Annotated in this window: 110 protein-coding genes (1 of these 110 only partly in view); 49 read left to right on the top strand and 61 right to left on the bottom strand. The window is 63.1% G+C overall.

The window, feature by feature from the left end; translation table 11 throughout:
• Window positions 1–315 carry the 5' portion of a YceI family protein gene (locus J1N02_RS32005; protein WP_092356893.1) on the bottom strand. It extends 243 nt beyond the left edge of the window, so the window shows 315 of its 558 coding nt (coding positions 1–315); the start codon lies at window positions 313–315; its stop codon lies beyond the left edge, outside the window.
• A gap of 86 nt (window positions 316–401) precedes the next feature.
• On the opposite strand from J1N02_RS32005, the gene J1N02_RS32000 reads away from it, so the two are divergent.
• Both J1N02_RS32000 and yghX read left to right on the top strand, forming a co-directional pair.
• Window positions 402–896: a PaaI family thioesterase gene (locus tag J1N02_RS32000; protein ID WP_169899383.1), complete on the top strand. Its 495-nt coding sequence runs from the start codon at window positions 402–404 to the stop codon at window positions 894–896.
• A gap of 44 nt (window positions 897–940) precedes the next feature.
• A complete protein-coding gene (gene yghX, locus J1N02_RS31995) occupies window positions 941–1,828 on the top strand; it encodes a YghX family hydrolase (RefSeq protein ID WP_098479335.1) in 888 nt (295 codons plus the stop codon).
• Between the two features lie 123 nt (window positions 1,829–1,951).
• Here yghX and J1N02_RS31990 read toward each other — a convergent pair whose 3' ends face one another.
• Both J1N02_RS31990 and J1N02_RS31985 read right to left on the bottom strand, forming a co-directional pair.
• On the bottom strand, window positions 1,952–3,136 hold the full coding sequence (locus tag J1N02_RS31990; RefSeq protein ID WP_092356887.1) for a DUF2252 family protein: 1,185 nt from the start codon (window positions 3,134–3,136) through the stop codon (window positions 1,952–1,954).
• A 74-nt stretch (window positions 3,137–3,210) separates the two neighbouring features.
• On the bottom strand, window positions 3,211–4,089 hold the full coding sequence (locus J1N02_RS31985; RefSeq protein ID WP_092356884.1) for a LysR family transcriptional regulator: 879 nt from the start codon (window positions 4,087–4,089) through the stop codon (window positions 3,211–3,213).
• A 127-nt stretch (window positions 4,090–4,216) separates the two neighbouring features.
• Between J1N02_RS31985 and ampC the strand changes: the two genes are divergently transcribed.
• The gene (ampC, locus tag J1N02_RS31980) at window positions 4,217–5,371 is read left to right on the top strand and encodes a class C beta-lactamase (protein WP_421148317.1); all 1,155 of its coding nucleotides are present in this window, start codon (window positions 4,217–4,219) and stop codon (window positions 5,369–5,371) included.
• 56 nt (window positions 5,372–5,427) lie between these two features.
• Here the strand turns inward: ampC and dctM are convergent, their stop codons facing one another.
• The 8 genes from dctM to J1N02_RS31940 all read right to left on the bottom strand — a co-directional run bounded on the left by dctM (window position 5,428) and on the right by J1N02_RS31940 (window position 13,929).
• A complete protein-coding gene (dctM, locus tag J1N02_RS31975; protein ID WP_065942056.1) occupies window positions 5,428–6,708 on the bottom strand; it encodes a C4-dicarboxylate TRAP transporter large permease protein DctM in 1,281 nt (426 codons plus the stop codon).
• The gene (locus tag J1N02_RS31970; RefSeq protein ID WP_027608529.1) at window positions 6,708–7,340 is read right to left on the bottom strand and encodes a TRAP transporter small permease; all 633 of its coding nucleotides are present in this window, start codon (window positions 7,338–7,340) and stop codon (window positions 6,708–6,710) included. Before J1N02_RS31970 ends, dctM begins: the two co-directional genes overlap by 1 nt.
• A 49-nt stretch (window positions 7,341–7,389) precedes the next feature.
• Entirely contained in the window at window positions 7,390–8,373 is a 984-nt protein-coding gene (locus J1N02_RS31965; RefSeq protein ID WP_092485599.1) for a TRAP transporter substrate-binding protein, read from the bottom strand.
• Between the two features lie 154 nt (window positions 8,374–8,527).
• Window positions 8,528–9,340 carry an HpcH/HpaI aldolase/citrate lyase family protein gene (locus J1N02_RS31960; protein ID WP_027608531.1) on the bottom strand — a complete coding sequence of 271 codons (813 nt, stop codon included), beginning with the start codon at window positions 9,338–9,340 and terminating at the stop codon, window positions 8,528–8,530.
• 14 nt (window positions 9,341–9,354) lie between these two features.
• Complete coding sequence (locus tag J1N02_RS31955; protein WP_108572905.1) at window positions 9,355–10,548, bottom strand: CaiB/BaiF CoA transferase family protein; 1,194 nt, start codon at window positions 10,546–10,548, stop codon at window positions 9,355–9,357.
• Window positions 10,549–10,557: 9 nt separating this feature from the next.
• Window positions 10,558–11,907: an MmgE/PrpD family protein gene (locus J1N02_RS31950; RefSeq protein WP_421148316.1), complete on the bottom strand. Its 1,350-nt coding sequence runs from the start codon at window positions 11,905–11,907 to the stop codon at window positions 10,558–10,560.
• 10 nt (window positions 11,908–11,917) lie between these two features.
• Complete coding sequence (locus tag J1N02_RS31945) at window positions 11,918–13,081, bottom strand: acyl-CoA dehydrogenase family protein (protein ID WP_169899375.1); 1,164 nt, start codon at window positions 13,079–13,081, stop codon at window positions 11,918–11,920.
• Between the two features lie 29 nt (window positions 13,082–13,110).
• Window positions 13,111–13,929, bottom strand: a complete 819-nt coding sequence (locus J1N02_RS31940; protein ID WP_098479330.1) for an FAS1-like dehydratase domain-containing protein — start codon at window positions 13,927–13,929, stop codon at window positions 13,111–13,113.
• 246 nt (window positions 13,930–14,175) lie between these two features.
• Between J1N02_RS31940 and J1N02_RS31935 the strand changes: the two genes are divergently transcribed.
• Entirely contained in the window at window positions 14,176–15,075 is a 900-nt protein-coding gene (locus tag J1N02_RS31935; protein ID WP_027608536.1) for a LysR family transcriptional regulator, read from the top strand.
• Here the strand turns inward: J1N02_RS31935 and J1N02_RS31930 are convergent.
• The 4 genes from J1N02_RS31930 to J1N02_RS31915 are packed head-to-tail and all read right to left on the bottom strand — an operon-like array spanning window position 15,062 to window position 21,323.
• A complete protein-coding gene (locus J1N02_RS31930) occupies window positions 15,062–17,953 on the bottom strand; it encodes a bpX6 domain-containing protein (protein ID WP_098479328.1) in 2,892 nt (963 codons plus the stop codon). The genes J1N02_RS31935 and J1N02_RS31930 overlap by 14 nt on opposite strands.
• Window positions 17,946–19,772 carry a hypothetical protein gene (locus J1N02_RS31925; protein ID WP_421148315.1) on the bottom strand — a complete coding sequence of 609 codons (1,827 nt, stop codon included), beginning with the start codon at window positions 19,770–19,772 and terminating at the stop codon, window positions 17,946–17,948. Before J1N02_RS31925 ends, J1N02_RS31930 begins: the two co-directional genes overlap by 8 nt.
• Window positions 19,759–20,205: a hypothetical protein gene (locus J1N02_RS31920; RefSeq protein WP_421148314.1), complete on the bottom strand. Its 447-nt coding sequence runs from the start codon at window positions 20,203–20,205 to the stop codon at window positions 19,759–19,761. The genes J1N02_RS31925 and J1N02_RS31920 overlap by 14 nt, the downstream gene beginning before the upstream one ends.
• Window positions 20,202–21,323: an AAA family ATPase gene (locus tag J1N02_RS31915; RefSeq protein WP_027608540.1), complete on the bottom strand. Its 1,122-nt coding sequence runs from the start codon at window positions 21,321–21,323 to the stop codon at window positions 20,202–20,204. The genes J1N02_RS31920 and J1N02_RS31915 overlap by 4 nt, the downstream gene beginning before the upstream one ends.
• Window positions 21,324–21,416: 93 nt before the next feature.
• Between J1N02_RS31915 and J1N02_RS31910 the strand changes: the two genes are divergently transcribed.
• The 3 genes from J1N02_RS31910 (at window position 21,417) to J1N02_RS31900 (ending at window position 24,634) form a co-directional block, all read left to right on the top strand.
• Window positions 21,417–21,905 (top strand): GFA family protein, encoded by a 489-nt coding sequence (locus J1N02_RS31910; RefSeq protein ID WP_405125708.1) that lies wholly within the window; start codon window positions 21,417–21,419, stop codon window positions 21,903–21,905.
• Between the two features lie 94 nt (window positions 21,906–21,999).
• Entirely contained in the window at window positions 22,000–23,823 is a 1,824-nt protein-coding gene (locus tag J1N02_RS31905; RefSeq protein ID WP_108572893.1) for a serine hydrolase domain-containing protein, read from the top strand.
• Window positions 23,824–23,842: 19 nt separating this feature from the next.
• Window positions 23,843–24,634, top strand: coding sequence for a MipA/OmpV family protein (locus tag J1N02_RS31900; protein WP_108572891.1), 792 nt, complete (start codon window positions 23,843–23,845; stop codon window positions 24,632–24,634).
• Window positions 24,635–24,709: 75 nt separating this feature from the next.
• On the opposite strand, the gene J1N02_RS31895 is transcribed toward J1N02_RS31900, so the two are convergent.
• Both J1N02_RS31895 and J1N02_RS31890 read right to left on the bottom strand, forming a co-directional pair.
• Complete coding sequence (locus tag J1N02_RS31895; RefSeq protein ID WP_027608544.1) at window positions 24,710–25,987, bottom strand: ATP-binding protein; 1,278 nt, start codon at window positions 25,985–25,987, stop codon at window positions 24,710–24,712.
• Window positions 25,988–26,695, bottom strand: a complete 708-nt coding sequence (locus J1N02_RS31890) for a response regulator (RefSeq protein WP_065928008.1) — start codon at window positions 26,693–26,695, stop codon at window positions 25,988–25,990. It abuts the gene before it with no gap.
• A 157-nt stretch (window positions 26,696–26,852) separates the two neighbouring features.
• Here J1N02_RS31890 and J1N02_RS31885 point away from each other — a divergent pair, with 157 nt between their 5' ends.
• Window positions 26,853–28,052, top strand: a complete 1,200-nt coding sequence (locus J1N02_RS31885; RefSeq protein ID WP_027608546.1) for an MFS transporter — start codon at window positions 26,853–26,855, stop codon at window positions 28,050–28,052.
• On the opposite strand, the gene J1N02_RS31880 is transcribed toward J1N02_RS31885, so the two are convergent.
• Window positions 28,008–28,610 carry a tRNA-(ms[2]io[6]A)-hydroxylase gene (locus J1N02_RS31880; protein WP_027608547.1) on the bottom strand — a complete coding sequence of 201 codons (603 nt, stop codon included), beginning with the start codon at window positions 28,608–28,610 and terminating at the stop codon, window positions 28,008–28,010. The two genes, J1N02_RS31885 and J1N02_RS31880, sit on opposite strands and share 45 nt — an antisense overlap.
• Window positions 28,611–28,758: 148 nt before the next feature.
• On the opposite strand from J1N02_RS31880, the gene J1N02_RS31875 reads away from it, so the two are divergent.
• A complete protein-coding gene (locus J1N02_RS31875) occupies window positions 28,759–29,622 on the top strand; it encodes a universal stress protein (RefSeq protein WP_027608548.1) in 864 nt (287 codons plus the stop codon).
• A 34-nt stretch (window positions 29,623–29,656) separates the two neighbouring features.
• Here the strand turns inward: J1N02_RS31875 and J1N02_RS31870 are convergent, their stop codons facing one another.
• Window positions 29,657–30,127 carry a DUF1289 domain-containing protein gene (locus J1N02_RS31870; RefSeq protein WP_027608549.1) on the bottom strand — a complete coding sequence of 157 codons (471 nt, stop codon included), beginning with the start codon at window positions 30,125–30,127 and terminating at the stop codon, window positions 29,657–29,659.
• A 396-nt stretch (window positions 30,128–30,523) separates the two neighbouring features.
• Here J1N02_RS31870 and acnB point away from each other — a divergent pair, with 396 nt between their 5' ends.
• The 3 genes from acnB to J1N02_RS31855 all read left to right on the top strand — a co-directional run bounded on the left by acnB (window position 30,524) and on the right by J1N02_RS31855 (window position 37,415).
• Window positions 30,524–33,133 (top strand): bifunctional aconitate hydratase 2/2-methylisocitrate dehydratase, encoded by a 2,610-nt coding sequence (acnB, locus tag J1N02_RS31865; protein WP_027608550.1) that lies wholly within the window; start codon window positions 30,524–30,526, stop codon window positions 33,131–33,133.
• Window positions 33,134–33,552: 419 nt separating this feature from the next.
• Window positions 33,553–34,701 carry an integrase core domain-containing protein gene (locus tag J1N02_RS31860; RefSeq protein WP_421148313.1) on the top strand — a complete coding sequence of 383 codons (1,149 nt, stop codon included), beginning with the start codon at window positions 33,553–33,555 and terminating at the stop codon, window positions 34,699–34,701.
• Window positions 34,702–35,294: 593 nt separating this feature from the next.
• On the top strand, window positions 35,295–37,415 hold the full coding sequence (locus tag J1N02_RS31855; protein WP_053130326.1) for a TonB-dependent receptor: 2,121 nt from the start codon (window positions 35,295–35,297) through the stop codon (window positions 37,413–37,415).
• A 5-nt stretch (window positions 37,416–37,420) separates the two neighbouring features.
• Here the strand turns inward: J1N02_RS31855 and J1N02_RS31850 are convergent, their stop codons facing one another.
• Genes J1N02_RS31850 through J1N02_RS31830 form a run of 5 tightly spaced genes read right to left on the bottom strand, consistent with a single transcriptional unit; the run spans window position 37,421 to window position 43,814 of the window.
• On the bottom strand, window positions 37,421–38,191 hold the full coding sequence (locus tag J1N02_RS31850; protein WP_098479255.1) for an energy transducer TonB: 771 nt from the start codon (window positions 38,189–38,191) through the stop codon (window positions 37,421–37,423).
• On the bottom strand, window positions 38,188–38,634 hold the full coding sequence (gene tolR, locus J1N02_RS31845) for a protein TolR (RefSeq protein WP_027607142.1): 447 nt from the start codon (window positions 38,632–38,634) through the stop codon (window positions 38,188–38,190). The genes J1N02_RS31850 and tolR overlap by 4 nt, the downstream gene beginning before the upstream one ends.
• A gap of 14 nt (window positions 38,635–38,648) precedes the next feature.
• Window positions 38,649–39,341: a protein TolQ gene (tolQ, locus tag J1N02_RS31840; protein ID WP_092357273.1), complete on the bottom strand. Its 693-nt coding sequence runs from the start codon at window positions 39,339–39,341 to the stop codon at window positions 38,649–38,651.
• Between the two features lie 47 nt (window positions 39,342–39,388).
• Complete coding sequence (locus J1N02_RS31835; RefSeq protein ID WP_368964172.1) at window positions 39,389–41,254, bottom strand: phytase; 1,866 nt, start codon at window positions 41,252–41,254, stop codon at window positions 39,389–39,391.
• Window positions 41,255–41,300: 46 nt separating this feature from the next.
• Window positions 41,301–43,814 carry a TonB-dependent receptor gene (locus J1N02_RS31830; protein ID WP_421148312.1) on the bottom strand — a complete coding sequence of 838 codons (2,514 nt, stop codon included), beginning with the start codon at window positions 43,812–43,814 and terminating at the stop codon, window positions 41,301–41,303.
• Between the two features lie 451 nt (window positions 43,815–44,265).
• Between J1N02_RS31830 and J1N02_RS31825 the strand changes: the two genes are divergently transcribed.
• Together J1N02_RS31825 and J1N02_RS31820 are read left to right on the top strand one after the other, a co-directional pair.
• On the top strand, window positions 44,266–45,180 hold the full coding sequence (locus J1N02_RS31825) for a GGDEF domain-containing protein (protein WP_065941920.1): 915 nt from the start codon (window positions 44,266–44,268) through the stop codon (window positions 45,178–45,180).
• A 1-nt stretch (window position 45,181) separates the two neighbouring features.
• Window positions 45,182–46,219 (top strand): AraC family transcriptional regulator, encoded by a 1,038-nt coding sequence (locus J1N02_RS31820; RefSeq protein ID WP_027607147.1) that lies wholly within the window; start codon window positions 45,182–45,184, stop codon window positions 46,217–46,219.
• Here the strand turns inward: J1N02_RS31820 and J1N02_RS31815 are convergent.
• The 5 genes from J1N02_RS31815 to J1N02_RS31795 form a co-directional block, all read right to left on the bottom strand.
• On the bottom strand, window positions 46,206–47,087 hold the full coding sequence (locus J1N02_RS31815) for a LysR family transcriptional regulator (RefSeq protein WP_098479252.1): 882 nt from the start codon (window positions 47,085–47,087) through the stop codon (window positions 46,206–46,208). The genes J1N02_RS31820 and J1N02_RS31815 overlap by 14 nt on opposite strands.
• A 216-nt stretch (window positions 47,088–47,303) precedes the next feature.
• Complete coding sequence (gene ycaC / locus J1N02_RS31810; RefSeq protein WP_027607149.1) at window positions 47,304–47,921, bottom strand: isochorismate family cysteine hydrolase YcaC; 618 nt, start codon at window positions 47,919–47,921, stop codon at window positions 47,304–47,306.
• Window positions 47,922–47,948: 27 nt separating this feature from the next.
• On the bottom strand, window positions 47,949–49,787 hold the full coding sequence (locus J1N02_RS31805) for an amidohydrolase (protein ID WP_027607150.1): 1,839 nt from the start codon (window positions 49,785–49,787) through the stop codon (window positions 47,949–47,951).
• Window positions 49,784–50,374: an antibiotic biosynthesis monooxygenase gene (locus J1N02_RS31800; RefSeq protein WP_027607151.1), complete on the bottom strand. Its 591-nt coding sequence runs from the start codon at window positions 50,372–50,374 to the stop codon at window positions 49,784–49,786. Before J1N02_RS31800 ends, J1N02_RS31805 begins: the two co-directional genes overlap by 4 nt.
• 106 nt (window positions 50,375–50,480) lie before the next feature.
• Window positions 50,481–51,068: an NUDIX domain-containing protein gene (locus J1N02_RS31795; RefSeq protein WP_027607152.1), complete on the bottom strand. Its 588-nt coding sequence runs from the start codon at window positions 51,066–51,068 to the stop codon at window positions 50,481–50,483.
• A gap of 164 nt (window positions 51,069–51,232) precedes the next feature.
• Between J1N02_RS31795 and J1N02_RS31790 the strand changes: the two genes are divergently transcribed.
• Window positions 51,233–52,159 (top strand): alpha/beta hydrolase, encoded by a 927-nt coding sequence (locus J1N02_RS31790; protein ID WP_027607153.1) that lies wholly within the window; start codon window positions 51,233–51,235, stop codon window positions 52,157–52,159.
• 195 nt (window positions 52,160–52,354) lie between these two features.
• On the opposite strand, the gene J1N02_RS31785 is transcribed toward J1N02_RS31790, so the two are convergent.
• Window positions 52,355–53,512: an alpha-hydroxy acid oxidase gene (locus J1N02_RS31785; RefSeq protein WP_092357281.1), complete on the bottom strand. Its 1,158-nt coding sequence runs from the start codon at window positions 53,510–53,512 to the stop codon at window positions 52,355–52,357.
• 121 nt (window positions 53,513–53,633) lie between these two features.
• Here J1N02_RS31785 and J1N02_RS31780 point away from each other — a divergent pair, with 121 nt between their 5' ends.
• Entirely contained in the window at window positions 53,634–54,419 is a 786-nt protein-coding gene (locus tag J1N02_RS31780; protein ID WP_098479250.1) for a DeoR/GlpR family DNA-binding transcription regulator, read from the top strand.
• Between the two features lie 320 nt (window positions 54,420–54,739).
• Here J1N02_RS31780 and J1N02_RS31775 read toward each other — a convergent pair whose 3' ends face one another.
• Complete coding sequence (locus J1N02_RS31775; protein WP_027607156.1) at window positions 54,740–55,174, bottom strand: hypothetical protein; 435 nt, start codon at window positions 55,172–55,174, stop codon at window positions 54,740–54,742.
• 296 nt (window positions 55,175–55,470) lie between these two features.
• Here J1N02_RS31775 and J1N02_RS31770 point away from each other — a divergent pair, with 296 nt between their 5' ends.
• Window positions 55,471–56,031: a type 1 glutamine amidotransferase domain-containing protein gene (locus J1N02_RS31770; protein ID WP_027607157.1), complete on the top strand. Its 561-nt coding sequence runs from the start codon at window positions 55,471–55,473 to the stop codon at window positions 56,029–56,031.
• A gap of 62 nt (window positions 56,032–56,093) precedes the next feature.
• Here the strand turns inward: J1N02_RS31770 and J1N02_RS31765 are convergent, their stop codons facing one another.
• On the bottom strand, window positions 56,094–56,300 hold the full coding sequence (locus J1N02_RS31765; RefSeq protein WP_027607158.1) for a PLD nuclease N-terminal domain-containing protein: 207 nt from the start codon (window positions 56,298–56,300) through the stop codon (window positions 56,094–56,096).
• A gap of 256 nt (window positions 56,301–56,556) precedes the next feature.
• Between J1N02_RS31765 and J1N02_RS31760 the strand changes: the two genes are divergently transcribed.
• On the top strand, window positions 56,557–57,033 hold the full coding sequence (locus J1N02_RS31760) for a hemerythrin domain-containing protein (RefSeq protein WP_027607159.1): 477 nt from the start codon (window positions 56,557–56,559) through the stop codon (window positions 57,031–57,033).
• Window positions 57,034–57,101: 68 nt separating this feature from the next.
• Window positions 57,102–57,380 (top strand): hypothetical protein, encoded by a 279-nt coding sequence (locus J1N02_RS31755; protein WP_092357289.1) that lies wholly within the window; start codon window positions 57,102–57,104, stop codon window positions 57,378–57,380.
• Here the strand turns inward: J1N02_RS31755 and J1N02_RS31750 are convergent.
• Complete coding sequence (locus tag J1N02_RS31750; RefSeq protein ID WP_027607161.1) at window positions 57,369–57,578, bottom strand: DUF3079 domain-containing protein; 210 nt, start codon at window positions 57,576–57,578, stop codon at window positions 57,369–57,371. The two genes, J1N02_RS31755 and J1N02_RS31750, sit on opposite strands and share 12 nt — an antisense overlap.
• A gap of 179 nt (window positions 57,579–57,757) precedes the next feature.
• Here J1N02_RS31750 and J1N02_RS31745 point away from each other — a divergent pair, with 179 nt between their 5' ends.
• Genes J1N02_RS31745 through J1N02_RS31730 form a run of 4 tightly spaced genes read left to right on the top strand, consistent with a single transcriptional unit; the run spans window position 57,758 to window position 60,812 of the window.
• A complete protein-coding gene (locus tag J1N02_RS31745; RefSeq protein WP_092357291.1) occupies window positions 57,758–58,288 on the top strand; it encodes an iron transporter in 531 nt (176 codons plus the stop codon).
• Window positions 58,288–58,611 carry a cupredoxin domain-containing protein gene (locus J1N02_RS31740; RefSeq protein ID WP_146478371.1) on the top strand — a complete coding sequence of 108 codons (324 nt, stop codon included), beginning with the start codon at window positions 58,288–58,290 and terminating at the stop codon, window positions 58,609–58,611. The genes J1N02_RS31745 and J1N02_RS31740 overlap by 1 nt, the downstream gene beginning before the upstream one ends.
• A 9-nt stretch (window positions 58,612–58,620) precedes the next feature.
• Window positions 58,621–59,460, top strand: a complete 840-nt coding sequence (locus tag J1N02_RS31735) for an FTR1 family iron permease (protein ID WP_098479246.1) — start codon at window positions 58,621–58,623, stop codon at window positions 59,458–59,460.
• On the top strand, window positions 59,457–60,812 hold the full coding sequence (locus J1N02_RS31730) for a 4Fe-4S binding protein (RefSeq protein ID WP_368964186.1): 1,356 nt from the start codon (window positions 59,457–59,459) through the stop codon (window positions 60,810–60,812). The genes J1N02_RS31735 and J1N02_RS31730 overlap by 4 nt, the downstream gene beginning before the upstream one ends.
• A 526-nt stretch (window positions 60,813–61,338) precedes the next feature.
• Here the strand turns inward: J1N02_RS31730 and J1N02_RS31725 are convergent.
• From J1N02_RS31725 to J1N02_RS31705, 5 genes are all read right to left on the bottom strand, one after another.
• Window positions 61,339–62,760 carry a cbb3-type cytochrome c oxidase subunit I gene (locus tag J1N02_RS31725; RefSeq protein WP_027607192.1) on the bottom strand — a complete coding sequence of 474 codons (1,422 nt, stop codon included), beginning with the start codon at window positions 62,758–62,760 and terminating at the stop codon, window positions 61,339–61,341.
• A gap of 3 nt (window positions 62,761–62,763) precedes the next feature.
• Window positions 62,764–63,204 (bottom strand): c-type cytochrome, encoded by a 441-nt coding sequence (locus J1N02_RS31720; RefSeq protein ID WP_414887606.1) that lies wholly within the window; start codon window positions 63,202–63,204, stop codon window positions 62,764–62,766.
• A gap of 645 nt (window positions 63,205–63,849) precedes the next feature.
• Window positions 63,850–64,092, bottom strand: coding sequence for a cytochrome C oxidase subunit IV family protein (locus tag J1N02_RS31715; protein WP_027607194.1), 243 nt, complete (start codon window positions 64,090–64,092; stop codon window positions 63,850–63,852).
• 7 nt (window positions 64,093–64,099) lie between these two features.
• On the bottom strand, window positions 64,100–64,663 hold the full coding sequence (locus J1N02_RS31710; RefSeq protein ID WP_421148311.1) for a cytochrome c oxidase subunit 3: 564 nt from the start codon (window positions 64,661–64,663) through the stop codon (window positions 64,100–64,102).
• A complete protein-coding gene (locus J1N02_RS31705) occupies window positions 64,647–65,423 on the bottom strand; it encodes a CbbQ/NirQ/NorQ/GpvN family protein (protein WP_027607196.1) in 777 nt (258 codons plus the stop codon). The genes J1N02_RS31710 and J1N02_RS31705 overlap by 17 nt, the downstream gene beginning before the upstream one ends.
• Window positions 65,424–65,723: 300 nt before the next feature.
• Here J1N02_RS31705 and J1N02_RS31700 point away from each other — a divergent pair, with 300 nt between their 5' ends.
• From J1N02_RS31700 to J1N02_RS31650, 11 genes are read left to right on the top strand one after another with little or no spacing between them, the layout of a single operon-like run.
• Window positions 65,724–67,292, top strand: coding sequence for a cytochrome D1 domain-containing protein (locus J1N02_RS31700; protein WP_368964262.1), 1,569 nt, complete (start codon window positions 65,724–65,726; stop codon window positions 67,290–67,292).
• Window positions 67,293–67,316: 24 nt separating this feature from the next.
• The gene (locus tag J1N02_RS31695) at window positions 67,317–67,631 is read left to right on the top strand and encodes a c-type cytochrome (protein ID WP_027607198.1); all 315 of its coding nucleotides are present in this window, start codon (window positions 67,317–67,319) and stop codon (window positions 67,629–67,631) included.
• A 16-nt stretch (window positions 67,632–67,647) separates the two neighbouring features.
• Complete coding sequence (locus tag J1N02_RS31690) at window positions 67,648–67,965, top strand: c-type cytochrome (RefSeq protein WP_178084547.1); 318 nt, start codon at window positions 67,648–67,650, stop codon at window positions 67,963–67,965.
• Window positions 67,962–69,131, top strand: a complete 1,170-nt coding sequence (locus J1N02_RS31685) for a cytochrome D1 domain-containing protein (RefSeq protein ID WP_421148310.1) — start codon at window positions 67,962–67,964, stop codon at window positions 69,129–69,131. The genes J1N02_RS31690 and J1N02_RS31685 overlap by 4 nt, the downstream gene beginning before the upstream one ends.
• 1 nt (window position 69,132) lies before the next feature.
• Window positions 69,133–69,591: an Lrp/AsnC family transcriptional regulator gene (locus J1N02_RS31680; RefSeq protein ID WP_027607201.1), complete on the top strand. Its 459-nt coding sequence runs from the start codon at window positions 69,133–69,135 to the stop codon at window positions 69,589–69,591.
• A complete protein-coding gene (locus J1N02_RS31675; protein ID WP_027607202.1) occupies window positions 69,588–70,103 on the top strand; it encodes an Lrp/AsnC family transcriptional regulator in 516 nt (171 codons plus the stop codon). Before J1N02_RS31680 ends, J1N02_RS31675 begins: the two co-directional genes overlap by 4 nt.
• A complete protein-coding gene (locus J1N02_RS31670) occupies window positions 70,096–70,539 on the top strand; it encodes an Lrp/AsnC family transcriptional regulator (RefSeq protein WP_027607203.1) in 444 nt (147 codons plus the stop codon). The genes J1N02_RS31675 and J1N02_RS31670 overlap by 8 nt, the downstream gene beginning before the upstream one ends.
• Complete coding sequence (locus J1N02_RS31665) at window positions 70,514–71,023, top strand: nitrite reductase (protein ID WP_421148309.1); 510 nt, start codon at window positions 70,514–70,516, stop codon at window positions 71,021–71,023. Before J1N02_RS31670 ends, J1N02_RS31665 begins: the two co-directional genes overlap by 26 nt.
• Window positions 71,024–71,026: 3 nt before the next feature.
• On the top strand, window positions 71,027–72,208 hold the full coding sequence (nirJ, locus tag J1N02_RS31660; RefSeq protein ID WP_421148308.1) for a heme d1 biosynthesis radical SAM protein NirJ: 1,182 nt from the start codon (window positions 71,027–71,029) through the stop codon (window positions 72,206–72,208).
• A gap of 44 nt (window positions 72,209–72,252) precedes the next feature.
• Window positions 72,253–73,092: a uroporphyrinogen-III C-methyltransferase gene (cobA, locus tag J1N02_RS31655; protein ID WP_027607206.1), complete on the top strand. Its 840-nt coding sequence runs from the start codon at window positions 72,253–72,255 to the stop codon at window positions 73,090–73,092.
• Window positions 73,089–74,543, top strand: a complete 1,455-nt coding sequence (locus J1N02_RS31650) for a cytochrome D1 domain-containing protein (protein ID WP_421148307.1) — start codon at window positions 73,089–73,091, stop codon at window positions 74,541–74,543. Before cobA ends, J1N02_RS31650 begins: the two co-directional genes overlap by 4 nt.
• Before the next feature lie 310 nt (window positions 74,544–74,853).
• Here J1N02_RS31650 and hemN read toward each other — a convergent pair whose 3' ends face one another.
• The 6 genes from hemN to J1N02_RS31620 all read right to left on the bottom strand — a co-directional run bounded on the left by hemN (window position 74,854) and on the right by J1N02_RS31620 (window position 80,436).
• Complete coding sequence (gene hemN, locus J1N02_RS31645) at window positions 74,854–76,239, bottom strand: oxygen-independent coproporphyrinogen III oxidase (protein WP_027607208.1); 1,386 nt, start codon at window positions 76,237–76,239, stop codon at window positions 74,854–74,856.
• Window positions 76,226–77,341, bottom strand: coding sequence for a coproporphyrinogen III oxidase (locus J1N02_RS31640; protein WP_081744468.1), 1,116 nt, complete (start codon window positions 77,339–77,341; stop codon window positions 76,226–76,228). The genes hemN and J1N02_RS31640 overlap by 14 nt, the downstream gene beginning before the upstream one ends.
• Before the next feature lie 77 nt (window positions 77,342–77,418).
• The gene (locus tag J1N02_RS31635) at window positions 77,419–77,862 is read right to left on the bottom strand and encodes a hypothetical protein (protein ID WP_421148306.1); all 444 of its coding nucleotides are present in this window, start codon (window positions 77,860–77,862) and stop codon (window positions 77,419–77,421) included.
• 95 nt (window positions 77,863–77,957) lie between these two features.
• A complete protein-coding gene (locus tag J1N02_RS31630) occupies window positions 77,958–79,274 on the bottom strand; it encodes an OprD family outer membrane porin (protein ID WP_092357338.1) in 1,317 nt (438 codons plus the stop codon).
• A gap of 170 nt (window positions 79,275–79,444) precedes the next feature.
• Window positions 79,445–79,990, bottom strand: coding sequence for a putative natural product biosynthesis protein (locus J1N02_RS31625; protein WP_421148305.1), 546 nt, complete (start codon window positions 79,988–79,990; stop codon window positions 79,445–79,447).
• Between the two features lie 62 nt (window positions 79,991–80,052).
• Entirely contained in the window at window positions 80,053–80,436 is a 384-nt protein-coding gene (locus J1N02_RS31620) for a DUF2946 domain-containing protein (protein WP_098479227.1), read from the bottom strand.
• Window positions 80,437–80,617: 181 nt separating this feature from the next.
• Here J1N02_RS31620 and J1N02_RS31615 point away from each other — a divergent pair, with 181 nt between their 5' ends.
• Window positions 80,618–81,223, top strand: coding sequence for an SCO family protein (locus tag J1N02_RS31615; RefSeq protein WP_027607213.1), 606 nt, complete (start codon window positions 80,618–80,620; stop codon window positions 81,221–81,223).
• Entirely contained in the window at window positions 81,223–81,690 is a 468-nt protein-coding gene (locus tag J1N02_RS31610) for a copper chaperone PCu(A)C (RefSeq protein ID WP_146477236.1), read from the top strand. The genes J1N02_RS31615 and J1N02_RS31610 overlap by 1 nt, the downstream gene beginning before the upstream one ends.
• Before the next feature lie 67 nt (window positions 81,691–81,757).
• Here the strand turns inward: J1N02_RS31610 and J1N02_RS31605 are convergent, their stop codons facing one another.
• Window positions 81,758–82,087 (bottom strand): DHCW motif cupin fold protein, encoded by a 330-nt coding sequence (locus J1N02_RS31605; protein ID WP_092357344.1) that lies wholly within the window; start codon window positions 82,085–82,087, stop codon window positions 81,758–81,760.
• A 140-nt stretch (window positions 82,088–82,227) separates the two neighbouring features.
• On the opposite strand from J1N02_RS31605, the gene J1N02_RS31600 reads away from it, so the two are divergent.
• Window positions 82,228–82,713: an HIT family protein gene (locus J1N02_RS31600; RefSeq protein WP_421148304.1), complete on the top strand. Its 486-nt coding sequence runs from the start codon at window positions 82,228–82,230 to the stop codon at window positions 82,711–82,713.
• Here J1N02_RS31600 and J1N02_RS31595 read toward each other — a convergent pair.
• Complete coding sequence (locus tag J1N02_RS31595) at window positions 82,707–83,177, bottom strand: GNAT family N-acetyltransferase (protein ID WP_027607217.1); 471 nt, start codon at window positions 83,175–83,177, stop codon at window positions 82,707–82,709. The two genes, J1N02_RS31600 and J1N02_RS31595, sit on opposite strands and share 7 nt — an antisense overlap.
• Before the next feature lie 335 nt (window positions 83,178–83,512).
• On the opposite strand from J1N02_RS31595, the gene J1N02_RS31590 reads away from it, so the two are divergent.
• Together J1N02_RS31590 and J1N02_RS31585 are read left to right on the top strand one after the other, a co-directional pair.
• Entirely contained in the window at window positions 83,513–84,004 is a 492-nt protein-coding gene (locus J1N02_RS31590; RefSeq protein ID WP_027607218.1) for a GNAT family N-acetyltransferase, read from the top strand.
• Between the two features lie 18 nt (window positions 84,005–84,022).
• Entirely contained in the window at window positions 84,023–84,448 is a 426-nt protein-coding gene (locus tag J1N02_RS31585) for a GNAT family N-acetyltransferase (protein ID WP_027607219.1), read from the top strand.
• A gap of 59 nt (window positions 84,449–84,507) precedes the next feature.
• On the opposite strand, the gene J1N02_RS31580 is transcribed toward J1N02_RS31585, so the two are convergent.
• Window positions 84,508–85,713 (bottom strand): TPM domain-containing protein, encoded by a 1,206-nt coding sequence (locus J1N02_RS31580; protein WP_421148303.1) that lies wholly within the window; start codon window positions 85,711–85,713, stop codon window positions 84,508–84,510.
• Between the two features lie 128 nt (window positions 85,714–85,841).
• Here J1N02_RS31580 and J1N02_RS31575 point away from each other — a divergent pair, with 128 nt between their 5' ends.
• Complete coding sequence (locus J1N02_RS31575; protein ID WP_074847081.1) at window positions 85,842–86,657, top strand: alpha/beta fold hydrolase; 816 nt, start codon at window positions 85,842–85,844, stop codon at window positions 86,655–86,657.
• On the top strand, window positions 86,647–87,789 hold the full coding sequence (locus J1N02_RS31570) for a PAS domain-containing sensor histidine kinase (protein WP_421148325.1): 1,143 nt from the start codon (window positions 86,647–86,649) through the stop codon (window positions 87,787–87,789). Before J1N02_RS31575 ends, J1N02_RS31570 begins: the two co-directional genes overlap by 11 nt.
• Here the strand turns inward: J1N02_RS31570 and dapF are convergent.
• Window positions 87,777–88,580, bottom strand: coding sequence for a diaminopimelate epimerase (gene dapF / locus J1N02_RS31565; protein WP_421148302.1), 804 nt, complete (start codon window positions 88,578–88,580; stop codon window positions 87,777–87,779). The two genes, J1N02_RS31570 and dapF, sit on opposite strands and share 13 nt — an antisense overlap.
• Before the next feature lie 74 nt (window positions 88,581–88,654).
• On the opposite strand from dapF, the gene J1N02_RS31560 reads away from it, so the two are divergent.
• Window positions 88,655–89,158: an AAA family ATPase gene (locus tag J1N02_RS31560; RefSeq protein WP_146477223.1), complete on the top strand. Its 504-nt coding sequence runs from the start codon at window positions 88,655–88,657 to the stop codon at window positions 89,156–89,158.
• On the opposite strand, the gene J1N02_RS31555 is transcribed toward J1N02_RS31560, so the two are convergent.
• Window positions 89,155–90,756, bottom strand: coding sequence for a L,D-transpeptidase family protein (locus J1N02_RS31555; RefSeq protein WP_092357360.1), 1,602 nt, complete (start codon window positions 90,754–90,756; stop codon window positions 89,155–89,157). The two genes, J1N02_RS31560 and J1N02_RS31555, sit on opposite strands and share 4 nt — an antisense overlap.
• 38 nt (window positions 90,757–90,794) lie before the next feature.
• Between J1N02_RS31555 and J1N02_RS31550 the strand changes: the two genes are divergently transcribed.
• Complete coding sequence (locus J1N02_RS31550) at window positions 90,795–91,508, top strand: murein L,D-transpeptidase catalytic domain family protein (RefSeq protein ID WP_027607226.1); 714 nt, start codon at window positions 90,795–90,797, stop codon at window positions 91,506–91,508.
• Between the two features lie 30 nt (window positions 91,509–91,538).
• Entirely contained in the window at window positions 91,539–92,285 is a 747-nt protein-coding gene (locus J1N02_RS31545) for a creatininase family protein (protein WP_027607227.1), read from the top strand.
• Between the two features lie 269 nt (window positions 92,286–92,554).
• Here the strand turns inward: J1N02_RS31545 and J1N02_RS31540 are convergent, their stop codons facing one another.
• Both J1N02_RS31540 and J1N02_RS31535 read right to left on the bottom strand, forming a co-directional pair.
• The gene (locus J1N02_RS31540; protein WP_027607228.1) at window positions 92,555–92,887 is read right to left on the bottom strand and encodes a hypothetical protein; all 333 of its coding nucleotides are present in this window, start codon (window positions 92,885–92,887) and stop codon (window positions 92,555–92,557) included.
• Window positions 92,888–92,921: 34 nt separating this feature from the next.
• Entirely contained in the window at window positions 92,922–93,566 is a 645-nt protein-coding gene (locus J1N02_RS31535) for an ATPase (RefSeq protein WP_098479218.1), read from the bottom strand.
• Between the two features lie 132 nt (window positions 93,567–93,698).
• Here J1N02_RS31535 and J1N02_RS31530 point away from each other — a divergent pair, with 132 nt between their 5' ends.
• Complete coding sequence (locus tag J1N02_RS31530; RefSeq protein WP_027607230.1) at window positions 93,699–93,971, top strand: hypothetical protein; 273 nt, start codon at window positions 93,699–93,701, stop codon at window positions 93,969–93,971.
• Here J1N02_RS31530 and yfcF read toward each other — a convergent pair.
• Together yfcF and J1N02_RS31520 are read right to left on the bottom strand one after the other, a co-directional pair.
• On the bottom strand, window positions 93,946–94,578 hold the full coding sequence (gene yfcF / locus J1N02_RS31525; protein WP_108572764.1) for a glutathione transferase: 633 nt from the start codon (window positions 94,576–94,578) through the stop codon (window positions 93,946–93,948). The genes J1N02_RS31530 and yfcF overlap by 26 nt on opposite strands.
• Before the next feature lie 95 nt (window positions 94,579–94,673).
• A complete protein-coding gene (locus J1N02_RS31520) occupies window positions 94,674–95,210 on the bottom strand; it encodes a DUF924 family protein (protein WP_092357366.1) in 537 nt (178 codons plus the stop codon).
• A gap of 120 nt (window positions 95,211–95,330) precedes the next feature.
• Between J1N02_RS31520 and J1N02_RS31515 the strand changes: the two genes are divergently transcribed.
• The gene (locus J1N02_RS31515) at window positions 95,331–96,485 is read left to right on the top strand and encodes a DUF1624 domain-containing protein (protein WP_368964141.1); all 1,155 of its coding nucleotides are present in this window, start codon (window positions 95,331–95,333) and stop codon (window positions 96,483–96,485) included.
• 301 nt (window positions 96,486–96,786) lie between these two features.
• Here the strand turns inward: J1N02_RS31515 and metE are convergent, their stop codons facing one another.
• Entirely contained in the window at window positions 96,787–99,075 is a 2,289-nt protein-coding gene (gene metE, locus J1N02_RS31510; protein ID WP_421148301.1) for a 5-methyltetrahydropteroyltriglutamate--homocysteine S-methyltransferase, read from the bottom strand.
• A gap of 193 nt (window positions 99,076–99,268) precedes the next feature.
• Between metE and J1N02_RS31505 the strand changes: the two genes are divergently transcribed.
• Entirely contained in the window at window positions 99,269–100,912 is a 1,644-nt protein-coding gene (locus J1N02_RS31505; protein WP_421148300.1) for a sensor domain-containing diguanylate cyclase, read from the top strand.
• A 133-nt stretch (window positions 100,913–101,045) separates the two neighbouring features.
• On the opposite strand, the gene J1N02_RS31500 is transcribed toward J1N02_RS31505, so the two are convergent.
• The 7 genes from J1N02_RS31500 to J1N02_RS31470 all read right to left on the bottom strand — a co-directional run bounded on the left by J1N02_RS31500 (window position 101,046) and on the right by J1N02_RS31470 (window position 108,005).
• Window positions 101,046–102,365, bottom strand: coding sequence for an OprD family porin (locus tag J1N02_RS31500; RefSeq protein WP_421148299.1), 1,320 nt, complete (start codon window positions 102,363–102,365; stop codon window positions 101,046–101,048).
• Window positions 102,366–102,515: 150 nt separating this feature from the next.
• Window positions 102,516–103,349 carry a phosphodiesterase gene (locus J1N02_RS31495; RefSeq protein WP_092357686.1) on the bottom strand — a complete coding sequence of 278 codons (834 nt, stop codon included), beginning with the start codon at window positions 103,347–103,349 and terminating at the stop codon, window positions 102,516–102,518.
• Window positions 103,350–103,359: 10 nt separating this feature from the next.
• Entirely contained in the window at window positions 103,360–104,391 is a 1,032-nt protein-coding gene (locus J1N02_RS31490) for an ABC transporter ATP-binding protein (RefSeq protein ID WP_098479214.1), read from the bottom strand.
• Window positions 104,388–105,182, bottom strand: coding sequence for an ABC transporter permease (locus J1N02_RS31485; RefSeq protein ID WP_421148298.1), 795 nt, complete (start codon window positions 105,180–105,182; stop codon window positions 104,388–104,390). The genes J1N02_RS31490 and J1N02_RS31485 overlap by 4 nt, the downstream gene beginning before the upstream one ends.
• Window positions 105,179–105,997, bottom strand: coding sequence for an ABC transporter permease (locus tag J1N02_RS31480; protein ID WP_065948101.1), 819 nt, complete (start codon window positions 105,995–105,997; stop codon window positions 105,179–105,181). Before J1N02_RS31480 ends, J1N02_RS31485 begins: the two co-directional genes overlap by 4 nt.
• Complete coding sequence (locus tag J1N02_RS31475) at window positions 105,998–107,002, bottom strand: ABC transporter substrate-binding protein (protein ID WP_421148297.1); 1,005 nt, start codon at window positions 107,000–107,002, stop codon at window positions 105,998–106,000.
• Complete coding sequence (locus J1N02_RS31470) at window positions 106,986–108,005, bottom strand: LacI family DNA-binding transcriptional regulator (protein WP_098479211.1); 1,020 nt, start codon at window positions 108,003–108,005, stop codon at window positions 106,986–106,988. Before J1N02_RS31470 ends, J1N02_RS31475 begins: the two co-directional genes overlap by 17 nt.
• A 355-nt stretch (window positions 108,006–108,360) precedes the next feature.
• On the opposite strand from J1N02_RS31470, the gene J1N02_RS31465 reads away from it, so the two are divergent.
• On the top strand, window positions 108,361–109,458 hold the full coding sequence (locus J1N02_RS31465; protein ID WP_027607243.1) for a carboxynorspermidine decarboxylase: 1,098 nt from the start codon (window positions 108,361–108,363) through the stop codon (window positions 109,456–109,458).
• Window positions 109,459–109,486: 28 nt separating this feature from the next.
• Window positions 109,487–110,731: a saccharopine dehydrogenase family protein gene (locus J1N02_RS31460; RefSeq protein WP_027607244.1), complete on the top strand. Its 1,245-nt coding sequence runs from the start codon at window positions 109,487–109,489 to the stop codon at window positions 110,729–110,731.
• The last annotated feature ends 155 nt before the right edge of the window (window positions 110,732–110,886 follow it).

The raw sequence follows: 110,886 nt of genomic DNA, 5'->3' as shown, positions 1-110,886 counted from the left end.
GGACTCATACACGCCCACCGGATAGGTCGCGGTATCGAACCACGAGGCCCGTTGCAGCTCGTCGTTGGCATCGGGGCTGCCGGCATCGATACTCGCCAGCTGGATCTTGAGCAAGGCATGTCCGCTTTCGGGCTTTTGCGTGTCAAAGCTCAGCGTGCCTTCGAAGTCGCCGAAGGTGCCATACACCCGCTGCCCCAACTGCTTATAGGTAAAACTGATCTGGCTGGCGGTGCGATTGACGTCGGTGTACTCCGCCGCCTGGGAACAGCCGATAGCACCCAGGACCAGGACCAACGGGAGAATTCGACGCTTCATGCCACGCTCCGCAAAAAAAGGATGTATTCCCATCAGGTGCCTGTCCTGCTAAACAGATTAGCCGCTCACAACAATAAGGACGCTGCATGCCCACCCCTTCTCTACAGGACATCACCGCGCCGGAAGGCATCTGCTACGGCTGCGGCGGCAGTAACCCCCATGGCTTGCATATCAAGAGCCGCTGGGATGCCGATGGTGTCCATCTCATCGCCGAACATCGCCCCGAGGCAAAATACAGCGGCTGGCCCGATCTGGTCTACGGCGGCCTGATCGCCATGCTGGTGGACTGCCATTCCAACTGGACCGCCATGGCCTACCACTACCGTGCCGAACAGCGCGAACCCGGCAGCCTGCCGCGCATCGACTGCGTCACCGGCAACCTGGGGATCAAATTCATCAAGCCGACCCCCATGGGCGTGCCGCTCACCTTGCGTGCGCGGGTCGAGGGCGACGTGGGTCGCAAAAGCCGCGTGGTCTGCGAGGTGTACGCCGGCGAGGTGCTCACGGCCATCGGCGATTCGCTGTTCGTGCGCGTCGACACCCGCGAACTGGCTGCGGCCGCCCATGGCCGTGACGGCTGATCCTGGTCTACATTGACTGGCACCGCTAATCGAGGACCGAACCGATGACTCGTCTCACCGCGAAAGACTTTGCCCCCGAACTGCTGGAACTCTACGACGGCTACGCCCACGGCAAGCTCAACCGCCGCGAATTTCTCGACCGCGCGGCGCTGTTCACCTTTGGCGGCCTGACCGCCTCGGCCCTGCTGGCGGCCCTGAGCCCCAACTATGCCCTGGCCGAACAGGTGAAATTCACCGACCCGGACATCGTTGCCGACTACATCACCTACCCCTCGCCCAAGGGCAACGGCACCGTGCGTGGCTACCTGGTGCGCCCGGCCAAGGCCACCGGCAAGCTGCCGGCCGTGGTGGTGGTCCACGAAAACCGTGGCCTCAACCCCTACATCGAAGACGTAGCCCGGCGCCTGGCCAAAGCCGGGTTTATCGCCCTCGCGCCGGACGGCCTGACCTCGGTGGGCGGCTATCCCGGCAACGATGAAAAAGGCGTGGCGCTGCAACAGACAGTCGACCCGACCAAGCTGATGAACGACTTCTTCGCCGCCATCGAATGGCTGATGCACCACGACAGCAGCACCGGCAAGGTCGGCATCACCGGCTTCTGTTATGGCGGCGGCGTGACCAATGCGGCGGCGGTGGCTTACCCGGAACTGGGCGCGGCGGTGTCGTTCTACGGGCGCCAGCCGGAAGCCAAGGACGTGCCGCGCATCAAGGCACCGATCATGCTGCATTACGGCGAGCTGGATACGCGGATCAACGAGGGGTGGCCGGCGTATGAAAAGGCCCTGAAGGCCGCCGGCACGACTTATGAAGCGTATATCTACAAGGGCGCCAACCATGGCTTCCATAACGATTCGACACCGCGTTATGACGAGGCCGCGGCGAATCTGGCATGGGAAAGGACACTCGGTTGGTTCCACAAATACCTGGCCTAAGTGCAGTCCAAATGTGGGAGGGGGCTTGCCCCCGATTGCGGTGTATCAGCAACCATTGAGGTGACTGACCCGCCGCTATCGGGGGCAAGCCCCCTCCCACATTGATCGTCACCGCATTCCAGCTCAGTGTTCCAGCGCATACCGGCGGCAATGGTTGAGGTAGCCCTGCTCATGACTGCCCACCAACTGCACCACGCTGGTCCATAACCACGACGGCGCATCCAATTGCTTGGAGCGGTTTTCCTGCAGCACCGCCATCCAGCCCTTGCGCGTCGCCCGGTCCATCTGCCGGGCATGGGCGATACCGACCACCCGCGCCAGGTAACCGGCGGCGTGCATGGCATCGAGTTCACTCAGTTCGTCCAGTTCCAGCTTCATGTCCTGGGGCAACAGTTCGCGGATGAAAAAGCCATGGTCCAGAAACCGTGTCGCCACCATGCGTTCACCCAGGCCCGGCGACAGCTGGCGGGCGCCCTCCACCACTCGGCGGCCGTTGTCCCTGGGCATCTTCGCCCGTGCCGCGCGCGGTGCGGCGGCGCCGACGGCTTCCTTGATATCGATCAGGCAGTATTCCTCATCGTCCTTGTCGCCCACCCCCAGCAAGACGGCGTAGCGCAACAGGCCGAGGGAGCTGCAGCCCTTGACCCAGTAAGCCGAATCCAGCAGTTGGACCTTGGCGTCCTTGGGACGGCCCTTGAGCGAGGTGACCAACTGATGGATGTCATCCGACGCGCAGACGCTTTCCAGCGCACTTTTTTCTGCCCGCGACAGCGACCAGAAATGCTTGCCCAGCGGGATCGTCGGCCGCACGTTGTCGATGCGCTCACGGGCCAGGCTTTTCCAGGTGCGCTCGACGGCGCTGCGCATCCCCGCCTTGACCTGGGACGGACGCGGCGGTACCTCGTCGGGCTTGTCCTTGAACGCCTGTTCATAGCCCACCATCATTTCTTCAAGCATGCGCGCGGTGGTCACGCCCGGCAGGTCCGAACCGCGCGCGGCGGTGGCCAGGGACAGCGCCAGGCGCACCAGGTCGTGGGCCGGGTTGCCGATCACGGCCTGGTCAAGGTCGCGGATATGCATATCGATGCGGCCCTTGTTGTCGCCGGTAGGCCCCAGGTTGCCCGCGTGGCAGTCGCCGCAGATCCAGATCGCCGGGCCTTGAGGCAGACGCCTGCCCATCTGGCTGTGCAGCCACTCGTAGAATTGCACGGTGCTGCCGCGCACATACGCGTGGGCGGAGCGTGCCATCTTCAAATTGCGCAGTTGGGTGAGGTGTGGCATGCGAGCGGAGGGGCGCGGTATTTTCATGGAATAACTCAGTGCAGGTGTAGCGGTAGAACGCCGGCCCCGAGCAAATGTTTCATTATGTTTCAGAAATAAACTCAGACACGCCCACTCTCCTCCAGCAACCACGCCTTGAAGGCCTGCATGGCCGAGGTCTCGGCCCGCGACTGCAGGCGCGTCAGCCAGTAGCTGCCGGTGCTGATGCCGACGTCGAAGGGCTGGCGAATCACATCACTCTCCAGTTGCCGCGAGAACATCATCGCCGGCGCCAGCGCCACGCCGCTGCCTTGCAGCGCCGCCTCCATCATCGCCAGCGACGAGTCGAACACGATGCTGCGCGGTACCAGGGTGTCGGCGGGCAGCCCGGCGGCCTGAAGCCACAGGCTCCACTCATCCGCGCGGTAGGAGCGCAATAGCGTGTGTTTCAACAGGTCGGCCGGCGTGTGCAACTGCGCGGCGAGTGACGGCACACACAGCACCGTCAGCGGCGCTTCCAGCAACTCCAGCGCATCCGTGCCGTGCCAGGCACCGGCACCGAAACGGATCGCGTAATCCAGGCCTTCGGCAGCCACGTCGACGCGGTTGTTGTGGGTGGACAGGCGCAGGTCGATGAACGGGTAGCGGCTCTGGAAGTCCGGCAGACGTGGCAGCAGCCAGCCGACGGCAAAGGTGCCGACCGCGCCCACGGTGAGTACCTCGCGGTAATGCCCGCCCTCGAACTGACCCAAGGTGTGGGCAATACGGTCGAACGACTCGCGCACCACCGGCAGCAGGGTTTCGCCCTCGCGGGTGAGCATCAACCCGCGGGGCAGGCGCTTGAACAAGGTGACAGTGAGCTGCGCCTCCAGGCTCTTGACCTGATGGCTGACCGCCGCCTGGGTCACGCATAACTCGATGGCAGCGCGGGTAAAGCTCAGATGCCGGGCGGCCGCTTCGAAGGCGCGCAAGGCGTTCAACGGTAAGTGGGAGCGGAGCATATTGACCCCAATATTTCTAATGACTGCTGCGAGATATCATCGTTTGCCCAGGACCGGCGAACGGCCTACATTTGCCTCGCCCGCGCAGGCCCTTCATTCAATCGATCATTCTCATGGAAGCGTTATCATGCCCCAACATTTACTGTCTGGCGTGCGTAATTTCACCGCCCTCGCGGTGTTTATCACCGCCGGCAACTGCCTGGCGGCCACCGACCTGCAGGCGGTGGTGGATGCCAATGTAAAACCGCTGATGCAGCAGCAGTCGATTAACGGCCTGGTGGTCGGCGTGGTGCGGGCCGGCAAGGCGCAATACTTTAACTACGGCCTCGCCGCCACCGACACTCGCCAGCCGGTCAGCGAAAACACCCTGTTCGAAGTGGGCTCGGTGAGCAAGACCTTCACCGCGACCCTGGCCGGTTACGCGGTAGCCAGCGGCAAACTCACGCTTTCCGACCCGGCCAGCCATTACCTGCCGGCACTGGGCGGCGGCAAGTTCGACCACATCAGCGTGCTCAACCTCGGCACCTACACCGCCGGCGGCTTGCCCCTGCAATTCCCCGCCAACGCGGATAACAGCCAGCGCATGATCAGCTACTTCCAGCAGTGGCAACCCGACTTCGCCCCTGGCACCCAGCGCCTGTATTCCAACCCGAGCCTGGGGTTGTTCGGCTACCTGGCGGCGCAGAGCCTCAAGCAGCCGTTCGCTCAGGCGATGGAAAAGACCCTGTTGCCCGCGCTCGGGCTCAAGCACACCTTCATCAAGGTGCCGCAGAGCCAGATGAGCCTGTACGCCCAGGGCTATGGCAAAGATGGCAAACCGGTACGCGTCGGCCCCGGCGCCCTGGACAGCGAGGCCTACGGCATCAAGACCAGTGCTGCGGACTTGCTGAAGTACGTTGACGCGAACATGCACCCGGCGACGCTGGATAAAACCCTGCAGCAGGCGATCAGCGTGACTCACACGGGTTACTACAACGTGGAGGGCATGACCCAGGGCCTGGGCTGGGAAATGTACCCCTACCCCATCCCGCTCGATAGGTTGATGGCCGGCAACTCCACACCCATGGCAATGGAACCGCACACGGTCAACTGGCTGACCCCGCCCCAGGCGCCCCACGCCGACACCCTGGTGAACAAGACCGGCTCCACCAATGGGTTTGGCGCCTACGTGGCGTACGTGCCGAGCAAGGGAGTGGGCGTGGTGATATTGGCGAACAAGAACTACCCGAATGCCGAACGGGTAAAGGTCGCCCATGCAATTTTGAGTGCGCTGGACCACTAACGGTGGAGGGGCCGGTGCGACGATTCGACTGGCCCCCTCCCACCTATTGACCCGCGCTACATCCCCAGCCAATGCGGCAAGGCCAGCGAGATAAACGGCAAGTACGTGACCATGATCAGGAACACCAACAGGATCATCAGCCACGGCAACGCCGCACGAATGGTCTGCCCCAGCGTCAACCCGGTCACCGCCGAGGTCACGAACAGGTTCAGCCCCACCGGTGGGTGCACCAGGCCGATTTCCATATTGACCACCATCACGATGCCCAGGTGAATTGGGTCGATGCCCAGCTTCATGGCGATCGGGAAGAAGATCGGCGCCAGGATCAGCACGATGGCCGAAGGCTCCATGAAGCTGCCGGCGATCAGCAGCACCACGTTGACCATGATCAAAAAGCCAATCGGCGTGAGGCCCTCGGACAGCACCCAGGCGGTGATTTCCTGGGGGATCTGCTCGGTGGTCAGCACATGGGCGAAGAGCATGGCATTGGCGATGATAAACATCAGCATGATCGCCAGGCGCCCGGACTCCAGCAGCACCTTGGGGCAGTCGCGCAGCTTCATGTCCTTGTAGACGAACAACGCCACGAACGCCGAGTACACCGCCGCAACCGCCGCCGCTTCGGTGGGGGTGAACATGCCGCTGTAGATGCCGCCGAGGATGATCACCAGCAACAACAGGCCCCAGAACGCGCGGCGCGCACAGCCCAGCCATTCACGAAACGTCGCCCGTGGCTGGGCCGGCAGCTTCTTGATGCGCGCGACAATGTAGATCGCCACCATCAGCATCAGGCCCAGCAGCAAGCCCGGGATCACCCCGGCCATGAACAGCTTGCCCACCGAGGTTTCCGTCGCCGCCGAGTACACCACCATCACGATCGACGGCGGAATCAGGATGCCCAGGGTGCCGGCGTTGCAGATGATCCCCGCGCCGAATTCCTTCGGGTAACCGGAGCGCACCATGCCCGCCACCGCAATCGAACCCACCGCCGCCACCGTCGCCGGGGATGAGCCGGACAGCGCCGCAAACAGCATGCACGCCAGTACCGCCGCAATCGCCAGGCCGCCACGGATATGCCCGACACAGGCGTTGGCAAAGTCGATCAGCCGCTGCGCCACGCCGCCGGTGGTCATGAACGCACCGGAGAGCAGGAAGAACGGGATCGCCAGGAAGGTATAGGCGTCGGAGGTTTCGAACAGCTTGATCGCCAGGGAACTGACCGAGTCCGGGCTGAACATCAGGATCGACACCGCGCCCGACAAACCCAGCGCGATGGCAATCGGCACGCCGAGGAACATGAACACGAACAACAGCAGGAACAGACAGAGCACGGCCATCAGTGACGCTCCCCATGGCTGCCGGCCAACTTGCTGGCCTCACCGGCCTCATCGGCCAGCCCCAATCCGACCTGACGGCGGGTAAAGATGCGGTAGAAAATTTCCAGGTAGCGGATAAACACCAGGGCAAAACCGATGGGCACGATGATCACGATGTCACCCACGTCGATGCCGAACTTATCGAGGTCTTCGGCGCCGATATGGGCGGTCATCACCGCGCTGACCCACTTGTAGCTGGCGACCATGAACAGCCCGGCATAGGCCAGGCAACACAGGCAGGCGAGCATGCCCAGCACGCGCTGCACCGGACGCCGGGTCAGCTTGACCAGCGCGTCCACCCCCAGGTGGCCGGCGGTGCGCACCCCATAGGAAATGCCGAAGAAAATCAGCCAGCCGAACATGGCCTTGGTCAGCGCCACGCTCCAGGTCATGTCCTGGGCCCAGGTCATGGTGCCGTCGCCCAGGGCGCTGAAGAAGTTGCTGCTGAAGGCCCACTTGTCGGCCAGGGCAAAGAACAGCGTGTAGATGTTGTTGAGCATGACGTAGACGAATGTCACCAGGGTCATGGCCGCCAGCAGGAAGGCAATAAAGCCTTCCTCCAGGTGCTCCCAGACGCGCCTTAGCGTTTGCATGGCAAAACCTCGCGAAAGCAAAATGAGATGTCAGGGCGGAAACCGGCCTTTACTGGTTGGCGGCATCCGCCGCCTTGATCAGATCAGCCCCGATCTCGCCTTCGAACTTCTGCCATACCGGGCGCATCGCGTCGCGCCACAACTGGCGTTGCTCGGGGGTCAGCTCGATGATTTCGCTGGTCCTGGCGTCGATGATCTTCTGCCTGGCCGACTGGTTCAGGGCTTCGGCCTGTTTGTTCACCTCGACGGTGACCTCGACCATGACCTGCTCCAGGGTGCTGCGGATGTCCGGCGGCAGGCCGTTCCAGAACGTGGCATTGGTGATGACCATGTAGTCGATCAGGCCATGGTTGGATTCGGTGAAGTACTTCTGCACTTCGTTGACCTTCTGGCTTTCATAGTTCGACCAGGTGTTCTCGGTGCCATTCACGGTGCCGGTCTGCAAGCCCTGGTACACCTCGGCAAAGCTCATCTTGCGCGGGTTGGCGCGGATCGCCTTGAACTGTTCCTCCAGCACGCTGGAGGCCTGCACGCGGAATTTCAGGCCACGGGCGTCCTTGGGTTCATGCAGCGCCTTGTTGGCGGAGAGTTGCTTGAGGCCGTTGTGCCAATAAGCCAGGCCGAGGATGTTCTTGTTCTGCATCGAGGTCAGCAGTTGCTTGCCCTCGGCGGCCTGGAAGCGGTCGACGGCGGCCAGGTCGTTGAACAGGAACGGCAGGTCATAGATCTGCACTTGCCGGGTGTATTGCTCGAACTTGGCCAGGGATGGCGCCAGCATCTGCACGTCGCCCAGCAGCAGCGCTTCCATTTCCTTGCCGTCACCGAACAGTGACGAGTTGGGGTACACCTCGACCTTGACCTTGCCCGGCAAGCGTTCTTCGGCGAGCTTCTTGAACAGCAACGCGCCCTGGCCCTTGGGGGTGTTTTCAGCGACCACGTGGGCGAACTTGATCACGATCGGGTCCGCCGCCTGGGCCAGGCCTGCGGCAAACAAGGTGGCGGCGCAGAACAGCGCCCGAGAAAGCTTGAGCATGGAAATCACCTTCTTATTGTTGTGGTTAGGGCAAGGTGCCTGATATGACGCGTGTAGTGAATTTCGAATTTTTGATACCTGCGTTCGGCCACGCCGAACACCAACCTCAAGAAAAATGCAGTTCCCCCGGCCACATTTGATTCGGCTCCGTCAGCTATGACTGTGCGAGCAACCGCTGCGCCCGCAACAACACCGGCGCATCCACCATCTGCCCATCAATCTGGTAAGCCCCCGCCCCATGCGCCCCGGCGTCCACCACCCGCTGCGCCCAGGCCAGGTCTGCGGCGCTAGGCGCCAACGCTTCATGGATCACCGCCACCTGCCTGGGATGGATACACAACGCGCCGGCAAAGCCCATTTCATAGGCATGCCGGATCGAACGGCGCAGGCCGTCGGGGTCGTCGATGGCCGGGTGCACGCCATCCAGTGGCGCCACCAGGCCAGCCGCGCGGGAGTGCACGATCAGCGCCAGGCGTGCCTGGTCGAGGGCGAACTGCGCGGCCGGGGAGTTGCTGCTCAGGTTGAGGTCCAGCGCCAGGTCCAGGCCGCCGAATGACAGACGTTCGACCTGCGGCGCCTGGGCGATGTCGGCCAGCGCCAGCAAGCCGCGGGCGCTTTCGATAATCGGCCAGATCAGCTTGCCCGCCGTGGCGACCACCGCCACCTGGGCCGCACTTTCCACTTTCGGCAGGAGTACACCCGCCACGTTGGCGTAGGCTTTGCAAAACGCCACATCGTCGAAATGCCCGGCATGTTCCGGCGCATTGATGCGCACCCACACCCGGGCCTGCGGGTGACTTTGCAGGAACGCCCCGAGGTTATCCCGCGCCTGGCGCTTGAGCGGCTCTTCCACCGCGTCTTCGAAATCCACGATCACGGCGTCGGCGCCACTGGCCAGCGCCTTGGCAAAGCGTTCCGGTCGGCTGCCGGGAACAAACAGCGCAGAGCGCACAAGAGGATTTGGCATAACGGACTTCCTTATTAGATAACGCCGCGCGCACGCAGGCTGTCGATGGCATCGCCGGAGTAACCGAGCTGCTCGAGGATGCCCTGGCTGTGCTGCCCCAGCGCCGGCACGGCGTCCATGCGCGGGGTAAACGCCCCGTTGCGCGCCGGCGGCAGCAGCGATGGCAGCGGGCCGGCAGGGCTTGCCACTTCACGCCAACTGTCGCGGGCCTTGAGCTGCGGGTGGTCCCACACGCCTTGCATATCGTTGACGCGGGCGCTGGCGATCTGCGCGTCCTCCAGGCGCTGGATCACGGCCTCGGCATCCAGTTGGGCAAAGCTGTCGACGATGATCTGGCGCAGCGCCTCGCGGTTGGCCGAGCGCTTGAAGTTGGCGCTGAAGCGCTCATCCGTCGCCAGCCCAGGCGTGAGCAGGACCTTGTCGCAGAACGCCGCCCATTCGCGCTCATTCTGCAAACCGAGCATCACCGTGCCGCCGTCACCGGTGGGAAACGGCCCGTAGGGGTAGATGGTCGAGTGCGCCGCGCCGGCACGCGGCGGCGGCGGCGCACCGTCGAAGGCGTAGTACATCGGGTAGCCCATCCATTCCACCAGGCTTTCGAGCATGCTCACGTCGATGCGGCTGCCCTGCCCCGTCTTGCCGCGCAGCAGCAGCGCGGAAAGGATGCCGCTGTAGGCGTACATGCCGGCGGAGATATCGGCGATGGAGCAACCGGCCTTGGCCATCTGCTCGTCACCCGGGCCACCGGTCACCGACAGAAAGCCGCCCTCGCTCTGGATCAGCAGGTCATAGGCTTTCTTTTTCTCGTAGGGCCCGCCTTCGCCATAGCCGGAAATGTCGCAGACGATCAGCCGTGGAAAGCGTGCATGCAGCGCCTCGAACGACAGGCCCATGCGCGCCGCCGCGCCCGGTGCAAGGTTCTGCACCAGCACATCGGCCTCCGCCAGCAGGCTGTCGAGGATGGCGTCGGCTTCGTCCTGCTTGAGGTCCAGGGTGAGGCTTTCCTTGGAGCGGTTGGTCCACACGAAATGCGAGGCCAGGCCACGCACGCGCTCATCGTAGCCACGGGCGAAGTCACCGGCACCGGGGCGTTCGATCTTGATCACGCGGGCGCCGAGGTCGGCCAGTTGACGGGTGCAAAAGGGCGCGGCGATCGCGTGTTCCAGGCTGACAACGGTGATGCCGTCCAGCGGTCGTGGGTCAGTCATGACAGTTCCTCAGAGCCAGTGGGCCATGGACGCGGCGTTGCGCACATCCCAGACCTTGGCGATCAATATGTCGGCCTGGGCCGGTGTGCGGGCGCTACTGAACCGGGCGAGGCGCTGGAATTTATCCGCCAGCTCTGCACGGCTCAGGCTGTTCCCCGGGTCGCCCTTGGGCTCGTCGATGGCGCCGTGCAGGGTGCGGCCGTCAACCGTGGTGACGGTGACGCGGCCGAGCCAGCGCTGCGGGTAGGCGCCATCGACCTCGGGGTCGAGGGTCATGCTGACCCTGTCGCGAAAGGCGGCGACGGCGGGATCGGTCAACGCGTACTCATGGAACTCGGTGAGCCCGGCCTTGCCATGCACGGCGATCAACCCCAGCACGGTGCCCATGGAGAACTTGGCCTGATGCACGCTGGTCGGCACGCTTACCCGCCCCAGCACATCGATGGCGCCTTGGTGCACACGGGTTTCCACACCGGCGACATCGACGGCCTCCAGGCCTTCGCGTTGCATCAACGCCAGCAACGCATCGGCGGCCGGATGGGTATGGCGGCACGACGCGTGGAACTTGAACGAGGTCTCCAGCAGCGCCCAACGGCTGCCAAGGCCAGCCGACAACTTGCTCGGCTCGGCATCCGTGGACATGCCCGCCGCCAGGCCCTGGTCGCCTTCGAGGATATTGCGCGCACCGGTCAGGCCATCCGCTGTCAGGTACGCGGCGAGCAAACCGTCCGCGGCCGCCTTGGCCGTGTGCAGTTGCTTGGAGTCGGCGGCATCGCGCAGGAATTCCCACAGCCCGGCGGCCTGGGTGCCGGCGCTGCCAAGCAGATGGGTGAACTGGTCCTGATTGAAACCCAGCAACTTGCCCACCGCCACGGCCGCCGCCAGGGTGCCCACCGTGGCCGTGGTGTGGAAGATGCGGTAGTGGGAGCGCCCCATGAATTCGCCGATGCGGATCCCCGCCTCATAGCCGGCCACCGAGGCCAGCAACAAGTCACGGCCGGATTTACCGAGGTCCTGGGCGGCCGCCAAGGCAGCGGGAAACACCACGGTGGCCGGGTGCAGCACCGAGCTGTTGTGCAGGTCATCCTGTTCCACCAGGTGGGACGAGGCGCCGTTGACCAAAGCAGCGAAATACGCGCTGCTGCCGGTGCCATTGACGATCACCTGGGCCGGGCCGCTGCTCGGGCCCATCTTCCGCGCATAGCGCTCGAACAATGGGATCGGGTGCGCGCCCTGGCTGGCCAACGCGGACGCCAGCCAATCCAGGTACAGGTCTTCGGTGCGCGCCAGCACGGGTTCAGGCAACTGCTCGTAGGCCAGGTCGGCCAGAAACCGACACAGGGCTTGGGTATGGCTCATGGGCAGGCCCTCAGAAGCTGCGTGGCAGCTCGAGCAGGTGCTCGGCCACGTAGGACAGGATCAGGTTGGTGGAGATCGGCGCCACCTGGTACAGGCGCGTCTCGCGGAATTTGCGCTCCACGTCGTACTCACAGGCAAAGCCAAAGCCGCCGTGGGTCTGCAGGCAGGCATTGGCCGCTTCCCAGGACGCCTTGGCCGCCAGGTACTTGGCCATGTTCGCGCTGGCGCCGGCATTCGCGCCGCTGTCGTATTCCGCACAGGCGCGCCAGCGCATCAGGTCGGCCGCTTCGACTTCGATATGGGCTTCGGCAATCGGAAACTGCACGCCCTGGTTCTGCCCGATGGGCCGGCCGAACACCACGCGGTCGCGGGCGTAGGCGCTGGCCTTGTCGATAAACCAGCGGCCGTCGCCGATGCATTCGGCGGCGATCAGGGTGCGTTCGGCATTGAGGCCGTCGAGGATGTATTTGAAGCCCTTGCCCTCCTCGCCGATCAAGCTATCGAGGGGCAGTTCAAGGTTGTCGAAGAACAACTCATTGGTCTCGTGGTTGACCATGTTCGCAATGGGCTGCACGGTCAGGCCGTTGCCGATGGCCTCACGCAGATCGACCAGGAAGATCGACATGCCTTCGGACTTTTTCTTCACCTCGGCCAACGGCGTGGTGCGCGCCAGCAGGATCATCAGGTCGGAATGCTGCACCCGCGAGATCCAGACTTTCTGGCCGTTGATCACGTATTTGTCGCCACGCTTGATCGCGGTGGTCTTGATCTTGGTGGTGTCGGTGCCGGTGGTGGGCTCGGTGACGGCCATGGATTGCAGGCGCAATTCGCCACTGGCGAGCTTGGGCAGGTAGAAGCGTTTTTGCGCCTCGCTGCCGTGACGCAACAGGGTGAACATGTTGTACATCTGCCCATGCACGGTGCCGGAGTTACCGCCGCAGCGGTTCACCTCCTCGAGGATCACCGAGGCTTCGGCCAGGCCCAGGCCGGAGCCGCCGTACTCCTCGGGAATCATCGCCGACAGCCAGCCGGCGTCGGTCAGCGCCTTGACGAAGGCTTCGGGGAAGCCCTTTTCTTCGTCGATCCGACGCCAGTAGGCCGCGTCGAATGCGGCGCACAAGGCGCGCACGCCGTCGCGGATGGAGTTGAGTTCTTCGTTGTCATTCGGGTTCATCTCACGGCTCTCCGCCTGTTGTTCTTGGCTTATTCGAAATGCACTTCAGCGGTTTGCGCCAGGCCATCGGTATTCCCGGCCCACAACGCTGCCACCCCGGTGTCACTGATGCGACCGCCCACTGCAAACGGCTGCGGCGCAATCAACGGGCGCACGCCGCGATAGGCAAAGCGCCGCACGCTGGCTTCGGGATGGGCGCGGCAAAACGCGCGCAGGCTCAAGGTCGCGATCAGCGGGCCATGCACCACCAGCCCGGCGTAGCCTTCGGTGCCGGTGACATAGGGGTAGTCGTAGTGAATGCGGTGACCGTTGAAGGTCACGGCGCTGTAGCGAAACAGCAGGGTCGGCGTGGGGTCGATGGTTTCCTGCCACTCGCCCTGGGCCGGGGCCTCGCCGCTGCCCGGCTTGGGCGGCGTCGGCTCGCGGTAGACGATGTCCTGTTCTTCGCGGATCGCCAGGCGACCGTCCTGGGCATAGTCATGGCGCACGGTGACAAACAACAGCGAGCCGCTGCGGCCGGTCTTTTCTTCGACCTGGGTGATGGTCGACACGCGGGTTGCCGCCTCGCCGGCCCGCAGCGGGTGCAGGAACTCGATACGCCCGCCCGCCCACATGCGATTGCGGTTATCCGCCGGCGGCAGGAAGCCGCCACGGGCCGGGTGGCCGTCGCCGCCCAGGGCGCTTTCCGGCAGCGGGTCCTGGAAGAAGCACCACTGCCACAGCGGCGGCAGGTCCGCGCCCTGCTCGGGGACGGCTTCGCCAAAGGTGGCGGCAATGCGTTTGAGCAGGTTATGGCTCAGGTGGTCGTGGGCGGTTTCGCTTCGGCCGATCCAGTCAGTGGCGCTCATCGGGTACAGGTCCTCGGGCAGTGAGTGTCTGCCCCGGATCATGCAAGCGCCGGCCCGTTCTGAGAATTTGCATTTCAATAAACCAGCGTTCGGTTATGCTGAACGCCGCATTCCAACCCGTACCGTTTGTGGCGAGGGCGCTTGCTCCCGCTGGACTGCGCAGCAGGCCTGGTTTTTTGCGGCCGCTTCGCGCCCCAACGAGAGCAAGCGCCCTCGCCACAGGTCTTCGCAAGCCTGGAGTTTTGCATGCACTTCGACCTGGCCGACCTGCGCCTGTTTATCCATATCGCCGAATCCCCCAGCCTCACCCAGGGCGCCAGGCGTGCGTTCCTCTCGCCGGCCGCCGCGAGTGCGCGGATCAAGGCGCTGGAAGGCCAACTCGACACGCGCCTGCTGTACCGCGACAGCCGTGGCGTAGAGATCACCCCGGCGGGTGAACGGCTGCTGCACCATGCGCGGTTGATCATGCGCCAGGTGGATTACCTCAAGAGTGAGTTCACCCAATACGGCGTGGATTCCGCCGGGCATATCCGCATCTTCGCCAACACCACGGCGGTCACCGAGTTCCTCCCGGAGGTGCTGGCCGGCTTCCTGTCCCAGCGCCCTGGCGTGACCGTCGACCTGCAGGAGCGCTTATCCCGCGATATCGTGCGCGGCGTGCTGGATGGCACCAGTGACATGGGCATCATCGCCGGCCCCGTGGAGGCGGCGGGTTTGCAGGTGCTGCACTTCAGCACCGACACACTGGTGCTGATGGTGCCCGTCGGCCACGCCTTGGCCGGTCAAGCCTCGGTCACCCTGGAGCAGACCCTGGCCTATCAGCATATCGGCCTGCATGAAGGCAGCACCTTGCTCAGCTTCCTGCGTGAACACGTCGAGCGGCTGGGCAAGCATTTGTCCCTGCGTATCCAGGTGTCGAGCTTCGAGGCGATTTGCCGGATGGTCGAAGCGGGCGTGGGCATCGGCATCATCCCCGAGTCCGCCGCCGTACGGCACAGCCGCACCATGCAACTGGTGGCGGTGACGCTGGATGAGCCGTGGGCGATTCGCGAGCGCAGTATTCTGGTCAGGGAGCTTGAGGCACTGCCCGGCACCATACGGGCATTGATTGCCACGTTGATGCCGGAAACGGTCAATGCAGGGTGAGGTTGTGCTGGCTGGCGTGGTCGAGGTTGATGTGGCTCAAGCGGCCTTGATCATCGAATAACAGCCAGTCCGCCCCCAGGCGCCGCGCCTGGACTTGCGCTTGTGGCCAGTGCAGGCTGACGCAGAGCCGGTCGCTGGCGCGATGAATGAAATGCCAACGGGTCTCTTCTTCCTCCACGCCATAGCGGATCAGCAGCCAGTCCTCGAACAGGAATGGCCAGACCGTTTGATCCCACTCCTCCTCCCGCAGGTTGCCGGGCAAACGATAGCCCTTGCGCGCCCCACCCTGCTTCAGGACGAGGATCGGCGGCCCTTCGCTGTCGTACTTGATCAAGTATTGCGCCGCCTGACCGGTTGCACTGGGTAGCCCGAAATCCGCTTCTATGACATCGATTCCAGGGTCGCGACTGATCAAGCGACGCTCCGGCAAACGATAATGCCAGAGCGCCAGGATCCCGCCCATTTCCAACAGCCAGAGGTATTCGTTGTGCTGATCCGTCTCGAGGGCATGCACCCGTGCCGGTAGATCGCCCACGTGCCATAACGTTTCAAACCCACGATCGACGTCCACCACCCGCAGTTCCCGGTCACGGCCGACGGTCCAGGCAGTGCCGTCAAACACCTTGGCAAATACGTCCAGCGCCAAGACACCAAGGTCCGTGGCCGTGCGGCTTACCAGGTCCAGCTTGCTGATACGCCACAGCCGGTCTCGACGCGTCAGCGCCAAGGCCACTTGGCGGCTGCGGCCGATGACAATCTGCTGCGCCGGCACCGCAAAATGAAACAGCGTCTTGCCCTGCGCATCCACCACCATCGCGCCGGCCTCGCCCAGCCCCAACAGGTAACGCTCATCGTGCAGGGGCACGGCATCCAGGATCGGCCGATTGCCCGCCGCCGGTGCGGACCACTCCAGCGTGCTGCCCACGCGGTCCAGCGACACAACGGCTGGACGTTTCAGCGCCTGGCCCGGCAGGTCCGCCTGAAGCAATTTATCCCGACTCATTTTGACCAGCGCCTGCAACTGATTGAAGTTCAGACGCCCGTGCCCACTGAACTGGTCGGCAAGAATCGCGTGCACGGTAGCGCCTGCCAGCCAGGCCAGGGCCGAGGATTGGGCTTTATGTTCCAGCAATGCCTCGGCCAGGGCGGCGCGCTCGCTGCCGCGCGCGGGGTCGTCACGCACGTCTTCGACCCATTCGCCGTACGCCTCCAGGGTGTCCGGCAGCAGGATGGCGCGCTTGACCAACGCGCCAATGGCCAGGCGCCCACCGGCCGCTTCGGCATTGAGCAGCCATTGCGCGGCGCGTGGGCGTTCAGCCGGCAGACTCCAGATCACATCGACCGCTTGCAGCCACAATCCCTTGGCGATCAACGCTTCGGCCCACTCCAGGCGCAGGCGGTCGGCGGTTTCCGGTGATTTGGCCTGGAGCATCAACACCGCATCGCCGAAGGCATCGTCACGGCGCGCCACCAGCAAGGCGCGCTGCCAGTTCTCGGCCAGGCACAACAGGCGTACGATCACCCCAGGTGGCATATCCCAGGCCAGGGCGAGGTCGGCGGCTTGTTGATAGCGCGCGTGTTTTTCCAGGTAATCGAGGGCCTGCTGACGCTCCTTGAGCAACTCGGCGAGGATAAACACCGCTTCTTCAATGCGCCCGGCGCGGTCCAGGCGCTCATAGGTCTGGCGGTAGACCTGGCGCAGGTGCTCGGTCATCCCCTCTTCGAAGAACATCGAACGGCTTGCCCCGTTCTGCCGGTCCAGGGCCAGGTCCTGGCGGCGTTGGGGCGTTCCAAAGCTCTGCTCGTCACCGGACTGCTCACCATTCAAGGGAATGGCATGGCGCAAGGCTTCTTCGAAATTGCCGTCCTCGAACATCTCAAGCATCCGCCGCACATAAGCAGCCTGACGCTTGCCATACAACGTGGACAAACGCGAATGCAGGGTCAGGCGGGTCAGCCAGCGGCGCCATGCGGCGGGTTTGTGCTGGCGCGGTTCGCTGCGCGCAGCGATGCCTGGGGCGACCGGTGCTGTTGGCGTGCCGGCGACTGGCGTGCGCCCACGCCGCAGCGCTCGGTTCAGGCCCCATAAAAAGCCGGTCAAGAACAGCCCACCGACCAACGTCAAGCCGACCACCGCAAAAACCTGATCGCTGCTCAGCGTCGGCATGGGTGTCAAGGGCGCGTGCTGACCCTGGTTGGCCATCCACAGCACAGCAGTCACCAGCGCAAAGGTCGCGCCAAGCTTGAGTGCCGGGAACGCGGCAGGCTCGCGTGAGCCCCACTCGCTGTTGCCAGGCGCGGTCGCTTTGGCCGGCGGGCTCTTCGGCGCATGGCGCTGACGTTCGATCAGCGCCTGCATCACCCCTTCCCGCTCCGGGCTGACGGGTCCCAGTGCCCCGCCGAGAATCTCACGCACATCGGTGACCCGCAGCGGCGGCACCGGTTCCAGTACCGGTGCATGGCAGTCGAAGGTATCCAACAGTGTGCAGGCGCTGATATCCAGCCACTGCCCAGGCGCCAGCAACTGCGCATCGCGCAACTGCAAGGCCTGCACCTGGCTGCCACGCACCAGCCACAGGTCGGCAGCCGGCAAGGCCCGCAGCTCCTGCGGGTCGAGCAACGCGGAGGACAAACCACGGCCCTGGCGCACCAGCGGCCAACCGACCAGGGTTTCGCACAACACCGATTCAGGCCGCGCGAACTGCAACACATCGCCGTCGGCAAAGCGGTAGGCACGGGCGCCGGGCTGCCAGTATTCGAGGATCAAGCCGGCGCGCTCGTGCAAATCCAAGCGGTCGCTGGAAAACCACAGCCCATCAATGTGTTGATGCCCCGTCAGCAGCGGGCGCCTGATCAGCATTCCGTCCTGTTCAAGCATGCTCACGCTCATGAGTTAACAACGCGACCTGGTTACACAGCACTTGCAGGCGCATGGCACGCTCGGGCACCGAATACACCAACAGTTCACGGGCGCTGGTGATAACGGCGACCAGGCCACTCATCGGGCAGAACGTTGCCCGCGCAATCGCTGCCGAGGTGGTGAACAGCACACGCTGCTGCCCTTCGATATACAAACCGACGGTGTACTGGTTCGGGCCCAGCAGTACCAGCGCGTGCAGTTCCTGGGGGCCAACCTCATGGTGCAGGCCGATGGCCTTCCAGCCGGGGGCCAGGTCGATCTGGGCTTTTTTCGAGGGGAAGCTGTCGTGGGTGACCACGCGCCAACGTTGGCTGCCAAGATTATCGGTCAGCAGTGCACAGCCGCCAAAGTACTGCCGCCAATAGGCGGTGCCTGCAAACAGTACCTGGCTCACGCCATTGGCCGTACCCACCGCGTAACCACCGGACCTCAGCCCATCGCCCGTAGCCGCATACACGACGACTTGCCCGCCTTCACTGCGGGCGTAGGCCAGGGTCAAGGTGTCGACCTGGGCCAGGCCGATGACATTGTCGGTGATGTCGCAGCCCTCACGCGCCGGGGCGCGGAGCACCGCGCCTTGCCAGCAGGCGAGCCGGCCCTTGCTGTCCAGCAGGTAGAGCCGTTCGCTTTTCTGACTGCGCAACCACACCGAGGGCAGGAACGTCGCGGTGCCTGGAGGAAGGTGCAGTCGTTCGGCGGGCGGTTTGTCGATCGGGGCAATGCCCGGTATGTTCCAGAAGCTCAAGGTGTTGTCACTGCTGAGCACAGCGCCCAGGCTGCGGTAGTGAAAGCTCATGCTCAACGCGCGTTGGTGGCTTGACCACAGGCGCCGACGCACCTCGAGGGATTTTTTCTGGTTCCTCGACGGCAGCTTGATCACCACCATTCCGGTTTCATCCAGCATGCGCAGGGCGACATGGCTGCCGGAGCCTGAGATCACCGGCGGCAAGGTCAGGACCACGCGCGGCACCACACCAGTCTTGCTGGCGGGCGGTGCCTTGACCTCGTGATCGAACCGCCCTTTGAGCAATTGCACCGCGTGCTGCGCTTGCGGCATCGGCAGCAACACCCGTCGCGTCTGGCTTGCCTGCAGCTCAAACGACAGGCTACGCCCATCCAGGCTGCGCTTGACCTGGACCCGGTGGCTGCAATGCCTGGCGTCGGCGACCGGCAAGCGTTGCCCGACCATCCAGCATTCACCCACAGGACGATCCTGCGCGGCCATCCAGTCGCGCCAGGCATACCAATGGCTGTCGCTCACCCCTTCATAGGTGCGGGCGTTAAGCAGACGTTTGATCTGTGCAGGCGAATCCAGTTCATGCAACACCGGCGGACCTTGCAGCAGCCCCCAACGCAGCTCGGCGCCCGCCTCTTCGGCACGCCGCGCCAACAGCATCAGCAATGCGATATGCACCAGGCGTGCGGCCCCCAACTGCAAGGGACCGGCGTCGAACAGCACCACTATCAGGCGGTTGGCCTCACGGGCACGGTACTGGGGCGCGAGGAACATATGCTCGCCCCCGACCGCACGGCGAAGAAACTCATCGGGTACCTCCTCTGCCAGCAACCATTCACTGGAGAGCAGACGCTCATAGGGGCCACGGCGTTGCAGGTCGCCCAGGCCATCAGGCTCCGGCACACCGCCTTGTTGCCTGCCCCGCAGTGGGCCGAGCAGCGGGTTGAGACGGCCCAGCAGATCGGCGAACACCGGCAGGTGCTGGGGCGCAAACCATTCCAGCCACTGCCGCCAGGGTTGCAGGGCATCAGGCAGTTGCATCGGGCATCCCCCAGTGAGCAGCGATTCGCCGCAAATGATCGGGGCTGACGGGCAGCAAGCGATCCAGCGGCACCACGGCCTGCGGTTCACGCCACAGCAATAACGGCGAACGTTTGAAGCGTGCCGCCAGGGCCTGGCCCAGCACATCTACCGCAGTTGTCGGCTCCCAACTGGTGGGCAACCACAGCCCTGGCGCGACATCTCCCGGTGCGGCGTAGGCCACCCCGTCGACCCAGGGCAGGTCAACACCGGCGCCGGTAACCACCAGCACTTCACCGCTGGCCGTGGCTTGCAGTCGCGCAGCCTGTTCGTCCGGCAGCTGTAACAAGCGCGCGTGCAGAAGCCGAGCAGCGTCACCCCAGGCGACAGCGGCCTGCGGCTCGGTCGGCACCTGCCGTGGGCGCCAGGTCCATCGCTGCAACGCTGCACTCATGGCGTGGGCGTCAGCAGTCGCGCCAATTGCCCGCGTACCTGTCGCAACGGCTCAGGCAGGGTCTGGCTGTTGAAGTTGGCGTCAATCTCGCGCAGCAGGCCTTCCAGCGCCGGGCTCGCCGGTGGTTCGGTGCGTGCCAGGTAATCTTCGGCGGTTTCCAACAGGCGATTGAGTCGTGACATCGGCTGCAAGGTGGCTTCCTCCACCGCACTGAACAAATGACGGTTGCTGGAGGCGGCAAACAGGTCGCGCAGCACTTCACGACCGTGCTGCTGGGTTTCCTGGGTCGGCAGCACGTACAGCAGCGGCCACAGGTCGGCATCGCTGGCTTCCAGGCGCCCGCCCAGCAAGGCAGCCGCTGCGATCAGCCGTTGAGACTTGACGATGCGCCGGTCCGATAACTGAATGCCGGCTTCACGCAGGCGGCGGATAGCCTGGGCCAGTAACGGACGTACGGTGTTTAGATCGACGCTTTTCAGCGCATGGCCAAGGGTGTCCAACTGGGTCAAACCGAGCAACTGCTGCACCGGCCGCTGTTCCGACTGCCAGCCACCCGCGAGCATGGCCTCCAACTGGTTATCCGGCACCGACTCGACAAACAGGTGCAACAGGAAACGATCGCCGAACGCCGCCAGCGCTTCGTCGTCCGGCAGGCCGTTGGCAGCACCGACACACACGCGCAGCGGGCATTGGATCTGGGTGTGTCCACGGCGAAAGCGGCGTTCGTTAAGCACGCCCAGCAGGGTGTTGAGGATGGCGGTCGAACCGAGGAAGACCTCATCGAGAAAGACGATATCGGCTTCCGGCAGCATGCCGCTGACGTCGGTTTCGACGGTGCCTTCGCGCAGTTTCTTCAAGTCCACCGCACCAAACAATTCCGAGGGTTCGGTAAAGCGCCCCAGCAGGTACTCGAAATAACGCCCGCCCATGGACTGCGCCACACGCCGCACCACGGCACTCTTGGCGGTGCCAGGTGGCCCGATGACCAGGATGTGTTCCTGGGCCACGGCGGCCAATACAATCAGCTCGGCCAGTTGCTCGCGTCCGACCAGGCCTTCGGTGGCCGCACGCACGGCATGGCGAATTTGCGCGGCAGCGCTGTGCAACTGAGCAATCATGGGTGTCTTCCCTGAAACCAAAGCAAGGAATCTTGCCTGAGGCTAAGGTATTAGCAAAGCGTTGTTACATAAACCCAAGAGGAGTCAGCCCCGATGCAGCTTGAGGGATCCTGCCACTGCGGCGCCGTGACGTTCAGCCTCACCAGCGCCCACCCGTACCCTTACCAGCGTTGCTATTGCTCGATCTGCCGCAAGACCCAAGGCGGCGGTGGTTATGCGATCAACCTGGCCGGGGATGCCAATAGCTTGCAAGTGCGCGGGCGCAAACAGATTTCGATCTACCACGCCCGGCTCAAACCCGAGGGCGCCAGCCGTGCCCATGCGAGTAGCGCCGAGCGGCATTTCTGTTCGCAGTGTGGCACTGCGCTATGGCTGTTCAGCCCGGAGTGGCCGGAGCTGATCCACCCGTTTGCCTCGGCCATCGACACGCCGTTGCCAGTACCGCCGGCGCATACGCACCTGATGCTGGGCTCGAAGGCGCCGTGGGTCGAAGTCAGCGTGCGCAAGGGCGACCTGCAGTTTGAGGCATACCCCGAAGAATCCATCGCGCAGTGGCATGAACACCATGGGCTCAGCCGTTAACAGTCTTTGACAGTTTCCCGACAAAGCTCGCAAAGATTGTTGGACGGCCCTTCCCTAGCATTCGAGCATCCAAACAGCCATTCGGGTGCTCCTCATGTTTCGCAGATTGCGCGGTATTCCGCTGCTGGGTTGCCTGCTGGGCAGCCTCGGTTGCCATGGGCAGCCGCCGGCACCGCCGCCCATTCAGAAGGGTGACTACGGCGCCATCATCCGCTACCTGCAAGCCCGCATTCCCCGGGCGATCGCCCAAGAGCATATCGCCGGCCTGTCGATTGCCCTGGTCAATGGCCAGGAGCTGATCTGGGCCCAGGGCTTCGGCCTGGCCGACAAGGCCCGGGGCGTGCCGGTCACGCCCAACACCGCGTTCCGTGCCGGTGGCATTTCCAAGCTGCTCACCGCCACGGCCGCGCTGCAATGTGTGGAACAACAGCGGCTGGCGCTGGATGCGCCGATCCAGCAGACCTTGCGCGAGTTTTACGTGCGCTCGCGCTTTCATGACGACCAGGCCGCCGCCGACCGCGCTGTCACCCTGCGGCGTTTACTCAGCCACCAGTCCGGCCTGCCCAGTGAACACCTGCGTGACCTGCGCAGCACCTACGCCATGGGGCAGATGCCGATGCGCGTGTCGGGGGTTTGGCTGAGCAGCCCGCCAGGCTCGCAGGTGGCGTATTCCAACCTCGGTTATGCCCTGGTGGGCGCAGCCATCGAGCGCAGCAGCGGCAAAAGCTTTGAAGCCCAGTTGCAAAACAGCCTGCTCAAGCCGCTGGAAATGAACCAGTCGAGTTTTGTCGGCACCGCCAGCCAGCAGGCGTTCCGCGCCCTGGGCTACACGGACGGCGTTGCCAGTACCGATGCCCCGGTGCGCGACCTCGCCGCCAGCGGCCTGTGGGCCAGCCCGAAAGACCTCGCGCATTACGTGCACATGCTCTTCGCCCAAGGCGTCTACAAAGGCAACCGCGTGCTGGGCAGCGCTTCGATTGACGCGATGTTCACCCAGCAGAACACCGGCAATGCGCTGGACTTCGATTGCCAGATGGGCCTGGGCTGGTTCCTCGCCCCATGCGGTGACGAACCCGTCGGCCCCGGTATACGCACTTACCAGCACAGCGGTGGTGGCGACGATTTTGCCGCGCAGTTGAGCCTGCTGCCCGACCAGCAACTGGCCGTGATCATCATGGCCAATGACAGCAACGCCGAAGACCTGGTGGCCGGCCTGGCCACCGACACCCTGCGCCTGCTGCTCCAGGCGCAAACCGGCCACGCGGTCTGCGCCGACGACTGCCAGGCGCCCAGCCACGGCCTGAAACTGCGCCACGTACCGGCCGCCATTGACCGCAAGCGCCTGGCCGGCTTCTACGCCACCGCCTGGGGCGTGTTCCGGATCAAGGATGACGATCAGCGGCTGTCGGGCGAGTTGGCCGGCTACACCTTCGAATTATTGCGCGACGACGATGGCTGGTTGCGCGCGCAGAAGAAAGTGCTCGGCTTCTGGTTCAAGGACCTCGGCGAACTGGGCCGCGTGCAACTGGACGTGATCAGCGTGCAAGGCCGCCAGATGCTCACCGCCCGCAGCCACGGCCAGCGCGTGGCTATCGGTGAGCGCATCGAACCGCCGCCCTTGCCCTCGGCCTGGGCCGACACCATCGGCACCTATCAAGTGCTCAACACCCATGAGCCCGACGCGCCCCTGAGCGGCATCAGCGTGCGCCTGGAAGACGGCTTCCTGGTGATTCGCGGCCAACTGCACGACGAACCGCTGACCGACTACATCCTGCTGCCGATCGACAACGCCCATGCCGTCCTCGCCGGTAACGGCTACGGCCTGGGCGATACGGTGAGCCGCCAGATCAACGGTCTCAGCGCTTCGGGCTACGCCTTCAAACGCACTCGAGCCCCTTATAAACCCTTGGCCTTCTAACCCCCATATGGAACCCTTTATGCGCTCAACCCCCCTGTACCTGTCGCTCTCCTCACTGTGCCTGCTGGCCGCTGCCGACCGCGCAATTGCCGAAGACTGGCAATACAGCCTCAAGGCCGGCATGGCCAACGTGCCCCGCTACAGCGGCAGCGATGAACGCATGACCGCGCCGGTGCTGGGCGGCAAAGTCGTCAGCCCCTGGGGGATCTTCCTCGACACCGACAAAGGCCTGGGCTGGGGCTATGAAGGCAACGCCTTGAGCTTCAGCACCTATATCGGTGCCAGCCATTCACGCAAGGACAAGAATCAAAGCCTGCACGCCGGCTCGAAGCGGCTCAAGGGCATGGGCGAGATCAAGGCCCGCCCGCAGGTGGGGGTGAGTGCCAGCTATAACTTGGGTGGCGTGATTGCCGGCGCGACCCTGGAACACGCGCTCAAGGAAGATGACCACAAAGACAGCGGCAAGGCGTTCACCCACCTGGAGCTGAGCCTGGGCACCACGCTCTACGACGGCCGCTACGGATCGGTCGATGCCAGCCTCAACAGTCACTTTGGTGACCGCAATTACCTGCAGACCTGGTACGGCGTGACCACCGACCAGGCCGCGCAAAGTCGCTTCAAGGCCTACAAGGCCGGTGCGGGCAACATCAGCAATGGCATGAATCTGGTGTGGAGCCTGCCGATCAGCGAGCACATCCAGTTCTCGACCCTGCTGGATGTGCAATACCTGGCGGATGACGCGGGCAAGAGCCCGATTGTGGAGCGGCGCTTGCAGACCTCGGTGATGGGGGTGTTGGAATACACCTTTTGACCGGGTAAGCCCGTCAGAAAATGTGGGAGAGGGCTTGCCCCCTCCCACATTTACCTCCCACTGTTCTCCGGATACTTATTCGGCAGACGCCCACGTCATGCGAAACGACGCCCCGCCCCACTCCGAATCCATCACGTGCACGTGCCCGCCATGCCACTGCGACACCCGTTGCACCAGCGCCAGGCCGAGGCCGAAGCCGCCGGTGCGGCGGTCGCGACTGGCATCCAGGCGCATGAAGGGCTGGAAGATCCTGGCCCGGCCTTCCTCGGGCACGCCGGGGCCGTCGTCACACACACGCACTTCGTAGCCCTCGCCGAATTTCACCAGCGACACCTCGACCCGGCGCTCGGCATAACGGATGGCATTGCGCAGCAGGTTGATCACGGCGCGGGCCATGAAGCGCGGTTCGATCTGGATAACGTCGACCTCGCAGGTGCGCAACGACAACTGGATGCCGGCCGCCTCCGCTTCCAGCGCGACGCTGCCGATCACGCTGTCGAGCCAGCTGTGGGCCTCGATGCGCTCGCGGGTGACCTGGGTGGCGCCGCGCTCCAGGCTGGCGTAGGTGAGCAGCTCGGACACCATCTCCTCCAGCTCGCCGAGGTCGGCGTACATATCGGCGATCAATTCGCCCCGCTGGTGCGGGTCGGCCTGTTGCTTGAGCTGGTCGAGTTCGAACGATAACCGTGCAATCGGTGTACGCAGCTCGTGGGACACCGCATTGGTGAGTTCGCGCTGGTTGGCGATCAGGCTTTCGATGCGCTCGGCCATCTGGTTGAAGTGCCCGGCCAGCGCACGCACGGTGGAGCTGCGCGGCAGCAGGATGCGTGAGCCGAGGTCGTTGTCGCCGAAGCGCTGCGCGGCCAGGCGGATATGTTCCAGGTCGCGCCAGTGCGGGCGCACCCAGAAATACAGGACGATGGCCAGGCACAGCCCGAGAAAACCGTAGGCCCACAGGTATAACCACTTGGGCTCTTCCGGCAGTTTGATTTCCAGCAGTTGCGTGCCACCGTCGATGCCCGTGAGAAACTCCATGAAGTCGCCGCGCACCACCAGCAAGCCCTGCTCCAGAAGCTTCTGTTCGCGCTCGGTGAGGGCCTGGGCATCCTTTTGCACCAGCTTCAGGCGCAGTCCGTAGTGGGACTGCAACTCGGCCAGCCGTGCAGCGCGCTGTTCCACGGGCAACGGCCGCAGTTGCTCCACCAAGCCGTATGCCGGGCCACGCATGGCTTCGCGGTTATAGGTCTCGTTGGCTTCGGGGAGCAGTTCGTCGAAGGTGTAGTTGACCAGCCAGATCGCCCCCGCCAGGCCGATCGCCAGAATCACATACAGGCGCAGAAACAGGCGCAGCATCTAGACCTCCCACGCAAACGGATTGAACAGATAACCCTTGCCCCAGATGGTCTTGATGCACACCGGCTCACGGGGGTTGTCGTTGAGCTTGCCGCGCAATTTGCTGATGTACACGTCGACGCTGCGGTTAAGGCCGTCGAAGGCAATGCCGCGCATGCGGTTGAGGATGTCGTCGCGGGAAAGAATCTTGCCCGCGCTGCTGGCCAGCAACCACAGCAGTTCGAACTCCATGGTGGTGAGGTCGATCTGCTCGTCCCCCAGGCTGACCACCCGGCAACTGCGGTCAATCGCCAACCGGCCGAACGCGAGGGCGCCGCGCACCGTCGGCTCGGGCGCCTGGCGACGTTGCAGGGCGCGCAGGCGTGCAAGCAGTACCGGCGGCTTGATCGGCTTGATCACATAGTCGTCGGCACCCGACTCCAGGCCGAGGATGTGGTCCAGGTCGTCTTCCTTGGCTGTGAGGATCACAATGGGGGTATCGGACACCGTGCGGATTTCGCGACACACATGCAGGCCACTTTGGCCAGGCAGCATCAGGTCGAGCACGACAATCTTGGGTTTGAAGTCGAGGAACGCCGCCAGGGCTTCATCGCCACGGTGCACCACGCGGACCTCAAAGCCATGCTGTGACAGAAAATGCGCGATCAGCCCTGCCAGCTTCTCGTCGTCCTCAACGAGCAGGACCTTGCCCAGACCCAGGTTTTCCATAAGTTCTCAGTGTGCAAAGGCGGATTGAAGAGCGGGCATTATAGGTGGCAAGCTGGGCAACTAAAGCAACTGGCCAGTTGGTGCCGACGAAGCTTCATGCTTTTAAGAGTTTTTAACAAATAGCCTGCACTTTTTAACGCCATCCACAGGGAGTTGTATGCGCAAGGATTACCTGGCGTTCTTCGTTTCGCTGTTCCTGTCGCGGCTGGCGGACCAGATCCTGTTGTTTATCGTGCCGCTGATCGTGTTCCAGACCACCCACAGCGTGTCCTGGGCCGGGCTGGCCTTCTTTGTCGAGTCACTGCCGCGCTATCTCGCGTTTCCGGTGTGCGGGGCGTTGTGCGACAAGTATTCGCCGGTGCGCATCCTGCATATCAGCCAGGTTTACCGGGCACTGGCCTGTGTGGTGGCGGTGGCGTTGTATGGGATGTTCGACGGTATCTACTGGCTGGTGCTGCTGTCGGCGTTGTGCGGCGTGCTGACGACCCAGGGCATCATGGCCCGCGAAGTACTGATGCCCCATGTCTTCCAGCAGTACAGCTATGCCAAGACCCTCTCCTACTCGCAGATCGCCGACCAGAGCGGCCTGGTGCTGGGGCCGCTGGTGGCCGCGCTGATGCTGGCGGTGTGGGCCTGGCACTGGGTGGTGCTGGGGATTGCCGGGCTGTTTGTGCTGGCGGACCTGGCGATGCTGGCCTGGCAGCGTAAAACCACGGCAAGCCTGGACACCCATCGGCAGCACCGGGATATCTGGCTGCAACCGCTGCGCATCGCCTTCGGGCATATCCGTCACCTGGCGGAACTGAAGCGGATCATTACCCTGGCGGTCGGTGTGAACCTGATCATCGGGGTGACGCTGGCCACCTCCGCCGCCATGGTCACCGGGCTGTACGCCGCCGACAAGGACACCTATGCCCTGCTGCAGGCGGCCGGCGCGGGGGTGACCATTGCGATTCTGTTTTACCTGGCACGCTCCACCCTGCCCCTGAAAGTGCTGGGCGGACTGTCTTACTCGATGATCGGCGCCGGCGCGTTGATCATGGCGCTCAGTCCCAACCTGTGGGCATACACCCTGGGCTTCCTGCTGGTCACCGGCTTCGACAAGATGTTTAACGTTTACCTGCGCAGCACCCGCCAGCGGGTCATTCCGGTGCAGGACTTCGGCAAGACCGTGGGCGTGATCACCTTGCTCAACAACCTGCCCCAGCCGCTGGCCGGCCTGGTGATTGCACTGCTGGCGGCGCCCTTGGGCACGCAAGCGGTGATCCTGCTGCTGACCGGGATCACCGCCTTGATCGGCGTGGCCGTGGCCTCAGGCTGGCACGCCACTGTGAAAGCGGAACTCGATATCGGGTGATTCGATCAGCTCCTGCTCGGCCGCCCTCACCCGCTCGATCACCTGGGCGATGTCCTTGGCGTCGCCGTACTGGTAGGCCAGCTTCAGGTAACCCTGGAAGTGCCGCGCCTCGCTTTTCAGCAGGCCGAAGTAGAACTTGCCGAGTTCTTCGTCCAAATGCGGCACCAGGGCTTCGAAACGCTCGCAACTGCGGGCTTCGATAAAGGCGCCGACCACCAGGGTATCCACCAGCTTGACCGGTTCGTGGCTGCGCACCACCTTGCGCAAACCGGAGGCATAGCGCCCGGCGTGCAGTTGGCGCAATTCCACCTTGCGCTTCTTGATCAGGCGCATGACCTGCTCATGGTGCACCAGCTCTTCCCGGGCCAGTCGCGACATCATATTGATCAGGTCAACGTGGGCGTGGTACTTGGCGATCAGGCTCAGGGCGGTGCTGGCCGCTTTGAATTCGCAGTTCTTGTGGTCGATCAACAGGGTGTCCTGATCGGCCAATGCGGCCTGCACCCAGGCGTCGGGGGTTCGGCAACCGAGGAATTCGTGGATTTCGGGCAGGTTCATCGGGCTCACGGGCAAAGGATCACAAAAGGCCGCCGATTATACCCACCGCACCGCAGACCACCAGCCACCGGCCTTGATGTGCATCAACATGACGTCTGGCGGGCAGCAACTATAGTTGTTCCACGCCCACCCTTTTGGAGATCCGATCATGCAAGCCATTCGCAGCATCCTGGTGGTCATCGAGCCCGCGCACTCGGAAAGCCTGGCCCTCAAGCGCGCCAAGCTGATCGCCGGGGTCACCGGCGCGCACCTGCACTTGCTGGTCTGCGACAAGAAACACGAGCATTCGGCGCTGTTGAGCCTGCTCAAGGCCGGTTTGCAGGAGGACGGTTACAGCGTGACCACCGAACAGGCGTGGAATGAAAGCCTGCATGACACCATTATCGACGTGCAGCAGGCCGAAGGCTGTGGGTTGGTGATCAAGCAGCACTTTCCCGACAGCCCGCTCAAAAAGGCGCTGCTGACGCCGGCGGACTGGAAGCTGTTGCGCTTGTGCCCGACGCCGGTGTTGCTGGTCAAGACGTCCACGCCTTGGGCGGGCGGGGTGATTCTGGCGGCGATCGATGTGGGCAACAACGACGGGGAACACCGCGAGCTGCATCACGCGATCATCGACCATGGCTTCGACATCGCCAGCCTGGCCAAGGCGCAGTTGCATGTGATCAGCGCCCATCCGTCGCCGATGTTGTCGGCGGCGGACCCGACGTTCCAGCTCAAGGAAACCATCGAGGCGCGTTATCGCGAGCAGTGCAAGGCGTTCCAGGCGGAATTCGATGTGGACGACGCGCACCTGCATGTCGAGGAAGGCCCGGCGGATGTATTGATCCCCCACCTGGCCCACACATTGAAAGCGGCCGTGACCATCATCGGCACCGTGGGGCGCACCGGCATTTCCGGGGCGTTGATCGGCAATACGGCGGAGGTGATCCTGGATGCGGTGGACAGTGATGTACTGGTGCTCAAGCCGCAGACGTTGATGGATCACCTGGAAGAACTGGCGACCAAGGCCTGACGCCGATCCCCCTCCCACAGTTGGATGTGTGTCGTCAGTCAGCGAGCGCGTCTTTCAGGAACCCCGGGGCGATATAGCGCTGGTAATGCGCCTCGGAGAGGATAAAGAACTCACGGTCGATGGCATCGCGCAGTTCCGGCAAGGCCCAGTCGCGAAACTCCGGCAACAGCACCATGCCGTACGCCTCCAGGTTATTGATCACCCGCGCGCCGCGGGCAATCAGCTGGTACGCCCAGCAGTACTCGGACTGGTGCGGCACGAAACGGATCTTGCGTTGCTCCAGTTGGCCGCGCAGGGTCTTGGGGTCGAAAATCTCGAGCTTGCCGGCCATCACCTGCACCAACAGTTGCTCCAGCCGCAGCCAGACCGCACGTTTTTCTTCCTCGTTATAGCCATTCCACTGGATCACTTCGTGGTGGAAACGCTTGCAGCCACGGCACACGAGATCGCCGTAGACCGTGGAGCACAGGCCGACGCAGGGGGTCTTGATGGTTTGGTTGGACATGGGCAACGACACGCAAATCAGCGAAACAGTGCGCCATGTTAGCCCTTTGTCTAAGGTTGATCACCCAGCAAACTTGGTGATGCAACTTACCTTTCGAAATTTTTTGCCGTAGAATCATCCGGCCTTGTAAGGCGCCAATAATCCGCTGGAAGCTGTTTTCAAAGCGTCACGAGCACAGTCGTTCCTTCAGAACGGTGTTGGCGATGGTTATTACCCGGTAGGTAATGATCAGCGCCAACCCTCATCAGCTCCGTTCTGCAGGCGTAAAACTTTGAAAGCAGCTTCTGTAAGGAATGCCGGCAGCGCTGGCTTTGCGGCCCAAAAAGCCCCCGAGCGCATGCGTGCCGTTCATTTCTGGATGAGCGTCCCGTGGGACCACTGATGAGGGTAATAACTGTGCTTGAAGCCTACCGCAAACATATCGAAGAGCGTGCAGCACTGGGTATCGTTCCCCAGCCGCTTAATGCCGAACAAACCGCAGGCCTGGTTGAGCTGCTGAAGAATCCTCCGGCTGGCGAAGAAGAATTCCTCGTTGACCTGATCACCAATCGCATTCCACCGGGCGTTGACGAAGCTGCCTACGTCAAGGCCGGTTTCCTGTCTGCCCTGGCCAAGGGCGAAGCCACTTCCCCCCTGATCGACAAGAAACGCGCGGTTGAACTGCTCGGCACCATGCAGGGCGGCTACAACATCGTGACGTTGGTCGAGCTGCTGGACGACGCCGAGCTGGCGCCTGTCGCGGCTGCCCAACTCAAGCACACCCTGCTGATGTTCGATGCGTTCCACGACGTCGCCGAAAAAGCCCGTAACGGCAACGCGCACGCCAAAGCCGTGATCCAGTCCTGGGCTGACGGCGAGTGGTTCCGCAACCGTCCGACCCTGGCCGACAAGATCAGCCTGCGCGTGTTCAAGGTCACCGGCGAAACCAACACCGACGACCTGTCCCCTGCCCCGGACGCCTGGTCCCGCCCTGACATCCCGCTGCACGCCCTGGCCATGCTGAAAATGGCACGTGAAGGCATCGTGCCGGACGAGCAAGGCAAGACCGGCCCGATGAAGCAGATCGAAGAAATGCGCGGCCAAGGCTTCCCGATCGCCTACGTCGGTGACGTGGTCGGTACCGGCTCTTCGCGTAAATCCGCGACCAACTCGGTGCTGTGGTTCTTCGGCGACGACGTTCCCTACGTGCCGAACAAGCGCGCCGGCGGCTTCTGCTTCGGCAGCAAGATCGCTCCCATCTTCTACAACACCATGGAAGATGCCGGCGCGCTGCCGATCGAATTCGACGTGACCAACATGAACATGGGCGACGTGATCGACCTGTACCCTCATGCTGGCAAAGTCTGCAAACACGGCACCGACGAAGTCCTGACCACCTTCGAAATGAAGACCCCGGTCCTGCTCGACGAAGTTCGCGCCGGCGGCCGTATCCCGCTGATCATCGGCCGTGGCCTGACCGACAAGGCGCGCGCCGAGCTGGGCCTGGGCCCTACCGACCTGTTCAAGCTGCCTGAAGCACCGGTCGACACTGGCAAGGGTTTCACCCTGGCCCAGAAGATGGTCGGCAAGGCGTGTGGCCTGCCGGAAGGCAAAGGCGTTCGTCCAGGTACCTACTGCGAACCGAAGATGACCACCGTGGGTTCCCAGGACACCACCGGTCCGATGACCCGTGACGAACTGAAAGACCTGGCGTGCCTGGGCTTCTCGACCGACCTGGTGATGCAGTCCTTCTGCCACACCGCGGCCTATCCGAAGCCGATCGACGTGACCACCCACCACACCCTGCCTGACTTCATCATGACCCGTGGCGGTGTATCCCTGCGTCCAGGCGACGGCATCATCCACAGCTGGCTGAACCGCATGCTGCTGCCGGATACCGTCGGTACCGGTGGTGACTCCCACACCCGTTTCCCGATGGGCATCTCGTTCCCGGCGGGTTCCGGTCTGGTCGCCTTCGCCGCCGCCACCGGCGTGATGCCGCTGGACATGCCGGAATCGATCCTGGTGCGCTTCAAAGGCAAGATGAAACCTGGCATCACCCTGCGTGACCTGGTTCATGCCATTCCTTACTACGCGATCCAGGCTGGCCTGCTGACCGTAGAGAAGAAAGGCAAGAAAAACGCCTTCTCCGGCCGCATCCTGGAAATCGAAGGCCTGAACGACCTGACGCTGGAGCAGGCTTTCGAGCTCTCCGACGCCTCGGCCGAACGTTCGGCTGCCGGTTGCACCATCAAGCTGTCGAAAGAATCCGTCACCGAGTACCTGAACTCCAACATCACCCTGCTGCGCTGGATGATCGGCGAAGGCTACGGCGATGCCCGTACCCTGGAACGTCGTGCTCAAGCGATGGAAGCCTGGGTCGCCAACCCGGAACTGATGGAAGCCGATGCCGACGCGGAATACGCCGAAGTCATCGAGATCGACCTGGCCGAAATCAACGAGCCGATCCTCTGCGCACCGAACGACCCGGACGATGCCCGTCTGTTGTCCAGTGTTGCCGGCGAGAAGATCGACGAAGTGTTCATCGGTTCGTGCATGACCAACATCGGTCACTTCCGTGCTGCCGGTAAGTTGCTGGAGCAGGTCAAGGGTCAGTTGCCAACTCGTCTGTGGCTGTCGCCGCCGACCAAGATGGACGCTCACCAGTTGACCGAAGAAGGCTACTACGGCATCTACGGCAAGGCTGGCGCGCGCATGGAAATGCCGGGCTGCTCGCTGTGCATGGGTAACCAGGCACGTGTAGAGCCGAACTCGACCGTGGTATCGACGTCGACCCGTAACTTCCCGAACCGCCTGGGTGACGGCGCGAACGTCTACCTGGCTTCGGCTGAGCTGGCGGCAGTCGCGTCCACCCTGGGTCGCCTGCCGACCGTCGAAGAGTACATGGGCTACGCAGCGAAACTGGACACCATGGCCAGTGACGTCTACCGCTACCTGAACTTCGACCAGATCGCCGAGTTCCGCAAAATCGCAGCAAGCGCCAACATCCCGGTGATCCAGGCTTAACGGTGTGTTGATGTGAAGGACGCCGCGTATCGCAAGGTACGCGGCGTTTTTTTATGCCTGGAATACCAACACATTCAGTTGATCCCTTTGCTAATGACCCACCGCTATCGGGGGCAAGCCCCCTCCCACAGTTTTGACCGCGCCAGGCGACCTTATACCCTCAACCACACCACCGTCTGATCCTGAGAATGAGCTGACTGATGTACATCGCTCCAAATGTGGGAGGGGGCTACACCCCGATGACCTTATACCTTCAGCTGCGCCACCGTCTGATCCTGAGCCTGAGAATGAGCCGACTGATGTACATCGCTCCAAATGTGGGAGGGGGCTTGCCCCGGTACAAACCGGGGACATCGTTTACATTTCTAACCGGGGACATGGTTTACAGGCTAATACGCATGATCAGGAGGTAACTGATCATGCCCTGGAACCAAGAGTCCCCCATGAATCAAAGAATCAAGCTGGTAGCTGATTGGCTTTCTGGCAACTTCACTAAAAGCCAGTTGGCACGCCGCTTTGACGTTAGCCGACCTACCGTCGATAAGTGGATTGCCCGGCACGACGGCGATTTGAGGTCTTTATCCGAACTGTCCCGGCGACCTCACAACAGCCCAAATAAAACCGACGACGAGATTTTGGCCCGTGTAGTCGCGATGAAGGAGGCTCACGATAAATGGGGGCCGAAAAAGCTTCTCGAGCTATTACGGCTGGAAGATCCCTCCGTCACCTGGCCCTCTCCAAGTACGGCCGGTCAATGGCTTGACCGACTTGGGCTCGTCAAAAAGCGGCGCTTCAAACGCCAACACAGCATTTCCCACACACAAATGCGAAAGGCCGACGAACCTAACAAGACGTGGTGTGCTGACTACAAAGGGCAGTTCAAGATGCTTAATGCTCAGATGTGCTTCCCTTTGACCGTCACAGACCATGCGTCGCGGCTGATTTTAGCGTGCAGGGCCCATCCCAAGATCATGACCCAGCCTGTAAAACAGACCTTTGAGAGGCTTTTTCAGGAGTACGGCATGCCGGAAGTTATCCGTTCGGACAACGGGGTACCGTTCGCCTCTCCTGGCCTGGCAAGAATTTCCACACTGGCAGTTTGGTGGATTCGGCTGGGTATTTATCCCGAGCGAACCATGCCGGGAAGACCCGCCCAGAATGGTCGCCATGAACGAATGCACCGTAGCTTGAAACTTGAATTGCCCTTAGGGAAAAACTTAGTCGAGCAGCAGCTTTTGCTGGAGCATTTCAGGCATGAGTTTAATTACGTACGCCCTCACGAAGCGCTCGGCATGAAAAGTCCGGGAGACTTGTATGTGCCGTCCACCCGAATTTATCCAGGATGCTTGCCCGATGTGGAATATCCGGCAGAAATGAAAGTTCGAAGCGTCAGGCAGGACGGATCGATCAAGTGGAACGGCAAGTTGGTATTTATCAGCGAGGCGCTGTCCGGGGAAAGGATAGGGCTCAAAGAAGCTGAAGATGATGCTTGGGATTTGTACCTGTGTGATTATCCCTTGGGGAGGCTTGGACGAGGTATGACCCGCGTCCAGGCCTCAAATGTGTAAACGATGTCCCCGGTTTCAGATGTAAACGATGTCTACGGTTCTACACCCCGATGAGGGTGGGTCAGTGATACTTGGGTTGACTGACTCACCGCTATCGGGGGCAAGCCCCCTCCCACATTTACCGAGTACACCAGACCCAACTCCGGTCGGCTCTAAGGCCGCCGCGCTTCGGCTTTTGATCTCAAATCGCCCCGTCAAACCGGAGTGAGGGCACACCGAGCCTAGGCGAGGTGCCGAGTGTTGGGGCGAGGACCTTTTGCTTACTTTTGGGTCCCTCCAAAAGTGAGCCGCTGTAAGAGCGGAACCATAGGCAGCCGTTACCGCAGCAACGGATATGTACTCGGTCAAAGCCAACGACATGGTCGGCCCGAAGGCCGCCACGGGGGCAAGCCCCACATCTGGTTATGCGGCCAGGCGAGAAATATCATCAGATATACGCATCATAAATAAAAACTAACTGCATATCTTTAATAATGAGCATATAACAAAACAGACTTTTACGAACGTCTTTCCTATCCATATTGTTATGTCCAGCACCGACCCCTGACCAGGTGGAGGCCTTGCCTGAACCACCACTTTCTCAGGGACCTACCATGAGCCACATCGCCGCGCCCAATCGCCTCACCCTTGCTGTCTCCCTCGCCCTGTTCGGCGCGTACGCCCACGCCGATGACGCCGCGCTGCCGGTGGTCAATGTCACGGCCGAGCACCGCAGTGAAGACTTGCAGAAAACCCCGCTGGCGATTTCCGCCTTCGACGAGAAGAGCCTCGACGACAAGCAGATCCGCAGCGTGCGCGATCTGTCGGGCCAGGTGCCGAACCTGACCCTCAGCCGCCAGTCGATCTCCTACAGCGCCCAGACCTATGGCATTCGCGGCATCGGTGAAACCGACCCGATCCAGGAAGCCGCCGTGGCGGTGTACGCCGACGACTTGTACATCCCCCGGGCGATTTCCTCGATGCTCGACTTCAATGACGTCGAGCGCGTCGAAGTGCTGCGCGGCCCCCAGGGCACCCTGTACGGGCGCAACAGCAGCGCCGGGGCGATCCGCGTGATCACCCGCGACCCTAACCAGGAAACCCGTGGTTTCGTCGAGCTCGGTGCCGGCAACTACAATGCGCAGAACGGCCGTTTCCTGATCAGCGGCCCGCTGGTGGACAACGCGTTGTTCGGCAGCTTTTCGGCGATCCGCCTGAGCCGCGACGGCACGGTGTCCAACCCGACCCGGGGCAAGGATGTGAACAACGTCGATATCCAGTCTTATCGCGGCAAGCTGCGCTACAAGCCGGAGGATTCACCTTGGGATGTGCAGTTGACCCTGGCCGGCACCTTTGACCGTGGCGACACCACCAGCTACTCGCCGTTCGACGCCAACGGCCGTTTCGACAAGTTCAAGAGCTACAGCAGCCTCGACCCGAAAAACCGCCTTGACCAGGGCAGCTCGGTGTTGCGCGCGATCTATGCGATCAACGATCACTTGAATGTCAAATCGGTCACTGCCTGGTCGTCCTTCAACCAGCCGGTGGACTACGACAACTCGGGGCAGGCCGCGCTGATCCAGAACAACCTGATCCTCTACAAGCAGAACTACGCCACCCAGGAATTCCAGCTCAACGGCGACTATGACGATTTCAGCTTCAGCACCGGCCTGTACCTGTACCGCGAACGCTTCGATGCCGACCGCGACAACCTCACCTACTCCATCGCACGCAACCGGGTGATCGGCCAGGGCCAGTACAGCACCACCAACACCGAAAGCTACGCGCTGTATGGCCAGGGCACCTACAAGATCACCCCGCAGCTGTCACTGATCGCCGGCCTGCGCTTTACCCGCGAACACAAGAACTTCGAGTTCACCAATTACGCGATCAATACCGACCGGCAGATTACCGGCACCAACTTCGCGGCCGAGTCGAGCAAATCCTGGCAGTCCACCAGCCCGAAAATCGGCTTCGAATATGCCTGGACGCCGCACCTCAACCAGTACGCCTACGTCGCCAAGGGCTTCAAGGCCGGCGGATACGACAACCGTGCGCCGACCCGCGCCGCCGCCGAGCAGGCGTTTTCGCCGGAAGACGTGACCACCTGGGAAACCGGCTTCAAGGGCGACTTCTTCGACCAGCGCCTGCGGGCCAACGTCGCGCTGTTCTACAACGACTACAAAGACCTGCAGACCAACGCCTACGACCCGGCGCTGGGGGTGAGCCTGCGCACCAACGTCGGCCAGGCCCACACCTACGGCGTCGAGCTGGAAACCCTCACCGCCCTGAGCCGCGACCTGCAACTGAGCGCCAACCTCGGCTACCTGGAGAGCCAGTACGACGACTTCCAGAACGCCAGCGGTGCCGGGGTCGATGCCAATGGCAAGCAACTGGTGTTCTCGCCGCGCTGGAACGCCAGTGTCGGCCTGAACTACACCATTCCCGCAGGCCTGCCGGGCACCTGGCTGGCGGGCACGGATGCGCAGTTCCAGACCAAGTCCTACGCCAACGCGCTGAACGACGACATCCAGGAAGTGCCGCAGCAAACCTTCTGGAACGCCAACACTCGCTACATCAGCGGCGACGGCCACTGGACCACCACCCTGGCGGTGAAAAACCTGCTGGACCGCGCTTACCCGCAATCGGTGGGCTATGTGCCGTCCAGCGGCGCCCGTTATTACTCGGTCAACGATCCGCGCACGCTGTTGCTGTCGGTGCGCTATGACCTCTGAGTGCGTTACTTGATGCGGTAGTGGAAGGTATTGCGCACCGCCGGTACGGCCACGGCCTTGCCATCAACGATCCTCGGCTGGTAGCGGAAAGTGTTCGCCGCCGCCAGTGAAGGCCGGATAAACAACGGGTGGCAGCCGTCCAGCACCTTGGGGTTTTCCACGCGGCCTTGGGTGTTGACGCTGTACTCCAAGGTGCAGTCGCCCTCGATGTTCTTGTCCAGGGCGCGCTCGGGATAGTCCGGTGCCTCCTTGCTCAGGGGTTGGTATTGGCGACTGTCGAAGGCGGGTGCCGGGGCTGGCGCGGGTGTGGCAGCCCGGGCTTTTTCAGCGGCCAGGCGTTGCTGATCGAGGCGTTGTTGTTCCAGCTCGCGGTTGCGTTGTTCGCTGGCCAGGCGTTCCTGCTGCTCGATTTTCTTGTCTTCGACGCGTTTACGCGCCAGGGCGGCTTTCTCGAGTTTCTGCGCCTGGACCTGCGGGTCGACCACGGGCTTTGCCGGCACCGGCACCGGTATCACCACCGGTTCCGGCGGTGCGGGGGCAGCCACCACCGGTTCAGGCTCGGGTGCTGGCGCCGGTGGCAGCATGACCAACTGCGTGTGCATCACCCGAGGGGCATCCACCACGGGCTTTTGCGTCGACCAGCCCAGCATCAACGCGGCCAGCACGCCGATGTGCAGCGCCACCGCCAGGCTGGCGGCGAGGCTGTTTCTCCAAAACCCGGAAGCATCCCGGGGCGCCATCGTCAGGGTGGGACTGTGCATGATCATCGCCGTCATTGCGGGGCCTCGGTCACCAGCCCCAGGTTACTGACTCCACCCTTCTGCAACACCGCCATGGCCGCGACCACACGGCCGTAACCGGCGTTGTCGTCGGCGCGGATATAGACCTGGGTGTCGCTGCGCGCCGCCACCACCTGCATGACCTTGGCGCCCATTTCATCCAGGCTCACGGCGCTGTCGGTCTGGTGCTGGGTATCGAGTTCGCCGCCGAGGTTCCAGTAGTAGCCGCCGTCGGCCTTTACCGACAGCGTGAGGATCTGCTGGCGGGTGTCGGTGGCCAACGCCTCGGCGGCGACTTTGGGCAGGTCGATCTTCACGCCCTGGGTCAGCATCGGCGCGGTGACCATGAAGATCACCAGCAGCACCAGCATCACGTCGATATACGGCACCACGTTCATCTCGGCCTTGGGCCCGTGCTTGCGTTGCGGCCTGACTAACATGGGAGTTGCTCCTTTCAGGCGGCGACGGCCAGGTTGATCGACGTACCGCGCAGGGTGCGGTGCAGGCGTACCTGCAGCTCGTTGCCAAACGCGTAGTAACGGGTGAGCAGGGTCTGGCCGCGCGCCGCGAAGCGGTTATAGGCGATCACCGCCGGGATCGCCGCAAACAGGCCAATGGCCGTGGCGATCAAGGCTTCGGCAATGCCCGGCGCTACGGTGGACAACGTCGCCTGTTGCACCTGGGACAAGCCGATAAAGGAATTCATGATGCCCCACACCGTGCCGAACAGGCCGATGTACGGGCTGACCGAACCCACGGTCGCGAGAAATTGCAGGCCCTTTTCCAGTTCGATTTCCTGCTCGGTGATCGCCACCTGCAAGGCCCGCTCCACGCCTTCGAGCACCGCCGGGTCATGGCTGTGCAGGTGCTGGTATTCCTGGACCCCGGCGATAAAGATCGGCGCAATGCCGCCCTCGCCCGCCTGCTGGACCTCACGGGACAGTGCCTGCAGATCCGGCGCGGCGCGAAAGCGCTGCACAAACGTATTCAACTGCCGCTCCAGGCGGCGCAGCACACTGCCGCGCTGGATAATCAGGTACCAGCTGAGCAAGGACGCCAACAGCAAGGTGAGCATGACAGCCTTGACCAACAGGCTGGCGTCGCTGATCAAACCCCAGATCGTCATATGTTCCATCGTCGCGTGCATAGTGAATCTCCCATTCGATTAAAAAGTGATGACCGGTTGATGACGGTTCACGGCAATTTCAATGCGCGGGTGACCTCGGCCCAGGGCACGAACTTGAAGTTCTGGGTCTGCTCAGGCATGCGCTTGCGCCCGTCCTGCACCACCAGCATGCCTTGGCTCCATGGCCCGCCGAGGTTGATGGCGGTGACTTCCAGGCCATCGGTTTCCGACGCACCGTCGATACCGGCGGCGGCGTTCAAGCCGACGCGGAAGCCGCCGTGCACGGCAAACGGCGGTTCGGCATCCACCACCAGGTAGCTGTCATTGCCTTGGCTGGAGATCACCAGGTAGTCATGTTTATCGCTTTGGTACAGCGCCAGGCCCTCGACATCCGCATGCAATTGCGCGCCGACCTTGATCACGCTGGTCAACGTCGCCGGTTGATCGGCGCGCGCATCCACCGCCCACACGCCGACGTCTTCCTCACCGATAAACAGGCGCTGGCGCTGGTCGTCGGCCACACAGCCTTCGGGTTGGCTGTCGACCTTGAACTGGCGCACCAGCTCGCCGTGTACACGGCCGTCCGGCGCACTGAGGCGGTATTGCAGGAAGGTGCCGTCCTTGCCGTTGGCAATCGCGTAGATCTCGCCGCTGGCGGGCTGGAACAGGCAGATGCCATAGATTTCCTTGAGCGGCGTGGGCACTTCACCGGCCTCACGCAGCTCGCCGCTCTGGCGGTCGATGCTGAACAGGCTCAGGCTGTTGTGATCACGATTGCTCGCCACCGCCAGGTCCACCGTTTGCGCGCCAAGCTTGAAGTTGGGGCGTACATCGACGTTATTCAGGCGGCCCACCGCCAGTTCCTGCAACAGCTTGCCGTCGAGGTCGTAGGCGAGCAGGCCCTGTTTCTTGTTGGTGCCAAGCACACGGCTGTTGGCCGGGGTTTGCGGGTGAATCCAGATCGCCGGGTCATCCGCCGCGTCGCCCTGGCGGCCGACCGGGTCGCTCTGGCGCAAGGCCGCGACTTCCGGCAACACCGGCACCGCCGCGACGGGCGTGGCCTGCCAGTCGAGCCTGGCCTGGTAGAGCGTGCCGCTGTCATCATCGCGCACCAGCAACTGGCGGCCATTGAGCGCCAATTGCTCCGGCTCTTTCAGACCCGGCAGGCCCAGGCTCGATTGCTCCACCCAGCGCTCGCCGGTGTGCTGGAACAGGTGTAACCGGGCGGTCTTCGGGTCCAGCGCAACCAGGCCACCGGGTACCAGCGCCATGGCCCCGGCTTCGCGCCTGGGAGTGTCGAACAGCGCCACCGGCGTGCGTTTCACCTCGGCTTCCGGGTGCGCCGGGTAGGCCCACCAGCCGACATTCTCTTCATTCACCAGCAACTGCTGGGTGGCATCGTCCACCTGGCAGAACTGCGCCGACGGTGGCAGCGGCAGACCCCGTACACGCTGCGGGTCGGTGAGCAGCGTCGAGCCGTTGCCCACCAGCCATTGCTCGCCCTTGCCCTCTTCGCCCACCAGGAACACAAACAGGTTGGCCGCGGCATCGCGGTACAGGCACAGGCCATTTACCGGGTAGTCGCGGGTCGGCAGGTACAGCGGTTTGCCCCAGTTTTTGCTGGCGCTGTCCAGGCTGATCAGCAACGCCTGCTGGCGCTCGTTGTCGAGGCTGGCGACCAGCACCTGGGCCCCTGCGGCGCGGGTGTCGAGGCTGCTGAAGTTACCCTTGAAACGCGCCAGCTCGGCGCCCTGGCTGTCGAGCAGTTGCAGGCCGTCGCGGGTGCTGGCGGCCAGGCGCTCGGTGGTGTTGGGCAGGAAGCCCACGGCTTCGGCCTTCAGGCTGGGTGCCCACGGGGTCAGCGCCAGGTCGGCGGCGAACGCATGGCCGCTGGTGACCAGGGCAATCAGCAGGTACAGCTTGGAAATTCTCATGGACAAGCAAATCCTTCAAAAACAATGGAGATCAAATGTGTTGAATTCAAAAATGGGTGAAGGTCAGGCCCACTTTGTAGGTGGGGCCGTACTCTTCGTATTGGCCGTTGTAGCTGCGGTGGCCGGTGTAGACGAAGTACGACTCATCGGTGAGGTTCTGGGCTTCGAAGCTGACTTGCAGGTTCTTGGTCAGCGAGTAGCGTGCGCTGAAGTCGACGAAGGTCTGCGCGTCGACGTGCAGGTCGTGGGCCTTGTCGTTGATCGAGGCCAGTTCATACAGGTAGGCCGACTTGTAGTTGGCCGACAGGCGCAGGCTTAGCTTGTCGTCCTCCCAGCCGAGCATCAGGTTGCCGACGGTGTCCGACTGGTTGGGCAGGCTGATGTTGCGCTTGCGATTCGTGCCGCTGGCGGCGTCGAAGCCTTCGATATCGGCGCTGGAGCGGCTGAAGGTGCTGTTGGCGCCGATCAGCAAACCGTTCCATGGTGCGGGCAGCCAGTCGAACTTCTGTGAGTAGGCCAGTTCCAGGCCGTAGAGCTTGGCGCTGTCGCCGTTGGCGTAGGTGTGGGCCTCGGAAAAATTGGTCCAGGCGCCGGTACCGGCAAGGTCGGTGTTGTAGACGAAATTCTTGATGTCCTTGTAGAACACGAATGCCGACACGGTCCCGGCGCGGCCCATGAAGTGCTCGATACCCAGGTCAAGGTTGCTCGATTCCAGGGGCTTGAGGTCCGGGTTGCCGAAGGTGGCTTCGTCATCGTCGATCACGAAACCCGGCGCCAGCTGGCCGAACGTCGGGCGCACCACCGACTTGGTCCAGGCCGCGCGCACCTGGGTGTTCTTGTCGATCTTGTAGCGCGCATGCAGGCCCGGCAGCCAATGGTGGTAGCGGCGCTTGGTCTCGGTGGGCGTGAACACGCCATCGGTGGCACCGGTGCCCTTGGCTTCGAACTCGGTGCCCTCGTAGCGCAGGCCGGCGATAAAGCGCCAGTCATCGATGTCGAGGGTGTTCATCAGGTAGCCGGCGTTGATGTCCTCGCGGATGGTGAAGTCGTTGACCCGCGATTCGGTCTCGTCATAGAAATCCGCCGGGTTGAGGCTGCCGATCAGCTGCTTGATGGCGCTGGGGCTGATGCCGGGGCCGTAGTTGCCCAGGCGATAGTCGACGCTGCCCTTCTGGAACCGGGTGAGGTTGAGTTGGTCGGCGCTGAAGCCGAGGGTGTCGAAGTCTTCGTAGACCCAGGCTTCCAGGTCGTTGTCCTTGTTGCGGCGGCTGACCTTGCCACCGAACTTGACCTGGGACGCGTAGCCGCTCAGGTCATAGTCGCGGGCCAGGTCCAGGCGCAGGTTTTTCTCGGTGTCCTGGGTGTTCTGTTTTTCCCAGTCGACCTTGTCGAGGCTGAAGTTGCTGGCGTCGTAGAAGCCGCTGCCGATGATCGGGCGGGGTTTGTCCTTGTCGTAGAAACCGCTGTTGGCAAAGTCGCCGCCGTCGAAGGTGGCGCCGGCGATATGCGCCGGGCTGTCTTCGCTGGATTGGCTGTAGCCGGCCTGGCCGCTTAAGGTCCACAGGCCGAGCATGCGTTCGCCGCCGAATACATAGGATTGGATTTCCTGGGTTTCCTCACGGTTTTTCAGCTTGCGCTTGCCCTCGGCATCCCCCAGTTGGCCCGGGGCCTGGGGGTCGGCAAACTCGATGCTGGTGGAGTTGCGGGTTTCGGTGTCGGTGTAGCGGCTGTAGAGGGTGCGCAGGTAGTAGCTGCTGAGGTCGTCGGGCTTGTAGTCGAAGTTCAGGCCACCGCCGGCACGCTCGCGGCTGATGTCGTAGTCGCGCTGTTCGAACTCGTTGAGCCGGGCGCCGTCGGTGAAGTCCCAGGCGCCGCCGGTTTCGACGTTGTCCGAGCCGAAATCGCGCTTTTGCCAGCTCAGCGCCGCAGCGACGCCGAAGTTGTCGATGCCGTCGCCGAGGCTGAAACGGTTACTGGCGGCGCCGGAGAATTTCGGGCTGGTCTGGTGGGTGTTCTTGTCGTAGCTGGCTTCGCTGCTGCCGGTGTAGAACAAACCTTTATGGTCGAAGGCCGAGAGGCTTTGCACATCGACGGTGCCGCCGAGGGAGTTGGCATCCATGTCCGGGGTGAGGGTCTTGATCACCGACAGCGACTGCACCAGTTCCGAGGGCAGCACATCGAGGGCCACGGCGCGGCGCGCGCTTTCCGGGGCGGGCACCAGGGTGCCGTTGATGGTCACGCTGTTGAGGTCCGGGCCCAGGCCGCGCACGCTGACAAAACGCCCTTCGCCCTGGTCGCGCTCCACACTGATGCCCGGCAGGCGCTGCGCCGCTTCGGCGACGTTCTGATCCGGCAACTGGGCCACGCCGTCGGCATGCACCACGCTCTTGATGCTGTCGGCGCTGCGTTGCTCCTTGAGCGCCTGGTCGATGGCGGCCGCCTGGCCGACCACCTCGACGTGCTCGGTGGCGCTCGCTTCGGCGGCGCTCAACCGTTCACTGGCCATCGCCAGGGCCAAGGCGGTAAGCGTAAAGCTGACGAGCCCGGTGCGCTTGTACATGCAATCCTCCCCAAGAATCCGTTGGCGCCAGGCAAGGGGCCCGGCAACTGGGAGGGCACGCTAGGGGTGGGGGATGACGGTTCTGTGACAGTAGGTCTGTGGCAGGCCCATAAACCGGGGGGTTTAGCCGATTTCCGGTTTGAAATGAGCTGAAATGACCTCAGTAGATCGAATGTGGGAGGGGGCTTGCTGTGGTGAAGGGGCTTGTCCCCCGACGGGTTCACTGAGGATACGGGGGGCCTGCTTCGCAGACCAGCGCGGGGCAAGCCCGCTCACCACAGCAAGCCTGCTCACCACAGCTAGCCTGCTCACCACAGCAAGCTCCTCCCACATTTTTTGATCGCCAGTGTGTTTGAGCTGAGCTGATTCGACCCTCCTCCACCGTCATCCAACGGTCACATCCATCTGCTGTGCTGGCGCCCACCACTCATTTGCCCAAGGACCTGCGGCCATGTTTTCCGTGCTCAAGCCCCACCGCTGGAAACTCTCGTTGCTGCTGATCGCGGCCAACCTCGGGCTGATCCTGCACCTGGCCTGCGGCGAGTTGAAAAGCGTCAGCGAATGGGTGTGGCTGGATATCTTCGGCGAAGGCGGTTCCGCCCTGCTCGCCCTGGTATGGCTGGGCCTGGTGCTCAAGAGTCGCCCCGCCGGGCGCGTCACCAATTACCTGGCGCTGGGCCTGTCGTGCATCTTTTTCTCCTGGTGGATCGACAGCCTCGACGAATTTATCCGCCTGCCCGACAGCATCACCTGGGACCATTGGCTCGAGTCCGGGCCGATGCCGGTGGGCATGATCCTGCTGACCATCGGCATCTACCACTGGCACCGCGAACAACTGGCGATCAGCGCACAGATGGAAAAGCGCGAGCGCTTGTTCCGTGAACATCGACTGTTCGACAAACTCACGCCGCTGGCCGGCGCCGACTACCTCAAGCGCCAGCTGGCCGACAGCCTGCAGGACAGCCGCGAGCAGCAACAACCGCTGTCGCTGCTGGCCCTGGACCTGGACAACTTCGCCGCCATCAACCAGGCCTACGGGCATGCCGAAGGCGACGCGGTGTTGCAGGCCCTCAGCCATTTGCTGCTGCTCAACCTGCGCCGCCAGGACCTGGTGTGCCGCCTGGCCGGCGACCGTTTTGTGGTGCTGCTGCCCAACACCGGCGAACGCCAGGCCAAGGAGCTGGCGCTGGAGTTGCAGCAAGCGGTGCGCGGCCTGGCCCACAAGACCCGGCAACAGGGCGAACGCCTGCAACTGGCGGCGACCACCGCCGTGGTCATGGCCCTTGAAGAACCGCCCCAGGATTTGCTCAAGCGCCTGAACCTGGCCTTGGCCAGGGCCAAGCAACCCCTTGCGAAAAGTGCCTGAGATGGCCGTCAAAACCAGCTGGTATGAAGCCGACAGCCGCTTCATTCCAGGGCATTACCAACCCGCCACGCTGATCGACCTGGCCTTGTCCCGGGACATCGACAGCCATCGCCTGCTGCGCGGCACCGGGCTGTTTCACGAGGACATCCTGGCCGGCACCGCGCACTTGAGCCCGCAGCAGTTTTTCGGCTTGATCGGCAACAGCCGCAAGTTACTGGACGCCGACGACAGCAGTTTCCTGTTTGGCCAGCGCCTGCTACCGGGCTATTACGGTGCCGCCAGCCACGCCCTTGGCCATGCGCAGAACCTGCACCAGGCCCTGGAGATCCTGATCCAGCAACAGGTGCTGCTCAGCCCGTTGGCCAGCCTGCAACTGGAGCTGGATGAGCACCACGCCTACCTGTACTGGCTGGACAGTTGCGGCGCCGGCGAGCACTGGCGTTTCCTGCTGGAAGCCAGCATGACCTCGCTGGTTGCCATGAGCCAATGGCTCAGCGGCGAGCGCCTGCCGTGGGCGTGCAGTTTCAGCCATGCCGAACCGCGTTATATCGAGCAGTACTGGGTGCACCTGGGCGAAGACACGCGCTTCGAGCGCCCGCTGGACATGATGACGATCCCGCGCGAATACCTCACCCGCACCTGGCCGGGCGCCTCGGCCACGGCCGGCCAGGTGGCGCGCCGCCAAGCCCGCGAGCAGATCGAGCAGCTGGGCTTTGCCGGCAGCTTTCTCGACTGCCTCTACGAGTACCTGCGCGACCAGGTGCGCCAGCCGCCCAGCCTGGAACAGGCGGCCCAGGCCTTCGCCATGAGCCCGGCGACCCTCAAGCGCAAGCTGCACAAGCACGACACCGGTTTTCAACAGCAGGTGGACCGGGTGCGCAAGCAGGTGGCGTTGCACCTTTACCAGGTCAAGGGCTACAGCAATGATGAGGTGGCGGCGTACCTGAATTTCAACGATGCGGCGAACTTCCGGCGCTCATTCAAGCGCTGGACCGGCAGCACGCCGAACCTGATCCGCCAGCTGTTCAACAGCCGCTAGCCAGGCGTTCGCGCAGAAACGCCACCAGCGCCTGCACCGGCCGTGAGCTTTGCCGGTGCTGGGGGTACACCGCCGACAGGGTCAGGGCTTCGGGGGCAAAATCATCGAGGAGCGTGACCAGCCGGCCGTCCTTCAGCGCGTCGCCGACGATGAAGGTCGGCAGGTAGGTGACGCCCAGGCCGGCGACGGCGGTATCGCGCAGCAACTCGCCGTTATTCACGCGCATACGGCCGGTGACATTCAGTGCTTGCAGCTTGCCTTTGAAGCGCCATTGCACCTGGCGGCCATGGCCGTAGGGCAGGCAGTCGTGTTCGGCGAGGTCTTCGGGTTTAAGCGGCGTACCGCGCAGTGCCAGGTACTCGGGGCTGGCGCAATACACGCGCTCGATGCTGGCGATACGCCGAGCGATGAGGGTGGAATCTTCCAGGGTGCCGATGCGCAGCACCAGGTCGTAGCCCTCACCGATGAGGTCCACCGGGCGGTCGCTGAGGTCAACTTCCACCGACACCTGGGGATGGCGCTGCAGGAACAACGGCAACAGGCAACCCAGGTGCGCCATGGCGAACGACAACGGCGCACTCAGGCGAATGGTGCCGCGCGGTTCACTGTTCTGGCCGGCGATGCCCTGCTCCACTTGCTCGACGTCACCGAGCAGGCGCAAGGCGGACTCGTAGTAACTCTGGCCCAGGGGCGTGACATCCAGGCGGCGCGTGGAGCGGTTGAGCAGGCGCACGCCAAGGCGATCTTCCAGCTGGATCAGGCGGCGGCTGACGAATTGCTTGGACAGGCCCAATTGTTCGGCGGCGGCGGTGAAGCTGCCGGATTCCATGACCTGGCAGAACAGGCGCATGTCTTCGAAGGGGTTCATTGTCGCTTCTCGGTAGACGATGGGCTGTTTTATAACTGGATGGTCGCCACACCACAAATCAAATGTGGGAGGGGGCTTGCTGTGGTGAGCGGGCTTGTCCCGCGCTGGTCTGCGAAGCAGACCCACCGGATTCCTCAGTGAACCCATCGGGGGACAAGCCCCCTCACCACAGCAAGCCCCCTCCCACAGGGGATTACCGACAGGCTTGAAAACCGGTTACTTGGCCGTAAACGCCGAGTAGCTGTTCATCAGGTTGCGGTAGTTGGGGATGCGCGGCGACAGCAGGTTGGCCAGGCCTTCCATGTCGTTGCGCCAGTCCACTTGCAGCTCGCAGGCCACGGCGAACCAGTTGACCAGTTGGGCACCGGCGGCGGTCATACGGGCCCAGGCGGCTTGTTGCACAGTTTCGTTGAAGGTGCCGGAGGCGTCGGTGACCACGAACACCTCGAAGCCTTCGTCGAGGGCGCACAGGGTCGGGAACGCTACGCACACGTCCGTCACCACACCGGCAATGATGATCTGCTTGCGGCCGGTAGCCTTGACCGCCTTGACGAAATCTTCGTTGTCCCAGGCGTTGATCTGGCCAGGACGGGCGATGTACGGCGCGTCCGGGAACAGTGCCTTGAGTTCCGGCACCAGTGGGCCGTTGGGACCGCCTTCAAAACTGGTGGTGAGGATGGTCGGCAGGTTGAAGAACTTCGCCACATCGGCCAGGGCCAGTACGTTGTTCTTGAATTCGTTGGGGGAGAAATCCTGCACCAGGGAGATCAGGCCGGTCTGGTGATCCACCAACAGCACCACGGCGTCATCTTTGTTCAAGCGCTTGTAAGTCATGGGTTAACTCCTTTGTGGGTTTAGGTATCAGAACGCAAAGCACGAGCAGCCAAACGCCCCCCAGAAACCCTGGAAGTCGCTGACCGGCACGCTGGAAAGGCGCGCCTTTTCGTGGCTGTGGGAATGCACGCCGCACGGGCCGCTGCATTGGTGTACTTGAGCCTGCACAGGCGAACTCGGGCGCCAGTGCCCCGGCACCTTGACCACCGGCGACCAGTCCGGCAGCACCGGTACGCGTGGCGGTGCAAAGTCTTCGAAGTCGCCGGCGCCGTAGACCACCTTGCCGCCAACCACGGTGAGCACCGATTCGATCCACTTGATGGCTTCTTCATCGACGCTGAAAAAGTCCGCCGACAGCGCCGCCACGTCCGCCAGTTGGCCGACCTTGATCTGGCCTTTCTTGCCCTGCTCGGACGAGAACCAGGCGCTGCCATGGGTGAACAGCTCCAGCGCGGTCAGGCGCGGCAGGCCTTCGGCGTGCAGCTCCAGGCCACCGACGGTGCGGCCGCTGACCATCCAGTACAGCGAAGTCCACGGGTTGTAGCTCGAGACTCGCGTGGCATCGGTGCCCGCCCCCACCGGCACGCCTTCGGCCAGCATGCGCTTGATCGGTGGCGTGGCTTCGGCGGCCTTGGCACCGTAGCGCTCGACAAAGTATTCGCCCTGGAACGCCATGCGGTCCTGGATCGCGATACCGCCACCGAGGGCGCGGACCCGCTCGATATTCTTCGGCGTGATGGTTTCGGCATGGTCGAAGAACCACGGCAAGCCATTGAACGGGATGTCGCGGTTGACCTTCTCGAACACGTCAAGCATGCGCGAGATGGACTCGTCATAGGTGGCATGCAGGCGGAACGGCCAGCGCTGCTCCACCAGATGGCGCACCACCGGTTCCAGCTCCTGCTCCATGGTCAGCGGCAGGTCGGGACGGGGTTCGAGGAAGTCTTCAAAGTCCGCCGCCGAGAACACCAGCATTTCACCGGCGCCGTTGTGGCGCAGGTAGTCATCACCCTGGTGCAGGGTGACGCTGCCGGTCCAGTTCTTGAAGTCGCTGAGTTCTTCCTTGGGCTTCTGGGTGAACAGGTTGTAGGCGATGCGTACCGTCAGTTGCTCATCCTTGGCCAGTTGCTCGATCACCGCGTAGTCATCGGGGTAGTTCTGGAAACCACCGCCGGCATCGATGGCGCTGGTCAGGCCGAGGCGATTGAGTTCACGCATGAACTGGCGGGTGGAGTTGACCTGGTATTCCAGCGGCAGTTTCGGGCCTTTGGCCAGGGTCGAGTAGAGGATCATCGCGTTGGGTCGCGCCACCAGCATGCCGGTGGGGTTGCCGTGGCTGTCGCGCACGATCTCGCCGCCCGGCGGGTTCGGCGTGTCCTTGGTGTAGCCGGCCACGCGCAAGGCGGCGCGGTTGAGCAAGGCACGGTCATACAGGTGCAGCACGAACACCGGGGTGTCCGGTGCGGCCTGGTTGAGTTCTTCCAGGGTCGGCATGCGTTTTTCGGCGAACTGGAATTCGTTCCAGCCACCGACCACCCGCACCCATTGCGGCGTCGGGGTACGGTCGGCCTGCTCCTTGAGCATGCGCAGGGCATCGGCCAGGGACGGCACGCCTTCCCAGCGCAGCTCGAGGTTGTAGTTCAGCCCGCCACGGATCAGGTGCAGGTGCGAGTCATTGAGACCGGGGATCACGGTGCGGCCCTTGAGGTCGATGACCTGGGTGCCGCTGCCACGCAGGGCCATGGCCTCGCCATCGGTGCCGACGGCAACGAAGCGCCCCTCGCGGATGGCAACGGCGGTTGCCCGCGGGTTTTCTCGGTCCACGGTGTGGAACTGGCCATTGAACAGAATCAGATCGGCGTTCATAGGGTTTCCTTTACAGAGGCTTCAAGCCAGGGAGCGAACAGGCGGGTGGCGGCCGGCATCAGCAGGTAGACCACCAGCAGGACGATGGTCACGGTGACCAGGAAGGTCGCGACCACGTAGTTGGAGAGGAACGGGTGCAGGCCGAGGATCGGGGCCCACACGATCGGCACCAGCAGGGTCAGCGGCAGGATCACGCACAGGGTCACCACCGCCTGCTTCCAGCGCGGCGGCTTGGCGGCGCTGTCGGCCAGGGGCGTGAACCAGAACTCGTTGAGCGCACCGATTTCGGTCTTGTCGCCGTCGGCCAGCATCGGCGTGGCTTCGGCGATCAGGGTGTTGCGCTCGGGGGAATTGAGCCAGGTTTCCAGGTCGTCGGTGGAGCGGTAGCGCAATACGCAGGTGAACAGCGTCAGGCCGTTCTGTTTGCTGCGCACCACATCCACACCGAGGTGGCCGGGACGCTCGCCGGCGATGCGCACGGTGCGGCGCAGCCAGGCTTCGTAGTCGGCTTCGCGGCCGGCCTTGATCAGGTGTTTGACGACCAGGGTGACGACTTCGTCGGGCCCTGTCTGTGGTGCTGGGTCCATGGGATGCCCCTCTGCCTTGAAATATCAGCGATGAGGGGAGTTTGCCGAGGACAGCGTCAGGAAAATTGCATGTACGTGCTGTTTAAGGGGGAGCGCTGGAAAGGGCTCACCAGCCTTCTTTCAACATGCGCAACTCCAGGTGCTGCAACAGCATGATGGTCTTGCCGTCGGCGATCTCGCCGCTCTGCACCATGGCCAGTGCCTGCTCGAAACCCAGCTCCAGCACCTCGATGTCCTCGCCCTCCTCTTCCAGGCCGCCGCCATGGCCGACCCGGTCCCCCGGCTGGTACTCGCCGAGAAAAAAGTGAATCCGCTCAGTGACCGACCCCGGGCTCATGAACGCCGCATAGATCTTCTCTACATGGCCGACGCGGTAGCCGGTCTCTTCCTCGGCCTCCAGGCGAATGCGCTCTTCGGGGCTGGCGTTGTCCAGCAGCCCCGCCGCCGCTTCAATCAGATAGCCGTGGTAGTCATTGACGAAGGTGGGCATGCGGAACTGGCGAATCAGCAACACCGTGCGTTGCTCGCGGTTGTACAGCAGGATGGTCGCGCCATTGCCGCGGTCATACACCTCGCGGGTCTGGGCTTGCCAACTGCCGTCGCGGCGACGCAGGTCGAAGCTGTATTTTTTCAGCAGGTACCAGTTGTCCGAGAGGGTCTCTTCGGCGGTGATACGAACGGGGCTGTTGTCCATGGTCAGGCCTTTGCTCAAAAGAGCACGAGCATGTCGCGCCGACATCAATGGCGTCAAATGCTGTAACACTTTGCAAGCAATCCCCCTGCGCGGCCGTCGAATTTATACCTGCCTGTGCAGGCCATCTGGTAAAACCCCAGCTTCACCTTTGCCCAGGAATCTCCATGCCCTCTCGTTTTCTATCGCGCCTGAGCCTGCGCTGGTTTCCCCTGCTGTGCATGGCACTGTTGATCGTCGGCCTGCCCGTGGGCTGCGCGGTGCTGCAACACAAGGAGCGCGAGCTGGTGTTTCGCATCGAACCCGGCACCGCCAGTTGGTACAGCGGCTTGCCCAAGGCGGTGCAGGAATTCGAGCTCAAGCCCGCCAGTTTCAAATCGGGGCAGAACATTCATGGCTGGTGGTACCCGGCAGCCAACAAGGACGCACCGGCGATCCTCTACCTGCATGGCGTACGCTGGAACCTCACCGGGCAGCTGTTTCGCATCGAGCAGTTGCACGCCCTGGGTTACTCGGTGCTGGCCATCGACTATCGCGGTTTTGGCCAGAGCCACGGCGAGCTGCCCTCGGAAACCACGGTCTACGAAGACGCGCGCATCGCCTGGGAACGCTTCCAGGTGCTGCAGCCGGACCCCGGCAAGCGCCTGATCTACGGGCACTCCCTCGGCGGCGCGGTAGCCATCGACCTGGCCGCCGAACTGGGCAAGCAAACGCCACTGCCGGTACGTGGGCTGGTGATCGAGTCCACCTTCACCTCCCTGGCCGATGTGGCCACGGCGGTGGCCAACACCTCGCTGCCGGTGCGTTGGTTGCTGTCGCAGAAGTTCGACTCCATCGACAAGATCGCCGATATCCATATGCCATTGCTGGTGGTGCATGGCCTGGATGATCGCTATGTGCCGCCCCGTTTCAGCGAGCAACTATTTGAAGCGGCCCGGCAACCCAAGCGCCTCTTGTTGGTGCCGGGTGCCAGCCACAACAACAGCATGAGCCTGGCCGGTCGCAGCTATCGCCAGGCACTCGACAACCTGATGCAAGCGAAGATGCCCGCCCAGGTTGTCACCCACACAACCGGCCGTGACAACGAGTCATAAATCCGTTTTTCGGCACTGGGTTCGCGCTGGGCTGTCAAGCGCAAACCCTGCCCATACTGGCCCTCGCCGGCAGTTGATCAAATATTAACCTTTGGTTAAATCGCCAACCCTGCCGGGCGTTCGCAAAGTTATCCACAGAGATACCCACGGTTTTCGTGGACAACTCTTTTTATTTTTTTACGATTTTTTTGCTGATTAAACGGTTTCTGGAAATGTACCCGGCAGCAGAATCTCGCGATTCACATCGCGTATATCGTTATAGCCACACAGCGCCATCGACACGTCCAATTCACGGGCGATGATCTCGAGTGCCTTGGTCACCCCTGCTTCGCCCATCGCGCCCAGACCATACAAATGCGGGCGACCGATCATGGTGCCCTTGGCGCCGAGTGCCATCGCCTTGAGCACGTCCTGGCCGGAGCGAATGCCGCCATCGAGCCACACCTCAATGCGTTCGCCCACCGCGTCGACAATCGCCGGCAACTGGCTGATGCTCGACGGCGCACCATCCAACTGGCGGCCACCGTGGTTGCTCACCACCAGTGCATCGGCACCGGAATTGGCGGCCAGGCGCGCGTCTTCCACATCGAGGATGCCCTTGATGATCAGCTTGCCGCCCCAGCACTGCTTGATCCATTCCACATCGTCCCAGCTCAGGCGCGGGTCGAATTGCTGGGCGGTCCACGACGACAGCGACCGCATGTCCGCGACGCCCTTCACATGCCCGACGATATTGCCGAAGCCACGCCGCCGGGTACCGAGCATGCCCATCACCCAGCGCGGCCTGGTGGCCATGTTGAGGAGGTTCGGCAAGGTCAACCTGGGCGGTGCCGACAAGCCGTTGATCAAATCCTTGTGACGCTGCCCGAGGATCTGCAGGTCCAGGGTCAGCACCAGTGCGTCCACGCCGGCCGCCTTGGCACGTTCGATCAATTGCTCGACAAAGCCACGGTCGCGCATCACATACAGCTGGAACCAGAACGGCTTGCCGACCTGTTCGGCGATGTCCTCCAACGAGCAGATACTCATGGTCGACAAGGTATAGCGCAGGCCAAACGCGGCGGCGGCCCGGGCGGTAAGAATCTCGCCATCGGCATGCTGCATGCCCGCCAGACCGGTGGGGGCCAAGGCAACGGGCATGGCCATGTCCTGGCCGAGCATGGTGGCGCGGATCGAACGTTCATCGATATTGCGCGCCACGCGCTGGCGGAATTTGATCCGGGCAAAATCGCTTTCATTGGCGCGGTAGGTGCTTTCAGTCCAGGACCCGGAATCGGCGTAATCGTAGAACATCCGTGGCACCCGCTTTTGCGCCAGCTTGCGTAAATCTTCGATGGTTGTAATCAACGACATCTAGGTCACCTCTCCCTGAACTGAGCGCAGAGAGTAACCGCCCCACGGGTGGGCAACCAGCCATTGCGTTTATATCGACTGCAGATTAATCTCGCACAAACCCGCAAAAAAGCGCACAAACATGCACAACACCCATCACGCCATCGACCTGCCTTCCCTGCGCAAACAAAAGATCCTGTTACTGCTGGAACGCGACGGCAAAGTCACTGCCTCGGAGTTGGTGGAGCACTTCGCCGTGTCCCAGGACACCATCCGCCGCGACCTCGGCGAACTCGCCGCCGCCGGCCTGTTGCAGCGCGTGCACGGTGGCGCCCTGCCCCGGCCCAAGGACACCGGCAAGGACTTCTTCACCCGCGTCGGTGAGACCAATGAAGCCAAGCGTCAACTCGCGCAACTCGCCGCCGACCAGGTGCAAGACGGCCAGATCGTGCTGTTCGATTCCGGCTCCACCACCTTGCAGATCGCCCAGTCATTACCGCATTCGATCCGCCTCACGGTGGTCACGCCGTCACCGATGATCGCCATCGCCCTGGCCGACCACCGCGATGTAAAAGTGATACTTGCCGGCGGCCAACTCAACCCGGCCACCTTGTCCACCAGCGGTCACGAGGCGGTGCGCCTGATCCAGGGCATCAAGGCCGACCTGCTGTTTACCGGGGTGTGCGCACTGCATCCGCAAGTGGGCATCAGCTCGCTGCATTTTGATGAAGTCGCGGTCAAGCAGGCCCTGCTCGACAGCGCCTCCCATGTGGTGGCGGTGACCACGGCCGACAAACTCGGTGCGGTGGAACCGTTTGTGGTGGCGCCGTGCAACCGTATTCACACGTTGATCACCGAGTGGCATGTGCCGAGTGTGGAGGCGTATGAGCAGTTGGGGGTGGAGGTGTTGCGGGTGGAGGTCGAGTAGGTACAGGGCATCAAATGGCGGTGTGGCTGGCAGGCTTTGTTGTGGCCCGCGGACTTTTTGTGGTGGGCAAGCTTTTTTTTATGGTGAGCGGGCTTGTTGTGGTGAGCAGGCTTTTTGTGGTGAGCGGGCTTGCCCCGCGCTGGGGCGCGTAGCGGCCCCTCATAAGGCCACCGCCATTATCCTGCCTGCCTGAACGCGGTGACTGGTTTTAGGGCCGCTTCGCAGCCCAGCGCGGGGCAAGCCCGCTCACCACAGCAAGCCTGCTCACTACAAAAAAAGCTTGCTCACCACAACAAGCTCACTAGCCACAACAAGCCCGCTCACCACGACAGCACCTTGGCCGCATCGCGCATGAAAATCTCGATGGTCTTGGGCCCCACGCCGTCAAATTCACCCAGGCGCTGTTCGAACGCCTGGCGGTTTTCGCTGGCACTGCGGATATGGCTGATCTTGCCGGCGTATTCGGCGTTCAGCTTGGCACTCAGGTCCAGCAGGCGCTGTGCGGTGCTTTCGTCGTACCGCACGTAGTGGGCACGCCCCAACATCGCCACCAATTCCTTGGAGGTGCAATGTTGCAGCTTGCGCGCCGTATCGCGCCCCTCTTCTTCAACGATCACCTTGTAGGCCTGGGCCGCAATCGGTGCCTGGATGCGCTTGCCCATCAGGAAGCTGGCGACAAGCCACTTGAACAGGCTGGCGTCATCCCCAGGCTTGAGATCGATGCCCAGTTCAGCCGCTGAAATAGCCTTGGCCATGCTCAGTGCCCCAGCTTGCGCTCGGCATCATCCGCCCGTTCGTTGATGGCGTCGGCCTGGCGTTCGGTGTCCTTGATCGAGGTGGCGGTCACAGTGAAATCTCCTGGCAGTTGAAGGCCCGCGAAAGCGCCGGGCACTTATGCAGCAGAGGCCGGTGAGTTTCGATAGTTCAAGGAAATTTCCAGCACCAACCGCCCACGAAAAAAGCGCAAATTAATTTAAACCTTTGCCGCCCGGACTCGATCCACTCTCCCATATCGCCTCTTCAATCATCCCCCCTCAGGAGACACTCGATCATGAGCTCACACCTTAACGGCAAGAAGATTCTGGTCATCACCTCCAACACCGGCATCGAGCGCGACGAACTGCTCAAGCCCCTGGAAGCACTGCGCGGCCATGGCGCCACGGTGACCCACGCGTCCAGCAAAGGCGGCTCCACCCAGACCTTTGTCGGCGACACCGAGAAGGACAAAACCGTGGAATCCGACGTGCAGCTGTCGGACGTGGCCAGCAGCGACTTTGACGCCCTTGTAATCCCTGGCGGTACCGTCAATGCCGATACCCTGCGCCAGGACGCGGCGGCGCTGCGCCTGATCAAGGACTTTGCCCAAGCCGGTAAAACCATCGCGGCGATCTGTCACGGCCCATGGACGCTGATCGACGCCGGCGTAATCAAGGGCAAGACCCTGACCTCTTACAAAAGCGTGCGCATCGACCTGGAAAACGCTGGCGCGGCCGGGTGGGTCGATACCGCAGTCAAGCAATGCCAGGCCAATGGCTGGACCTTGATCACCTCGCGTACACCGGACGATCTGCCTGCTTTCAACGAGGCGATTGCCCAGGCTGTCGCTGGTTGAACCGCCAACGTTGAACGCAAAACAGGCGCCTTTCGGCGCCTGTTTTGCGTTACCCCTGCCACTCAGCTTTTACGCTGTTCCGGCATCTCCCGCTTGGGTCCGAACATGGCCCATGCAATCAAGCCCACCAGCGGTACGAAGATCAGGATCACCAGCCATAAGCCCTTGGTCTCCCAGCCACTGGTGCTGCGCAATACGATATTGATCGCCCACAATTCCAACAGCAGCAGAATCACCGCCAACGCAATCCAGATATATTGAATTTCCATGCTTCACCTCCTAGGTCGTATGCGTTAGTTCAAGCATCGGCCGCGAGGGTTCATTTAAATTTTCCTGGGTGGTGGAATGCAACGTGGTCCCAGGCCGACCATGCAACCTGCACGACAGGCGCTCTCTGCAATCCTCTTCAACCAATTGAATTGAAAGGCCAATTTAAAAACACTCAAGTTGGTACGCCTGATGCACCACTGCACGGGACGAGGCGTGCGTATCGACGCGCCCTGAGTTTCCCGTGAGGTGTCACCGATGAATGCCATTGACCTGCTCAAAGCCGACCACGAACGCGTAAAGGCCCTGTTGACTCAATTGAGTGAGTCCACCGAACGCGGGGTGAAAAAGCGCACCGAGCTGCTGGCCAAGCTGGAAGCGGAAATCAGCCTGCACACCAGGCTGGAAGAAGAAATCCTCTACCCGGCGTTCAGAAAGGCCGGCGGCAAGGAACAGGACATCATGTACCACGAAGCCAAGGAAGAGCACCGCACCGTCGACGCCCTGGTGCTGCCCGACCTGAAGCAGACCGAGCCGTCGACCACCGAGTTTTCCGGCCGCGTCAAGGTGGTCAAGGAATTGCTCGAACACCATATCGAAGAAGAGGAAACCGAGATGTTCCCCCAGGCCAAAAAGCTGCTGGGCAAGGCATTGCTTGAAGAGTTGGGCGCCGAAATGGAAGCCATGAAAGCGGCGCATAAAAAGTCGCAATCGAGCAAGCCGATGGCGGCTTGATCGAGGCAGGACCGGAGCCTGGAATTCATCCAGGCTCCTGATACATCCACACGATAGGGGATAGCGTCATGAAGACCAGATCGTCCCAACGGATTGTGCTTATCGTCGGCCTGTCGGCCCTGCTCGCCGGCCCCGCCCTCGCCGCCTTTGGCGATAACCCGGAACCTGCCGCCAACGCCTTGAGTGGCGACAGCGCCGCCGGCTCCGCCCTGCCACCGGGGACTTACCCCAGCAGCCCCTCGGACAGCGACAAAAAAACCAAGGACACCGCCAAACCGCCGAGCAAACCCGCCAGGCCGGCTGACACCCCTAAAGACGGCAAGGAAAAACCCCGCTCAGGCAGCTGAGGGCTCATCCGCCACCGGCGGCTCGGGCGCCAGCCCCCAGTCGCCATGCTCGTACCAGTCATCCCCGAGCATCTCGGCCGGGTGCATGGTGCGGTCGGCGCCATTGCCGCACGCCAGGTCGGCGGCCGCGCAGTAGCGGTCACAGCCCCAACAGATACGTTCGGGATGCTTGGGGTGCAGCGGGAAAGGCTTGGCCATGAGTCGACTCCCTGGCGACGAACACTCCCTGCAACCTACCCCCATACAGCCTGTACAACCTTGACCGGCATCAAGCCTGGCCAAGATGAAATATCCTCGGAACTTGACAAGAATCATTATTATTTACTGCTGACCTTCCTAGACTCGGGTTCTCTCTCCACACCCCTCAGGAAGCCTCCATGCGTACCCCTTCTTTGCTGTGCCTTGCCCTGCTGCTGAGCACCTCCGTGGCAGCTGCCAAGGAGTACCCCATCGGCGAACCGCAACACTGTCCCGGCCTGGAAATCGGCGCGGTGTACCTGCAACCGATCGAGATGGCACCCGCCGGCATGATGCGCGCCACGGCCGATTCCGATGTGCACCTGGAAGCCGACGTACGCGCCACGGCGGACAACGTCCAAGGGTTTCAGGAAGGCAGTTTCGTGCCCTACCTCAATCTGTCTTTCACCCTGAAGAAAACAGGCAGCGACACCCCCATCAGCGGCGACTTCCACGCCATGGTCGCCAACGACGGGCCGCACTACGGCGATAACGTCAAGCTGCAAGGCCCGGGCAAATACACCCTCACCTTCAGCGTATTGCCGCCTGCCGGCCACCACTCCCTGGGCCGTCATACCGACAAGGAAACCGGGGTCGCCCCGTGGTTCGAACGCTGCGAAGTGCACTATGAATTCGTCTACGCCGGCATCGGCAAAAAAGGCGGCTATTGATGCGCCGCGCCCTCTTGCTGGGCGGCCTGCTGCTAAGCGGCGCGGCAGTGGCGGCGCCGTTGCCCACCTATGCGTTGAGCCTGCAGGACGGTCACTTCGACCCGCCACAACTGGTGGTCAAGGCCGATGAGCGCTTCAAGATCGTGCTCAAGAACATCGGCCAAGGCCCGGCCGAATTCGAAAGCACGCCGTTGCGGGTCGAGAAGGTGTTGTCTGCGGGGGTGACCACCTTTGTAGTGATCCACCCGCTCAAGCCGGGGTTGTACCCGTTCTTCGACGAGTTCAACCCGCAATTGCCCGAAGGCAGCATCCTCGCCGAATAGGAGCCGTTGATGAATCAATCGATGTTTATTGTCTGGCGTGAAAGCGTCGAGGCCCTGCTGGTGATCGGTATCCTGCAGGCCTGGATCAGCCGCCAGGCCGGCCATGTGCAACTGGCCCGCTTCCTCTGGGCCGGGGTGTTGCTGGGGTTGCTGTGTTCGGCCGGGCTGGCCGGTTTGATGCTGTGGGCCGGCGACGCCATGACCGGCCCACAGGGCGAGTGGCTGCAAGCGGCGCTGACCCTGTTGGCCAGCGGCTTGATGGTGCAGATGGTGTTCTGGATGCACCGCAACGCGGCCACGCTCAAACACAGCCTGGTACGCGAGGCCGACGCGCGCCTGGCGCGCCAGGGCGGCTGGGGCGTGTTGTTACTGGCGCTGCTGGCGGTGAGCCGCGAAGGCAGTGAAACCGTGGTGTTTTTGTATGGCGCCGGTGCACGCCTGCACGATGAGGCGCAAGGCCTGTTCGCCGTCGGCAGTGTGCTCGGCCTGGCACTGGCGGGGCTCACCGTGCTGCTGTTGCGCGGCAGTCGGCGCTTTATCTCCTGGTCACTGTTTTTCGCCCTCAGCGAGGTGCTGCTGTTGCTGCTTGGCGGGGCCTTGCTGGTCGCGGCCGTGGACCGTATCAGCGGGCAACTGCTGGGCATGGACATGCCCGAGTGGGTCTACGCCGCCTTCGGTGACAGCCGCTGGGACAGCAGTGCACTGCTCAGTGACAGCCATGGCCTCGGCGCACTGCTGGCCGACTTTGCCGGCTACCGCGCGGCCCCCAGCCTTATCACCGTATTGGTACTGCTCGGCTACTGGCTATGGGTGGGCAACGGCTTGCGTCGCGCCCGGCACGCGGCATGAGCTGGCTGCAGCAACTGGGCGATGGCATGCGCCGCCATGCCCGGCTGATTCGTGCCATGCAATGGGCGGTGGTGCTGGCGTATGCCGTGCTGCTGGTACTGCCCGCCGCGCTGCCGTTGCCGGATAGCCAGGCGCGCATGGTGAACAACCTGACGCTGCTGGCGCAATTTATCTTCTGGGGGATCTGGTGGCCGTTCGTGTTGCTGTCGATGGTGCTGTTCGGGCGCCTGTGGTGCGGCATGCTGTGCCCGGAGGGTTCGCTGAGCGAGTGGGCCAGCCAGCACGGGCGTGGCCTGGGCATACCGCGCTGGCTGCGTTGGGGCGGCTGGCCGACCCTGGGCTTTTGCCTCACCACGCTCTACGGCCAGTTGATCAGCGTGTACGACTATGCCCAGGCAGCATTGCTGATCCTGGGCGGCTCGACGTTGGCGGCGGTGGCGGTCGGCCTGCTGTTCGTGCGCGGCAAGCGCGTGTGGTGCCGTTATCTGTGCCCGGTCAGCGGCGTGTTCGCCCTGCTCGCCCGCCTGGCGCCGGTGCATTTCGCCGTGGATGAACAGCGCTGGAAAGCCAACGACGCCCCGCGCCTGCCGCTGCCCAACTGCGCGCCACTCCTGGACATCCGCCGCCTGCAGGGCGCCAGCGACTGCCACGCCTGTGGCCGTTGCAGCGGACAACGCGGCGCGGTGCAACTGATCGCCCGCTCCTGCAATCAGGAAATTCTCCAGGCGCCGCGTCAACCCGGCTCGCCGTGGGATGCGCGCCTGCTGCTGTTTGGCGTGATCGGCCTGGCCATGGGCGCGTTCCAATGGACCTTGAGCCCGTGGTTTATCGCGCTGAAACAGACACTCGCCGAATGGCTGGTGAGCCGCGACTGGCTGTGGCCGTTGCAAGACAACGCGCCGTGGTGGCTGCTCACCCACTACCCGCCACTCAACGACAGCTTCAGCTGGCTCGATGGCCTGTGCATCCTGCTGTACCTGGCTGGCAGCGCACTGCTGCTCGGCGGTGGCTGCTGGCTGCTGCTGCGCCTGGCCGCGTCTGTGGCCGGCGATCGCGCACTGTTTCGGCCCCTGGCGCTGACACTCACGCCCCTGGGTGGTGCAGGGCTGTTCCTGGGGCTGTCGGCGACGACGGTGAAGTTGTTGCGCTATGAAGGGTTGGCATTGGCGTGGGTGCAACCGGCTCGTGCACTGGTGTTGAGCGCGGCGATTGGCTGGTGCTTGTGGTTGGGGTGGCGACAGCTCCAGGGGCTTGGAATCCGGCGCCGTTGCCTCGGGTGGTTGTGCGTACTGCTGAGCAACGGCCTGGTGGGCTATGGCTGGTGGTTGCAGTTCTGGGGGTGGGCTGGCTGATGCACACCGATCCAAATGTGGGAGGGGGCTTGCCCCCGATGAGGGTGGGTCAGTGATACTTGGGTTGACTGACTCACCGCTATCGGGGGCAAGCCCCCTCCCACATTTTTAACCGAGTACACCAGACACAACTCCGGTCGGCTCTAAGGCCGCCGCGCTTTGGCTTTTGATCTCAAATCGCCCCGTCAAACACGCTGGCCGAACGCAGGCTTTGGAGCGTGGGTAACCCGGCAGGACGCCGGGTTAGCCGCGCTGGGCCAAGGATGGCCCATCGCGGCGGCCCACGCTCCAAAGCCTTCGTTCGGGCACACCGAGCCTAGGCGAGGTGCCGAGTGTTGGGGCGAAGCGTTTTTGGTTACTTTTGGCGCTCTTCCAAAAGTGACCCGCTGTAAGAGCGGAACCCTAAGCAGCCGTTACCGCAGCAACGGATATGTACTCCCCCCCAAAAAGCGGTCGGCCCACAGGCCGCCATCGGGGGCAAGTCGAATCGTCGCACCGCCCCTCCCACATTTGGACCGCGTTACCTTCAGTAGACGATCGGTACCGGTGCTCCAGCCATCCGGGCGCGTTGCCGGAAGCTGCACAGGTAGCAGGCCAGCCCGAGCAGGAACACCACCCCACTGACCAACCGCGCCCAGAACAGTCCCTGCAAATGCTCCACCGTGGCCATGAACGGCAAGGCCACCCCATCCACCTGCCAGCGTTGCAGCCAGACCTGCACGGCCCCGGCGGCGGTGAGGAACAGCGTGATCATCACCATCGACAGCACCATCATCCAGAAGCCCCGGATTTCGAGGGTCTGCGAACGCGCGTCCGGCGCTTCACCGATACCGCGCAGGCGGGGCATGGCGTAGCTGATCAGGGTCATCACGATCATGGCGTAGGCACCGAAGAACGCCAGGTGCCCGTGGGCGGCAGTGAGTTGGGTGCCGTGGGTGTAGAAGTTGACCGGTGCCAGGGTGTGCAGGAAACCCCACACGCCCGCGCCGAAGAACGCCGTGACCGTGGTGCCCTTGGCCCACAACGTGGCCGCGCGGTTAGGGTGCTGGCGCCGACGTTGCTTCACCATGGTGAAGGCGAACATCACCATCGCCAGGAACGGCAGCGGCTCCAGGGCCGAGAAGATCGAACCGACCCACAGCCACACCTCGGGCGCGCCGATCCAGAAGAAGTGGTGACCGGTGCCGATGATCCCGGTGATCAAGGCCATGGCGATGATCACGTACAGCCATTTCTCCACCACTTCACGGTCGACGCCGGTGACCTTGATCAGCACGAAGGCCAGCATCGAGCCCATGATCAGCTCCCACACGCCTTCGACCCACAGATGCACCACCCACCACCAGTAGAACTTGTCCCGCGCCAGGTTGCCGGGGTTGTAGAAGGAGAACAGGAAGAACACCGCGAGGCCGATCAGCCCGGTCATCATCACCATGCTGACGGTGGTCTTGCGGCCCTTGAGCAGGGTCATGCCGATGTTGTACAGAAAGCCCAGACACACCACCACGATGCCCATTTTGGTGATGGTCGGTTGTTCCAGGAACTCACGCCCCATGGTCGGCAGCAGCTCGTTGTGGGTCAACTTGGCCAGCGCCGCATACGGTACCAGCAGGTAGCCGAGGATGGTCAACACCCCGGCGGCGGCGAACACCCAGAACAGGACGATCGCCAGTTTCGGGCTGTGCAGCTCGCGTTCGGCCTCCTCGGGCACCAGGTAGTAGGCCGCGCCCATAAAGCCGAACAGCAGCCACACGATCAGCAGGTTGGTATGGACCATCCGCGCCACGTTGAAGGGGATCAACGGGAACAGAAAGTCGCCGATCACGTATTGCAGGCCCATGATCAAACCGAACAGCACCTGACCGAGAAACAGGATCAGGGCGAACACAAAGTAGGGTTTGGCCACGGCCTGGGATTGGAATTTCAAGTATGGATTGGCACTGCGCATGGCTCAGCCCTCCTTGTTCGGTGGCCAGTTATTGGTATTGATCCTCGAGCTCCATTTGAGGAACTCGGCCATATCGTCCACCTCCTGGTCGCTGAGATTGAATTGCGGCATGGCCCGTCGCCCCGGTACACCCAGGGGCTGCATTTTCATCCAGGCATGCAGGAACGGCTTGAACCCTTCTTCGCCGCCCCGGCGCTTGAACACATTGCCCAGCTCCGGCGCGAAATAAGCGCCCTCGCCCAGCAAGGTGTGGCAGCCGACGCAGTTGTTGCGCTCCCAGACGCCTTTGCCGCGCACGACAGATTCGGTGAGTTGGTCGACGTTGCTGCGGGCGGGAAAGGTTTGTTCGGTGTGGTAGGTCAGGGCCAGGAAAATCAGGAAGAAGAACACGCTTCCTCCGAAATAGATATTCCTGGCCATGCCCTTGGTGAAGGTCTCTGACATGGTCGCTTCCTCATGGCTTGGCCAGGGAATGATAGGGAGGTGGGGGGTGGAAACTGCTTGATGGCGATCAAGAAATGTTGATGGTTTTGGTGGGGTATTTTTTTGGGGGTTGGGTTGGGTACATATCCGTTATTTAGGTAACGGCGGCCTATGGTTCCGCTCTTACAGCGGGTCACTTTGGAAAAGAGCCCCAAAGTAACCAAAGGGCTCTTGCCCCAACACTCGGTGCCTCGCCTAGGCTCGGCATGCCCTCACTCCGGCTTGAATCCGTGGGCCGCCGTCATGGGCCATCCTTGGCCCAGGACGGCTAACCCGGCGTCCTGCCGGGTTACCCACGGATTCAAGCCTGCGTTCGGCCAGCGTGTTTGACGGGGCGCCCAGGATCAAGATCAAAAGCCAGAGCAAAAGCAGAGCAAAAGCAGGCTGAGGCCTGCCTGCTGGATGGAGATCCAAATGTGGGAGGGGGCTTGCCCCCGATGAGGGAGTGTCAGTTGATGGATTTGGTACTGACCCACTGCAATCGGGGGCAAGCCCCCTCCCACATTTTTAACCGAGTACACCAGACCCAACACCGGTCGGCTCTAAGGCCGCCGCGGCTTGGCTTTTGATCTGGAGTGAGGGCATACCGAGCCTCGTAAGCAGCCGCTACGCAAATAACGGATATGTACTCAGTAAAGCGACCACAACCACCCCCCACCCCAGCATCAAAAATCTCCACAACACTGGCCCACGCCGCAACGCCATAAACCCATCCACAATCACCCACCCCTTGACCACCGCCAGCAGCAACACCGCCCACCACAACCCGGACGCCCCCGTCAGCACAGTGCCAACGCTCAGCACCACCAACATCAGCCAACACAGGATCAGCGTCCGGGAACCCGTCATACACACCTCAGCGAATCACATAGACCAGCGGAAACAACACCACCCACACCAGATCCACCATGTGCCAATACAGCACCCCCGACTCCAGCCCGCCGACCGACAGCCCGCCGCGCCAGCAGCCCAGCGCCAGCCACCCGAGAATCACCATCCCCAGCAGCACATGCAGGAAATGAAACCCCGTGAGTATCCAGTACAAGGTAAAAAACGTGCCGTGCTCCAGGCCCAGTCCGGCAGCGCCCAGGTGGGCGTACTCGCCAAGCTTGATCCCCACATACACCAGCGCCACCAACAACGCCGCGACGAACAAACCGGCGCCGCGTCGCCAGCACTGCAATCGCACCTGCTGCACCGCCAACGAGGCCAACAAGCCTGCGGTCAGCAGGCTCAAGGTCATCGCCAACCCGGTCGAGGTATCCAGCTGTGCGCGCCCGGCGGCAAACAGCTCGGGCTTGAGCGCCTGGGTCACGGCAAACGTGAGGATCAGAATCGCGAACACCAACAGCTCGGCGAGGATAAAAAACCACATCGCCAGGTCGCCTGGCAGCCGGCGCGGTTCAGGCAAAGTGCACATCCACCACGTCCATCAGCGCGGCGACGGTCTGCGGGTCGTCGCTCAGCGGTTCGGCCAGGCACGCCAGGCAGGCTTCGCGCGGGCTCATGCCGGCGCCGATCAGGCGGGCGGTGAAGATCAGCAGCCGGGTGGAGGCCACCTCCTCCAGGTCATGCTGGTCAAGCCGACGCAGCGCCTGGCCCAGGCGCACGACCTGGGCGGCCAGCGCCACATCCACACCGGCCTCGCGGGCGACGATGCGTTCTTCGTCGGCCACCGGCGGGTAACCAAACCGCATCGCCACGAAGCGCTGGCGGGTGCTGGGTTTCATGCCCTTGAGCAGGTTCTGGTAGCCGGGGTTGTACGACACCACCAGCATGAACGACGACGGCGCCTTGAGCACTTCGCCGGTGCGTTCCAGGAACAGTTCGCGGCGTTCATCGGCAATCGGGTGCAGCACCACGGCGGTGTCCTGGCGCGCTTCCACCACTTCGTCGAGGTAGCAGATCCCGCCTTCGCGCACGGCGCGGGTCAGTGGGCCGTCCTGCCACCAGGTGCCGTCGGTGCCGATCAGGTGGCGGCCGAGCAGGTCGGCGGCGCTGAGGTCGTCGTGGCAGGCCACGGTGTACAGAGGCAGGTTCAGGCGGTGCGCCATGTGCTGCACGAAGCGCGTCTTGCCACAGCCCGTGGGGCCTTTGATCAGCACCGGCAGGTGGTGGCGCCAGGCGTGTTCGAACAGCTGCTGTTCGTTATCCAGCGGTTGGTAGAAGGGCTCGGTCATCACGCGTACTCGCAACGGGTTCGGCCCCCACGCTAAGGGCCCCTGCGACAACCTGGCAAGCACGTACAACGGCAAACTTGATCGCCGTCAAGCGAGCCTTGCGCGACTGCAACATAGTCTTGCCTGGCACTAAGAACCTGCGCTCTACCCCGCCTTCGCCGGGCATCGCAAAGGTCTTGCCTGAGGAGATATGGAATGCTGACTCGCAACAGAAAACCCTGGGTCCTGAGTCTTGCCAGCCTGAGCTGCGCCCTGGCCCTCGCATTGCCCATCAACGCCCATGGCGACGCGCCGACCGGGATGGTGAAAAGCCCCGGCGCGCCGGATATGAGCCAGGCTGAGTTCGACGCCTCCAAGCAGACTTACTTCGAACGCTGCGCCGGCTGCCACGGTGTGTTGCGCAAAGGCGCCACCGGCAAGCCGCTGACCCCGGACATCACCCAGGCCCGTGGCCAGGCGTATCTGGAAGCGCTGATCACCTACGGTTCCCCGGCCGGCATGCCCAACTGGGGCACGTCCAATGCGCTGACCAAGGCGCAGATCACCAGCATGGCCACCTTCATCCAGCACACCGCGCCCACCCCGCCGGAATGGGGCATGGCCGAAACCCTCAAGACCTGGAAAGTGCTGGTCAAACCCGAAGACCGGCCGAAAAAACAACTGAACACCCTCAACCTGCAAAACCTGTTCTCGGTCACCCTGCGCGACGACGGCAAGATCGCCCTGGTGGACGGCGACACCAAGCAGATCATCAAGCTGATCGACACCGGTTACGCCGTGCATATCTCGCGTATCTCCGCGTCTGGCCGCTACCTGCTGGTGATCGGCCGCGATGCCAAGATCGACATGATCGACCTGTGGCCCCTGGAGCCGACCAAAGTCGCCGAGATCAAGGTGGGCATCGAGGCCCGCTCGGTGGAAACTTCGAAGTTCAAGGGCTATGAAGACAAGTACGCGATTGCCGGTTCCTACTGGCCGCCGCAGTTCACCCTCATGGATGGCGAAACCCTGGAGCCCAGGCAGATCGTGTCCACTCGGGGCATGACCGTCGATAAGCAGGAATACCACCCCGAACCCCGCGTGGCGGCGATCATCGCCTCCCACGAGTGGCCGGAGTTCATCGTCAATATCAAGGAAACCGGCAAGGTGATGCTGGTCAATTACCAGGACATCAAGAACCTCACCATCACCACCATCGACGCCGCGCCGTTCCTGCATGACGGCGGCTGGGACAGCACCCACCGCTACTTCATGACCGCCGCGAACAACTCCAACAAGGTCGCGGTGATCGACTCCAGGGAGCGCAAGCTCACCGCGTTGGTGGAGGTCGGCAAGACCCCGCATCCCGGCCGTGGCGCCAACTTCAATCACCCAAAATATGGGCCGGTATGGGCCACCAGCCACTTGGGCGACGGCGGTATTTCGGTGATCGGCACCGACCCGGTCAAGCACCCGCAATACGCCTGGAAACAGGTGGAATCCCTCAAGGGCCAGGGCGGCGGTTCGCTGTTTATCAAGACCCACCCCAACTCCCATCACCTGTATGTCGACACCACCCTCAACCCCGACGCCAAGCTCAGCCAGTCGGTGGCGGTGTTCGACATCAACCAGTTGGACAAGGGCTACACCGTGCTGCCGATTGCCGAGTATTCGGGCATCAAGCAAGGCGCGCTGCGGGTGGTGCAACCGGAATACAACAAGGCCGGTGACGAGGTGTGGTTCTCGGTGTGGAACGGCCAGACCGAAGAGTCGGCGCTGGTGGTGATCGATGACAAGACCTTGAAGCTCAAGCAGGTGATCCGCGACAAGCGCCTGATCACGCCGACCGGAAAATTCAACGTCTACAACACCCAACACGACATTTATTGAGCCCCATCAACACGAGGTCACCGAATGAAAAATATGCTCCTCGCACTGCTGGCATCCGCCGCTGCGCTCAGCCTGCAACCGGTGTTGGCACAAGACGGCCCGGGGTTGTTCAACAGCAAACCCTGTGTGGGCTGCCACACGATTGACAGCAAACTGGTGGGGCCGGCCTTGAAGGACGTCGCCGCCAAGAATGCCGGCGTGAAAGACGCAGCCACCACCCTGGCCAGCCACATCAAGAACGGCAGCCAGGGCAACTGGGGACCGGTGCCGATGCCGCCGAACCAGGTCACCGATGATGAAGCCAAGGTGTTGGCCGATTGGGTCCTGACCTTGAAATAAGCACAAGGAGCACGCCATGCAAGCATCGATGATCGGTACGGCCATGGCGCTGCTCCTGCTGATTCCCGTGCGGGCAGCGGCCACCCCGGACGCTGCCCGCCTTGAACACCTGTTGACCCAGGATTGCGGGGCCTGCCATGGCCTGCACCTCACCGGCGGCCTGGGCCCGGCCCTCACACCGCAAGCCCTGGCCCACCACAGCCGCGACAGCCTGATCGCCACCGTGACCTACGGCCGCCCCGCCCGCGCCATGCCCGGGTGGGGCCCGCTGCTGAGTGCCGGCGATATTGCCTGGCTGGTCGACCGCCTATTGCAAGGAAGCCCCCCACCATGATGCGTCCCACCCTGTTATCCCTGTGCCTGTTGCTGGGTGCCTGCGCCCAACCTGCATTGCGCGGCAGCGGCGACCTGGGCCTGGTGATCGAACGCGCCAGTGGCAGCGTGCAGATTATCGAGAGCACCGGCATGACCGAACTGGCCCGTATCGAGGGGCTGGGCGACCTGTCCCACGCCTCGGCGGTGTTTTCCCGCGACCAGCGCTATGCCTACGTGTTTGCCCGCGATGGCGGGCTGACCAAGATCGACCTGCTGCGCCAACGCATCGAGCGGCGCATCGTCCAGGGCGGCAACAGCATCGGCGGCGCGATCAGCCAGGATGGGCGCCTGATCGCTGTGTCCAACTACGTGCCGGGCGGGGTCAAGGTGTTCGACGCCGAGAACCTGGCACTCATTGCCGACATCCCCGCGACGGAAATGGCCGATGGCAAGCGCTCGCGGGTAGTCGGCCTGGTGGATGCGCCCGGGCAGCGCTTCGTGTTCAGCCTGTTCGACACCGGCGAGATCTGGAGCGCCGACTTCAGCCACGGCAACCCGCCGCGCATCACCCGCTTCAAGGACGTCGGCGAGCAACCCTATGACGCGCTGATCACCGCCGACGGCCGCTACTACATGGCCGGGCTGTTCGGTGAGGACGGCATGGCCCAGCTCGACCTGTGGCACCCGGAGCGCGGCGTGGTGCGCGTACTCAAGGACTACGGCCGGGACCAGGCCAAGCTGCCGGTGTACAAGATGCCCCACCTGGAGGGCTGGGCCGTCGCCGATGACCAGGCGTTCGTGCCGGCGGTGGGACGTCACCAGGTGCTGGTGATGGACGCGCGCACCTGGCGGCAGACGGCGGCGATCCCGGTGGCCGGGCAGCCGATCTTTGTCACTGCGCGGCCCGACGGGCGCCAGTTGTGGGTCAACTTCGCCTACCCGGACAACGACCGGGTGCATGTGCTCGACACCGAAACCCACCAGGTGGTCGCCGACCTGCGCCCCGGCCCCGGTGTGCTGCACATGGAATTCACCGGGCGTGGCGAGCAACTGTGGCTGTCGGTGCGCGATGGCGAACAGTTGCAAGTGTGGGATCCGTACCGCCTGACCCTGCTGAAAAGCCTGCCGGCCCGGAGTCCCAGCGGGATTTTCTTCAGCCTGCGCGCGCAAAAAATGGGGTATTGAAATGGACCTTGATTCGCTCAGCCAGCAATTGATCGAACGCTTCCAGCACGGCATGCCGCTGTGCGCCGAGCCCTACCGCGAAATGGCCCAGGTGCTGGGCTGCAGCGCGGCCGAGGTGATGGCCTGCCTGCAACGCCTGGAACTGGCCGGCGCCTTGTCGCGCATCGGCCCGGTGTTCGAACACTCCCGCGCCGGCGCCAGCACCCTGGCCGCCCTGGCGGTGCCGATCGAGCGCCTGGAACAAGTGGCCGCACGGGTCAGCCAGTACCCGGAGGTCAATCACAACTATGCCCGCGAGCACCGTTACAACCTGTGGTTCGTGCTCACCGGGCCCCACCGCCAGCACCTGCAGCAGATCCTCGACGAGCTGGAGCAAGACACCGGCCTCACGCCCCTGGACCTGCCGATGCTCACCGCCTATCGCATCGACCTTGGATTCTCCCTCGGAGAGCAGCCGTGATCGCGCCACTGAACCACGAGCAGATGCTCGACCTGCGCCAGTGCCTGGAGCGCGGCCTGCCCATCGTGCCACGGCCCTACGACGAGCTCGCCGAGCAGATCGGTGCCCACCACGATCAGGTGCTGCAACAGATGCAGCAATGGCACGACCAGGGCCTGTTCCGTCGCGTCGGCCTGGTGCTCAATCACCGCGCCCTGGGCTATGTGGCCAATGCCATGCTGGTGCTGGATGTGCCGGATGCGCTGGTCGATGAAGTCGGTGCGCGCCTGGGCCGCGCGCCCGGCGTAAACCTGTGTTACCAGCGCCCGCGGCGCCTGCCGCAGTGGCGCTACAACCTGTTCTGCATGGTGCACGGGCGCGAGCGCGCGGTGGTCGAGGCGCAGATCCAGGCGTTGCTGGAGCAGCATCTGCTCAGCGACTTGCCCCACCAACTGCTGTTCAGCACCCGCGCCTTCAAGCAATGCGGTGGGCGTTTCGCGCCGCCGCCGTCACAGGTATGGGCCCATGGATGAGCTGGATCGACAACTGATCAACCGCCTGCAACACGGCCTGCCGCTGGTGCGCCAGCCCTGGCAGCAGGTGGCCGAGGAACTGCATTGCCCTGCGAGCGAACTGCTCGACCGCCTGCACGACTTGCTCGAAGACGGAATGCTCACGCGCTTCGGCCCGATGTTCGATATCGAGCGTCTCGGCGGCGCTTTCACCCTCGCGGCGCTCGCCGTACCCGAGGCGCGCTTTGATGCGGTCGCCGAGCAGCTCAACGCCCTGCCCCAGGTGGCCCACAACTACCGCCGCGAACACCGCTGGAACATGTGGTTCGTGCTGGCCTGCGCCACCGCGCAGGAGCTGGCCGATACCCTGTCGTGCATCGAGGCCCTGACCGGGCTGGCGGTGCTCAACCTGCCGAAGGAGCACACCTACCATGTCGGTCTGTATTTCCCGGTCTGACAACACCCTGGCCCTGCAACTGGTCGCCCTCACCCAAAGCGGCCTGCCGCTGGTGGAGGACCCATGGGCCTGGCTCTCCGAGCAACTGGGCATCAGCGTCGAGTCGACCCTCGACCTGCTCAAGCGCCTGCAGGCCGAAGGCGCGATCCGGCGTATCGCCGCCGTGCCCAACCACTACCGCCTGGGCTATCGGCATAACGGCATGACCGTGTGGGACGTGGCCGATGTGCACCTGCCGCGCCTGGGAGAACTGATCGGCGCCCAGCCGTTTGTCAGCCATTGCTACCGTCGCCCCCGACGCCCGGACTGGCCCTACAACCTGTTCGCCATGGTGCATGGCCGCAGCCGCGAAGAAATCGACAGCTACCGTGAGCACCTGCGTTTCCTGCTGGGGGATGCCTGCCGCGCCGACGAGATGCTGGTGAGCAACCGCATCCTGAAAAAAACCGGCCTGCGCCTGACGCCGGCGCACTCAAAGGAATAGCCCATGCTGCGAATCAGTCAGTACCTGCGCACCCTCGCCGGTCAATGCCCGCCGCCGCGCACCTCGCCCCCTGGCAGTGAGCGGCCGCCGGTGGTGATCTGGAACCTGCTGCGGCGCTGCAATCTCACCTGCAAGCACTGCTACGCCACCAGCGCCGACAGCGTGTTTCGCGATGAGCTCGACACCCCGGCAGCATTGCGGGTGATCGACGATTTGCACGACGCCGGGGTGCGCGTGTTGATCCTGTCCGGGGGCGAGCCGCTGCTGCGCAAAGACCTCTTCGTGCTGAGTGCCTATGCCCGTGACAAAGGTTTTTTCGTCGCACTGTCGACCAACGGCACGCTGATCGATGAGCACAACATCCAGCAGATCGCCGACGCCCGTTTCGACTACGTGGGCATCAGCATCGACGGCCTGGAAGCGACCCACGACGCGTTTCGCCAACTGCACGGCAGTTTCCAGCGCTCCATGCACGCCATCCGCCTGTGCCGCGAAGCCGGGATTCGCGTGGGCCTGCGCACCACCCTGACCCAGGACAACCATGGGCAGCTGCCGCAGTTGCTGGCGCTGATGCGCACCTATGACGTGCAGAAGTTCTACCTGTCGCACCTCAACTACAGCGGGCGCGGCAAACGCAGCCGCCAACTGGATGCGCACCGGCAGATGAGCCGCGAGGCCATGGCGCTGATTTTCCAGCAGGCCTGGAGCGATATTCAACACGGCGTGGACAGCGATTTCGTCAGCGGCAACAACGACGCCGACGCCGTGCTGTTGCTGCAATGGGTGCACCAGCACCTGCCCGAACACTACCCGCAGCTTGAACACCTGCTGCATGCCTGGGGCGGCAATGCCTCGGGCAGCGGCATCGCCAATATCGACAACACCGGCGAGGTGCACCCGGACACCTACTGGTGGCAGCAATCGGTGGGCAGTGTGCGCAACACCACCTTCCGCCAACTCTGGCTGGAGCAGCCCGACCCGTTGCTGCTGCGCCTGCGCGAACACCCGCGCAGCATTGGCGGGCGCTGCGCCGAGTGCCGCTGGCTGGCGATCTGCAACGGCAATACCCGCACCCGCGCCTGGGCCGATGGCGACCTGTGGGGCCCGGACCCCGGTTGCTATTTCAGCGACGCCGAGATCGCGCGCCAGCCCCTCAACCTGATCCCTTGCTCGACCACCCGGTGACACAACCGGGGGCCGCCTACCTGATGATGAACCAAGGACGTCCCATGCACACTTCAACTGCCCACTTCTCCACTGGCCTGCCAGCCAGTCTGCACAGCCCCTTGCACCCCGGCGAAGTCGCGTTGGTGGGCGCCGGCCCCGGTGACCCGCGCCTGCTGACCCTGCGCGCCTGGAGCCTGTTGATGCAGGCCGACGCGGTGGTGTTCGACCGGCTGATCAGTGCCGAACTGCTCGCGCTGATCCCGTTGACCTGCGCCCGTCATTACGTGGGCAAGGCCAGCGGTTGCCACAGCCTGCCCCAGGATCAACTCAATGAACTGCTGGCTGAGTTGGCCGACCAGGGCCAGCGGGTGGTGCGCCTCAAGGGCGGCGACCCGTTTATCTTCGGGCGCGGCGCCGAGGAGCTGGAGTACCTGCTCGCGCGCGGTATCCCGTGCCAGGTGGTGCCGGGCATCACCGCCGCCTCCGGCTGCAGCGCCTATGCCGGTATCCCGCTGACCCACCGCGAGCTGGTCAATTCGTGCCGTTTCGTCACCGGCCACCTGCAACGCGACGGTGCGTTGAAACTGCCATGGGCCAGCCTGGCCGAGCCGAGCCAGACCCTGGTGTTCTACATGGGCCTGTCGAACCTGGCACTGATCGCCGAGCATTTGGTGGCGGCCGGTTTGCCCGGGGACACACCGGCCGCCCTGATCAGCAACGGTGCACGCGCCGATCAACAGGTGGCCCGTGGCACCCTGCGCCAGTTGCCCACCCTGGCCGCCGACTGCGAACCCGGCGTACCGACGCTGACGGTGATCGGCCACGTCGTCAACCTGTTTGCCGACGCCGCCCTGCACTTCCCCGCCAGCCTGGCACCGGCCCGTGAAGCGGTGGCGGTATGAAACGCCTGCTGCTGGTGCCGCTGCTGTGGGCGACGGCCGCACACGCTACGCCCGCGCAGGACTACCGCCAGTATTGCGAAAGCTGCCACGGGCTTAATCGCATCGGCGCCACCGGCCCGGCGCTGCTGCCGGAGAGCCTGGGGCGAATCAAGCCGGATGAAGTGCGCAAGGTCATCGAACAAGGCCGGCCCGCCAGCCAGATGGCCGCGTTCAGTGCGCAACTGAGCGCCGCGCAGATGGATGGGCTGGCGCAGTTTCTGCAACAGCCGCCTGACTCACCGGCGACGTGGAACGAGCATGACACCCGCACCAGCCACAGCGTGCTGGCGGACCTGCGCCAATTGCCGAGCACGCCGCAACATCACGCCGACCCGCTCAACCTGTTTGTGGTGGTGGAGTCCGGCGACCATCACATGGATATTCTCGACGGCGACACCTTTGCCGTGCTGGACCGTTTCCCTACCCACTTCGCGGTGCACGGCGGGCCGAAATTCTCCCCGGACGGACGCTTTGTGTACTTCGCCTCGCGGGACGGCTGGATCAGCCAGTACGACCTGCACAACCTCAAGTTGATCGCCGAGATCCGCGTGGGCCTCAACACCCGCAACCTGGCGGTGAGCAAGGATGGCCGCTGGGTGCTGGCGGGCAATTACCTGCCGGGCAACCTGGTGCTGCTGGATGCGCGCGACCTGTCGCTGGTCAAGACCCTGGACACCGGCTCACGGGTCAGTGCGGTGTACACCGCGCCACCGCGCAACAGCTTTATCGTCGCGCTCAAGGACGTGAACGAGGTCTGGGAATTGTCCTATGCCGATGCTCGGCCCAGTTTCGAGCCCCGGCGCATCCAGGCCCAGGATGTGCTCGATGACTTCTCGTTCTCGCCCGATTACCGCCAACTGATCGCCACCTCACGCAAGGCCGGCGGCGGCCAGGTGATCGACCTGGGCAGCGGCCGCGTGGTCACCGATATCCCGCTGTCCGGTATGCCGCACCTGGGCTCGGGGACGTATTGGCAACGCAACGGACAATGGGTGTTTGCCACGCCGAATATCAGCAAGGGGCAAATCTCGGTGATCGACCTCAAGACCTGGAGCCTGATCAAACAGATCCCCACCCTCGGGCCGGGCTTTTTCATGCGCAGCCATGTGAACTCGCGCTATGTGTGGAGCGACGTGTTTTTCGGGCCGGACAATGATGCGATTCACCTGATCGACAAGCAGACCCTCGAGATCGCCCACACCCTGAGGCCAGTGCCGGGCAAGACGGCAGCCCATGTGGAATTCACCCGGGATGGGCGGTATGTGTTGCTGAGCATCTGGGCCACGGAGGGGGCGCTGATTGTGTATGACAGCCAGACGCTCGAGGAGGTGAAGCGCATTCCCATGAATAAGCCGTCGGGCAAGTACAACGTGGGCAACAAGGTGGAGTTTGCGGAAGGGACATCGCATTGAACACGGGTGACAGGCAGGAAGCAGCCAGGTCATAGAGCGCATGGGCACCGCCGGTCCCCTGTGGGAGATGTCGAGCTTCAGCGAGGCTTCGATGGCGGTGGCACTGCCGGCAGAGAGGTTGGCTGACCCACCACTATCGGGGGCAAGCCCCCTCCCACATTTGGTCGCGGTTGGCAGGTAGAAAGTGGCCCGGCTGTAGATCTGATGGGCGCCGCTGATCCCCTGTGGGAGATGTCGAGCTTTAGCGAGGCTTCGATGGCGGCGGCACAGCTGGTAGAGGTGTTGGCTGACACACTGCTAACGAGGAGTGTCAGACGGTACGGGAGAATTGGCCTTTGTGGGCGCCGCCCAGGTAGGCGTCGAAGGCCATGGCCACGCTGCGCACCATCAGTTGGCCCTTGGGCAGCAGTTGCAGCGCGTCGTCCTGGACCAGTAATAAGCCGTCCGCCACTTGCTCGTCCAGCTGCGTCAACGCTTGGGCAAAATACTCATTGAACCGAATGCCATGGGCCGCTTCCACCTGGGCGACATCGACGCGGCCGTCGCACATCAACCCATTGATCACCTCGCGGCGCAGTACGTCATCGGGGTTGAGCCGGTAACCGCGCTGCACCGGCAACATGCCCGCATCGATGCGCGCGTAGTACTGGGACAGCTCCTTGACGCTCTGGCTGTAGCTGTCGCCGACCTTGCCGATGGCCGATACGCCCAGGCCGATCAGGTCGCAATCGGCATGGGTGGAGTAGCCCTGGAAGTTGCGTTGCAGGCTGCCGTTGGCGCGGGCCAGTGCCAGCTCATCGTCGGGCAGGGCGAAGTGGTCCATGCCGATGTAGATGTAACCGGCCTCGGTGAGGCGGCGAATGGTCAGTTCCAGCAGCTCCAGCTTGCGCGCCGGGGGTGGCATGTCTTCGGGACGGATCATGCGCTGGGCGCGGATCTGGCTCGGCAAGTGTGCGTAGCTGTAGGCGGCCACGCGGTCGGGCCGCAGGGCGATCAGCTTGCTCAGGGTCACGTCGAAGCTGGCCACGGTTTGCAGGGGCAGGCCGTAGATCAGGTCGACACTCACCGACTTGAAGCGTGCCTCGCGGGCCGCCGCCACCAGTTGCAGGATCTGCGCTTCGCTTTGCACGCGATTCACGGCGGCCTGTACGTCGGGGTCGAAGTCCTGCACGCCGAAACTCAGGCGATTGAAGCCCAGGCGGCGCAGGGTGTTGATGCGCTCGAGGCTGATGGTGCGCGGGTCGACCTCGATGGAGAACTCATGGGCGTCGCTGTCATCCAGGCTGAAGTTGTCCGCCAGGCAGGCCATCAGTTCGGCCAGTTGCGCATCGTCCAGATACGTCGGGGTGCCGCCGCCCAGGTGCAACTGGGTCAGGCGCCGCGAGCGCTCGAACAACGCGCCCTGCATCTGGATCTCGCGCTTGAGGTACGCCACATACTCGACGGCGCGATGGGTCTTGCGGGTGATGATCTTGTGGCAGCCGCAGTAGTAGCAAAGGCTCTGGCAGAACGGAATGTGGATGTACACCGACAACGCCTTGGGCGCGGCGAGTTGGTGACTGGCGCGCACGGCCTGGTGATAGTCGTCCAGGGCAAACGCGCTGTTGAACTGCGGCGCGGTCGGGTACGAGGTGTAGCGCGGCCCCGGGCGGTCGTATTTGTGCACCAGGGCACGGTCGAACTCAAACGCCGTCATGGTCGATCACCTCGTCGTTGGCGCTGACGGGGGTGGTCAGGGGCTGGGTGACGTACAGACGCGCCGGGTCGGCGGTTTCGTGAAACCCGCCACAACAGGTGGCGAGCTGGCCGTTGCTCAGCTGAGCGCAGTACTCACGGGCATCCAGGGTGTTCTGGACACACAGCGTGTCGATCTGGCTGATGGCCCCCAGGCCAAAGCCGATGTGATCGCAGTAGCCGTGCAGGGTGAAGCCTTCGCAATTACGGCTGAGGCGGCCGCGCTCCTGGGCCTGTTTGAGGTCATCGTCGGTGCGGGCGAACTGGCCCAGGCCGATGTAGTGGTACCCGGCGGCGGCCAGGTGTTCAAAGCCGCTGCGGCGCATCGCGCGTTTATCCGCCGCGCTGCAAAACGCCTGGGATTGCCGGCCCTGGTAGCGCACCGGTGGCTGGGCGTAATCGAACAGTTGCAGGCGGTCAGGCTCCAGGGCAATCAGGCTGGCCAGTTTCTGCTCGAAACTGGCCGGCGTCTGCCAGGCATGGCCGTAGCCGAGGTCGATGTTCACTGAGCGAAACCCGAAGGTCCGCGCCGCATCCACCAGCGACTCGATGGGCGCCGGGTCCTGATAGCGTGCCTGGGACAGCGGCCCGTCCCGGTTGGCGTCGGGCACGCCGATGCTGGCGTGGTTGAAACCCTGGTCGCGCAACAGGCCCATGGTGGCCCAGTCGATGTGCCAGGGGTCGAGGTCGATTCGGTAGTCGCCACGGTCGTGGTCGAGAAAGTTGAAGCGGCTGTGCAGGTGTTCCAGCACCGTGCACACCTGCTCGATCGTCGGTGTGGTGCCGCGCAGGTGAAAGTGCTCGACTGGTTGGCGCGGGCCGAGCTGGCAGCCGATCAGCTGGATTTCCTGGGTGAGGCTCTGCAGGTACTCAGCGCCGGCATCGCTTGCCGGCCAGTGCAGGTTCAGCGCCAGGGGCCGCTGGCGCTGGCGGCTGTCGCGCAGGGCGCGCAGCAGGTCGAGGGAGCCGACGCCGGCATGGAAGCGGCGCGTGTCCGTCTGGCACGCCAGGTCCAGCACGCCCTGGTCCTGACGAAAGCGGGTGGGATGAAGATGGGTGCGCATGGCGGACTCCGGAACGGGCGGCGGTGGTCCATTGTCCGGTGCGACCGCTGCGCGCACCTTGATATGCATCAAGGTCGTTACCAGCTGAGGTAAAACATGCCCTTGGCCAGCAGCACAATGGCGACCATGTGCACAAACAGGCTCAGGTGAATGAAATGGCTATAGCGCGCACTGACCTTGCCCCGGCGCATCCGCGCCAGGGTCATCAGGAAGTGCAGCAGCACACTGGCGGCCAGGATCAACTTGAGGCTCAGCAACGTGCCGAACGCGGACGCCAGCGGGGCCGACAACGCCGGCAGGTAGCGCAGCCAGACCATGCCGAGCCCGGCGCCGAACAGCACCAGCAACACCCACGGCATCAACACCCGGGCACGCCGGGCGACGCCCTGCTCCACCAGCACCATCACCCGCATAGGCAAGTGCTGGTGCAAGTGCCCGAGGATCAGCACTTCGAAGAACACCGTGCCGATAAAGATCAGCGCGGCGAACAGGTGGGCCAATAGCAACAGGAGGTAGAGCATGCAAGCCTCGCAGAGGGACCGGCCGTGGGGAGCCCAGTGTGCGGGCTGGCGCACGGGGCGGCCTTGATGCCGGTCAAGCGTTGCTCCTGCCGAGCTTACAGCAACGGCAGGCTGTAGCTGACGATCAGCCGCGTCTCATCCTTGTCGGCGGTGTCATTGCCGCGCAGCACGGCGCTGCGCCAGGTCAGGCCCAGGCCCTTGAACGTGCCCGTGGGGATCACGTAGTCGACACGCACATCGCGCTCCCACTCGCTGTTGTCGCGACGCGCCGCGCGGATGTTGCTGCCGTGGATATAGGTCACGCTCGACTTCAGGCCCGGAACGCCCAGGCCGGTAAAGTCATAGGTGTAGTTACCCACCGTCGCCTGTTCGCCGGCGTTGACGAACTTCAACGACTGGGCGTTGGTGATCAGGTACAGCGAACGGCCCTGGCCCTGGTTGATGTGGGGAAAGTCACTGGCGCCGGTGGTTTTCTGATACCCCAGGCCCACGGAATGCCCGTGCACGCCATAGGTCAACATCGCGCTCCACAGGCGGTTGTCGACCTTGCCCGAGTTGACGCCCGGCGCGTAATACCCGGAACTCACATAGCCTTCATCGCGCCCGGCGGCGCTGCCGTTCTTGCCGTCGGCGGTGCTGTAGAAGTAACGCAGGTCGGTCTTGAGCTGCCCCACCGGCAACTGCCAGTTGTGCACCAGGCCGACGAAATGCTGCTGGTAGAAATTCTCCAGGGTCGCGTAGTAGTACTGCACTTGCAGTTGCCTGCTGACGGCGTAATCCACCCCGCCGTAGTAGAACTGGTTGCTGAACCGGCCCTTGGCCGGGTCGTTGGCCCCGGCGATCGACAGGCCCTGGCCGTTGCTGGAGTTGCGGTCGAGCACCTGCTCCATTTTGCCGGCGATCAGGTTGAAGTCCTTGAGGTCCCTGGAGTCGACCTGATAGCCACGGAAGGTCTGCGGCAACAAGCGGCCGTCTTCGGACATCAGCACCGGCATCTTCGGCATCAGGGTGCCGACCTTGAGCTGGGTTTGCGAGATGCGCACCTTGCCGGTGGCGCCGGTCTTGCTGAAGTCATGGGCGGCCTTGCCATCGGACAACGGGAAGACGCTGCCGGGGGTGTTGTCTTCACCGGCCTTGCCGGCGCGCCCCGAGGCATCCAGGCGCAGGCCATACATGGCCTGCAGGTCCAGGCCGAAGCCCACCAGGCCCTCGGTGAAACCGGACTGGTAGTTGAACATGAAGGCCTGGCCCCACTCCCTGTCCGACGGCGCCCTGGTGTTGCGGGTGTCCTGGTTGTAATAGAAATTGCGCAGGTCGAGGGTGGCTTTGCTGTCATCGATAAAACCCGATGCAGCCGCCTGCTGCGCGGCGCCGAAGGAGACGGCGAGCGCCAGGCACGTGGTGTGTTTCATGAAGGCTCCGTGAAGTGATTGAGGCGACCCCGTTACAGCCCAACCCTGTTGTTTGTCGGTCGGGTGGTGCTGCATTCAACGGGTGCGCGCACGGTATAGCCTTGGGCCGTGGGGAAACAGCCGCCAAAACCGTCAATCACTGTTGCGCTTTACGTAACAATCCCGCTCGTTCAAGGCACCGGCAACCAGCCCTGGAAGACCCCTGGGGAGGCGAGCGGACACCAGGCAAAATCCCATTGCGTGGCGGGGAGTGCCTGTTGTTCGGCGGCGGCACTGCGCACGTCCTTCCAATCGAACACCGTCAAGCCCTGCCAGGCCAGGACCACCCCCTGGGCCTGGCTGTCATCCGTACTGATCCAACGCGCCGCCGCAGCGGCCATGAAGGTCTCGATGGACTCTTCATCAATCTGCCCGCGATACGGCGACGCCAGCAGCCAACGGCACAGGTTCAGGTGCCAGGTCCAGTCCTGGGCCGGCTGGTTGCGATAGGCCCAGGTCATGAAGCTGCGAAACAGGTTCAGGCCCTCGGGCGGGTCGAGCTTTAGCAGCGTCGGGCAGATGTCGAACAGGGTGTGCCAATACGGCAACAGGCGTGCATCCAGGTGCACAAAGCAGCGGGCATTGCTCGGGTAGTCCGGGCGTGCCGGTTCCGCGCGCAGGCGACGGGACGCCTGGCTGACCAGACGGCTGGCGCCGGCAGGCAAGTGATGGTTCATAAAGCGCACTCACAGTCGTGACGATAGAACGCCCCCTGTTCACAGGAGGCCCAAGGCACACGTCAGAATGCGGGGGATGCGCGGGGGTTGGCCGAAGGCCAGGAATAACGCGGCGGCGCCTTGTTGCGCTGCTCATGGGCCGGGCGTGGGGCCTGCCCCAGGCCCAGCAACCAGGCCAGGCCGATCAGGAACACCAGCGCGACGGTCACGGCGTTGCACACCGGGCAGGCAAAGTAGTTCGAGATGTTACTGGAAGACGGGGCGCCCAGCCCTTTGTCGGAAAGTGGCGCCTGTTGGCCGCCCACTGCGCAGAACGCGCCACCGATGCCATTGAGCTGCTGGCCGGTCATCTGGCCATGGCCCAAACCGCACACGAACAGGTTCATCAGCACGCAGAAGTACAGGGTCCAGACGATCAGGGAACGGTCGGGGCGGCTCGATTTCATGGCGGCGACTCTACCACCAGCGGTGCAAAAGGATGAAATCCAGCGTGCCCCTGTGGCAGAACGTCGCAGATTACGCGGGCTGGCCAGGGTTGGTAGACTTGGCGCCCTCCTCGTTTACTCCTATTCAAAGCCCGCCGAGTTGATTTCGCGCAATGCGGGCGTTTCACAGGATGCACCGTTGATGAGTACGTTATTCACCCGCCGCAAGGTCCTGACCGGCATGGGCCTGTTGGGCCTGGGCCTGCTGGCCGGTTGTGACAACAGCCCCAAGTTGAACTTCAAGTACGGCAAGGACTTGAGCGACAAGATCATGGGCCGCACCTTCAAGCTCAAGAACACCGAGGGCGACACCGTCACCCTCAGTTCCTACCGTGGCCTGATGCCGGTGGTGTTCTTCGGTTTCACCCAGTGCCCGGCCGTGTGCCCGACCACGCTGGCCCGCGCCGCCCAGGCCAAGAAGCTGATGGGCCGTGACGGCGAGATCATGCAGGTGATCTTTATCACCCTGGACCCGGAACGCGACACGCCGCAGATCCTCGACAAGTACGTCAAGGCCTTCGACCCCAGCTTCGAAGCGCTGTACGGCACCCCGGAAGAAATCGCCGTGGCCGCCAAGGAGTTCGGGATCTTCTATGAAAAGATCCCCGCCGGCGACACCTACACCCTGTCCCACACGGCCACCAGTTTTGTCTTCGACACCCGTGGCAACCTGCGCCTGGGGTTGCAGGCATCCCTTACCGCTAAAGAGTGCGCAGAAGACCTGCTCACCGTCATGGAGGTCTGCTAATGACTGCCGTTCAACACCTCAAGCGCTTCACCCTCAGCCTCGCCCTGCTGGGTTTCGCCGCCCACGCCAGCGCCCAGGTGCAAGTCACCGACGCCTGGGTGCGCGCCTCGGTGCCGGGCCAACCGTCCAGCGGCGCGTTCATGACCGTGACCGCCGACAGCGACAGCAAGCTGCTCAGCGTGGCCTCGCCGGTGGCCAAGGACGTACAAATCCATGAAATGAGCATGAAGGACGACGTGATGCGCATGGGCCCGGTGGACGCGGTGGCCCTGCCGGCGGGCAAGGCGGTCAAGCTCGACCCGGACGGCTACCACGTGATGCTGATGGGCCTGACCGGCCAGATCAAGGAAGGCGACCAGGTGCCGCTGACGTTGACCGTGGAGAACGCCAAGGGCGAGAAGCAGACCGTTGAGGTCCAGGCCAAGGCGCGTGGGCTGGATGGCATGGACCATAGCAAGATGCATTGATGCAGCGGATTGGGGGGGCCTGTTCCTGTGGTGAGGGAGCTTGTTCCCTCACCACAAAGGTCCCCCTTCAATCCACGATAAATAGCTTCGCCCCGACACTCGTCGAGGAACGATGCGCCTCCATGTCATTGCCCACCTGGTAACTCATCCCGGCCGTCAGCGTGAACCGGCGGCCGTCTTCCAGCTCGGTGTGCAACTCGCCTTCCAGGCACAGCAGCACATGCCCGCGCCGGCACCAGTGATCGGCCAGGTAGCCGGGGCTGTAATCCACCCTGCGCACGCGGGTGGTGCCGAAGTGGCAGGTGCGCCATGAGGCACTGCCGCTGACGCCGGGGTGAAGCTCGGGTTCGAGGGTGGACCAGTCGGTGATGCCAAACGGGACAGCGGTGAGTTCCATGGTTTGCTCGGTCGTCAGTTAACGTGGCCTGAGGCTATCCACCTGACAACGTTCGCGATAGACACAGATCCCATGGTTTTGTGGGATACAGGCGAGCGTGCTTGTTATCCTGCCCACCCTGCTCCCAAGGACGCGCGCTGATGCAGATCGACCCCGCCAATATCCTGTTTGAGACCGAGCACTGGCTGCTCAACCATCACCTGGCTTCGAAGCTGCCGGGTTACCTGATGCTGGGTGCCAAGGCGCCTGTTGATTCCCTCGCCGACATGTCGGATGCAGCGCTGGCCGAACTGGGTGGACTGCTGGCGAAAACCCAGCGGGTCATGGAGGCGCAACTCAAGCCCAAGTGGTTGTATATCAGCCGCTATGGGCATCTGCCGGGGTTCCCGCTGCACTTTCATTTCATCCCGGTGTATGACTGGGTGGAGGAAGCATTCTGGCGGGATGAGCGCTATCGGCGGTTGCAAGGCTTGGGTTCCCAGGACCTGGCAAAAACGCTCACCGATGGCGCGGAACTGACGCTGTTTGTGTGGCGGGAGTTTGGTGAGAGCCTGATCCCACCGGTGATCCACGAGCCTTCACTCGCGCAGGTTATCGGCAACTTGCGCGTGCATTTGCGTCACTGATGCAGGTGTTTTTTCATCGGAATACACGCCAACTGCAACCCCGACGGCGAGTGATAAATCGCCTGTTCATCCCCCACGTAGCCGCACGCGCGATAAAAACTCGCGGCATTCAACGTCGCGTCCAGCACCACCTCTTCAATCGCCAGTTCCCGCGCGACCTGCTCAAGGTGATCCAGCATCGCCTTGCCATACCCGCGTCCGGTGAATGCGGGCAACACGAACAGCGCGCCGACTTCGTTGTTGGCCAGGTCGAGCATGCCGGTGGCCACCGGTTCACCGTTCAACCAGCCCAGGTAGAACGGTTTGTCCATCAGCGCGCTATAGCCGTCCTCGGCCTTGCCACGGGTCCAGAGCGCCATTTGTTCGGCGGTGTAGGCGCCGATGCATTGGCTGCGGATGGCTGCGCGGCGGATGTCAAAAGCGGCGTTGGCGTCGGTGGGGGTGGCGCGTTTTATTTCCAGCATGGGGTCCTTCCTTCATGGATTTCCGTTGCCCGCCCGGGTGAATGAATAACGGAGGTGAGGGAGCTTGCTCCCGCTTTGGCGGGCTCCACACTGCCTCTTGAATGCCGTGCCCCTGACCAACATACATCGAAAACAGCACCCACCACCAAGCCTGGCGCAGACAAAACTGTGGGAGGGGGCTTGCCCCCGATAGCGGTGGATCAGTTATAGATGGGCTGATTGACACGCCGCCATCGGGGGCAAGCCCCCTCCCACAATTTCGATCGGTGTTCTGCGCAGAGTCCCAGCGAGGCCGTTATGATGTGGACTTTCGCTCAACGCCCCAGGAAACGCCTATGCCCGCCCTCACCTTACGCAACGCCCTCCCCGCCGACGCCGCCCGTTGCTACGAGATTGAAATCACCGCCTACGAGGGCGACGAAGCCGCGACCCTGGAAAAGATCGCCACGCGTATTGCGCTATACCCGCAAGGCTTTTTGATCCTGGAAGCCGATAGCGAGGTGGTGGGTTTTATCAACGGCGGCTGCGCCCACGAAGTGATGATGTCGGACGAGGCCTTCAAGGAACTGGTGGGGCATTCGGCCGAGGCGCCGAATGTAGTGATCATGTCGGTGGTGGTCGACCCGGCGCATCAGGGCAAGGGGTATTCCAAGGTGCTGATGAGCGAGTTCGTGCAGCGCATGCGCGCGATGGGCAAGCGCACGATTCACCTGATGTGCAAGGAACGGCATGTGCCGTTGTACACCCGCATGGGCTACTCCTATGTCCAGCCGTCGCCCTCGGATCATGGCGGCATGGCCTGGCATGAAATGCTGATGACGCTTTAACCCACGGAGGGTTTTGCAATGACCGCAGCGCTTATTGAAGTCAGCGACCAGGCCAATCCCGACGCCGAGCGTATTCTCGGCAGCGGCCTGGCTGCGTTCAACGAAGGTATCGCCGGCTACAACGACCGCCTGCCACTGACGGTATTGCTCAAGGATCCCGAGACCCGGCAGACCGTCGGCGGCATCACCGGCAAAACCACCTTGGGCATGGCCTTCCTTGACCTGTTCCACCTGCCCGAGGCCCTGCGCGGCACGGGCCTGGGCAGCCGGTTGCTGCACGCCTTTGAGCACGAAGCCCGGCGTCGCGGCTGCGCGAACGCGGTGCTGTATACCCTCAGTTTTCAGGCCCCGGGCTTTTATGAAAAGCATGGGTGGGTGCGGTTCGGGGAGGTCCCTTGTGAACCGGCAGGCAGCAGTCGCGTGTTTCTGTCCAAGCGGCTGTAACGTCCAGGGCTTTGCCAGGCAGCCGTTTGCAGCCTGGCGTCAGGCCGAACAACCGCCGGTTACCAACTCCCCGACGCCCCGCCACCGCCACTGGAACCACCGCCCCCCGAGGAACTGCTGCTGGAGCTGGAGCCGCTGGAACCCGAACCGGAGCCACCGCCCGAGCCGGACCCCGAGCCGGAACTGGCAATGCTCTGCACAAACACGATAAACGCCACGAAGGAGGCCACTGGAATCGCCACGATCCAGCCCTGATACCCGTGCCCCAGCAGTGTCCCCGCAGCGACGTAGATGGCCATGACTGCCAGCGCACGCAGGAGGAAAAAGCGCGGGCGCTTTTTCCAGGATGCCCTGATGACGAAGAACAACCCGAGGTACAAGCCCAGCACCAACGCCGCGCCAAACGGCCACACCAGCCAATGGATATAACTGACTTCCACGAACCGGTTGGCGATCACCACCCCGGCGATGTAGGCCAACAGCCCTATCACGCAGTAGAACGCCGTGCGCGCCAGCCACAAGGCGCCGAAGGTGGCGCCGCCGATCAGGAGGGTCAGCGGCAGTACCAGCAGGTACATCGGCCATTCCCGGCCACCGGCGAATACCACCAGCGCCACGGTAACGACTGCCGTGGCGATCAACGCCCCCCGCCAGCCCAGCTTGCGCGCCGCAACCAGCACGCCACCGACGGCACCGCACACGAACGCCAGCAATACCGCAAGCGCCTCAAGACTGCCGCCGTGCCCGGCCACCTGCGGCAAGTCACCGCCATCCACCAGGACAACCAGGTCGTCCACGCCCTGCTCGACACCGCCGGCATAGTCGCCCTGGCGAAAGGCCGGGGTGATGTGTTCTTCAATAATCCGGTGGGCCAGCAGGTCGGTCACCGTGCCCTCCAGGCCGTAGCCCACCTCGATGCGTACCTTGCGATCGTCCTTGGCCACCACCAGCAGGATGCCGTCGTTGACATCCTTGCGTCCCAGTTTCCAGGCGCGGAACAGCTGGTTGGCGTAGTCCTCGATGCTCGCGCCACGGGTGGTGGGCACCAGCAACACCGCCACCTGCGCGCCTTTGCGCTGCTCAAGGGCGGCGAGCTGGTCTTGCAGACGGGTGGTGGTGGCGGCGTCGAGGGTGTTGGTGAGGTCGATCACCCGCTGGTCGAGGGCTACGCCGATGGGCGACGTCTCGGCCTGGGCGGTGATAAACAGGCCGGCGGACATCAATACCAGCAGACTCAAGACGGATTGCCGCAACCACCGCATCATGTTTGTTACCTGAAGTTTCTTCCTGAAGGCGCCGACTTTACCCTATCGGCGCTATAACGCGTGACCCAAAGCCATCGACTATCTAAACTGCAGCACACCTAGCAATACGCCATAACTTCGAGATCCCCATGGGCCTACTCCAGCGCAACAACGTCAACGTGATGGGTGACGGGCCCTCGACCCTGGTGTTTTCCCATGGTTTCGGCTGCAACCAGGCCATGTGGAACTACCTTGCGCCGCAGTTCAAAGAGCGTTTTCGCGTGGTGATGTATGACCTGACGGGCGCAGGCCTGTCCGACCTCAACGCCTTTGACAAGGCCAAGTACAGCGCGCTGGACGGCTATGCCCGCGACTTGAACGAGATCATCGAGGCCTTTGCCGAGGGCCCGGTCATCCTGGTGGGACACTCGGTCAGTGCCATGATCGGCACCCTCGCCGACCGCCTGGCCCCCGGCCGTGTCGCCGCCCATGTGATGATCGGCCCGTCGCCACGCTATATCGATGACGATGGCTACGTGGGCGGTTTCAAGCGCGCCGACATCGACGACCTGCTCGACACCCTCGACAGCAACTACCTCGGCTGGTCCAGCGCCATGGCCCCGGTGATCATGGGAGCCCCCGACCAACCGGCGCTGAGCGACGAGTTGACCGAGAGTTTCTGCCGCACCGAGCCGGAGATCGCCAGGCAGTTCGCGCGCGTGACCTTTATGTCGGACAACCGCCAGGACGTGATCGGCCTGCCCACCCCGGTGCTGATCCTGCAATCGAGTGACGACCTGATCGCCCCGGTGGCCGTGGGTGAATACCTGCACAGCGTGCTGCCCAACAGCACCTATTGCCTGGTGGACAACGTCGGCCATTGCCCGCACATGAGCGCGCCGCAGGCCTGCGCGGCGGCCATGGATGCCTTCCTCGCGCCGTGGATGGCAGCACGTGCCGGCTGATGTGTTCGACAGCGCCGCCTGCGCCCTGGCCGTCACCACGGAAGATGGCACGATCCTGCAGGCCAACGCACGCTTCAGCGACTGGCTGGGGTTCAGCATCGCCGAGCTGCAGGGCCGGCGTTTCCAGGACCTGCTGAGCATGGGCGGGAGGATCTTCCACCAGACTCACCTGACGCCCATGCTGCGCATGCACGGCAGCGTCACCGAGGTGAAGCTGGACCTGTTGCACCGCGACGGCCACAAGCTGACCGTGCTGCTCAACGGCAACAAACGCGAACAGGCCGGCTCGGTGGTGTACGACCTGGCGCTGTTCGGCACCACCGACCGCGACAAGTACGAGCGCGAGCTGCTCAACGCGCGCCACCTGGCCGAAGCGCTGTTGCAGGAAAAAACCGCCACCGAAGTCGCGCTGCAACAAGCCCAGGCCGAACTGAACGAGGCCTATGCCATCGCCCAGCGGCGCGCCCTGTTTGCCGAGCAGATGGTCGCGATTGTCAGCCATGACCTGAAAAACCCGCTCACGGCGATCCGCATGGCCTCGGACTTTCTCAGCCGTGGCGAACGCACGCCCAAGGAGCGCCAACTGCTGGGGCACATCGGCCAGTCCTCCGAGCGCGCGCAACGGATGATCGCCGACCTGCTGGACTTTACCCAGGCACGGGTCGGCCAGGGCATCACCATCAAGGCGGCGCCGCTGGACCTGCACGAGGTGATCCATCGCGCGGTGGACGAACTGCGCGTGGCGTTCCCCAAGGCAACGCTGAAGCATCACGCACAGGGCCGTGGCGACGCCTGCCTGGATGCCGATCGCGTGCAGCAAATCATCGGCAACCTGGTGGCCAACAGCGTGGCCTATGGCGATCCGCAACAACCGATCACCATCACCTCGCGCCTGGGTGCCGGCGCTTGCGAAGTGGCGGTGCACAACCACGGCACGGCGATTCCGGCAGGTTTGCTGGCCGGGCTGTTCGAGCCCATGACCCGTGGCACCGACCAGGGCAGCGACGTGCGCAGCGTGGGCCTGGGCCTGTATATCGTGCGGGAGTTGGCCAAGGTCCATGGCGGCGATGTGGCGGTGAGTTCCTGTGCCACGGCCGGCACCACCTTCACGGTGACGTTTCAGAACAGGTAGGCGCTGCCCTGCATGATCGGCTCCACACTGCCCGTCAACACCACACCGCCCTGCCCGTCCCAGTGCACCGTGACCGTACCGCCGTCGCACTGCACCTGCACCGTGGCGTCCAGCAAGCCACGACGGATGCCATTGACCACCGCGCCGCAGCAGCACGAACCGGAACCCAGCGGCACGCCGCCGCCACGCTCCCAGATGCGCAGGCGGATATGCCCACGGTCGAGCACCTGCACGAAATGCACATTGGTCCTGGCCGGGAACAGCGGGTGAATTTCCAGCGCCGGGCCGACGGCGGCCGGATCGATGGCGTTGATGTCGGCCACAAAAAACGTGCAATGGGGGTTGCCCATGCTACACGCCGCCGGGTCGCCCGCCAGCGGTAACCTACCCGTATCCATGGCCTCGGCCAGCGGCACGGCCGACCAGTCCAGGGACGGCGCGCCCATGTCGACCGACACTTGACGATCCGCTACCCGCACGCAGGTCAACAGGCCCCGGTCGGTGCGCAGCACAACCGAATCGCTGCGGGTTTCATGCATCAAACGGTCGGCCACCCCACGCGTGGCGCTGCCACAGGTTTGCAGCGGCGTGCCGTTGGGGTTCCAGAACTTGATGCGCGCAGCGGCGTCTTCGCAGTCGAGCACCACGGCCAGTTGATTGAAGCCAATGCCGGTGTGGCGATTGCCCAGGCGGCGGGCGACCTCGGGGGTGACAGGGTCGTCCAGGCCACGGCGGTCGATGATGATGAAATCGTCGCCGTGGGCGTGCATCTTTGTGAACGGCAAGGTCATGGGCTGTCCTGGGGTCGACCGGTGGGGGAACGGGAGGATACCCTGAACCGCCCCACCCTTATCGAGAGTCAAGCATGCTTATCGTCTTCAGCGGCCTGCCCGGCACCGGCAAGACCACGATTGCCCGCGAGTTGGCGCGCCAGACCGGTGCGGTTTACCTGCGCATCGATGTGATCGAACAGGCGATTCGCGACGCGGGCGTATTGGCAGGTGATGTCGGTGCCAGCGGCTACGGCGTGGCGAATGCGCTGGCGCTGAGTAACTTGCAGTTGGGCCATAGGGTCGTCGCCGATTGCGTGAATCCGGTCGAGGAAAGCCGGGCAGCGTGGGCAGCGACGGCCGCGACGGCAGACGTGGCGCTGGTCAATATTCAGGTGGTGTGTACAGACGCACAGGAACACCGGCGCCGGGTGGAAACCCGTACGGGCGACATTCCTGGGTTGACGCCGCCGACTTGGCAGTCGGTATCGACGCACGAATACGAGCGCTGGGGCCAACCCGTGTTGACCCTGGACACGGCCTCCGTGACAGCTACCGAGGCCGTCGCGTCAATCGTTGCCCACACGGCAATGCCCTAGAGCACACTCCCCATCGCCTTCATCAACACCAGGTCGCGCCCATAAATATCCGGCGCATACACCAGGTCACCCTGACCGTCGACCTGCACTGTCCAGTAGCCCAGCAGCACCGGCACCGGGGTGGCCAGCCGGAATTCATGGGTCACGCCGGTGGCCAGCAGTTCATCGGTGCGCGCGCGTTCGGCCGGGCTGACCAGCAGGTCGCGCAGCAACAGCGGTTGTTCAACCCTCACGCAACCGGAGCTGAACGCCCGTGGGCCTTTGGTGAACAGCGGTTGGCTGGGGGTGTCGTGCAGGTACACCGAGTACGGGTTGGGGAAGCGCATCACGATCTTGCCCAGTGGATTGCGCGGGCCGGCTTCCTGGCGCAGCAGGATATTGCCGGGGCGCGCCCAGTCGATATTTTCCGGCGCCAGCGGGTGGCCTTCGGCGTCGAGCACTTGCAGGTTCTGCTGGCGCAGGTATTCGGGGTTGAGGCGGATGGCCGGGAGTTTGTCCTCGCGCATGATGGTGGGCGGGATGGTCCAGGTGGGGTTGAGGGTCAGCCGGGTGATGCGTGACTTGAGCAGCGGCGTCTGGCGTTCGGCGCGGCCCACCTGCAGGCGGGTCTGCCACACCGGGATGCCGCTCTGGTACACGCTCAGTTGCGCGGCGGCGACGTTGACCAGCACGCCTTCGGGCTCCAGGTCCTGGGCCAGCCAGCGGAAACGCTCGAGGTTGATGCGCAGCTGTTCGCGGCGCATGGCCGGGCTGATATTGAGTTCGGCCACGGTGCCGGCGCCGATCACGCCGTCCGATTGCAGGGAGTGGCTGAGCTGGAAGGCCTTCACCGCCGTGACCAGGTCCGGACCGTATTGTTTGCCGGCGCCCTTGGGTTCTGCAGACAGGTAGCCACCGCTGTGGAGCCGACGGGCCAGTTCCGGGACGCGCGGGTCGTCCATGCCGGGACGCAATAACGGGCCGCTGCCGACCGGATCCCAATGCGGCAAGGGTTGCAGGCGGACGCTGGCATAGGCGTTGCGCAGGCTGCGGTACAGATCGGCGCTGGGGCGCGCCTGGTCAAAGGCTTGCGCCATGTTTTGCAGGCCGAGGGCAGCGAGGGCCAGCACTTCGGTGTCGGGGTCGCGGGTGGGCGGCTGCGAATGCCACAGCGGTTCGAAGCGCGATTGCTGCAGGCGCCCGTAATGCAGATCCTGCAGGGCTTGCAGGTAGTGCTGGCTGATGTCGATGTCGCTGCACAGCACATTGGCCGTGGCATCCGCCGCAGGCAGACTATAGTGGGTGGGGTCCAGCCCGTCATCGGCGAGCAGCTGCAATTGGGCGTGCAGTGCCTCGCGGCGATCATTGGCGGACCACAGCGGCCCATTCCCCTGCTGCTGGTAGAACGCTTGCAGGCGCAGTTGCGTGGCAGCGTCTATCTGCGCGGCAAGGCCGGGGCAGACACCCGGCAGTTGCGCCAGCGCCTGTTGCAGCGGGGCCAGTTCGACCGGCGCCGGCGTCGTGACCGGCAACGGCTCGACCGGCAGCACGTCGGCTGTGGCGACCAATGGTGCAACGAGCAGGCAAATGCTCAAGTAACATGCGTGTTTTTTGAACAATAGCTTTGCTCCAATCCACAGTGGGGGATGTACTGTAGATGCTGACTTTTATATGCCGCCTTGGTTTGGTCACCATGGGCCTGGCTTTACTGAGCAATTCTGCGCTCGCCGCCAATGGCAACCCTCCTTCCTTGTATAACAGCCTGGCGCGCTCGGCTCCAGAACTCAATCCCACCGTACTGAAAAGCGCCCTGAACGCCGTGCAGTGCGCCGTCAATAATGGCGAGGAACGCTCCGAGCGCCTGGCCGTGATTGACTATTCCCAACCTTCAACCGCCCGTCGGCTGTGGATCTTCGACCTGCGCAAGAAAACCCTGGTACTGCGCGACCTGGTGGCCCACGGCGCAAAGTCCGGGGAAAACTTCGCCACCCAATTCTCCAACCTGGAAGGCAGCCATCAATCCAGCCTGGGCCTGTTCCGCACCCAGGAAAGCTACCTGGGCACCCATGGCTACTCGCTGCGCATGGACGGCCTGGAGCCGGGGTTCAATGACCAGGCCCGCGACCGCGCCATCGTGATTCACGCCGCCGACTACGTCAGCCCCTTGTGGAGCAAGCGCGAAGGCCGCATCGGCCGCAGCCAGGGTTGCCCGGCCGTGCGCCCGCAGGTGGCACGCCAGGTGGTGGACAAGCTCAAGGATGGGCAGTTCATGTTTTCGTGGTACCCCGACCAACGCTGGCTGAAGTCCTCGACGTACCTCAATTGCAGACCCCAGCAGGTGGCGAGTAGTCGTACAATCCGTGGCGGTTAGCCTGTCCCCACAGATAAAAGAGAGCTTCGCATGCTTCTACATCAATCGACCTGGATCGAGATCGGGCAGTTCCTGGAACGCAGCCGCACGGTGGTGATTCCCATCGGCTCCAACGAACAACACGGCCCCACCGGCCTGCTGGGCACCGACTGGATGTGCCCGGAAATCATCGCCCATGAGGCGCAAAAGAACGCCGACATCCTCATCGGCCCCACCTTCAATATCGGCATGGCCCAGCACCACCTGGGTTTCCCCGGCACCATTTCCCTGCGCCCTTCCACCTTTATCGCTGCGATTGGCGACTGGGTGCGCTCGCTGGCCGGGCATGGCTTCGACAAGATCCTGTTCCTGAACGGCCACGGCGGCAATATCGCCACGATTGAAGCGGCGTTTTCCGAGCTGTACGCCGAGGCAAGCTTCGGCCGTCGCCCTGCCGGGTTTGCGTTGAAGCTGGTGAACTGGTGGGACCTGGAAGGCGTCACTGACCTGGCGCACCGCCAATTCCCGGTAGGCCATGGCAGCCATGCGACGCCTTCGGAAATTGCGGTGACGCAGTGGGCGTATCCGGACGCGATCAAGTCGGCCGACTACTCCCCGCAGATCGCCAACACCGGGCCGATCCGTGAAGCCCTGGACTTCCGCGCCCGCTTCCCCGACGGGCGCATGGGCTCGGACCCGGCGCTGGCGACGGTGGAGAAAGGTGGGGAGCTGGTGGCACTGGCGGCTCAAGGGCTGGTGAAAACGGTTAACAGCTTCAGCAACGAAGCCAGACCTTAGGCCTTATGCAGATTCAAATGTGGGAGGGGGCTTGCCCCAATGCCAGTCAGTTAAGGAGGAACACTGTAACTGTGGTGAGCGGGCTTGCCCCGCGTTGGGCTGCGCAGCAGCCCCCAATAAGAGCACTGCAGTGTGCCAGACAGCTCCGGGGCCATGTTTTGGGGCTGCTTCGCAGCCCAACGCGGGGCAAGCCCGCTCGCCACAGGTGACGGGTTGCCCGTTCTGTCCCTTAACTGACCGGCATTGGGGCTTGCTCCCTCCCACATGGGTTATCTGCAGTCCTGCGCCACCTGTTCAAGCCGCGACGGCGTAATGGTCGACGCCAGCGGCTTGCGCTCGTACAAAAACACCTTGCCGCCGTCCCCCGCCTTGTAGACCTCCAGCACGTCATCGGCGGCAATCTTGCTGGTCAACACCAGCTTGGCGTGGCGCGAGTTCTGGGTCACCGTCGACGTGATGCCGTGCTTTTCCAGCTTGGGAAGCAGGCATTGCACATAGTCATCCGGGCTCTTGCCGGTTTGCAGAGTCAAGGTCGGATTATTGGGAGCGGAAACACAACCGGCCAGCAACAGGGCCGCGACCGGTACGAAAAAAGAGCGCATGAAAAAATCCTGAGTCTAAAAATAAAGGTTCACATCAACCCGCGCGAACCAGTGCCTTGAGCGAGGCATCGAACTGCTTCAACGCATCGAGCTGCACATCCCGCTGCTGTTCAATCCGCGCGGCAATCTCCGGTGCGGCCTTGTCGTGCACCCACACCGAGGGCACCTGCCTGTGCACCGAGCCTTCGGCCTTGGCGATGTATTGCAGGCTCGCGTCATAAAACCGTGCGATAAAACGCGCTTCGACCTGATCGTTGCGCTGGGTCAGCAATTGGTTATGGGTATCGAGCATCACCACCACATCGGGGCGAGCCTGCACCAGGGCATCCAGGTTGTCGTAGACCGTCACCGACAAAAAGGTTCCCTGCAGCGAGCTGATCAACCAATCAATGGCCAGTTCCGGGTCGGAGCTGTTGACGAACGCCTCGCGGATACCTGCGTCAAGGGCATCCCTGGCGCCATTCAAGGCCATGTCGTGGTAGCGTTCAAGGTAGCTGAGGTTGTCGCGGGTGTTATCGCTTAACAACACCCCCACCGATTGCGCATGCTGCAGGGAGTCTACGCTACCGACGATAGGTAGCAAATGGCCTGCATGCAATTCATCAGCGATCGCTGCGTTATTGACGATCACAGTGCCCAGCATCAGCATCATTAAACCCAGCTGAATCAACGTCCTCATCGCGCATTTCCTTGAACAGCGTCTCGATGCAGGCGATTTTGCGCTTTTCCTGAAAAAACAGAACTTGCGTTGCATGATGGTGACTATTATCTGAACCGATAGTGCTCACATAAAACCTATAAGGACCACGCCATGAAGCCCCACCAGAAAACCTTCGACCGTATCCGCGAAGCCGTCTTGCCGGAGTTTCGCGAGCGGGTCGCCGATTACCTGGTCGAGTATGAACAGGTACTGCTGGATGAGGCGTCGGAAGCCGACCAGGTGCACGCCAGTGCCCAGCAGTTGCGCGGCTACCTGCGTGGCTTGAACACCACGCGGGTGCTGGGCATGGCCGATTGGGAAGACCTGGACCGGCGCGTCATGCAAATGACGGCCAGCGCTACAGCGCAGGACGTTGCAGGTTGACCCACGCCTGCACGGACGGCCGGCGCCACTGGCGCTGCGCATAAGCCACCAACTCGGCAGGTACGCTGTCGCCGTTTAGAATCAGACGATTGAGCATCACCGCCAGGTCCACGTCAGCAATGCACCACTCACCGAACAAGTACGAAGGGTTGCCCGCCAGCAGCACCTGCGCCGCACTGATCAAGCGCCGGGCTGCCCCTTGGGCGTCGGCTGACAACGGCGGCATTTTCTGCCCATAAAACACCACCAGGGTCGAACGCTCCTGGCGAATCGTCAGCAAATCACTGCGCAACCACGCCTGCACCTGTCGTGCCCTCGCCCGCTGTTTGGGATCGGCCGGATACACGCTGGTCTCGGGGTAGGCCTGGTCCAGGTATTCGGTAATCGCGGAGGATTCCGACAAGGCAAAATCGCCTTCCAACAGGGTCGGCACGCGCTGGGTCACGGATAGCTGGGCAAAGTCGGCCGTCTGGTTCTGCGCGGTGTCCAGGTCCAGGGTGACCAGGTCGAAGGCCAGGCCTTTTTCCCGCAGGGTGACGAACACCGACATCGCGTACGGGCTGGTGTAGAGCGAATCAACGTAGAGGCGCAACGGGGGCTGGTTCATAACGGGCTCCTTGGGTGAAGCCCTACGCTACGAGATGCGCGCCAAGAAAGACAATGCGCGGTTTTTATGAGGGCATTCCTGGGTGGAATACCGGGTTAACCGGCAAACCCGCCTTGGTCCAGAAACGCGCGCTCTTCATCCGTGGTGACCCTGGCCAGCACCGCATTGCGATGGGGAAAGCGCCCGAAGCGCTCGATGATCTGCGCGTGCTCCTTGGCCCAGCGGTAAGTGTTGGCATCCAGCTGCTGGTTGAGGGTCAGGGAGCGTTGCTGGTCTTTTGGGTCTTCCGAGTGCTCGAACGGCAAATAACAGAACGCCCGCAATGCCGGCTCAACCTGCTGGTCGAGCCCGGCGTCCACCATGCGCTGGGCATACAGGCGCGCGAGCGGGTCGGTGGCGAACATGTGCGCGGTGCCGCGAAAGGCATTGCGTGGGTATTGGTCGAGCAGGATCAGCAAGGCCAAGGCGCCTTCGGCCGAATCCAGCCAGCTTTCCAGCTCACGCCGGGCGGCTTGCAGGTGGGTGGCGTGGAAGGTATCGCGGAAGGTGGCGTCGAACCCATCGTCCTTGGCGAACCAGCGCTTGGGGCCGGCGTGCTGCCAGAAGTCGATGACGGTTTGAGGGGTGCTCATGCTCAGGGTCTCCGGGTGTGAGTTCACTGAAGGTATCAGAAGCGAGATCAATGGAGGGCAACGCGTCGATTAATGTTATAGGATAACGCCAATTTTCCGCCCTGCCCTGTGATCCCGCCCATGACCGATGCCGTTCCCCTGCGCCAACGCCTGCTCTCCATCGACGCCCTGCGCGGCCTGGTGATCCTGTTCATGCTGCTCGACCACGTACGCGAGACCTTCCTGCTGCATCGCCAGGTCAGCGACCCGATGAGTATCGACAGCACCGAGCCCGCGTTGTTTATCAGCCGCACCCTCGCCCACCTGTGCGCGCCGGTGTTTGTGTTGCTCACGGGGTTATCCGCGTTTTTATACGGCCAGAAATACCAGGGCCGCCGCGATGTGTCGGCGTTCCTGTTCAAGCGCGGGTTGTTCCTGGTGGTGCTGGAGTTCACCCTGGTCAACTTCGCCTGGACCTTCCAGTTGCCGCCCAGCGTGATCTATCTGCAGGTGATCTGGGCGATTGGCATCAGCATGCTCGCCCTCGCCGCCCTGGTGTGGTTGCCGCGCCCGCTGTTGATCGTGCTGGCGCTGGTGATCATCGGCGGGCACAACCTGCTGGATGGGCTGCATTTCGATCCAGGCTCGGCGCTGCATATTCCGTGGACGATCCTGCATGAACGCAGTTGGATTGACGTGTCTGACACCCTGCGCCTGCGCACGACTTACCCGGTGCTGCCGTGGATCGGCGTGATTGCCCTCGGTTACGGCCTGGGCCCGTGGTTTGCCAATGCCACGCTGCCTGCCGTGCGCCAGCGGTTTTTGCTGCTCGGCGGTGTGAGTGCATTGGCGGGGTTTGTGCTGTTGCGTGCGCTCAATGGCTATGGCGAAAAGCCCTGGCAGGCGTATGACAGCGGCGTACAGACGCTGATGAGTTTTTTCAACGTCACCAAGTACCCGCCTTCGCTGTTGTTCCTGGCATTGACGCTGGGAATTGGGTTGTTGCTGTTGCTGGCGTTTGAACGCGCGGGGCATCGACGCTGGATCGGCGTGTTGGCGGTGTTTGGGTCCGTACCGATGTTCTTTTACCTGCTGCACCTGTATGTGCTGAAAGTGCTGTATGTCGCCTGTGTGGCGCTGCTTGGCCTGAACCAGGGCAACTACTTTGGCTTCGACAGTATGGGTGCGGTGTGGCTGATGGCGCTGGTATTACCCCTGGCGCTCTACCCGCCGGTGCGCTGGTTCGCCGGGCTCAAGGCCCGCCGCCGCGACCTGGCCTGGCTCAAATACCTCTGACCTGACACGGATCCAAATGTGGGAGCTCGCCCATACTCATCGTGGCATAGGTATCTACACAATTTTCAGAGACTGGCGAGTTCCCCTGTGGCGAGCGGGCTTGTCCCGCGTTGGGCCGCGTAGCGGCCCCAAAACAGCCGCTATGGAGTTTCTGATACACCGCATTCTGCTTTACTGGGGCTGCTGCGCAGCCCAACGCGGGACAAGCCCGCTCACCACAGGGAGATTTGTCAGAGGCTGAACAGTTGTGTAGATACCCATGGCTATCGGGGGCAAGCCCCCTCCCACATTTTTTACGATATCAAGCCAACTCAGCCCGTAGCTGGCGAGCTGCGGTGACCATATGAATCAACGCCGCCTCCGTCTCCGGCCACCCCCGCGTCTTCAACCCGCAATCCGGGTTTACCCACAAGCGCTCGGCAGGAATCCGCCGGGCGGCCTTGCGCAGCAGGTTGGCCATTTCCGAGGCATCCGGCACGCGTGGTGAGTGGATGTCGTAGACGCCTGGGCCAATGTCATTGGGGTACGCGAAAGCTTCGAACGCGTCCAGCAGTTCCATGTCAGAGCGTGAGGTCTCGATGGTGATCACGTCGGCATCCATGGCCGCGATGGACTCGATCACATCGTTGAACTCGCTGTAGCACATGTGCGTGTGGATCTGGGTTTCATCGCGCACACCCGAGGCGCACAGGCGGAACACTTCGGTGGCCCAGTCCAGGTAGCCTTGCCACTGCGCCTGGCGCAACGGCAAGCCTTCGCGGAACGCGGCTTCGTCGATCTGCACGATCTGGATGCCGGCGGCTTCCAGGTCGACCACTTCGTCGCGAATCGCCAGGGCCAGTTGGCGGGCCTGCACTTCGCGGCTCACGTCTTCGCGCGGGAACGACCACATCAGCATGGTCACCGGTCCCGTCAGCATGCCCTTCATCACCTTGCGGGTCAGGCCTTGGGCATAGCGGATCCACTCCACCGTCATCGCCTTCGGGCGGCTCAGGTCGCCGAAGATCACCGCCGGCTTCACGCAACGCGAACCGTAGCTCTGTACCCAGCCAAAGCGGGTGAACACGTAGCCGTCCAACTGCTCGGCGAAGTACTCGACCATGTCGTTACGCTCGGCTTCACCGTGCACCAGCACGTCCAGGCCGAGGTTTTCCTGCACCTCGACGGCGTGACGAATCTCGCTGTGCATGGCTTCGACGTATTCGGCTTCGCTCAACTTTCCAGCCTTGTACGACTGGCGCGCCAGGCGGATCGACGCGGTCTGCGGGAACGAACCGATGGTGGTGGTCGGGAACAGCGGCAGGTTCAGGCCCGCACGTTGTTTCTCGATACGCTGGGTAAACGGCGACTGGCGCTGGCTGTCCTGGCGGGTAATCGCCGCTACACGCGCTTGTACCGCAGGCTTGTGGATACGCGGCGAGGCAGCGCGGGCCGCCTGCACGGCACGGCTTTCGGCCAGGGCAGCGAGGACGTTGGGCGCTTCAGGCTGGTTGACGGCTTGCGCCAGCACCGCCACTTCAGCGCATTTTTGCACAGCGAACGCCAGCCAGCTTTTCAGCTCGGCATCCAACTGGTCTTCACGGCCCAGGTCCACCGGGCTGTGCAGCAGCGAGCAGGATGGCGCCACCCACAGACGATCACCGAGTTTTTCATGGGCGTGCTGCAAGGTGGCCAGGGCGTTTTCCAGGTCGCAACGCCAGACGTTACGGCCGTTGACCACGCCCAGGGACAGCACTTTATAAGCCGGCAGGCGGTCGAGGATGGTCGGATACTGCTCCGGCGCGCGCACCAGGTCGATGTGCAGGCCATCCACCGGCAGGTTCGCGGCAAGGCCGAGGTTCTCTTCCAGGCCGCCGAAGTAGGTCGCCACCAGCTTTTTCAGCGGGTCACGCTGGATCAGGTTGTAGGCACGCTCGAACGCGTTCTTCCATTCCTGCGGCAGGTCGAGGACCAGGATCGGCTCGTCGATCTGCACCCATTCCACGCCGAGGTCGGCCAGGCGCTGGAAGATCTGGCCGTACAACGGCAGCAGGCGCTCAAGCAGGTCGAGCTTGTCGAAGTCACCGCCCTTGGCCTTGCCCAGCCACAGGTAGGTCAGCGGGCCGATCACCACCGGCTTGACGGTGTGACCCAGGTCGAGGGCTTCCTTAACTTCTTCGAACAACTGCTCCCACCCCAGGTGGAATTGCTGGTCGGCACTGAATTCAGGCACCAGGTAGTGGTAGTTGGTATCGAACCACTTGGTCATTTCCTGGGCATGGGCACCGCCGCAGCAGCTGTCGCTGACGCCACGGGCCATGCCGAACAGGGTGTCGAGGGTGGCCTGGCCATCGGCCGGACGAAAACGCTCGGGGATCACACCGAACATCAGCGAGTGGGTCAGCACCTGGTCGTACCAGGCAAAATCACCGGCGGGCAGCAGCTCAATGCCCGCCTGCTTTTGCAGGGCCCAGTGGGCTTTGCGCAGGTCACGTCCGACCGCACGCAGACCGGCTTCGTCAAGCTCGCCCTTCCAGAACGCTTCCTGCGCTTTTTTCAGTTCACGATCGCGTCCAATGCGCGGAAATCCGAGGGAATGAGCGACTGCCATGACTTACAACTCCACTGTAGGTATTCAATGGCAGCCATTGTCGGCACACGAGCATAGTGAGACAAACTCATTTTATTCCAGATGATCACAAGATCTGCTCATGTTGCCGGCAGTGAATAGATCAACCCATTGCTGGTCTCGTCCCCTCTATTACGCATACCATGGCCCCGAACAAACATTCAAATGAGCACTCATGATCAAAGCCAGCCTGCGTAGTCACCTGACCCTGTGGTTTGCCGGGTTGTCGCTGCTCATCTTATTGAGTGTGGGTTTTTACGTGGGGCACATCGCTACCGAGCAGATGAAACAGGCCAGTGGCAACACGCTGTTGAGCACTGCGCGCTCGACGGCGGCACTGTTGGCTGTGCAATTGCGCGAACGGCAGTTGGAAGTGTCCTTGCTCAGCAAGGCCCCGCTGTTTCGCCGTGGTGACCTGGATGCGCCGGATATCCTGGCCTTGATGGAACTGCGCACGCAATCGCGCGCCGAGTACGCGTGGATGGGAGTTGCCGACGCCGAGGGGCGTGTGCGCCAGGCGGTCAATGGGCTGCTGGTCAACCAATCGGTGCAGCAACGCCCCTGGTTCCAGGCTGGCCTGCGCGGCGAGTACACCGGCGATCCCCACGAGGCGGTGTTGCTGGCCAAACTGCTGCCGGGTGCGGCGAATGGCGAGCCGCTGCGCTTTATCGACTTTGCCGCGCCGATTCGCAATGCCAGCGGCGAGACGATTGGCGTGCTGGGCGCCCATGCCCACTGGCGCTGGGTGACGCAGATCGTCGCGTCCGCCGTGACGCAAAAAGACGCCCTCCCCGATATCGAGGCCTTGATTGTCGACTTCGATGGCAAGGTGCTTTACCCCGAAGCCCTCGCCGGTGAGCAGATGCCTAAAGACAAGCTGGTCACGCCAACCGGCTGGTTCACCGACAACGGCTACGTCACCGCCTCGGTCGCCGTCCCCAGCCCGTCCAACGCGCGGGTGAGCTGGTACATCATGGTGCGCCAGCCGTTGGACGTGACCCTGCAACCGGCGCGCAGCCTGCTGTACAAATTAATGGTGCTCGGCCTGCTCGCAGCGATCATCTTTATCGTGGCTGCGTATTACCTCGCCTCATCACTCAGCCGTCCCATCGAGCGCCTGGCCAAGTCCGCCAAACAGGTGCAGGACCATCAGCCCGGCGCGGTGTTCCCCCAGGAACACCCGGTGCTGGAGATCGCCCAACTGGGGCAATCGCTCACCGGCATGACGCACTCGCTGCTCGCCAAGGAACGCGAACTGCAAGAAACCAACGCCTCCCTGGAAGCTACCGTGGCGCAACGCACCGCCGACCTCACCCAGGCCAACGCCGACCTGCTCAAGCTGGCCACCCACGACGCCCTCACCGGCGTGTTCAACCGGCGCCGCTTCGACGAAAAACTCGCCGAAAACAGCCTGTTGTTCCAGCGTACCGGCCGCACCTTTGCCCTGCTGCTGATCGATGCCGACTACTTCAAGCGCGTCAACGACACCTACGGCCACGCCGTTGGCGATGATGTGCTGTGCCAACTCGCGGCACTGATAGAAAACACCACGCGCGCCACCGACTTCGTCGCGCGTTATGGAGGGGAAGAATTCGCCGTGCTGCTGCCGGAAGTCGAAGCACCGGACAGCCCCGACGTGGTCGCCGAAAAAATCCGCGCGGCCGTGGCGGCCGCGAAGTTCCCGACCGTGAGCCAGGTCACGGTGAGTATCGGCGTGGGCGTGGCAGAGCCTTCTGACCGCGACTCCCTGGCATTGCTCAAGCGCGCGGACATGCGCTTGTATGAGGCCAAGGGCGCGGGCAGGAACCGGGTGGCGTGAGCAAGCCCCCCCTGTAGGAGCGAGCTTGCTCGCGAAGAACACAAGGACACCGCTGGCATTCTGGAAAGGCGCGTTATCGTTGACGTTTTTCGCGAGCAAGCTCGCTCCTACAGAGGTGAGGGGCTCAGCGGTACTACATCAACGGAATCGAATAACTCACAAACACCCGATTCTGGTCCTGGTCCCGCGCTACTTCACTGCGTGACACGCCGTTACGCCAGCCGAACCCGACGTTCTTGAATGTGCCGCTCTGCACCACGTAATCCAACGAGATGTCGCGCTCCCACTCGCTGGCGTCGTTGCCGCTGGTGGTGAGGATGTGCTCGCCCTTGAGGTACATGACCGAGGCCTTCAGCCCGGGCACACCCAGCGATGCGAAGTCGTAGGCGTACTGGGCAAAGGCGGTGCGTTCGCCGGCCTGGATGAAGGTCTGTACGGTACGGTCGGTGTAGAGGTACAGGCTGGCACCGCCCTCGCCTTTGTTCACCAGGCCGCCCTGGTTGAGTTGGGCGAAGTTGCTGTCGTCCGAGACTTGCTGGTAACCGGCAGTGATCGCGTGCGGGCCCAGGGAGTAGATGAACGCGGCGCTCCAGGTGTTGTTGTCGATTTCACCGTTACCGTTCTTGGTATAGCCGCCCAGCTTATAGCCTTCGGCACGGCCGGCGGCGCTGCTGTTTTTACCGTCGGAGCTGGTCTTGAAGTAGCGCAGGTCGGTTTTCAATGAGCCGTATTCGCCCAACGGCAATACGTGGATCAACCCGGCGAAGTGTTGTTGGTAATAGTCTTCGAGGTTGGCGTAGTAGTACTGGACCATCAGGTCCTTGGTCAGCTGGTAGTCTGCACCGGCGTAGGTAAATTTATTGCTTTCCTGGGTAGCGCCCGCCGCTGCCAGGCCACTGCGGTCGCTGGAACCGCGACCGGTGGTGTGCTCAAGCTGGCCGCCGACCAGGGTCAGGTTGTCGATGTCCTTGCTGGTGACCTGCCCGCCTTCGAACGACTGCGGCAACAGGCGGCCGTCGTTGCTCACCAGGATCGGCAGGTTCGGGCGCAGGTAGCCGTAGCGCGCTTCGGTCTTGGCAAACCGCGCCTTGGCGGTGGCGCCGCCACGGGCCCAGTTATCCGTGGCCTTGCCGTCTTCGGTGGGGATCATCGAGCTGCCGACATGGCGCGCGGCGCTGCTGTCGAGGGTCACGCCGAGCATGCCGATGGCGTCCAGGCCAAAGCCGACGGTGCCGTCGGTAAAGCCCGACTGGTAGTTGAGGATAAAGGCCTGGCCCCACTCTTCGGTCTTCGACGGTGCCGCCGTGCCGTCGCGGTTGTCGTTATTGAAGTAAAAGTTACGCATGCTCAAGTTGGCTTTGCTGTCGCTCAAAAAGTCAGCGGACGCCAAGGGGCTCAGGGCAATGCCCAGGCCGCCGGTCAATACACCTAATACATTCAACGTGGCTTTCATCAGGACGAACTCCGGCGCGGAATCCAGGTTCCGGGCGCAAAAAATGGGCAGCAGGATGCCGTCGGCCAAACGTGACGTTGGCCGGGGCGTTAACGGTTATTCAGTTGCTTAGTTGTTAGCGAGTTGAGTGAAGTGAAACCTCCGTAAACCTCAGTCAATCAATCCATGAGCGTCATAAAACGGGTACGGCCCCGGGTAATCCCCGAACACGCCGTTGTGGCTGATCAGGCCCTGTTGCGCATCCCAGCGATGCAACAGATACCCCGCCGGTTCCAGGTTGAAATGCGCGGGCGCGGCGTCCTGCAGGTCCAGCACAATCTGATGGGAGGTGCCGGGGCACACACAACTCAAGCTGCCGCCAAAGCGTCGCTGCATCGGCCGGTGCAGGTGCCCGCACAGCAGGCGTTCCACTTGCGAGTGGCGAGACACAACCGCTTCCAGCGCCGCAGCGTTGATAAAGGGTTCGCGGTCCATATGGCCGATGCCGCTGATAAACGGCGGATGGTGCAGGATCAGCAACGTCGGCGCGTCCGGGCGTCGTGCCAGTTGCGCGTCCAACCAGTGCAATTGGCTGTCCAGCAGCTGGCCGCCGTGCCCACCCGGAATAGTCGAGTCCAGGCCGATCAAACGCAGCGGATGCTCGTCCACCACCCAGTCCAACGGCCCCTCTGCCGACAAAGGCAAGTAGGCGTGATCACGGAATGCCTCGAGCAACGGCCCGCGTGTGTCGTGGTTGCCGGGCACCAGGTAGCACGGCATGTGCAGGCGCGCGAGTTCGGGGTGCAGCACGGCGTATTCATCGGCGCGGCCGAAGTCCACCAGGTCACCGCTGATCACCACAATATCGGGCCGTGGGTGGCTGGCGTTCAAATGGTCGACGGCACGGCGCAGCGCGCCCAGGGTATCCACCACCCCATACGTCAGGCGCTGGCCGGCTTTAAGGTGCAGGTCGCTGATTTGCGCAACAAGAAACGGACGATTCACAAGCAAACTCTCACGCATTCAGGGTGAACAACATGTGCGGCGCAATCGCCAGGGCAATCGGCGCGCCGACGGCGTACAGGTGGTTGTCGCTGCTGTCCACCAGCAGCGGTTGCGGGCCGCCCACGTCCACCAGCAGGCGGCTTTGGGCGCCCTGGAAAAACTGCGCCACTAGATGGCCGTGCAAGTGCCCTTCGCTCTCCATCACCCGCAGGTGTTCGGGGCGGCAGTACACCGTGTTGGGCACGTCGGCGGCCTGCCACGGCAACTCGCCGCCGCAGACTTCCAGGCCATGGGTTGTTCGCGAGGTGACGGCAAAGGCATTGAGGTTGCCGACAAAACCGGCGACGAACGCATTCGCCGGCGTTTGGTAGATCTCCCGTGGGCTGGCCAGTTGCGCGACGCGGCCGTGCTCCATCACCAGGATACGATCGCCCAGGGCCATGGCTTCGCCCTGGTCGTGGGTGACAAATACCGAGGTGATACCGAGGCCGCGCAGCAGTTCATTCAGCTCGCTGCGCAGGCGCTCGCGCAATTGCGCATCCAGGGCCGCCAGCGGTTCATCCAGCAACAGCACTTTAGGGCGCGGCGCCAGGGCACGGGCCAGGGCCACCCGTTGACGTTGGCCACCGGACAATTCGTGGATGCTGCGCTTGCCATGCTGTTGCAGGCCCACCAGTTCCAGCAGTTCCTCGCAGCGCTTGTTGCGCTCCAGAGCTGCCATGCCGCGAATCTTCAAGCCGTAGACGATATTGCCGGCCACATCGAGGTTGGGAAACAGCGCGTAGTTCTGGAACACCATGCCCACGTCGCGGCGCTCGATGGGCAGGCGGGTGACGTCGTCGCTGCCGAAAAAAACCTGGCCCACATCCGGGCGTTCCAGGCCGGCAATCAGGCGCAAGGTGGTGGTCTTGCCGCAGCCGGACGGGCCGAGGATCGCCAGGGTTTCACCGCCTTCGACGGTCAGGTTCAGGTCATGCACAGCCACGGTGCCGTCGGCGAATGCCTTGCGACAGCCTTGCAGGCGGATAGTGATAGCAGTCATCGACGCTCTCCACGGGACAAACGAGCGCTGATGGCCTGCAACGCAATCAGCAGCGGCACGATCATCAGCAAAAAGATAAGGGTGTAGGCGCTGGCGATTTCCAGGCGCGCCGAGGCGTAGCTGTCGGCCAGGCCCACGGGCAATGTCTTGGTCATCGGCGTGTGGAGCATCCAGGTCAGGTTGAATTCGCCCAACGACAAGGTCACCACCATCAGCACGCCGGCCAGAATCCCCGTCCGGCAGTTGGGCACCACCACGCTGAAAAAGCGCTTGACCGGCCCGGCGCCCAGGCTGGCCGCCGCCTCTTCCAGCACTGGCAGTTGCTGGCGTTGCATCACCGCCATCACCGGACGTACCAGGAACGGCAAGGTGAACAACACATGGCCGACCAGGATGAACAACCAGCTGCTGCGAAACGTGCCGAACTGGCCATAGGTGAGCAGCAACGCCAGCGCACTGGCCAGCCCCGGCATCGCCACCGGCAGCACCATCAGTTCTTCGAAGGCACGGCTGAAGCGGTTGTTCATGCGCACCAGCGCATAGGCCGCCGGCACGCCGATCACGCAGACACACACCGCGCACGCCAGGGCCAATTGCAAGGACAGCCATACGGTGGGCGAATAGGCCTGCCACACCTGGATCAACCAGTCGAAGGTCAGGCCGCTGGACAGGCCGACGAAGAAATTGCGCGTCAACCCGGCCAGCAACGACATCAGCACCGGCACCAACATGAACGCGCACACCAGCAAGGTGAACAGCAGTTGCATCACAAACAGCGATGAGCGTTTCACAAGACCGTCCCCGCATTTTTCACCAGGCGTCGCGTGAGCAACAGCACCGCCCAGGTCACCGCGCCGAGCACCACCGACAACGCGGCGGCGACGGCAAAGTTGGCGTAGTTGGTGAACACGTTGTAGATCGCCACCGGGGTCACATTCAGGCGCGTGCCCAAGGTGAACGCAGTGCCGAAGGCGCCCATGGACGTGGCGAAGCAGATCGCGCCGCAGGACGCCAACGCCGGCGCCAGGCCCGGCACGATCACGTCGCAGACCACCCGCCAGTGCCCTGCTCCCAGCGAGTGCGCGGCTTCTTCCAGGCTGCGGTCGAGGCTTTCGCACGCGGCCATCACCGTGAGGATCACCCGCGGAATCGAGAAGTACAGGTAGCCGACAAACAGCCCGGCCAGGGAGTAGGCAAAGATCCAGCGCTCACCGGCCAATTGCAGGCCCAGGGACGCCAGCAGCCCCTGGCGCCCGGCCAGCAGGATCACCAGGAAGCCCACCACCACCCCGGGAAACGCCAGGGGAAACGTGAGCAACGCCACCAACGCCGAGCGCCCGAAAAACTGCTGGCGCGCGAGGAATACGCCGCTGATGCCACCGATCAACAACGCGGTGAACGTCACCACGATCGCCAGCACGCAGGTCTGCGCCAGGCTGCCCAGGTACTGCGCGCTGCTGAGCACCTGCCAATAGCCGCTGCCGTGGCTGTCGCGGCTGTCGGCGCCGAGCAGCATCAAGTGCGCCAGCGGCAACAGCCAGAACGCGAACAGCACCGCAAAGGCCGGGGCCAGCGCCCAGGCCGCTTGTTTTGCCGATGCAGCCACTTACTTGACCTCGTTCAGGTAACGGGCGGCGAAGGCTTCCTGCACAGCGGCCATTTTCTGATAGTCCACCACACTGGCGCGGGCGTAATCGCTGTCGGGCAGGAACTGCGCGGCGACGTCGGCCGGCATGGTCACCGGACGTACCGGGCGCAAGTACGCCTTGGCCCAGAGTGCCTGGCCTTGGTCCGACAGCACGAAGTCCAGCACCTTCTCGCCATTGGCGCGGTGCGGCGCGTTGGCCACCAGGCTCATCACATAGGGCACGCTGATGCTGCCTTCCTTGGGGATCACGAAGGCGACGTTGGCGTTGTCTTTGTAGCGGGCGCGGTAGGCGTTGAAATCGTAGTCCACCAGGATCGGCAACTCCCCGGACAGCACCCGCGCATAGGCGGTCTGCTTGGGCACGATGGGGGCGTTTTTCGCCAGTTTCTGGAAGTAGTCGATGGCCGGGGCGAAGTTGTCCAGGTCGCCGCCCATTGCGCGGTTGATCGCCACGGCAGAGACGTAACCGACGAAGGCGCTGGACGGGTCCAGGTAGCCGACCATGCCTTTGTATTGCGGCTTGAGCAGGTCGGCCCAGCTTTGCGGCACCGGCAGGCCACCCAATGCATCGACGTTGACCATGATGCCCAGGGTGCCGGAGTGGATCGCAAACCACTGGCCGGCGGGGTCTTTCAACCCGGCGGGGATCTGTTCCCAGCCTTTGGGCTTGTAACCCTCGACCACGCCGGCCTTTTGCGCCTGCAAGCCGAAGGTCACGCCGTAATACACCACGTCCGCGACCGGCGCGGCCTTTTCGGCCACCAGTTGCGCCAGGGACTGGCCGGAGTTCTTGTTGTCCAGCGGCACCTGCACCCCCGTGTCGGCAGCGATGGCCTTGAGCTGGGTGCCCCAGTCGGCCCAGTCCGGCGGGCAGTTGTAGCAAATAGCCGTTTCGGCGGCCTGGGCCAGGCTGGCCACACCGCAGAGCAGCACGGCGGCCAGGGTTTTACTGAATGCGCGCATCAAGGGACTCCTCAAAGGGTTGGGTACTTTCGCCCGGCCGGATATGGCAAGGCAGGCAATGGGAAACCGGGTCGTTACCGGCGATCTGCGCCAGCAGTTGGTCAATCACCGTGCTGGCCAGCAGCGCGATGGGCTGTACCACGCTGCACAGGGTCGGGTGCATCTGGGTGCCGAGGGCGATGCCGTCAAAGCCCATCACCGACAGTTGCCCGGGCACATTCCAGGCGTTGCGGCGCAGCTCGGCGATCAGGCTGATCGCGAGGAAATCGTTGGAACACACCAGAGCGCTGGGGGCGTCGGGGCCGTTGAGGTACGGCTGGATGGCAGCGAATTCGGCCTGGGTATGGGCGGGCATTTCGATCACCGCGCGGCTGTTGAGACCGTATGCCTTCATCGCGTCGCAGTAACCGGCATAGCGCAGGCGTGCGCGGTCGGACTGCAAGGCGGGGCCGGCGACCATGCTGATGCGTCGATGGCCGGCCTCCAGCAGGTAGCGCGTGGCCAAGGCCATGCCGGCGCGGTTGTCCACCGACACGGCGCTGTAGTTGGGATTGCTCGGTTGGTGATAGGCCAGCACGAACGGCGTCCGTTCGGTATTCAGGCTGCTGAGCACGCTGTTGCTTTCGGCATCGGTGACCGTCAGCACCAGGCCGTCCACGCGCTGGCGCAGCAGTTCTTCCACTACGATGCACTCGCGTTCGCTGCTGTAGTCGGTGGTCGCCAGCACCAGGCTGTAGCCACGCAAGCGTGCGGCACGCTCCATGGCCTGGAACTGTTCGGCGAATACCGGGTTGAGCAGGTTGGGCACCACCACGCCGATCAACTGGGTGGTTTGCAGGCGCAATTGGCGGCCGAGCAGGTTGGGCCGAAAGCCCAACTCACGGGCGGCGGCGAACACCTGCTCACGGGTCGCCGGGCGCACCTGGTCGGGGGAGGCAAAAGTGCGGGCGGCGGTCGCGCGGGATACGCCGGCCAATCGCGCGACGTCTTTCAAATCAGTCATGGTCACTCGCTTGAGATCGATCTCATTGGCGAGGACAGTAACGGCGGAATGTGGCAGGAAGGTGGTGGGCAGATGACGGTTTGATGGCAGTGCAGCAGAGGTACCTGGGGCCAAATGTGGGAGGGGGCTCGCCCCCGATAGCAGAGGGTCAATAAAGAATAGGCTGGCTGATACACCGCTATCGGGGGCAAGCCCCCTCCCACATTAGAGCGGTGTAGATGCATAGATAGTCATACTCAGTGGTTAGGATCGTAAAGCTGGCGCAGCAAAATCCGCCCACTAACCTTTCGATTCGATCCAAGTGCGGGCACAATGCGTGTCCTTTTTTGGCAGGCACCGCCGCAGGCTCTCAAAAATGATCAAAACGCCGTACTACCTCATCGATAAACAGAAGCTTCTGGTCAACATGCAGAAGATTGCTTACGTGCGCGAGCAGTCCGGCGCCAAGGCCCTGCTGGCGCTCAAGTGCTTTGCCACCTGGTCGGTGTTCGACCTGATGCAGGAATACATGGACGGCACCACCTCGTCGTCGCTGTACGAGTTGAAGCTCGGTCGCCAGAAGTTCGAAGGCGAGGCGCACGCCTACAGCGTGGCCTGGGCCGACGATGAAATCGAAGAGATGCTCGATAACTGCGACAAGATCATCTTCAACTCCATCAGCCAGCTGCAGCGTTTTGCCGAGCGCAGCGAAGGCAAGACCCGCGGCCTGCGCGTCAACCCGCAGGTGAGCAGCTCCGACTACCTGCTGGCCGACCCGGCGCGTCCGTTCAGCCGCCTGGGCGAATGGGACCCGGTGAAGATTGAAGGCGTGATCGAGCAGATCTCCGGCTTCATGTTCCACAACAACTGCGAGAACGGCGACTTCAACCTGTTCGACCAGATGCTCAATACCATCGAAGAACGCTTCGGCGCGCTGCTGCACAAGGTCAACTGGGTCAGCCTCGGCGGCGGCATCCACTTCACCGGTGAAGGCTATGCCATCGACGCCTTCTGCCAGCGCCTCAAGGCGTTCTCGCAGAAGTACGACGTGCAGGTCTACCTGGAACCCGGCGAAGCGGCGATCACCAACAGCGCCTCCCTGGAAGTCACCGTGCTCGACACCCTCTACAACGGCAAAAACCTCGCCGTCGTCGACAGCTCCATCGAAGCCCACCTGCTGGACCTGCTGATCTATCGCCTCAACGCCAAGCTGGCGCCGAGCGAGGGCGAACACACCTACATGGTGTGCGGCAAATCCTGCCTGGCCGGGGACATCTTCGGCGAGTATCAATTTGATCGTCCGCTGGCCATCGGCGATCGGCTGTCGTTCATCGACACCGCGGGCTACACCATGGTCAAGAAAAATTGGTTCAACGGCCTGAAAATGCCGTCCATCGTAGTGAAACAACTCGACGGTACAGTCGAAGTGGTTCGTGAATTTGGTTACGACGACTACCTGTCCAGCCTTTCGTAAGCTGGCGGATAAAGGAGAGATAAAGCAATTGAAAAAGAACGTTCTTATCATTGGTGCAGGAGGTGTCGCCAAGGTGGTGGCCCACAAGTGCGCGCAGCACAACGACGAACTCGGTCGTATTGCTATCGCGTCGCGCAACATCTCCAAATGCCAGGCCATCATCGACAGCGTCAAGGCCAAGGGTAGCCTCAAGGTTCCCGCCGACATCCAGGCCTTCGCGCTCAACGCCCTGGACGTGGAAGCGACCAAGGCCCTGATCCGCGAGACCGAATCCCAGATCGTCATCAACGTGGGATCCGCGTTCCTCAACATGTCGGTACTGCGTGCCTGCATCGACACCGGCGTCGCCTACCTCGACACCGCCATCCACGAAGAGCCGGGCAAGGTCTGCGAGACCCCGCCGTGGTACGGCAACTACGAATGGAACCACCTGGAAGAGTGCAAACAGAAGAACATCACCGCCATCCTTGGCGTGGGCTTCGACCCGGGTGTCGTCAACGCGTACGCCGCGCTGGCGCAGCAACAGCATTTCGACCGCATTGATTCGATCGACATCCTCGACGTCAATGCCGGCTCCCATGGCAAATACTTCGCCACCAATTTCGATCCGGAAATCAACTTCCGCGAATTCACCGGGCAGGTGTGGAGCTGGCAGAACAGCCAGTGGACCAGCAACACCATGTTCGAAGTCAAACGCACCGACGACCTGCCGGTCGTGGGTTCGCAGAACCTCTACCTCACCGGCCACGATGAAGTGCACTCGCTGTCGAAAAACCTCGACGTGCCCAACGTGCGTTTCTGGATGAGCTTCGGCGAACACTACATCAACGTGTTCACCGTGCTGAAAAACCTCGGCCTGCTCTCCGAGAAGCCGGTCACCACCGCCGAAGGCCTGGAAGTGGTGCCGTTGAAAGTGGTCAAGGCCGTGCTGCCCGACCCGTCTTCGCTCGCCCCGGGCTACACCGGCAAGACCTGCATCGGCGACCTGGTCAAAGGCACCAAGGATGGCCAGCCGCGTGAGATGTTCATCTACAACGTGGCGGATCACGAAGAAGCCTTCGCCGAGACCGACAGCCAGGGCATCTCCTACACCGCAGGCGTTCCACCGGTAGCCGCCGCGCTGCTGGTCGCCCGGGGCGAGTGGGATGTGAAACACATGGCCAACGTCGAGGAACTGCCGGCTGAGCCGTTCCTCAAGGCGCTGGACGTGATGGGTTTGCCGACTCGGATCAAAGACGAGAACGGTGACCGTGCCTGGGATGCGATTGCCTGATAGGCGATAGTTGACCGAACAAAAAAATGCGCCCGAAGGGGCGCATTTTTTGTTGGGGCTCACACCAATCTCAAAGAATGATGAAGATCAAAATGTAGGAGCGGGCTTGCTCGCGAATGCGGTGTGCCAGTCGCCAGATGCAGTGACTGGCACAC

This window comes from Pseudomonas sp. NFX5 (genome assembly GCF_049132125.1).
Taxonomy (GTDB): Bacteria; Pseudomonadota; Gammaproteobacteria; order Pseudomonadales; family Pseudomonadaceae; genus Aquipseudomonas; species Aquipseudomonas marginalis.
This window is presented reverse-complemented; position numbering and strand designations above follow the sequence as displayed.

Coding starts and splice junctions, on each gene's coding strand:
- J1N02_RS31685 (WP_421148310.1), top strand. CDS start 67,962: ATGATGCGTCCCACCCTGTTATCCCTGTGCCTGTTGCTGGGTGCCTGC.
- J1N02_RS31605 (WP_092357344.1), bottom strand. CDS start 82,087: ATGGAACTCACCGCTGTCCCGTTTGGCATCACCGACTGGTCCACCCTC.
- J1N02_RS31695 (WP_027607198.1), top strand. CDS start 67,317: ATGAAAAATATGCTCCTCGCACTGCTGGCATCCGCCGCTGCGCTCAGC.
- J1N02_RS31505 (WP_421148300.1), top strand. CDS start 99,269: ATGATCAAAGCCAGCCTGCGTAGTCACCTGACCCTGTGGTTTGCCGGG.
- J1N02_RS31775 (WP_027607156.1), bottom strand. CDS start 55,174: ATGGCCAAGGCTATTTCAGCGGCTGAACTGGGCATCGATCTCAAGCCT.
- J1N02_RS32000 (WP_169899383.1), top strand. CDS start 402: ATGCCCACCCCTTCTCTACAGGACATCACCGCGCCGGAAGGCATCTGC.
- J1N02_RS31835 (WP_368964172.1), bottom strand. CDS start 41,254: ATGAGAATTTCCAAGCTGTACCTGCTGATTGCCCTGGTCACCAGCGGC.
- J1N02_RS31585 (WP_027607219.1), top strand. CDS start 84,023: ATGACCGCAGCGCTTATTGAAGTCAGCGACCAGGCCAATCCCGACGCC.
- J1N02_RS31475 (WP_421148297.1), bottom strand. CDS start 107,002: ATGCGCGCATTCAGTAAAACCCTGGCCGCCGTGCTGCTCTGCGGTGTG.
- J1N02_RS31530 (WP_027607230.1), top strand. CDS start 93,699: ATGAAGCCCCACCAGAAAACCTTCGACCGTATCCGCGAAGCCGTCTTG.
- J1N02_RS31535 (WP_098479218.1), bottom strand. CDS start 93,566: ATGAGGACGTTGATTCAGCTGGGTTTAATGATGCTGATGCTGGGCACT.
- J1N02_RS31955 (WP_108572905.1), bottom strand. CDS start 10,548: ATGACTGACCCACGACCGCTGGACGGCATCACCGTTGTCAGCCTGGAA.
- dapF (WP_421148302.1), bottom strand. CDS start 88,580: ATGACCTTGCCGTTCACAAAGATGCACGCCCACGGCGACGATTTCATC.
- J1N02_RS31720 (WP_414887606.1), bottom strand. CDS start 63,204: ATGTCAGAGACCTTCACCAAGGGCATGGCCAGGAATATCTATTTCGGA.
- J1N02_RS31935 (WP_027608536.1), top strand. CDS start 14,176: ATGCACTTCGACCTGGCCGACCTGCGCCTGTTTATCCATATCGCCGAA.
- cobA (WP_027607206.1), top strand. CDS start 72,253: ATGCACACTTCAACTGCCCACTTCTCCACTGGCCTGCCAGCCAGTCTG.
- J1N02_RS31755 (WP_092357289.1), top strand. CDS start 57,102: ATGAAGACCAGATCGTCCCAACGGATTGTGCTTATCGTCGGCCTGTCG.
- tolR (WP_027607142.1), bottom strand. CDS start 38,634: ATGTTAGTCAGGCCGCAACGCAAGCACGGGCCCAAGGCCGAGATGAAC.
- J1N02_RS31630 (WP_092357338.1), bottom strand. CDS start 79,274: ATGAAACACACCACGTGCCTGGCGCTCGCCGTCTCCTTCGGCGCCGCG.
- J1N02_RS31740 (WP_146478371.1), top strand. CDS start 58,288: ATGCGCCGCGCCCTCTTGCTGGGCGGCCTGCTGCTAAGCGGCGCGGCA.
- J1N02_RS31490 (WP_098479214.1), bottom strand. CDS start 104,391: ATGACTGCTATCACTATCCGCCTGCAAGGCTGTCGCAAGGCATTCGCC.
- J1N02_RS31540 (WP_027607228.1), bottom strand. CDS start 92,887: ATGCGCTCTTTTTTCGTACCGGTCGCGGCCCTGTTGCTGGCCGGTTGT.
- tolQ (WP_092357273.1), bottom strand. CDS start 39,341: ATGCACGCGACGATGGAACATATGACGATCTGGGGTTTGATCAGCGAC.
- J1N02_RS31875 (WP_027608548.1), top strand. CDS start 28,759: ATGCAAGCCATTCGCAGCATCCTGGTGGTCATCGAGCCCGCGCACTCG.
- J1N02_RS31830 (WP_421148312.1), bottom strand. CDS start 43,814: ATGTACAAGCGCACCGGGCTCGTCAGCTTTACGCTTACCGCCTTGGCC.
- J1N02_RS31470 (WP_098479211.1), bottom strand. CDS start 108,005: ATGACTGATTTGAAAGACGTCGCGCGATTGGCCGGCGTATCCCGCGCG.
- J1N02_RS31710 (WP_421148311.1), bottom strand. CDS start 64,663: ATGTGCACTTTGCCTGAACCGCGCCGGCTGCCAGGCGACCTGGCGATG.
- J1N02_RS31880 (WP_027608547.1), bottom strand. CDS start 28,610: ATGAACCTGCCCGAAATCCACGAATTCCTCGGTTGCCGAACCCCCGAC.
- J1N02_RS31855 (WP_053130326.1), top strand. CDS start 35,295: ATGAGCCACATCGCCGCGCCCAATCGCCTCACCCTTGCTGTCTCCCTC.
- ampC (WP_421148317.1), top strand. CDS start 4,217: ATGCCCCAACATTTACTGTCTGGCGTGCGTAATTTCACCGCCCTCGCG.
- J1N02_RS31500 (WP_421148299.1), bottom strand. CDS start 102,365: ATGAAAGCCACGTTGAATGTATTAGGTGTATTGACCGGCGGCCTGGGC.
- J1N02_RS31850 (WP_098479255.1), bottom strand. CDS start 38,191: ATGACGGCGATGATCATGCACAGTCCCACCCTGACGATGGCGCCCCGG.
- J1N02_RS31960 (WP_027608531.1), bottom strand. CDS start 9,340: ATGCCAAATCCTCTTGTGCGCTCTGCGCTGTTTGTTCCCGGCAGCCGA.
- J1N02_RS31800 (WP_027607151.1), bottom strand. CDS start 50,374: ATGGACCCAGCACCACAGACAGGGCCCGACGAAGTCGTCACCCTGGTC.
- J1N02_RS31900 (WP_108572891.1), top strand. CDS start 23,843: ATGCGCTCAACCCCCCTGTACCTGTCGCTCTCCTCACTGTGCCTGCTG.
- J1N02_RS31940 (WP_098479330.1), bottom strand. CDS start 13,929: ATGAGCGCCACTGACTGGATCGGCCGAAGCGAAACCGCCCACGACCAC.
- J1N02_RS31545 (WP_027607227.1), top strand. CDS start 91,539: ATGCTTCTACATCAATCGACCTGGATCGAGATCGGGCAGTTCCTGGAA.
- J1N02_RS31625 (WP_421148305.1), bottom strand. CDS start 79,990: ATGAACCATCACTTGCCTGCCGGCGCCAGCCGTCTGGTCAGCCAGGCG.
- J1N02_RS31950 (WP_421148316.1), bottom strand. CDS start 11,907: ATGAGCCATACCCAAGCCCTGTGTCGGTTTCTGGCCGACCTGGCCTAC.
- J1N02_RS31780 (WP_098479250.1), top strand. CDS start 53,634: ATGCACAACACCCATCACGCCATCGACCTGCCTTCCCTGCGCAAACAA.
- J1N02_RS31885 (WP_027608546.1), top strand. CDS start 26,853: ATGCGCAAGGATTACCTGGCGTTCTTCGTTTCGCTGTTCCTGTCGCGG.
- J1N02_RS31705 (WP_027607196.1), bottom strand. CDS start 65,423: ATGACCGAGCCCTTCTACCAACCGCTGGATAACGAACAGCAGCTGTTC.
- J1N02_RS31665 (WP_421148309.1), top strand. CDS start 70,514: ATGTCGGTCTGTATTTCCCGGTCTGACAACACCCTGGCCCTGCAACTG.
- J1N02_RS31725 (WP_027607192.1), bottom strand. CDS start 62,760: ATGCGCAGTGCCAATCCATACTTGAAATTCCAATCCCAGGCCGTGGCC.
- J1N02_RS31590 (WP_027607218.1), top strand. CDS start 83,513: ATGCCCGCCCTCACCTTACGCAACGCCCTCCCCGCCGACGCCGCCCGT.
- metE (WP_421148301.1), bottom strand. CDS start 99,075: ATGGCAGTCGCTCATTCCCTCGGATTTCCGCGCATTGGACGCGATCGT.
- J1N02_RS31595 (WP_027607217.1), bottom strand. CDS start 83,177: ATGCTGGAAATAAAACGCGCCACCCCCACCGACGCCAACGCCGCTTTT.
- J1N02_RS31515 (WP_368964141.1), top strand. CDS start 95,331: ATGACCGATGCCGTTCCCCTGCGCCAACGCCTGCTCTCCATCGACGCC.
- J1N02_RS31670 (WP_027607203.1), top strand. CDS start 70,096: ATGGATGAGCTGGATCGACAACTGATCAACCGCCTGCAACACGGCCTG.
- J1N02_RS31870 (WP_027608549.1), bottom strand. CDS start 30,127: ATGTCCAACCAAACCATCAAGACCCCCTGCGTCGGCCTGTGCTCCACG.
- yghX (WP_098479335.1), top strand. CDS start 941: ATGACTCGTCTCACCGCGAAAGACTTTGCCCCCGAACTGCTGGAACTC.
- J1N02_RS31915 (WP_027608540.1), bottom strand. CDS start 21,323: ATGATTGCTCAGTTGCACAGCGCTGCCGCGCAAATTCGCCATGCCGTG.
- J1N02_RS31640 (WP_081744468.1), bottom strand. CDS start 77,341: ATGCGCACCCATCTTCATCCCACCCGCTTTCGTCAGGACCAGGGCGTG.
- J1N02_RS31815 (WP_098479252.1), bottom strand. CDS start 47,087: ATGAACCCCTTCGAAGACATGCGCCTGTTCTGCCAGGTCATGGAATCC.
- J1N02_RS31575 (WP_074847081.1), top strand. CDS start 85,842: ATGGGCCTACTCCAGCGCAACAACGTCAACGTGATGGGTGACGGGCCC.
- J1N02_RS31560 (WP_146477223.1), top strand. CDS start 88,655: ATGCTTATCGTCTTCAGCGGCCTGCCCGGCACCGGCAAGACCACGATT.
- J1N02_RS31925 (WP_421148315.1), bottom strand. CDS start 19,772: ATGCAACTGCCTGATGCCCTGCAACCCTGGCGGCAGTGGCTGGAATGG.
- J1N02_RS31945 (WP_169899375.1), bottom strand. CDS start 13,081: ATGAACCCGAATGACAACGAAGAACTCAACTCCATCCGCGACGGCGTG.
- J1N02_RS31765 (WP_027607158.1), bottom strand. CDS start 56,300: ATGGAAATTCAATATATCTGGATTGCGTTGGCGGTGATTCTGCTGCTG.
- J1N02_RS31825 (WP_065941920.1), top strand. CDS start 44,266: ATGTTTTCCGTGCTCAAGCCCCACCGCTGGAAACTCTCGTTGCTGCTG.
- J1N02_RS31930 (WP_098479328.1), bottom strand. CDS start 17,953: ATGCTTGAACAGGACGGAATGCTGATCAGGCGCCCGCTGCTGACGGGG.
- J1N02_RS31700 (WP_368964262.1), top strand. CDS start 65,724: ATGGTGAAAAGCCCCGGCGCGCCGGATATGAGCCAGGCTGAGTTCGAC.
- J1N02_RS31615 (WP_027607213.1), top strand. CDS start 80,618: ATGAGTACGTTATTCACCCGCCGCAAGGTCCTGACCGGCATGGGCCTG.
- J1N02_RS31970 (WP_027608529.1), bottom strand. CDS start 7,340: ATGCAAACGCTAAGGCGCGTCTGGGAGCACCTGGAGGAAGGCTTTATT.
- J1N02_RS31860 (WP_421148313.1), top strand. CDS start 33,553: ATGCCCTGGAACCAAGAGTCCCCCATGAATCAAAGAATCAAGCTGGTA.
- J1N02_RS31465 (WP_027607243.1), top strand. CDS start 108,361: ATGATCAAAACGCCGTACTACCTCATCGATAAACAGAAGCTTCTGGTC.
- J1N02_RS31895 (WP_027608544.1), bottom strand. CDS start 25,987: ATGCTGCGCCTGTTTCTGCGCCTGTATGTGATTCTGGCGATCGGCCTG.
- J1N02_RS31785 (WP_092357281.1), bottom strand. CDS start 53,512: ATGTCGTTGATTACAACCATCGAAGATTTACGCAAGCTGGCGCAAAAG.
- J1N02_RS31650 (WP_421148307.1), top strand. CDS start 73,089: ATGAAACGCCTGCTGCTGGTGCCGCTGCTGTGGGCGACGGCCGCACAC.
- J1N02_RS31715 (WP_027607194.1), bottom strand. CDS start 64,092: ATGACGGGTTCCCGGACGCTGATCCTGTGTTGGCTGATGTTGGTGGTG.
- J1N02_RS31890 (WP_065928008.1), bottom strand. CDS start 26,695: ATGGAAAACCTGGGTCTGGGCAAGGTCCTGCTCGTTGAGGACGACGAG.
- ycaC (WP_027607149.1), bottom strand. CDS start 47,921: ATGACTTACAAGCGCTTGAACAAAGATGACGCCGTGGTGCTGTTGGTG.
- yfcF (WP_108572764.1), bottom strand. CDS start 94,578: ATGAACCAGCCCCCGTTGCGCCTCTACGTTGATTCGCTCTACACCAGC.
- J1N02_RS31550 (WP_027607226.1), top strand. CDS start 90,795: ATGCTGACTTTTATATGCCGCCTTGGTTTGGTCACCATGGGCCTGGCT.
- J1N02_RS31760 (WP_027607159.1), top strand. CDS start 56,557: ATGAATGCCATTGACCTGCTCAAAGCCGACCACGAACGCGTAAAGGCC.
- J1N02_RS31735 (WP_098479246.1), top strand. CDS start 58,621: ATGAATCAATCGATGTTTATTGTCTGGCGTGAAAGCGTCGAGGCCCTG.
- hemN (WP_027607208.1), bottom strand. CDS start 76,239: ATGACGGCGTTTGAGTTCGACCGTGCCCTGGTGCACAAATACGACCGC.
- J1N02_RS31770 (WP_027607157.1), top strand. CDS start 55,471: ATGAGCTCACACCTTAACGGCAAGAAGATTCTGGTCATCACCTCCAAC.
- J1N02_RS31620 (WP_098479227.1), bottom strand. CDS start 80,436: ATGAAATCGAGCCGCCCCGACCGTTCCCTGATCGTCTGGACCCTGTAC.
- J1N02_RS31795 (WP_027607152.1), bottom strand. CDS start 51,068: ATGGACAACAGCCCCGTTCGTATCACCGCCGAAGAGACCCTCTCGGAC.
- J1N02_RS31805 (WP_027607150.1), bottom strand. CDS start 49,787: ATGAACGCCGATCTGATTCTGTTCAATGGCCAGTTCCACACCGTGGAC.
- J1N02_RS31820 (WP_027607147.1), top strand. CDS start 45,182: ATGGCCGTCAAAACCAGCTGGTATGAAGCCGACAGCCGCTTCATTCCA.
- J1N02_RS31750 (WP_027607161.1), bottom strand. CDS start 57,578: ATGGCCAAGCCTTTCCCGCTGCACCCCAAGCATCCCGAACGTATCTGT.
- J1N02_RS31745 (WP_092357291.1), top strand. CDS start 57,758: ATGCGTACCCCTTCTTTGCTGTGCCTTGCCCTGCTGCTGAGCACCTCC.
- J1N02_RS31920 (WP_421148314.1), bottom strand. CDS start 20,205: ATGAGTGCAGCGTTGCAGCGATGGACCTGGCGCCCACGGCAGGTGCCG.
- J1N02_RS31965 (WP_092485599.1), bottom strand. CDS start 8,373: ATGCTCAAGCTTTCTCGGGCGCTGTTCTGCGCCGCCACCTTGTTTGCC.
- J1N02_RS31610 (WP_146477236.1), top strand. CDS start 81,223: ATGACTGCCGTTCAACACCTCAAGCGCTTCACCCTCAGCCTCGCCCTG.
- J1N02_RS31680 (WP_027607201.1), top strand. CDS start 69,133: ATGGACCTTGATTCGCTCAGCCAGCAATTGATCGAACGCTTCCAGCAC.
- J1N02_RS31520 (WP_092357366.1), bottom strand. CDS start 95,210: ATGAGCACCCCTCAAACCGTCATCGACTTCTGGCAGCACGCCGGCCCC.
- J1N02_RS31905 (WP_108572893.1), top strand. CDS start 22,000: ATGTTTCGCAGATTGCGCGGTATTCCGCTGCTGGGTTGCCTGCTGGGC.
- J1N02_RS31985 (WP_092356884.1), bottom strand. CDS start 4,089: ATGCTCCGCTCCCACTTACCGTTGAACGCCTTGCGCGCCTTCGAAGCG.
- J1N02_RS31690 (WP_178084547.1), top strand. CDS start 67,648: ATGCAAGCATCGATGATCGGTACGGCCATGGCGCTGCTCCTGCTGATT.
- J1N02_RS31990 (WP_092356887.1), bottom strand. CDS start 3,136: ATGAAAATACCGCGCCCCTCCGCTCGCATGCCACACCTCACCCAACTG.
- J1N02_RS31730 (WP_368964186.1), top strand. CDS start 59,457: ATGAGCTGGCTGCAGCAACTGGGCGATGGCATGCGCCGCCATGCCCGG.
- J1N02_RS31580 (WP_421148303.1), bottom strand. CDS start 85,713: ATGATGCGGTGGTTGCGGCAATCCGTCTTGAGTCTGCTGGTATTGATG.
- J1N02_RS31600 (WP_421148304.1), top strand. CDS start 82,228: ATGCAGATCGACCCCGCCAATATCCTGTTTGAGACCGAGCACTGGCTG.
- dctM (WP_065942056.1), bottom strand. CDS start 6,708: ATGGCCGTGCTCTGTCTGTTCCTGCTGTTGTTCGTGTTCATGTTCCTC.
- J1N02_RS31910 (WP_405125708.1), top strand. CDS start 21,417: ATGCAGCTTGAGGGATCCTGCCACTGCGGCGCCGTGACGTTCAGCCTC.
- J1N02_RS31790 (WP_027607153.1), top strand. CDS start 51,233: ATGCCCTCTCGTTTTCTATCGCGCCTGAGCCTGCGCTGGTTTCCCCTG.
- nirJ (WP_421148308.1), top strand. CDS start 71,027: ATGCTGCGAATCAGTCAGTACCTGCGCACCCTCGCCGGTCAATGCCCG.
- J1N02_RS31635 (WP_421148306.1), bottom strand. CDS start 77,862: ATGCTCTACCTCCTGTTGCTATTGGCCCACCTGTTCGCCGCGCTGATC.